Below are 115,343 nucleotides of genomic sequence, written 5' to 3' on the forward strand. Positions count from 1 at the left end.
CAGAGCCATGAGTGTTTCTTGCTTATGGGAAATTGGGTGGAACCACGGGTATAAACGCACTCGTCCCTTACTTAGGGATGAGTGCGTTTTTTTATTAGAATAATTATTGCCATGATAAGGACATGAATCATTTTTACGGTCTTCAGAGAGGGAAGGGCAGCTGCGAACTTCCTGGCTTAGGAAATTGATTTACCGCCTTTGAGCTATATCGGTGAACGAGAGTAACTGATATCGTCTAAGCTGCGTTACAAGCTCCAGAGCCATGAGTGTTTCTTGCTTATGGGAAATTGGGTGGAACCACGGGTATAAACGCACTCGTCCCTTACTTAGGGATGAGTGCGTTTTTTTATTTCTTAAAAAGGAGTGTTTATGTGATGGGTGGAAAAATGATTACAGTTCGATTCCCGGATGGGCAGCAAAAGGAATATCCGCTAGGAATGACAGTGGAAAGTGTGGCAGGGTCCATCAGTTCTAGTTTAAGGAAAAAGGCAGTAGCGGGAAAACTGGATAACCAATTGGTTGATTTAAGTCACAAGCTGAATGAGGATGCCGACCTGTCGATCTTGACTCTGGATTCGGATGAAGGGTTACAAGTATTACGACATACATCGGCGCATGTTTTGGCACAGGCTGTGAAAAGATTATACAAAAATGTGGAATTGGGGATGGGGCCAGTCGTGGAAGATGGGTTTTACTATGATTTTAAATTAGACCATCCTTTGAGCCCAGAGGATCTACAAGCTATTGAAAAAGAGATGGAACATATCATAAGTGAAAATCTGGAAATAAAAAGGATCGATGTGACTTATGGAGAAGCTGTGAGGTTATTCGAGGGCAGAGGGGAGTCTTTCAAGTTGGATATAGCGAAGAACATCCCTAATGGTGAAAAATTAACGATCTATCAACAGGGTGAATTCGTCGACCTTTGCAGAGGGCCGCACCTTCCATCCACATCATTTGTAAAATCGTTCAAATTGACTCGTGTTTCTGGTGCCTATTGGCGGGGAGACAATCAAAATGAAGTCCTTCAAAGAGTGTATGGCGTGGCATTCCGAAAGAAAAAGGATTTACAGGAACACTTTGAATTCCTGGAAGAAGCAGCCAAGCGCGATCACCGTAAAGTAGGGAAGCAGTTGGAGCTATTCATGTTTTCGGAGGAAGCACCTGGAATGCCGTTTTATTTACCGAAAGGGCAAATCATTAGAAATGAATTGGAGAAGTTTTCGCGCGAGCTTCAGACTGAAGCTGGTTACGACGAAGTTCGGACTCCTTTCATGATGAACCAGCAGTTATGGGAACAATCGGGTCACTGGGATCATTACCATGAGAATATGTACTTCACTGAGGTGGATCAAACAAAATTCGCGATGAAGCCAATGAACTGTCCGGGTCATATGCTCATTTTCAAAAACAGTCTTTATTCTTACAGGGATTTGCCGATCCGGATGGCCGAATTCGGTCAAGTCCACCGTCATGAATATAGCGGGGCATTGAACGGGATGCTGCGTGTCCGTACATTTTGTCAGGATGATGCCCACATTTTTGTTCGGCAGGATCAAATCGAATGCGAAATTAAACAAGTGTTTCATCTGATTGATAAGGTGTATCGCACTTTTGGCTTCGAATATTCCGTGGAGCTCTCGACGCGTCCAGAGGATTCAATGGGCGATGACTCCCTTTGGGAAGCTTCTGAAACAGCCTTGAAAAATGTTCTGGAAAGTATCGGGATACATTATCAAGTAAATGAAGGGGATGGAGCATTTTATGGACCGAAAATCGATTTTCATATTAAAGATGCATTAAAACGAAGCCATCAATGTGCAACAATCCAACTTGATTTTCAAATGCCCGACAAATTTGATCTGACTTACATCGATGAAAATAATGTAAAAGTTCGTCCAGTCGTCATTCATCGTGCCATTTTTGGATCGATCGATCGTTTTTTCGGAATCCTGATAGAACATTTTGCCGGTGCCTTCCCGGTATGGCTCGCACCGGTGCAAGTACAGATCATCCCTGTCTCACAAGTTCATTTGAATTATTGTTTAAAGGTTCAAAAAGAACTGAAGAATCAAGGCATAAGGGTGAAAATCGATGATCGGAATGAAAAGATGGGGTATAAAGTCAGGGAAGCACAGATGGGGAAAATCCCATATATGCTGGTTCTAGGAGATAAAGAAGAGAAAGAAAATGAAGTGAATGTCCGGAAATACGGGGAACAAGAAGTTGAACATGTCGCAATAGAAACGTTCATCAAGAAAATGGCCCAGCAAATAAAAGAACGCAGCATCTAACAAGAAAGCAGCTTAATCCGAAATTCATGAGTAAATGCGCGGAACTCAAAAGTGAATGCTCCTAGGTTTAGGTTTGGATACAAAAAGACAGCCGAAAAAATCGGCTGTCTTTTTTCTATCTACAAATCCATACCCCAGCCAACGGTAAGAGGAATAACCGTAATTATACATTCAAGAAATGGGAAAAGGTGTCGGGCATGGACAAAGAAGGATCAGTAGTTTTTTTTCTATTTAATACTAAATGCTTATGTAAATAAAACCTTGGCAGCTTGTATGGCAAAGTAAATGCCAATCCCTATAAGAGATAAACCCGAAACGATCGAGATGCCCATTAGGATGGGTTTGGATAAAAAGCGTCTGAAGGTGCTGGCGATGATGGCCATTGCGAAATCCCAGATTATGAGGCCGACAAGGATCCCTGAACTGTAAAAAAGTAAATGATCCATATCATATTTTGAAGCGGAGTTTGCGAGAATGGATCCATAAATCCCCAGCCAAAACAAAATGGATAAAGGATTCGAAAGGGACATGATGAATCCTGTCAGGAATGAAGATAAAAGGGAATCTTGCGCTTTTCGTGCATGCACTTCAATCTTGCCTGCACTTAGCAGACTTTCGATCCCGGTATAGGTCAGGACGAAAAATCCAAAAAGCCATAAAAATGTCTTCATGAAGGAGTTGTCCAAAAAGTGGACGACACCGAAAAAGACGAGGGCTATAAAAACAAAATCCGCTAAAATGGCACCCCAGCCAAAAATCCAGGCATGCCAAAAACCCTTCTTGATTCCTTTGTCCAATTGAGCAGCGTTTATGGGACCGATAGGAGCCGCCAGTGATAAACCTAATAATACATAGCTGAAAAAAACACCCAATTCATCACCTCATCATTTGATACATCTTCGCTTATTTGAATGTATTCAAACGATTGGACTTGTACCACCTTTTTAGTCCTTTTTTGAGTGGGCATGGTGAAGCATGGTCCGGTTTGCGCTTACCCAGTCGTGACCTTCTTTAACAAAGATGCATGCAGGAAACCCATTCTTAAACAGGATGGGTTTTTTGTTTTAAAGGTCATAAGGGGTAATTTTGGGAAAACCGATGCTGAATAAATCTTTCAGAGCAATAACATAATAATTTAAGACATCAAAAAAATGATGTAAAACATATTGATTTCACAAATGGTTGCCTTTTATGCAATAAGTTGCTTTTATAATGGATGAGGAGTGTAAGTATGGAAGGTCATGAGAAGCAAAATAAAGATGTAAGCGTGTGGTGCCTGATCAGTATGGCATCAATTCCATTGGTGATGACACTTGGAAATTCAATGCTTATCCCAGTTTTGCCCATTTTCGAGGAAAAGGTCGGGATCTCTTCATTTCAGTCAAGTATGGTAATAACAAGCTATTCGGTTGCATCCATTTTTTTAATTCCCATTGCAGGTTATTTATCAGATCGATTCGGACGGAAAATGGTGATTCTGCCAAGTCTGATCCTAGCCCTCATTGGTGGTTTGATCGCAGGTTATGCATCATGGAAAATGGAAAATCCCTATACATGGATCATCATTGGGAGGGTATTGCAGGGGATTGGGGCGTCTGGTGCCTCGCCCATCATATTGCCTCTGGTGGGGGATTTATATAAGGATGATGATGAAAAAACAAGTTCTTGTCTGGGTATTATAGAAACCTCGAATACATTTGGGAAAGTGCTTAGTCCAATATTGGGTTCCTTGTTTGCTGCATTTATCTGGTTTTTACCATTCTTCTCGATTTCATTCTTCAGTTTAATATCTATCGTCTTGGTCTTTTTCTTTATAAAGGTACCAAAGGAAAAGGATGATCCGAAGAAATTCAAAGAATTTTGGCATGATACGAAAAAAATATTCAAGCAGGAAGGAAAATGGTTATATACGGTTTTCCTGATTGGTGTATTTGTCATGTTGGTTTTATTCGGCGTTCTTTTCTTTTTGTCTGATAATCTGGAAAAAATCCATGATTTGCATGGAGTCAAAAAAGGTTTAGTTATAGCGATCCCGCTATTTTTCCTTTGTGTGTCTTCTTATGTTGCCGGGAAAAAAATCAAGGGTGAATTGCCAATCATGAAAAAGATCATCATGATCAGTATAGCTGTCCTTTCAATCAGCCTTGTATTTGTCGGTTTTACAAAAAATAAAGTTTTCCTTTTATTACTCGTCACAAGTTTGGTTGGCATAGCAATTGGTGCGTTATTGCCGACACTCGACGCAATCATCACTCAAAATATAAAAAAAGAACAGCGTGGGACGATAACCTCCTTCTACATGTCATCAAGGTTCATCGGAGTTGCGGCAGGCCCTCCGGTCATGTCCCTTGTCATGAAAAATCATCTTAATTTGAGCTATATCATTACAGGGATCATAGGCATGGGCATCGTCTTGATTGTTTTGAAATTCATTAGCTCAGACAAAAAGGAAGCTGCAGCTAATAGGCTTCAATAGAAATCCTCCGAAAAAGCCGGGCTTTCCTACGGCTTTTTTTGTTTGTAACACGCAAAGTTTTTTGCGGGGATGAGGTTATAGGCGGGTGGTTGTCACATAAAATGTACAAGTCATGAACTAGCTCGAAGGAGTGATGCTTTTTGAGTGTACATTTACTGCTGAGTTACTTTTTCTTAGGACTAACCCTTGCAGCACCGATCGGTCCGGTGAATTCCGCTCGTATCGATAAAGGGATCAAGAACGGGTTTTGGCATGCCTGGATCGTTGGGGCAGGCTCGATGATTGCGGATGCCTTGTTCATGATTTTAGTATATGTGGGTATGGTACGGTTTTTAGAATTTCCGATTGTCCAGATCTTTCTATGGCTTTTTGGCGGATTTGTGCTAATTTATTCCGGGGTCGAAAGTGTTTTACTAGTGAATACGATATTAATAAATCAATATAGGAATAGAGATTCTTTACTTTCCTGTTTTTTGACCGGATTCATCATGTCAGTGACCAGCCCATTATCCATTTTATTTTGGCTGGGGATTTATGGATCTGTTTTAGCTAAAACGGCTTCAAGCCATGGGACCTCCCAGCTTTTCATCTATAGCGGGATGATTTTCCTTGGTCTTACTTGCTGGGATTTTTTTGTTGCTGCATTGCCGAATGGATTTCGCAGGTTTTTAAATGAAAAAAGCTTAATGGCCATTTCGATCATCTCTGGATTATCTTTGATCGGCTTTGGAGTTTATTTTTCTTACCAAGGCATTTCTGCCATCGTATCATAATCCTTACGCACAATACATAGCATTTCAATTCTTATGGTGATCTTTGATTTATCATTTGGTAAACTTCTACCTTGCATAATTCATTGTGGCATTATCAACACTATGAATGATGGAAGGGGGGAATGTTATGACTGCAAATGCCAATTGCAGTTCAGCTAAAGGGAAGGCTGCTCAAAATTCCAAAGAATCTGGTGAACAACAAGGCGATATGAAATGGTGGCAGTTATCATTGGTCGGTGTCGGGTGTACGATCGGGACAGGGTATTTCCTCGGGTCGACCATAGGGATTAAAACGACGGGGCCATCCATTGTATTTTCATTTGTATTGGCTGCATTAGGCACCTACATTGTTTATAATCTTCTAGCTAAGATGACGGCTGCCGATCCTCAAGAGGGGTCTTTTTGTTATTATGCCAATAAAGCATTTGGGCGATGGGCTGGCTTTAGCTGTGGCTGGAATTATTGGTCCTCCAATATATTGATCATGGGAAGCCAGCTTACTGCGCTTTCGCTATTATCACAATTTTGGTTTCCGAAAGTACCGCTGTGGCTATTTGCATCGGGTTTTGCCATTGTTTCGATCGTGGTGGTGTTGCTGGGAACAAAAGGGTTCGACAGGGTGGAAAACATACTTGCGATAATTAAGACGGCAGCAATCGTAATGTTTATCATCATTGCCATATGTGCCGTTTTCGGCTGGTTTGGTCTTGATGGAGGGAAACCGCCCTCATTTCCGAATAAGTTCAATGAATTATTTCCAAAAGGGCTAAAAGGGTTTTGGACATCCCTTATCTATGCCTTTTATGCGTTTGGAGGCATTGAGGTCATTGGACTGATGGCGATGCAGCTAAAAAAGAAGGAAGATGCGCCAAAGGCAGGGACGATCATGCTCTTGGTTCTTACCATCATATATGTGGTTTCTTTGGGATTAGCCGTAATCATGATTTCATTAGGGGCATTCAGTGAAAAAGAAAGCCCATTCGTTTCGGCATTGGACAGTTATCACCTGGCATTTTTCCCGCATGTTTTTAATGGTGCGATCATCATTGCCGGTTTCTCGACGATGACCGCTTCACTATTCGGTGTAACCAATCTATTGGTAACGCTCTCCGATGATGGAAATGCACCCGCATTATTCATGCAAAAGATCAAAAAATTCAAGGACCTTCCACTGCCCTCACTCGGTCTTGGAGCCTTGGGACTTTTAGGATCAATCATCACGGCCTTGCTCCTGCCGGGCAAGATTTATGAATACATTACAACATCCGCTGGAATATTACTTTTGTATAACTGGGCATTCATCATTCTCTCTTCTTTCAAGATCATGGAAAATAAGATTTGGAGTAAGATTACGGCCGTTTTCGGGCTTCTTTTAATTTTGGCAGCCGTGAGTGGCACCTTGCTTGAAAAAGAGATACGTCCAGGGTTTTTCATCAGCCTTTTATTCATTGTGATCATCGGTCTTGCCGCCGTTTTCATGAAGTTCAAGGTTTGGAATAAGAACAAGGCGATGGCAGCAAAAGCAAGTAAATCAGGGCTTGATTGAAAAAAGGAACTCGATTTGTACGAAATCGGGTTCCTTTTTGTGTGCTTTCGATTTGGCGTTAAATCTCAATGATGATTGGAAGGATCATTGGCTTTTTCTTGGTTTGAGTAAAGAGATATTGCCCCAGTTCCTTCTTTATGGTCTGCTTAATGACGTTCCATCGATATATTTTTTCACTTTGTAAGTCGTTGACCGTTTTCGTGACAAGACGGTTCACCTGTCTAAGGAGGTCCTCGGAATTTTGAACATAAACAAATCCACGGGAAATGGTATCAGGTCCTGATACTATTTTTCTTTCCGTCTTGCTTAGTGTTATGACGATCACGAGCATCCCATCTTCGGAAAGTTGCTTGCGGTCACGCAGAACGACTTCTCCAACATCACCAACGCCAACACCATCAACAAAGGTATTGCCTGCAGCCACCTTTCTCGTTTGACGGGCAACGGAGTTTTCAATATCCACCACATCTCCGTTATTGATGATGAAAGTATGGTCCCTCTCCACCCCTACAGACTCAGCTAGCAATCGATGTTGGTGCAACATCCGGTACTCACCGTGAATCGGTATGAAATACTTAGGTTTCATCAGGGTAAGCATGAGCTTTAACTCTTCCTGATAGGCATGTCCGGAAACATGCATGCCTGTAACAGTCCCAGAACCGTAAATGACTTTGGCGCCAAGTTGAAACAGGTTGTCGATGATACGTGAAACATCCCGTTCATTTCCGGGTATTGGAGTGGAAGCAAGAATCACTGTATCATCAGGCAAAATGCTCATATCCCGATAATTCGAACTGGAAAGGCGGGAAAGGGCCGCAAATGGCTCTCCTTGACTTCCTGTACATAAAACCGCGACCCTTTCAGGAGCATATTTATCCACTTCTTGCGGTTGGATAAGCATCCCATCAGGAACCTCGAGGTAGCCGCGTTCAATGGCAACGGTCACGACGTTCACCATGCTTCGTCCAATCAGGGCGAGTTTCCGGTTTGTCTTCTGTGCAGCGTTCACAACTTGTTGGACTCGATTGACATTTGAAGCGAAGGTCGAAAGAATGACTTTCTGTTTTGCCTGCATGAAGGCTTCTTCAATATGGCTGCCAACCAGATGCTCCGAGGGGCTTGAGCCGGGACGTTCCGCGTTCGTGCTTTCAGATAATAAAACCAGTACACCTTCACTCCCGATTTTGGCCATTTTATGAATATCGGGGTACTGATCATTCATGGGAGTCAAGTCAAACTTAAAGTCCCCTGTATGAACGACAGTGCCTTCTGGCGTATGCATGGTGACTCCAAGGCAATCGGGTATACTATGATTCGTTTTGAAAAAGTCCAGAACCATCTCCCCGAATTCCAACCTTGAATCCGAATCGATCTGGATTAATTCCGTATCACCCAAAAGGTTATGTTCTTTTAACTTCAATTCAATCAAACCAAGTGTTAGACGTGTGGCATAAATGGGTACATTCAATTTTTTCAAGAAATAGGGGATCCCGCCAATATGATCTTCATGCCCATGAGTCACAATTAAGGCCCGGATCTTCTCCTTATTCTCCTGAAGAAAGGTAAGATCAGGAATGATCAAATCGACTCCTAATAGACTTTCATCAGGAAACTTTGCACCACAATCAATAATGACGATATCGTTGGAATATTGAACCACATACATGTTTTTACCGATTTCATTCACTCCGCCCAGGGCCAGTATGGACAAAGCATTCTCTTTCACACTCAAGTAGATAGACCTCCCTTTATGATGATAAGGATAGTGTTTCCTTAGGTCCCTTTTATAAAACCAACTCTTTTTTAAACAGGGCAAGTCAAAAAAGCCGTAAAAAAACACCCGCCGTTTTCGGCAGGTGCGTGTATCACCAATCTTCATGGGGTCAAGCAAGAATTGATGCTTTCTTCAAAAGTTTCCATATATGCTTGGACCTGTGATGCATATCCAGTCTTCAAAGTGTGCAGCAAACTTTCAATCAAGAATTTTCGCGGCTTGTCGGACTGCATCAGCTCATCTTGGATAAAGTCGATTAATTCAATGGCTCTTGTTCGATCTTCATCGCAATGCAAGGCTTTGTTTATCGCCTTTTTCAATTCCATGGTGGATTGAAGCAAATCATTATGGCAAGGATCAAGGTGGTTTGTAAAGTTTGGAAACCACGTATCCATGAGTTCAGGATCAATGATCTGTTCCCCGCTTTCAGCCACTTCATTGACCAGGCGGACAATGCGGTTCATGCAATAGCGGATAATTTGTATGTCCGGTGTACCGGCGGGATTGACCCGATAGCTAAAATGATTCATATGGGTCATCATCGAATGAAAGATGATGACGCTATCCAAAAGATAAGGTTTTTTGCTTTCCCCGAATATATCGATAAAACGGCTATACATCCAGCGTAAGTTCAACAATACCGTCTTATTGATGAATTGTTTTAATTCTTCATCATTGGAAACACGGACTTCTTCGATCAGGATTAGCAATTTGCTTTGCTTGTTCACCATCATCTGCAAATCGAGCTGCCGGATGAAAATTTCAATATCGGCTGAATCCTGACCGATCAACAGTTTTTCCCTGTCATGGCGAATCTTTGTATAGAAGGAACGGAAAATGGCTATAAATAATTCACCCTTCGAAGGGAAATAATTATAGAATGTACCTTTTGATATACCGCTGCCATCTAAAATGTCCTGGATGGACGTGGCTTGGTAGCCTTTGTCAATAAACAGCTTATGAGCCGTATCGATGACATTCTGCCTTCGATTATTCATCATATCACCTAATTTTCATTATACTGCTTGTATAAATGTAATCGTACTCTATTTTTCATCACTGCACAAACCCTTATTTAAACCAGTAAATTTTTATTGCAAAAAATGAACCAGGGGTATATTATTGATTTTGTGAGATTGGAATATACCGCTCGTCTAATAAAATGAACCAATAGTTTGAATGGAGGAATAGATAAAAAGTGAGTACTGCACAAACAAATGAGAAAAAGGGGTCGTATGGCATTTTGGCCATACTGATGGTCGGGGCGTTTATATCGATACTGAATTCAACCCTTTTAAATATTGCACTGCCATCGATCCAAACAGACCTGGGAATCGAGACTTCCACAGTCCAATGGCTGACAACGGGCTATATGCTCGTGAACGGAATCATGATTCCGACAACTGCCTTCTTAATAAAAAAATATTCGGTACGTAATCTGTTCCTGACAGCCATGCTCCTGTTCTCGATCGGGACGATCGTTGCAGGTGTAGCGCATGTATTCCCGCTTTTATTGAGCGCACGTATGGTTCAGGCTGCCGGTTCGGCAATCATGATGCCATTATTAATGAACGTACTTTTAACTTCTTTCCCTGTTGAAAAACGGGGCTCGGCAATGGGACTATTCGGTTTGGTCATGATGTTTGCCCCTGCAATCGGGCCGACGCTTTCAGGCTGGATCATCGAACATTATGATTGGAGAATGCTATTCCATTTCATTACTCCGCTAGCTTTATTAGTGCTTATTTTCGGCTTCTTTAAACTTAAAGACAAAAAGGAAAAAGTCGATATTAAAATCGATAAATTATCGGTCATCCAATCCAGCTTGGGCTTTGGAGGCCTGCTTTACGGTTTCAGTTCGGCAGGCAGCAAGGGCTGGGATAGCCCGTGGGTATATGGAACACTGATTGTTGGTGCAATTTCCCTGATCCTTTTCATTTCCCGCCAGCTTAAAATGGAAACACCAATGCTTGAGTTCAAGATCTTCAAGCACCCGATGTTCGCTTTATCTGCAACGATCTCAATCGTACTGAACATGGCGATGTTCTCGGGGATGATCTTAATTCCGATGTACACACAAACAGTACGTGGCATTTCACCATTCGATTCTGGATTACTGATGCTTCCAGGTGCGTTATTAATGGCCCTCATGTCACCGGTTACCGGTAAGCTTTTCGATAAGTTCGGTGCCCGCATCCTTGCTTCAATCGGTTTGCTTATTACCGTGGTAACTACGTATTTGCTAAGTAAATTATCAATGGAAACTACGTATACAGAAATTGTAATTCTGTTTTCCGTTCGTTCCTTCGGGATGTCAATGTCCATGATGCCGATCATGACAAATGGGTTGAACTCGCTGCCAGCCCGCATGAACCCGCACGGTACAGCGATGAATAACACACTGAACCAAATTTCCGGTGCAATCGGTACGGCATTGCTCGTTACGGTCATGTCTAACCGTGCAGCTTCTACTGCCGAAGATTTAATGACGAAAGCGATGAGCAAATTAACAAGCCAGCCCACTGCTGAGATGATGGGCCAAATGAAAGCCCAGATCGGGATGCAGGCAATGCTGGATGGAATTAACTTCTCCTTCTTTGTATCCACCTTCATTGCTGGTGTGGCGCTGATTCTGGCATTATTCATTAAGCGTGCTTGGCCGGCTGAAGAAAAACCAGCCATGAAAAAAGATCAAACCGCTTAAATGAAACAATAAAAGGCCCTATGCCACCTGAACCGTTCAGGCAGCATAGGGCTTTCTTTTAAGTTCAGCCGGCTTCATTCGACCATGATCAATCAGTTATAAAAAAGCGCAGTGCCATTGGCACTGCGCTTTTTCATCAAGATGTCACTTCCTCTGAAGTTACTTTTGCATGCTGGATATGGCTGGCTATCCAGCCAATGATCGCTGCCGATACGAGATAGGCAAGTAAGATCCAAATCTGCGTTTGCAAGTTTTCCCAGCCGCCTAATGAGATGACCTCTTGAAGTTCCTTCAATGAGTGGGCCATTGGTAAAAATTGACCGATTTCCGTCAATAATGACATGCCCAGTTCGCCTGGGAATGTTCCGCCGCAGGTCGCCAATTGGAAAACGAGAAGGGTCACGGCTGCGAATTTGCCGACCACTCCGAATACGGTCACCAACATAAGAATGAATGTCATGAAGGTAAATGAAACGATGATGCTTGATAGAATGAAAACAGGGACACTTGCCACGTGTAAATGGAATCCGAGAAGGACGACAGCATCCACTAGAAGTGCCTGAATCAAGCCGATTACATATACCAGCATTAATTTATTGGTGAAATGAACGGTTCCGGTAACCTTAAGATTTTGCCTGCGCCCAAGCGGCAGGATATTGGAAGCCATGATGCCGCCTACATAAAAGGCCAATGACAGAAAATAAGGAGCAATCCCGGTTCCGTAGTTAGGTACTTCCGATAAATTCGATTGGACCAATTGAACGGGTTCAGAGAACATCGAAGTTGTCGAATCGTCGTACTGAAGACTGGCCGTTTCATCGGCAGCTTCATTAAGCTTGGTGGATAATTTGCTTGAACCCGTTTCCAGTGAAGCCAGTCCGTCTTGAAGTTCCTTCGATCCACTGGCTAGCTGGTTGCTTCCGCCGGCCAGCGAATCGATTCCGGCATGTAAAGTGGAGAAACCATTTTTCCATTTAAACAATCCATCCGCCAATTCTTCAGACCCTATGTTTAATTGCTCGGCACCCAAGGTAGCCTGTGACATTTTATCACCAAAAGCCATCATCCCGGTTTGAACGGTTTTTTGTCCATCAGCCACTTTGGCAGCACCTTCGTCCAATTGCTTTTGACCGGTTTGTAAAGTGGAGGCTGTTTTGGATAAACCTTCTGATAGGGCAATGATTTGCTTGAAGTCTTGATCCTTTAATGCATCAGGATGACGTTCCACATAGGTTTTCAATTGTTTTTTTAGCGTATTCGCCGTATCGGCCGCCTGTTCTTGCCCTTGCATCAATTTTGCATTTCCGGCTGACCAATTCTCAACACCCTTACTCACTTGATTCATCCCATTTTCCAATGAGTCATGTGCATCAGATAGCTGCTTCATGCCAGTATGCAAGTTGTGGGAACCTGATGATAATCCTTTTGCACCATCCGCTAAGGCTTCTTGTCCATCCAGGAGTTTGTTGCTTCCTGTTTGCAGATTCTGGGCGCCATCATTCAAATCCTGGATGCCACCATTCAATTTCTCCATGCCGCTTTTCGCATCCGCCGTTCCTTGATGAAGTGTTTCCGCTCCATCGCCGGCATCCGCCAAGCCGTTAGAAACGTCCTGGAATTTCGAAAGGATGCCTTCAGAATAGACTTTCGTAATGCTAGCGTTGATTTTTGCCGTCATTTTTTCAACAGCAGTAGAGCTGATCTGTGAGGCAACGAAGTTCTTACCTGGATTGACAGTATACAAAAGTTTAGCCGTTTCCGGTTTGTTATCCAGTAAAGTCGTGACATTTTCCGAAAAATCTTCCGGAATCGTGACAACCATATAATAGGTACCTTCCTTAAGACCCTTATTTGCCTCCTTTGCCGTGACAAAGTGAAAATCCAGTTCTTTTTGCTTTTTCAATTGTTCAACGAAATCCTCTCCAGCCTCGATTGGCTTATCGTCCATTTTTGAACCATCATCGAGATTGACCACTGCCACAGGGAGCTGATCCAACTTTCCATAAGGGTTCCAATATCCTGCCAAGAAGAATCCTGAGTAAATCAATGGAACGACCAAAAGGAAAATCAAGGCGATTCTCCCGTGTTTATGTTTCCACATTGCATTTATATCTTGAAGTACAAGTTGTAAACCTTTCATTATTTGAGCCTTCCTTTTCTAACTATGAGATTATTTCATCATAATGGCTTTTTTAGATACTGTATAATACATAATTGATTATGTAATAATAGATTTAAATCTATGCGAAAAGAGTGGGAAAATGGAAATATTACAGCTTCAGTACTTTCAAACCGTAGCACGGCTGGAACATATGACGAAGGCTGCGGAACAACTTCAGATTGCTCAGCCATCACTCAGTAAAACCATATCCCGGCTTGAAGAGGATTTGGGAGTCGCACTGTTCGATAGGGAACACCGGAAAATCAAGCTCAATGCAGCCGGACGAATTTTCTTGAACCGTGTCGAACGCGCTTTTGCGGAGCTGAATGAAGGGAGGCGTGAAATAGTGGAATTAACAGATCGAGACCAAAAGAACATCACCTTGGCCGTTACCATTCCAAGGGTCCTGCCTGATTTATTGGGTGCATTTTTATCTCAATGCCCGGATGTCCGTTTTCAACAATTCCTGAAATCCATATCTTCCATGAAGCAGCTTCTAATAGAAGGAGAAATCGATTATTGCATATCATCCGTTCCGATTGAAGGCCCAGACTTAAAGTGGGAACCGCTGATCACCGAAGAAATATACTTGATCGTGCCTCCCGATCACCGGCTGGCAGGCAGGGAAAGCATTACACTCCAAGAAGTGAAAGATGAACCATTCATCAGTATGAACACGGGCTTCGGGTTCCGCAGCCTCACTGACCAATTTTGCCTCGAAGCGGGATTCGTCCAGCACATCGCATTTGAAGGAGATGAACCTGCTGTCATATCGGACCTTGTCAGGAAAGGGCTGGGAGTCGCCTTCGTATCCGAATTGACATGGCTCCATCAAACCGGGTCATTATCCCATAAAATCCGGATAACCGAACCTGCTTGTCAACGAACAATAGGGCTCGGCTGGTCCGAAAAACGCTATTTCACCCCGGTGGCCAAGCAATTTCGGTTATTTGTCATGGATTACTTCGCTGCCGCCAACTCCGCCAGAACAAAGGATGAATAAATGTAGTTAAGGGCCGGTATGATCGGAGGAAAACAGGAATGAATCCCGAATGAATGGGTGAAGGCATAAAACGTATAATTTAATGGTCGTGAACATAGTATTTTTAGGGGGTTTTCTTAAATAGATCGGGTTTGACCAATTCCGATCCTGGGAGATGAATGGAGATGGAAATACGGGTTAATCAAATTGAATGGAATGGACACACGTTTCAATACCGGGAGAGCGGGGATGTTTCTGCACCGCCGCTTGTTGTTCTTCACGCGATGGGTAAAAGTGCAGAGTCATGGGATCAAGTGGCTGCAGCATTAGGAGAAAATTATCGTGTATTGGCTTTAGATCAACGGGGACACGGTGGGAGTGAGAGAACCAATACATACACTTTCGAATTGATGTGCGATGATTTGCTTCATTTTGCGGATGCGCTGAACTTGGGAAGATTTACGCTAATAGGGCATTCCATGGGGGGAACAGTTTCCTATCTTTTCGCGCAAAATTTTCCTTCGAGGATAGATAGGTTGATAGTCGAAGATACGCCCCCACCTTTCTCGGATGAACCAATTGAGGTTCCTTCCCAACCTTCTGGCCCACTTCCATTTGATTGGCAGGTTGTGCCTTCGATAATAAAGCAGCTTAATGAACCCGATCCCGAATGGTGGGCACGTCTCAGCGATATCATGATGCCGACGCTTGTTATAGGGGGCGGGTCGAGCCATATACCCCAAAATAAATTGCAGGAAGTTTCCGGGCTTATTCCGAATTGCGAATTGGTGACGATAGAGGATGCAGGACACTTTGTTCATGAAGATAATTTATCAGCTTTCTTGGCTGCCGTGACAAGGTTTCTTTCCAAAGGGCAGGCACTTTAATGAGATAGGAGGGTTGCCGATGCAGCCCTCTTATTCCTGCTTAAATGTATGGTTTATTTTATAGACGGCATTTACCGATTGATTATTAATGATTTCCAGCAACTGTTCAGCCATATAGTCCGCGCTGTATTTAAAGCCGGTGTTGACCCATTCGATGATCATGCCTAATATCGCATACGCTTGGTAACTGGAGGCGAGTTCTGTATTGATTCTAGGGTTCGGCCGGTAATCTTCTAGGTCTTCCAATGGAAGTTTCTTTAATTCATTACAAATCCTATCCAGTAATGTAGGCCAAGCATTGGACTTTAGGATGAGGGTATAAATGTCTGCATAATTAGCTACATGTTCAAATATTTTGATCACTGAAGCCGTTAGTTCATTGATGGTGAAAGTTTCAACGTTTTTATAAGGTTCCCGGTAAGAGATGATCAAGTCGGCGATTACATCCTCCATCACCTCCTCAAGCAGTTCCTCTTTATACTGATAGTGTTTATAAAATGTACCCCGATTAAGGTCGGCGCGTTCTACAATGTCAGTAATCGATATTTCCCTGAAATCCTTATGTTGCATTAATGATATGAGAGAATCCTTCAATGCCAGTTTGGATTTCCTGATCCTCCTATCAATCCCAGTGTTATTATTGGACATTTTCTTCCCCCTTTGTTCGTTATTGTCCTTTAAATGAACATAATGAACACTTTCTGTTCATTGTTCAACATCGAGGTCATCATTTGCTGATTGTATAAGCCTATTGAAACTAATTATACTATAAAGGAAGTTAGTTAATGAACATCTGTACAATAAGTATCACTTCACTAGAGTGAATGGGGGAGTTCAAATGAAATTACAAGACAAAGTTGCAGTAGTGACAGGCGCAGCATCAGGCATGGGGAAACAAATTGCCATAGATTATGCTAGAGAAGGGGCCAAAGTCGTCGTATCGGATTTAAATCTTGATGGTGCGAACGAGACGGTAGAAGAAATAAAAGCGAATGGCGGAATGGCCTTTGCCATTAAAACGAACGTAGCGGTGGAGGAAGATATTCAACATTTGATCGATACCACGGTCAATACGTATGGTACGGTGGATATTTTGGTGAATAACGCGGGTATCATGGATGGCATGGAACCTGCTGGGGACATTGAAGATTCTAGATGGGATCGGATTTTTGCCATTAACACGACAAGCGTCATGCGTTCGACTAGAAAGGTATTGCCGATCTTTTTGGAAAAACAAAAAGGGGTCATCATCAATATTGCTTCTGCTGGAGGTTTGTACGGTGCTCGAGCAGGCGCAGCATACACGGCCTCTAAGCACGCAGTGGTTGGGTTCACAAAAAACACGGGCTTCATGTATGCCAATAAAGGGATTCGCTGCAATGCAATAGCACCAGGCGGAGTTGAAACCAATATCGGTTCCAGCATGACGAATATCAATGAGTTCGGCATTTCTCGCCAACAATTGGGTATGGCCATCAATCCTCGCAATGGCAAACCTGAGGAAATCGCTAAAGTAGCTTTATTCCTTGCTTCAGACGATTCCAGTTTTGTTAATGGCACAGTCATCACGGCAGATGCTGGTTGGAGTGCATATTAAGCCGTAAATTAAAAAGAGGATGGTCAAGAACTTGGGACAGATACATGCATTCCTGCCAGTAAGCAGGGATGCATTTTTTGAGTGGAGCCTTGGATGGGGATTGTGGTTAGCCAACGATTTGCATGAGGTTTCGACTGCATCGGGGAACATTTTCATTTCAATCGAAAGTGGATAAGCGGGAGCTGGATAGTTCAACCACTATCCGGTTTTTCTCAAAAAAAATGATTTAAAAGATAGGTTGAACTCTGAAATCTTGGAAGCTAAATAGGTTCCCTGAAAAAATCCACTTTCCCTATGAAATTTTGAGTGATCATCAGTTTGCTGCGATTACTTCCATCTTCCACACAGCGCTCTATTAATTTGCGTGAGAATATTGAAGGACTTTCTGACGGACGTAATCAAGGTGCTTGTACATTTGGCTGAATGCTTCGTGTGGATCATGTGCTGCAAGTGCCGCATATATGGCTTTATGATACTTTACAGTCAGTTCCCGTTCCCTGAATTGTATCAGGCTGTTTATTTTATTATGGGTAATCAATAAGGAATCGATCATGCCTTCAATAATGGGATTGTTCGCACTTAAAGCTATGATCTTGTGGAACTCTTTATCGGCCTCTCCATAATCGTTGTCTTCACTATTGGCAATCGTGTCAATCGTAACCTGCAGTTTCTCCAGCTGTTCGTCTGTGATCTTCTCGGCAGCCATTGTTACCAATCCCAACTCCAATGCCATTCGTGCTTCGATGATCGCCGGTAAATTATCCGTTGCCAGCGCCAGCATGACAGAGAAAGGATGTGTACCGATTTTATCGTTAAAAAAGGTTCCTTCACGCGTTTTCCGTGTAATGACACCTAGTGTATCAAGCGCACTGAGCGCCTCCCGTAAAACAGGACGGCTTACTTCAAGTTCTTTCATGAGTTCCATTTCAGGAGGCAGTTTGTCGCCCGCTTTCATTTGTCCGCTGACGAGCAGATGCACGATTTGATCCACGACTTGTTGTGAAAGAGTGTTGCGATGTACCGATTGTACGCCTAGTTTCTTTGACGATTCTTCCATTGTGTAACCCCTTTTCTGTTAAAACCTATATGTATTCATACTGTAAGACTAATTATATAATATAATACACTTATTTGCATGTGAGGAAGAGAAGATCTATGCCCCAAATAAAGCAAAATGCGCCTCTCCAAAGAGAGAGACGCACGCATTGTTGGAAAAAATCATCTGACAAGGCAAGGTGATTTTGGATTGAACTCCCATCCGGAAATCAGGTATTGCATCGCCATTGAATCATCACGGGCACCAAGTCCTTTTTGTTTATAAAGCTGATGTGCCTTCTCGATTTGTTCCATATCCACTTCAATTCCAAGGCCGGGTTTGGAAGGGACATCGACCATACCGCCGACAATTTTAAAAGGTTCTTTCGTCAAACGCTGCCCATCCTGCCAGATCCAGTGGGTATCGATCGCAGTGATTTTACCTGGTGCGGCTGCAGCAACGTGTGTAAACATGGCCAGTGAAATGTCAAAGTGATTATTCGAGTGTGATCCCCAAGTCAATCCCCAGTCGTTGCACATTTGAGCGACACGGACGGAGCCTTGCATCGTCCAAAAATGCGGATCGGCAAGAGGGATGTCCACGGATTGAAGTTGAATGGAATGCCCCATTTGCCTCCAGTCCGTTGCAATCATATTAGTAGCGGTAGGAAGGCCTGTTGCGCGCCTGAATTCCGTCATGATTTCCCGGGCGGAAAAACCATTTTCCGCTCCGCATGGGTCTTCCGCATAAGCTAAAACATGATGTTGATCCCGGCAAAGTTCAATCGCATCCTTTAACAGCCAGCCGCCATTTGGGTCAAGGGTGATCCTGGCTTCGGGGAAACGTTCCGCAAGTGCCGTCACCGCTTCGATTTCTTCTTCCCCGCGCAAAACCCCGCCTTTCAGTTTAAAATCATTGAATCCATAGCGAGAGTGGGCGGCTTCTGCCAAGCGGACAATCGATTCAGGTGTGAGCGCTTCCTCATGACGGAGGCGAATCCAGTCATCTTCCGCTTCAGGTTCGCTTAAATAACCAAGATCCGTTTTATTGCGGTCACCTACATAAAATAAGTAGCCCAGCATTTCCACCTTATCACGCTGCTGTCCTTCGCCGAGAAGGGCTGCAACTGGAACACCTAAATATTGGCCAACTAGATCCAGGAGTGCCGCTTCCAAAGCTGTTACGGCATGGATGGCTATACGGAGATCGAACGTCTGAAGGCCGCGGCCTCCCGCATCCCGGTCCGCGAACTGCTTACGGATGGTATTCAGGATGTTGTTGTATGTCCCAATGGACTGCCCGACAACCAATTGTTTCGCATCTTCGAGTGTCTGACGAATTTTTTCGCCTCCAGGAACTTCACCTACACCTGTATTACCCGCATTGTCTTTCAGAATGACGATGTTCCGGGTGAAATAAGGAGCATGGGCACCGCTCAGGTTCAGCAGCATGCCGTCATGGCCCGCAACTGGAATAACACTCATTTCTGAAATGACCGGTGTGCCGATTTTTACTTGATCCTTAAGCAATTGATTGTTCATGATTCTTCCCCCTACCAGAATATTTAGTTAACTATGATTTTAACTCTACACGTTTAATTTCACCAACAAGGAATAAATAACTGCAGACCGCGACAAGAGCATTGGCGCATACGAAGACTAGCGCCCCATTAAAAGATCCTGTCGTGGCAATGATGTATCCGATGATAATCGGTGTTGTAATGCCTGCAATGTTACCGAATGTATTGAAAAGCCCGCCGCTGACACCGGACATTTCCTTTGGTGAGGTATCGGCCACTACCGCCCAGCCGAGTGCCCCAAATCCTTTACCGAAAAACGCAAGGGCCATAACGAAAATGACCACCCATTCAGTATCTACATAGTTTGCAGCTACCAAGCTCATCGATAGAACCATCCCAACAACAATGGGCACTTTTCGGGCGACAGTCAATGAGAATCCCTTCCGTAACAAGAAATCCGAGAATGTCCCTCCGAGAATGCCGCCAAAAAATCCACAAATGGCTGGAAGGGAAGCGACGAGTCCAACTTCAAGAATGGTCATGCCTCTTTCTTGTACAAGGTACACAGGAAACCATGTCAGGAAAAAGTACGTTAACGTTGTAATGCAATATTGTCCGAGATAAACACCTAACAGCATGCGGTTTGATAAAAGCTGCTTAATATGATTCCAGTTGACGCCTTTCTTTTCCTCTTTATTTGTAGAGGTTTGATCCATATTGATCAAAGCGCCGCCCGCTTCGATATATTCAAGCTCAGCTTTGTTGATGCGAGGATGTTCCTTTGGGCCATGAATCGTTTTAAGCCAGATGAAAGCAACGATGATTCCTAAAGCACCCATAAAGAAGAAGACGTATTCCCAGCCAAATTTATACGTAATGTACCCCATGATCGGTGCAAAGAGAACGGTTGCAAAATACTGGGCTGAATTGAAAGTGGCAGCCGCGGTTCCGCGTTCATGGCTTGGGAACCAGGTAGCAACGATGCGGCTGTTGGCCGGAAAGGAAGGGGCCTCTGCCAATCCAACTAAAAAACGCAGTCCGAATAATACCATGACAGCTGTTCCGGCAGAACCGAAAAAACCGAGAAATCCTTGTAAAAGCGTAAAGGTAGACCATAACGTGATACTCCAAAAGTAAACTTTTTTCGAGCCAAAACGGTCTAAAAGCCATCCGCCTGGAATTTGTCCAGCAACGTAAGACCAAGCGAAAGCGGAGAAAACATAACCCATCATGACTGAATCGAGACCAAGCTGACCAGACATGTCCGTACCCGCAATTGATAGCGTCGCACGATCTGCATAATTCAGGGCTGTAACCAAAAAGAGCATAAAGACAATGAACCATCGTGTGCGTGTTTTTTTCTGGGCACTTGGCAGTTTAGGAGATGGTTGAAAAACTTTTTCTTCAGCGTTCATATACTCACTTCCTTAATCGTATTTAATTATATTTTTTATTTGATACCGCTTACAATGTTAACTGTTTCCTCCTTTGTGAAAATTCTTAATATTAAGTTTTGTCCAATGGTAAGACAAATAAAATTGTTTGTCAATGGCTTTTTTTCTTAAATCGTTTTTCATTTTAGCTCCTTCATTATCGTGTTTTTTTGTATATATTAGAAGCGAAATTATTGAGTGATGAAGTGTTGCTCCATTTTTCAGAAAATAAAAAAAATACGATTGACCGGACGGTGTATTTGTCTTACAATAAAACAATAATACACAAGGGGGAATAAAAAATGAATAAGATTCGCAAGGCACCTAAAGGGATTCTCGGATTTCCCGTGGCACCATTCACAAAGAGTAATAAGCTTGATGAACAAGCACTCGCCCAAAATATCCAATTTCTATTAGATGAGGGACTAGAGGCTATTTTCGTGGCATGTGCAGCAGCAGAATATCCTTCGTTAAGTAAAGAGGAATATGAAGCGATGGTTGAGGTGGCCGTATCCGTCACCGCTGGAAAAGTACCTGTATACACAGGGGTAGGCGGGAATATTCAAACTTCCCTGGAACTTGCCAGAATTTCTGCGGATAAAGGGGCAGATGGTTATTTAATATTACCTCCATATCTCGTTACTGGAGAACAGGCAGGGCTGGCGGCTTATTTCAAAGCTATCGCAGAGAGTACAGACTTGAATTCCATCGTATATCAGCGTGATAATGTTTCACTTTCCATTTCAACTTTGGAAGCACTTGCCGAGGTCCCGCAGGTGGTCGGCGTGAAAGACGGTCTGGGCAATATGGAGTTGAATGGACACCTTACACAAACGTTCGGAAAGCGTTTCGGCTGGCTGAACGGAATGCCGCTAGCGGAAGTTACCATGTCGGCCTACGTTCCACTTGGCTTTGACTCTTACTCATCCGCGATTTCCAATTACATCCCGCACATTTCACGGAAATTCTATAATGGCATTTTGAGCGGAGATCAAGAAACGGTCAAAGAAATTTACCAACAGGTCATCATGCCAATCAACAATATTCGCCGTCAGCGAAAAGGGTATGCGGTTTCCCTCATTAAAGCAGGTATGGAGATTATGGGAATGCCGGTCGGGCAAACGGTCAGATTGCCAATTCTTCCGGTGGAAAAAGAACATTATGCAGAAATGCAAACGATATTAGAGAATGCTTTAAATCGTTTTCCAAAAGAAACACCTATTCAATCAATCTAATAAGGGCGGGATTATATATGATAACTACAGTTCAAACAAAAACGTTTCTTAACTATATTAACGGTGAATGGGTTGCTTCCATTTCAAATGAAGTTGAAAAAAGTTTAAACCCGGCAGATAATCAGGCAGTTGTTGGATATGTACAGAAATCTGCGAAGGAAGATTTGAACCTGGCTGTGGAAGCGGCAAAAAAGGCGAAAGACAAATGGCGCAAACTAGCTGGTTCAGAGCGTGGGGAGTACCTATATAAAGCAGCGCAAATCCTTGAAAAGCGGATGGATGAAATCGCAGAATGTGCAACACGGGAAATGGGTAAGACCTTTGCAGAAACAAAAGGGGAAACGGCACGCGGTATTGCGATCCTGAAATACTATGCAGGAGAAGGAATGCGTAAAGTGGGGGATGTCATCCCATCCACCGACAGTTCAGCGCTTATGTTCACGACGCGCGTCCCGCTTGGAGTAGTGGGCGTCATTACACCTTGGAATTTCCCGATTGCCATCCCGATCTGGAAGATGGCTCCTGCCCTCGTTTATGGGAATACGATTGTGGTGAAGCCGGCCACAGAGACGGCCATCACCTGTGCGAAAATCATGGAGTGTTTTGAAGAAGCCGGTTTACCTGCGGGTGTTATCAATATGGTCACAGGACCGGGCAGTGTCATCGGGCAGGGAATCGCCGATCACGAAGATGTAAACGGCATTACCTTTACTGGCTCAAACGGCGTTGGAAAAAGGATTGGACAAGCGGCGTTAGCACGCGGAGCGAAATACCAGCTTGAAATGGGCGGGAAAAACCCGGTCATCGTTGCAGCGGATGCGGATCTAAATCTGGCTGTAGAAGCAGTCATCACAGGCGCGTTTCGCTCAACGGGACAAAAATGTACCGCGACAAGCCGTGTCATCGTTGCAGCTGAAGTATATGAAGAGTTCAAGCAGCTGCTGGTGAAAGCAACGAAAGGCATTTCCATCGGGGATGGATTGGACAGCGGGACATGGATGGGACCATGCGCTAGCGAAAATCAATTAAAAACGGTCCTTTCTTATATCGAAAAAGGAATCGAAGAAGGCGCTACACTTCTAATTGGCGGGAAGCGTGCTGAAGAAGGCCCTCAGGCAAATGGCTTTTATGTAGAGCCTACGATTTTTGATAACTGTACGTCAGATATGACCATTGTACAGGAAGAAATTTTTGGTCCGGTGATCGCTTTATTGAAAGCTGATTCAGTTGAAGAAGCCCTGCAACTTGCGAACAGCGTGGAATACGGGCTTAGTGCTTCGATTTTCACAGCCAATATCAAACATTTGCTTTCATTTGTTAACGATATGGAGGCCGGATTGATCAGGGTCAACGCTGAGAGCGCAGGCGTTGAATTACAGGCGCCATTTGGCGGCATGAAAAACTCCAGCTCCCATTCAAGGGAACAAGGAGAAGCAGCAAAAGAGTTTTTCACATCCATTAAAACGGTGTTTGTAAAATAAGGGGAAAAGAAGTGTCTGAAACAGATATTTTAGCTGAAGTAACCCTTTCGTGTATCTTTGGTGATGTCTGTTTGCTTTTTTAGAATGAAGGAGTGGTAAATTGGATACGAAAACGCAACTGACTGAGGTACCGCTTTATATTAAGGTGAATGGGATGGACAATGTCGCCATCGTGGTTAATACGGGGGGCTTGGATCAAGGAACCGTTTTCCCTTGTGGGCTTGAATTGAAAGAAAGAGTGCCACAAGGCCACAAAGTGGCTTTAATGAACATTGTCGAGAATGAAGCCATCATCCGCTATGGGGAAATTATCGGATATGCGGCTGAATCCATCAGTAAGGGCTGTTGGATTGACGAGTCATTGGTGATGCTTCCGGCTTCTCCGGATTTAAAGGAATTGCCGGTGGCAAATGATATACCCAAAACTTTACCCCCGCTTGAGGGATATACATTTCAAGGATTCCGCAATGAAGATGGCAGTGTTGGAACCAAGAATATATTAGGCATTACAACAAGTGTTCAATGTGTGGTAGGCGTGCTGGATTTCGTCGTGAGCCGGATAAAAAGGGAGCTTCTCCCGAAGTATCCGAATGTTGATGATGTTGTTGCCATAAATCACAACTATGGGTGCGGAGTTGCAATCAATGCACCGGAAGCGGTCATTCCCATTCGCACGATACAGAACCTTGCGAAACACCCGAATTTCGGCGGGGAAGCCTTGGTAGTTGGATTGGGGTGTGAAAAACTGTCTCCAATGAGAATAAATCCAAGCCGGGACGATTCAGATATCATTTCACTTCAGGATCAGCAGGGATTTGCGGGAATGGTCCGATCCATTATGGAAATGGCAGAGGAACGTTTAATCAAGTTAAACAGCCGTCAGCGGGAGACATTTCCGGTTTCCGAATTAGTCATCGGCACGCAGTGCGGAGGAAGTGATGCATTCTCTGGTGTCACAGCCAACCCTGCAGTAGGATATGCTACAGATCTATTAGTCAGGGCAGGGGCAACCGTTCTATTTTCTGAAGTCACAGAAGTACGGGATGCGATTCATCTATTGACGCCTCGTGCAGTGAATGAAGAAGTGGGGAGAGCCTTAATAAAGGAAATGGATTGGTATGATAACTACCTTGCTTCAGGTGATGCCGATCGAAGTGCCAATCCGTCGCCAGGAAACAAAAAAGGCGGGTTGGCCAATGTAGTGGAAAAATCTTTAGGCTCCATTGCCAAATCCGGAGGCAGCCCCATTTCAGGCGTACTGGCTCCAGGTGAAAAAGCAACGGAAAAAGGGCTGATTTTTGCAGCTACACCAGCTAGTGATTTTGTTTGCGGAACGCTGCAGCTAGCTTCCGGCATGCACCTTCAAGTTTTTACAACCGGAAGAGGCACACCTTATAATCTCGCAATGGCTTCCGTCATCAAAGTATCTACACGAAATACATTGACCGAGCAATGGAAAGATCTGATTGATATAAATGCAGGATCTATCGCTACAGGTGAAGCAACCATAGAGGATGTCGGGTGGGAAATATTTCACCTCATTTTGGAAGTGGCCAGCGGTAAAAAGAAAACCTGGGCAGAGCATTGGGGCCTTCATAATGATTTGGCGCTGTTCAATCCTGCGCCAGTTACCTAATAATGATTTCCTAAGAAGGCCTTCCTTTTTAAAAGGGGGCCTTTTTTTGTTGGTCCAATTTTAAAAAGCTGTCATTATTTTTCCTCCAGAAAAGAGGACCGCCTACCTTTTAGTTGAAGTTATTAATGAACGATTGGTTTGGATCACGGCGGAAAAAGGGCGATACTGAACAGGAGGGATATCATGGTCACATTCAGGAAAGCGACAGTAAAAGACTTAAGTGAAATAGTACGGATGCTGGCGGATGATGTATTGGGGAGGGAAAGGGAACGCTATGAAAATCCCCTTCCTGAAGGCTATTTAAAAGCATTTGCATCCATTGATGCAGATGAGAATAATGAATTGATCGTAGCATGTCTTGGTGAAGAGATCGTTGGGGTGCAGCAAATCACGTTCACTCCTTATATTACCCATCAAGGCGGTTGGAGAGCAACGATCGAAGGGGTCCGGACGGCCTCTTCAGAACGAGGGAAAGGCATTGGAAGCCAATTGATTCAATATGCGATTGACCGTGCCAGGAAGCGGGGCTGCCATATCATTCAGCTGACGACCGATAAAAAGCGGGAAGAAACGCTGCGCTTTTATGAACGTTTAGGATTCAAAGCCACTCATGAAGGCATGAAAATGAAGCTTTAATTCACCGTCTTTTGACCCCTTTTTCTGTGCACAGCAATTTGTATGGCATTATATGTTAAAATTATTTGTGAGGTATGAATAGATGTACAGATCTGATGAAAGGGTGTGCTTGATGGAAAACGAAGCATGTATTCAGAAGAGGTACGGTGTAATTAGTTTTACTTCATTCATCATTGGAATCATTTGCTTTTTTACTGTTTTTATTACACCTATTAGAATGGCGAACATCGGAAGCATGACGGGTGATTATATAACCTTTTTCCTTACGATTACAGGCATCGCCCTCTCTGTCATAGGAATTTTGAAGAAAACGGAGAAAAAAGTGATCCCGATCATTTCTTTGGTTTTTTCCTCGTCATTCTTAATATTTTGGGTGATCGTCATCACTCTGTTGGTAACTGGGGAAATAGAATTGCCCCGAAGATCAAATTAGCATTTGGAAGGTAAAGAGTATAGAGATAGTTTGGTGATGCCTCACGGGAATCTTAACAAAGAGTGGAGAATCATAGAATGAATGTCAAAGCGGAATTATATTGGAATGAATTTTGGCAGGGGAAAGGTGAAGAAAAACCCCAGGCAGTCAGTGCATGGCAATTTGGGGCAGATCCCGATCATTTGGCTCAATTAGTGTTGGATGGGATAAAAACGGCCACGTGCTCTGGGTATGTTTTTTATGAAGAGGAAAATGAACCATTACCATCCGTGGGCGATTACAGCATTATTTTAAGTAGTGAGGATCAGCCATTAGCCATCATCCAAACAGTGAAAGTCGAAGTTTTGCCCATGAATGAAGTGAGTGAAGAGTTTGCGATTGCAGAAGGGGAAGGCGATCGAACCTATACATACTGGTGGGATGCACATGAAAAATGGCTGAAAGAAGAATTGAACAAAATTGGCCACGTCTTTAAAGAAGATATGCTGCTTGTGTGTGAGCGTTTTGTATTGATACATGTAAAATGAATGCAAACGGTTCGTACGGAAGAGAGCCATAAGTATTTTCGTTCATTGATTTGCTATAATGGGTCATTGGATTAAAAAACTTATAGAAAGATAGGTATTTGCATGAAAAAGAAACTGCTATTCATTGGATTGGGCATCCTGGTTGTTTTCCTGCTATTGCTTGGTACGTATAAATTAATGAATTCGAGAACATATCAGGTATTCGGAGGGTTGACGGATCATGTCGAGACGAATGAAAAAGTGGTCGCATTGACTTTTGATGACGGCCCATCGAAGAATGTGAATGGAATCCTTCCATTATTGGATCAATACGATGTGAAAGCCACATTCTTCCTGATTGGTAATGAAATCGAAAAGTACCCAGAGGAAGCGGAAAAAATAGCGGAAGCAGGACATCAGATTGGGAATCACACGTATTCCCACAAGCGAATGGTTTTTAAATCGCCTTCTTTTATCAAAGCGGAAATCGAGAAAACGGATAAATTAATTCAGGACTCCGGATATAAGGGTGAAATTGACGTCCGGCCGCCAAACGGGAAAAAAATCATAGGTTTGCCTTATTATTTAAATGAAAATGATAGAGAGACCATTACCTGGAATCTGGAACCAGACAGCTTTTACACTTCCGCTTCGGACAAAGTGAAGTATGTGAAGGAAAATATTAAACCAGGTTCGATCATCCTGATGCATCCGATGTATGATGATACGGGTAAAGAACTTCAAGCGATTGAAGGGATAGTAAAAGAGTTAACGAACGAAGGGTATACGTTTGTAACGGTCAATGAACTTCAAGAAATGTAGTTTCACTCTGACCATCCGAACCATTATAGAAAAAAATCGGGTTGCTGCGGCAGCCCTTTTTTATTTATATACAGAATAGTACAAAACGTGGGCTGCATATTGTTTCTTAACGGAATTCGTCATTCGAATGAATTTTTCCTTAGTGTCAATAAAGCTAATTAAAATGGGGCTGGTTACTTGTATCGGAATAAAAATACCGCTCTGATCATCATTTTGTGTTTCCTGTTATTCCTATTTCTTGTGGTGCTCCTTTTTCGCCACATCACGGTATACTTCGTGTATAGCTCGGGCATCGGTCCGTTATTGTTTATCGGGGTAATAGTTTTGGCTATCGTTATGCTTTTTTTCAAAGGGTATAAATAATCGAGTATCTTCATTTTTGAACGTTAATGTCCACTCCAGGCACTCGCTTTTCCCGCAGGAGTGTCTCGTACCTTCCATCCAATCCACTTTGTTTTACCAGTAAGATAGAACATCTTTTATCTAAAAACTGGGTGCTGCTGCGGCAGCTTTTTTTGTGGGAAAAAGTCCTCCGTTTCGAGAGAGACATAAAAAAAAATAAAAATCAATAAAAAATTAACACTCCAACATTAGTAATATATGGTAAGATTTGAAATGGAATTATTTTCTTTTAAATTATATTCAGGGGTGATTAGTACGTGGAGTTTTTTACTAAGTGGTCATTTAAGAACAAGGCTGCCGTATCATTGGTAACCATTTTTATTTTGTTGATTGGAGTTGTCAGTTATTTTAAACTGCCGATGGAATTTTTACCATCTGCTGATAATCCACAAGTTACGATTATCACAATGGGGCAGGGTACAGATTCAAAAACGATGGAAGCACAAGTTACAGATCCGATTGAAAGGGCAGTCACTGGAGTGAAGGGAAAGAGTTCAATATCCTCCACAACTGGAGATGGATTTTCCAAAGTAGATTTATTCTTTGAAGCCGGATCGGATATGAAACAAGCGAAACTTGATGTCCAAGAGGCTTTAGGCAGTGTAGCATTGCCACAAAGCATGGCAAAGCCCACTGTTACACAGTTAAATACATCGATGATTCCCATTTCATTTGTTTCCGTTACTTTTAAGGATGGATTAACAGCTGAAAATATAGACTTTGCCAAGAAGGAATTAGAGCCACTATATAAAGAGATTAAAGGGGTTTCGGATGTACAGACGTTTGGAGTTTCGCAATCCGTTCTTTCAGTCAAAGTGGATAATGAAGAATTGGCTAAAAAGAAAGTCTCCATTCAAGATGTCATGAGCGTACTAAACGGTCAGAATGCGGCTCTGGCCGTAGGCGAAAAAGTGATTGATGGGAAGGCAAGTAACATCAAGGTTATCGGGGATTTAACAAGTATTGAAAAATTAAAAGCGTTAAAGGTCACTCCAAATGTCACACTTGGAGAGATAGCAAAAGTTGAAGAAACGAAGGATGGCAACCTCATCAGCCGTTTTAACGGGGAGGAAAGCATTGATTTAAGCATTATCAAGGACAGTCAATCAAATGCTGTCACAATCAGTAAAGAAGTCGAAAAAGTAGCTAAGGAAATTAATGAAAAGTATAGTGACCAGAAATCGACCATTTATTTATCTACAGCTGATATGGTGGAGACTTCCGTTCAGACGATGGTAAAAGAAGTTCTGCTAGGTGCGCTATTCGCCACGATTGTCATCATGGTCTTTTTACGGAATGTACGATCTACATTCATTACAATCGTATCTATACCGCTATCTCTTGGCTTTACGCTATTTTTGCTGTCATTGTCGGGAGTGACGCTGAATATTTTGACGCTGGGTGGTGTCGCTGTTGCGATCGGGCGCTTGGTTGACGATAGTATTGTTGTTATTGAAAATATTTTCCGGAAAATGCAGCAGGAGAAGATTTCAATTGAATTGGTGATGGATGCAACGAAAGAAGTGGGAGTGGCGATAACAGCTTCAACCCTTACGACTGTAGCCGTTTTCTTGCCGGTTGCTTTATTGAATGGAGGGCTGCAAGAGTTTCTTCTTCCTTTTGCTTTGACTGTCACTTATTCTTTGCTGGCCTCTTTAATCGTGGCATTAACAGTTGTTCCGCTGATGAGTGCAGGGTTGCTGAAAAGGACGGAGCTGCCAAAACATCGCCCGGCCAAGCGTTTTACCAAGCTGGTTACTTGGTCACTAAACCATAAATGGGTTGTCTTGATTGTTGCTATGCTGTTGTTTGTCGGTTCCATTGGTACATATTTTGCGATGCCAAAAGGGGCGATTGATAATTCTTCAGCAGACTATGTCTCCGTGACATTAACTTATCCAAATGATCAGCCCTATGAAAAAGTGAAGGAAAAGGCGATTGAACTCGAAGAAACGATGCAGGGTATGAGTGAAGTGGATAATATTTTCATGCAATTAGGAAACTCTGCCGAGATGGCGCAATATGGTGAAGTCGCATCACCTACAGAAGCCATTTTCGGCCTCCTGTTGAAGGATAAAGCAAATGTAGATGCCATCCTGAAAAAAATGGAAAAGGAACAAGAAAACTATCCTGATGCGAAGCTTACGGCCCAAGCCTCTTCATTTATGATGGGGGCATCAAAGACGAACATTACGATAGATGTGATCGGCAGTAATGTTGAAGATTTGGAACTGACGGCCAATAAGGTCAAAGAAAGCATTCAGGATATTAAAGGAATTGAAGAGGTTACAACGAACCAAGATGAAAAGAAAACCATTTATTCATTCACGGTAGATTCGGCTAAAGGCAATACAGAACAAATCGGTCAGCAATTGGGTATCATGCTCAATAAAACGCCCATCGGCAATATCACTTTGCAGGATAAGCAGACACCTGTCGTCCTTGAACCAATCTTAGATCCTAAAAAACCAGAGGATTTAAAAGGTATTCCGATCATGACTGACGGCGGTCTAGCTCCGGTGTCTAAGGTTGCTTCTTTAAAGAGCGAAGAGAGTGCAACAACGCAGTTCCATAAAGATGGAGAAACTTATCTTCAATTGACGGCAACGGTCGATCCGACTAAGCTTTCCGATATTGCAAACAAAATAAATCTTGAGATATTTGGAGATAAAGAGAACAAAGGTCTTGATATTCCGAATGACGTTGAGGTTTTAGTCGGGGGAGCCAGTGCCCAGCAGACAGATGATTTTTCCGATTTATTCCTTACGATGTTAATTTCGATCGGCATTGTCTTTTTGATCATGGTTATCACATTCAAATCGATCAAAGCACCGATCGCCATTCTATTTTCCTTGCCATTCGCTGCCATTGGAGCGGTATTAGGATTGGTTATCAGCCGAATTCCAGTCGATATTACAGCACTGTTGGGTGCTCTCATGTTAATTGGAATTGTTGTGACGAACGCGATTGTACTTCTGGATCGAGTCAAACAAAACGAAGAAAAAATGATCATCCGTGATGCGATCGTCGAAGCGACAGCCACTAGATTCCGTCCAATCATAATGACGGCTGTAGCAACGATTTGTGCCATGCTGCCGCTTTTATATAAAAAAGCGGAAACAGGAAGCTTGGTTTCACAAAGTTTAGCGATCGTTGTCATTGGCGGGCTAGCTGTGTCTACACTGCTCACACTTATCGTCATTCCTTGTATATACGAATTGCTGTACTATAAAAAATCGAAAAAACAAAGAAAGAAAAAGAGCGAACCCGTTAACGAACAAATTGAGATGTAATAAGATAAAAAGTTTGCAGAGAAAGCAACGCTTTCTTTGCAAACTTTTTTTTGTAAAATAGTGCATGCTTTATAGTTTTTTAAAAATAATGGTTGACTTTCTCTTAACCTGTAACTAGAATGATTACATCTAGTGGCGGTGTTCTTATATAAAATTTTTTTGGGTTTTGATGTAACTGATTTGGTTACAAGTTTAGCTGATAATGAAAAGTGAGGGAATATATTATGACAGTGAAAATTAAAGCGTATTCTGATTTTATTTGTCCATTTTGCTTTTTAGGTAAAGGGCCTTTGGACGAAATCGTGAAAGAAAAGGATGTAGAAGTGGAATGGATGCCTTTTGAATTGCGTCCGAGTCCATATTCCAAAATCGATCCATGGAAGGAACCCGATAAATTGAATTCATGGGATTCTTATATTCTTCCTGCTGCGAAAAAGCTAGGGGTGGATATGCGTTTACCCCGTGTCTCCCCGCATCCATATACACATTTGGCATTCGAAGGTTGCCATTTTGCAAAGGAGCACGGAAAAGGGAACGAATTCCATAACAGAGTATTTACAGCGTTCTTTCAAGAGGAACAAAATATTGAAGATATGGAAGTACTGACAAAATTAGCGGGTGAAGTTGAACTTCCTGTAGATGATTTTAGAGAAGCATTAGTGTCACGAAAGTATCGGGAAGTGCACCAAGAAGCACTTAAACATGCTTATGAAGAAGCAGACATCAGGGCTGTCCCGACGTTTATTATTGGTGAGGAAGTGATTCAAGGACTAGCCAGCAAAGAAAGGTTAGCGCAAGTCATTGAGAAGGAAGAAGCAAAAAATAAACGGAATGAATTTGAGGGCTTGCAATGTGATGATAAGGGGAATTGCTAAAGGCCTTTTGAACTCACACGGTAAGGTCATTCAGGATACTCCTTGAATAGGGCTTAATTTTAGAGTACTTCAATATTAGACCCCCCCTTTTATTAATCAATAAATCCTTTCCATTTACTGTTTAATATAAAAGGGGGTTTTTTTAATGTAATTCTAGTTGAATTGTCGTAACAATATTAGAATCATCAATCCATAAATAAACATTCTTACATTTATACGTGAAATATCTAATGGCAAAAGTATCTTTTAAATAATCTTCTAAGATCCAACTGTATAAGGAGAGAGAGAGTAAAGGCCCCTTTGATGTGTGTTTTAAACAATCTATCACCTTATCGAACTCCATATCTTCGTATTTCTCTATACATTCAGATATGATCTTGTATGATTTTTGAGGTTTCCATTCATATTGCGTCTTGCTAATTGTTCCATATAGACCTTTGATTATTGGATTTAAATTATTTGACCTGATCAAGGAGAGAGATTCTTGATTCGGCTTACTTAACATGATTTCGGATGGTAATTCGTTTTCTAATACAATCTTCGTGTTGTCAAAATGCATCATAATTTCTTCGATTACTTGATTATCCATTCTTTTATCGACAAATAATGAAGTAACACTATTTTCATCTTGGCAACCCAACAGTAAGAAGAATTGAGTTAATAATGAATACTTTTTTTGGACGTTTGAATGGGGATAAATTCCCTGATCTTGAAATCTGAAAAACTGCCTGTATTAACTTCGAACTGATTAGTCGCTTCATTAGGTTTCAACCATTCCATTAGTAGCCCACCTAGTAAGTTTTTTATTTCACCATATCCATTTGCTTTGGCTGAATTTCAATTATTACATATTTTATCATAGTTATATTTTTGGGTGGAAGATGGTCACTTTTTATATTATAGACATTTCATTATATAAGATCACCAAGAGCGCGTTTACTCTTAATGGGTAAGACGTGCTCTTTTTATGGGGAGGTGAAGCGAAAATATACGTTCCTGTATTCATCCTGCATATAATTAGCGGAGGTAAATAATTGACAATGAGAATCATTTTCATTTATAGTGATATGTGTAATGAAAGTAATTCTCAATTAGGAAGGTGATATAGATGAAGGTATTCATTGGTTATGTCAGTTTATCCGGTAATACCGAAAAAATGGCTATACACATAAAGAATAGAATGAAGGCTGTCGGCTGTGAAGTATATATGGAAAGATTGGATACTGTTGAAGTTGATGCTTTAAAGGATTTTGATTTGGCCTTTATTGGTTTATATACATGGAATCTTGAAGATTTACCGTATGAAGCATACGAGTTTTATGAAGAAATTGACCAGGTGGACTTTACTGGAGTGAAAGTCGCATTCTTTGGTGCCGGCGACTTGACCCATTCGAGATCGTGCGCCGCGATAGATATCCTTTCCGATAAAATGAAGCAATGTGGATTTGATGTATATGATCGAGTATTGAAAATACACCAGGATAGCAGTACATACGAACAATTAAAGAAAAGTGAAGACTTTGCAGAGCATGCCCTTATATGGGGAAGCACTAGGAAGAAGTGGAGATTCTCCATGTGGGATCGGATGCTAGGCAGCCCAAAATACCAAAAGTCAGTATTTTTGTTAAGGAGGGTCCTTGATGATTACCCAATTAAGTGCAAAGGGAGAAGCAAAAAAAGAGGAACTTATACAAGAACTTCTGAAATTAGGGATTTTTAAAAAATATAATAAACAATTATACGAGCTTCCGATCGTTGTTTTACAAAAGGAATTCAATCATTTAAGAGGTGAATGAAAAAATGTCTAGGAGAAGGAAATCTTATACTGAACTGCTAAAAGAAAACCGCGAAATTCTGTTGCGTGACAAAATTGAAGTGGAACGTATCTATACAAAAATCGATCAAAAAGCCATCAAGGAAAAAAAAGGGAGTAAGCAAGTGCAATCATGACTGGTTAAAAATCAAAACCGAAATCCATTTTTCGATTTCGGTTCAGTTTGTCGACTGATTTCTGAAAACAACTGAAACCTTTTTTGAGGGTTTATAAAATTTGAACGTTGATTTCCACTCCAGGCACTCGCTTTCCGCGGGCGGTCCGGGAGCCTCCGCGGCGCTCTTTGCGCCTGTGGGGTCTCCCTTGGACACGCTTTTCCCGCAGGAGTCTCGTACCTTCCGTTCCAATCAAATGGAATGTTTATTTAAGAAAAAACTGTAGGCTGGTCTCATCCCGAACCTTGATAAGACTAGTCTATCCTTTATGGTTTTTTCATGTTTATTAAACTCTCACTAAATTGAAGATATTTGCGACACTCCTGCCGAGAAACTGGCTAGACGAGATCCCCGGAGACGCTTGCGTCGAGGAGGCTTGGCAGACAGTCAGCGGAAGGGAGCGGATTTCTGAAGTCTGAACCGAAATCCATTTTTGATTTCGGTTTTTTCTTTTGGGTCTGTTATTGAATGCTGTTTATTCCATATTCAACAAACCGTGCAGTTAGTTGAAGAAGAAGGTATTTTCCGGTTGGTTGCCGAATAAAAATCCTTTAGGTAAAACTTAGGGGGAGTGCAAATTGAAAACTGTAATAGATGGAATCAATCATTGGATAGGTTTTATACCTAACGAGTTCAACCGGATGACAGAAAAAGAATTAAATCATCGACCAACGCCACACAAATGGTCAAAAAAAGAGATTTTAGGACATCTATGCGATTCTGCATTGAACAATATAAATAGGTTTATCAAGATTCAGTACGTAGAACAGCCATATGTTATACAAACATATAATCAAGAACAATGGGTATTGGTTCAGAATTATCAAGAGCGGCCATTGGATGAGATCGTTAATCTTTTTTGTTCTTTAAATAAGCAAATCATACATATAATAACGAATACACCAAATGATAGATTATCTAATCTTTGTGATATAGGAAATAATCAACTACAATCATTGGAATGGCTAATAAAAGATTATCTAGAACATATGGAACATCATATTAACAATCAAATCCTAAATGAAAAATAGTGATCAATATCGATCACTATTTTTTATTTAATTTTTCACTTTCCGTAACAGCTTGTCATGAAGTTTGGACAAGGTGAACAATACAAGGATAGAGCCGATTAATGTTAATGACATATCCCATTGTGCGTCCCAAATATCACCTTGTGTTCCTAAAAACTCTTTTGAAGCTTTTCCGCCTTTCGAAATGACAGCAGATATCCATTCGATGATTTCGTATAAGGCTCCAATGGCAAGCGCAAAACTTAATGTAACAGCAAATAACCACGGTCCTTTTGTTAGGGGGGTTTTACGTATCACTATTTCTCTAATCACAATCGCAAATAAACCTTTTAGGAAATGCCCGAACCGATCATAATGGTTCCGGGTCAGATCGTAATGATCTTTTAGCCAATTAAAAAGAGGGACTTTTGAGTACGTATAATGGGCCCCGATGAACATGGTGATTGAAAGAACGGCAATGATGAAATAGGATAATGTAGTCAGGCGGAATTCATGATAGGTAGCAAGTACATAAATCAAAAACACAACGGCAGGAAGTACTTCCATTGTCCATATCAAGTATCCTTCAGGCTTAATGACTGACCAAATAAAAAAGGCAGTGACTAGCAATAGTAATAATAAATGAATCAGTTTACTTTTATCTCTTCCCACTTTTTTCACTCCATTAAATTTATCAGTTGATAGAATCAAACAGTTTGTGTATGGATAAAACACTTAATGCTTTCATTTAAATCATTAGCCGCTTTTGTAGGGATCTGATGCTTTGCATGATCGATGAATTTTAATTCCGTAAACGGCAATCTATCATGCAATAAATTAGCGTAAGGATGCAATGGTTTATCTTTTTTACCATAGACAAGCAAAATGGGCAGGTTGATTTTCTCTAGCTGGTGGGTACAGTTATAATGCAAACCATAATGGTAATACTGCTCGATATTTCTGGCATTTCCCTTTAGGGCTTCATTGAACATTTCGGTGAACAGCTTTTCGGTATTTGAATTGCTCCATGAAATGGAAAGCGCAAGAATTGGAACTGCGTCTTTATTGGCAAGTGATATTCCTAAAGAAATCTTTTGCTTTAAATATTTATCCCTCACTTCTGGCATTCCACCTATTACAATGCCTCCTAGAGCCCTATCGGCACAAGTCAGCAAATATTCCAATACGATGGAGCCGCCAGTCGAGTATCCACATATGATTGCTTTTTTAATTTTCAAATGATCCAACAGATGTTTGATATCTTCTATAATCAGGGGATAAGTTACTGGCAGCCTTGAATACTGACTTCTTCCGTGACCCCTGATATCAAAAGTGATAACTTTGAATTCTTTTGATAATTCCTCCATTTGGTATTGGAAATTCACACTAGTCAATACAGGAGGGTGAATAAAAACAATAGGAACCCCGTTTCCCTTAACAGAATAATACAGGCTACTACCGTCCACATCTAACATTGGCATGAATATTCACCTCAATAACTTAAATCGTTTTCAATCATGGAATGGCTAGACTATTTAATGAACAACTGGATGATAAAGTGATTTGGATTTTAGCGATATGAAATTGAAATTCCCATTTGAAGAGTGCTAATATCTCTCCTGAAAGAATTTACCCTTAAAAACGTATTTTTATAACGAATTGTTTTGGTAATAACCATCTTGGATTTTTTGACTTTATTTGAACAAGATATAAGAGTTCAGGAAATGAACAAAAATATATAAAATAGGTGATTATGATGAAGGCTAACATGAATAAAATTTTGCCAGTTGTCGCTTCGGTCGGAGTAGGTATTGCTACGTATCAAATGTTGAGTGGAAATGGCGGGAAAATGAAAAATATGGTTCCGCTTGCCACTAACTTGATGGGCATGGGAACTGGGATGCAAGGGCAGAATCAACAACAGCCATGAACACTAAAACAAATGATCCCCTTTTGGGATCATTTTGTTTTAGCCAAGAAAAGGGACCTCCATCATATAAGCTTCATGCACACCATGGATACTATTTACCATTTTTTATAATTTAAGTAATTAAACACCAATTAGATAACTCCATACGATATAATAAATGGGCTCCAAGGAAAGTGTCAGAAACCTGCAGGAGTGACCAAATGAATGGAGGTAATATGTGTTGAAGAAAAAATTATTGGTCGTTATTCCAACAGTTGCCCTGATGTTGGCCCCTCTAGGAGCGGGAACTTCAATTACCCACGCAGCAACAAAGGAGAAAATCGAAACGAAGGCGGAAACGCGCCCGACCCTAAGGAAAGGCTCCCGTTCGAGTTATGTAAGAGACTTACAGCAAAGCCTGAAAGATGTTAAATATAATGTAGGCGTTGATGGGATTTTCGGTACCCAAACACAAAATGTGGTAAGGGAGTTTCAAGTGGAACATAACTTGAGTTCAGATGGTATCGTCGGTCCGTTGACATGGGCTGCTTTAGATGAAAATAAGGTGGAAAGAAAACAATTCACGGAGAAAGACGCGATTGCACTAGGGAAGAAGAAGCTGGGTAACAAGATCGTATTCAGCGGTGATGGCAGATTGCTGAAAGATGGCAAAGGAAAATCCTATTATAAATATAAAGCAGCTAATAAAGATTGGATCGATCAAGGCGGCACAGGAACGATTGGGTGGTTCCACATTTATAAAGATGGCCGTGTAGTGGAACAATAAAAGGATATACAGGCAAAGAATGTTCTCACTTCATGTGGGATTTTTTTTATGTTTGGCATTGATATGAGAAGACTAAATACATCCATTTTTAGCTATAAATAACAAGTAAATATAGATATACTAGTAAATGGACAGCAATTTGGTATAGTGGGCAGCGGTCACTCCTTTGTAAGAAAGGGGGTGACGCTGGTGATTTCGATTATGGACGGACTGATGCTAATGATTTCATTCGCCTCTTTAATCGTCGCAATAATTGCGGTTACATTAAAAAAGTAACCCCCTCATACCATCCGGCCAGATGTATGTAGGAAAAGGGTTACTTTCATGATTGAGTAGCTACTGACTTACCACAGAAAGCCGCTGCTCTTTATGCAGTTTGCTGTTCATTGAGACGCTGGTTTAACCAGTGTCTTTTTTTATTTATGCTAGTTATCATTATTATATCCTCTTATTACCTATACATTCAACAAAAAACATGAAAGACCACCGATTGGTTTCTTTGGTGATTTCCAGAGTTTCATGAAACGAAGCTTTTGGTAAATAATCAGATTTTCGTTAATTTCCCGCCAGCTTCCAATTTGAATAATTTTATTCCTTTATAAGATAGAATCGACGGAATCATACAAAGCAAGGCCATCGGTAAACAATAAAGAAGATAGAAATGCCCTCCGTTTTCCAGCGAAGGAATAAAGGCTAAAGCAACTAAAAGTAAAGTGAAAAAAATGATCGTGAAAATCCCGAAAGATTGATGATAGAATCCGTGAATTTCCCTTCTTCGTTCCTCTTGGTTGGATAGGGTCTTTACTGCTTTGTGCGTTCGAAGGAATAGGTACAAGGAGAATATTAGAAATAAAGCGGAAAATGGTAAAGCGATCGCAAATAATGAAACGTCAAGAATGGAAAGATAAAAGCTGGATAAAAAGAAAACTTCTGATACCCCTAATGCAAAACAATAATTGAAAATACTTATTCTATCAGGTTGTTTAAGCATGAAATCCCTCCTTCTATATCATATTATGCAACTGCTTTCATGTTCACCACTTTGTCACATTTAAAAAGAAAAAAAAGTGCACCAAGAATCAAGTAAAGTGGGTTAGTGGCACATGCTCGATAACTAATCCGCATCATGAAGCATGCAGAAGTTGAATAGAGTCTTCGCATATTACGAATAGTAATAAAATATCGCTTGAAGGGGGGAGTGCTCAATGACTGTAAAAAAAGCAATTAAAGGATGTCTTTTTGTTCTTTTATTATATTTCCTTTATGTAGTGGTGACGGCAGTGGTTCTTTTCCCCAAAGCAGAAAAAGAAGAAAACAGGCCGATTAAACAGGTAAGTGCATATATGGGGGAGAAGGAATCCACAGTGGATCGTGTCCTGCTCCTCGAAGACGGTTATGAGTCGGGACTCGCCCGAATGCGAATGATCCAGGAAGCCCAGCATTCAATCGATATTGCCTACTATGCTTTTGGAAAAGGCAAATCAACCGAACTTTTTCTTGGAGCATTGATCGAAGCGGCTGACAGAGGTGTCAAAGTCCGAATCCTTCTGGATGGAATATCTCATGGACTCAGAGGTCAATTAAGCAGTGCCCGTTATGCATTGGCCTCGCATGACAACATTGAATTAAGATATTACGAAACAGTTAAGCCATTTAAGCCGTGGACCTGGCATAATCGCCTTCATGACAAGATCATCACAGTAGATGGAAAGTTGGGCATCATCGGAGGGAGAAATATTGCCGATAAGTATTTAGCCAGCAAGCCGCCGAAGGATTTTGTCTATGACAGGGATGTACTCATTTTCAATGCCAAAGAGGAAAAAGATAGTGTAATCGTTGATATGAAGGACTATTTGAATGAATTATGGACCCATCCATATACGAGCGATGTCTTTTCGTACCTTTCAAAAAGGCAAACGGAGAAAGGGAAACGTGAAAGTGCTGCATTGGCGAAACAATACAGCAAAGCTTTGCAAACTGAAGCCGATTTCGTTAATCCATCCGTCGATTGGAGCAAGGCTACAACACCAACTAAAAAAGTGTCCTTCGTTCATAATCCAATCGAACGTTTCAATAAATATCCTTTTGTGTGGAGATCTCTATTGGATATTGCAGCAAATGCCCATCAATCGGTATTCATCCAAAGTCCCTATATTGTTCCTGCGGATGCCTTGAAGGAATATGTACCGAAGAATATGGATTCAAAGGCTGATTGGACGATACTTACCAACTCGACGGCATCAACCCCGAATGTGATCGCTTTTTCCGGATACTTGGCGCTGAGGGATAGTATCGTTGAAACGGGGGCGAGGCTTTATGAATATGCAAAGCCTTATTCGTTGCATGGTAAATCGATTGTCTATGATCAACGATTAAGTGCAGTGGGTTCCTACAATTTGGATTCTCGATCTGCCTTTTTAAATACAGAATCGATGGTGGTCATCGATAGTGAGGCATTTGCAGCACAGTTGACAGGAGCCATCGAGTCGAAAATCTCCAATAGTACACTTGTTGCAGACAATAATAAATATATAGAACCGCCTGAAGATCAGAAAAAGGAAGTGTCTTTTTTTAAATCCACCTTTTTAAATGTCCTCTCGAAAATTACGGTTTATTTTAATAGGTTCATTTGAATGATGCGAAAAGACAGCAATCTGAATGATTGTTGTCTTTTTAGCCTTTCGCCGGGATTATCTTATGAATGCCTGTGTAATTTGCTATACTTGAGCAAACTAATCACAACTATCGTAAGGAGAACAGAAACATGCAAACATTACAGCACTTATCGAAACATATTGCCTACCTTCCGCCAGTACAGGAAACGGATCGCCCGGTACTTGCCGCCGTGACGGGAAACAAGAAAACGCTCATCATCGATGCCGGTAACTCTGTCCGGCATGCACAGCTCTTTAAGGACGAATTGCTTCGGAATGATTTAAGCGGGAATTTCCTCGTTCTTACCCATTCACACTGGGACCATGTATTCGGGCTGGAGAATATCGGGATTCCGGTGATTTGTCAGGAAAAAACATACACCAACATGAAAGAGATGCAGCCGCTTTCATGGGAAGATCAAGCCCTTGATCAACGGGTCGAAGAAGGGACGGAGATTCCCTTTTGCGCCGATGCAATCAAATTGGAACATGGGACGAATAGAAAAATTACCTTTCCTCTGCCTGATATCATCTTTGAAAAAACGATCACGATCGATCTCGGTGATATAACCTGTATCATTGAACATGTTGGCGGCGACCATGCCAAAGATTCCTGCATCATTTATGTACAAGAAGAAAAAACACTATTTCTGGGAGACAGCCTTTATGCCAATCTTTATGCTGAAAAATGGAATTATACGGCTGAACAGGCGTCGCTGCTCATTAAGAAAATTGAAGCCTATGATGCCGAAACCTATATCCTCTCCCATCATGCTCGGCCATGCACGAGACAGGAGATGGAGGCAGAGCTTAAGCTAATGAAAGAGTGTGCCAGAACCGTGGTCAAACATCGGGGAAACCGAGACTTAATGGAGCAGGAACTGGCTAAAGAATTAAAGCGGGATTTAACGGAGGACGAGCTCGAAACGGTTGGCTTTTTCGTGAATGGGTATGTTGAGTGATTTAAGCTCTGAAGGACCCAGTAAACAATATTCTGATTAAACATGGCGCAAATAAAAACTGCACCTCCAATTGTTAGACGTTCTAACGATTAGGGTGCAGTTCAAATTAATTATGAGCTTTTTCCAGAGCTAGCTTTATCCCGAAACCAATCAAGACCGTACCGGTTATACCCTCGAAAATCGCTTGGGTTCTAGGCTTTTTCATAAAAGCACTGATCTGGTTCAACAGATAGATATAAAATACAAACCACAACGCAGTTAACACGGTATATGTCATGCCCATGATCAGGAACGGTAAAAACGTATCATTTCCCGGATTCACGAACTGAGGCAGAAACGTTAAAAAGAAGACGGCCACTTTTGGGTTCAGCAGGTTGGTAAGGAACCCTTGTTTAAAGCAAGACTGGTTTTCGTACTTACTTTTGACGGATGTTTCAGCCGCTGCGGCCACTTGTTTGTTTTTTAATCCCCATAAGGTCTTGAAGCCTAGATATACCAAGTAAACGGCACCGACATACTTGAAGATGGAAAATAGGAAAGCGGATTTCACAATGATCGCTGAAAGTCCGAACACGGCAGCTGATGTATGAATGAGCAGGGCACAGCATGTGCCGAACATCGTTTTAAAACCTCCCGATGTTCCCACGGTAACGGTGTTCCTAGTGGCTATTGCTGTATCTGGACCAGGTAAGATGATGAGAAGGATGCACATGATGATGAATAAATAAAAGTTTTCCATTTTCGGACCTCCACTCTGATGATGAATTCTGAAAATTATAACATAGATGTACTTGGTTTAGGGAAAAAATTTGATGGTCATGCTTATCTCAGGAAAATGTAGGAGCGAGAAAAGCGGTCTGACTAATTTAATGAAGAAAAAACGAGCCAAATCATTTTTTGATCTGGCTCGTTTTTCGGAAAATTTTGTTAGGGTAACTTTTTCAACACAGCTCGTACCGGACTTCCATCTGCTTCGACTAATGGAAGAGGGAGGGCAGCCAACTCATAATTACCCGGACCTATACTATCTAGTACAAGACCCTCCAAAATGTGGACTCCATGACCGGCAAGTTCATGATGTGCCGACAGTTCTTTACTATCCAAGGGATCTACTGATGGTAAATCAAGACCAATAAGACGAACACCGCGTTCTGAAAGATATGCCGCTAATTCCGGTTGGATATGAGGAATCGTTTGCGGAAACACACTCCGGTCATTCCATGCATCCGTCCGAATTAACAGACGGGTGACGCCTTCCAGGTCCATACCGGATAATTCATTGATACCGATGCTAGTCTTGTTAGGTAAATGGATGACTCGGGCACTTCCCATATATAAATCGAGATCCAAATCAATCACTCTTTTTCCATCGTCATCAAAATGAAAAGGAGCATCAATATGGGTACCGGTATGGATACTCATATTGATTTGACCTACATTGACAGATCCACTTTCTTCTTTACTCCAATTGACTTTGTATGAGAAAGGTGTATCTCCAGGCCAAACTGCAACGTTTTCATCCAGACGTTGTGAAATATCAATCCATGTCCCCATGCACCTTACCTCCATCTCTTCTTGCTGTTTCTTGAATATCTTATAGCTTCGTTCTTAGACTCCATAATTCTGGGAAGAAGTGTTGATCAAGTGCCCTTTTTAAATACGTTACACCTGATGAACCGCCAGTTCCTTGTTTATTACCAATAATTCTTTCCACTGTCGTCATATGATTAAAACGCCATAATTGCTGTTGATGGCCAATGTCCACTAACTTCTCGCCAAGCTCATACAAGTCCCAATATTGCTCAACATCGCGGTAAACTGTCAGCCATGCCTCTTCTACACTGGCATTCGGTTCATATCTTTGTGACCAATCCCTGCTGATGGCTTCTTGATCAATAGGTAATCCGCGCGCCACAAGCGCTTTGATCGCCGCGTCATAAATACTTGGCTCATGAAGGGCCTGCTGCATTTGCTCGTATAAATCTGTTTGGTGCTGATAGACTGAGAGCGTATGGACATTTTTGTTTCCTAATGCAAATTCAATCAAACGATTCTGATAAGATTGGAATCCGGAAGATTGTCCCAGTTTATCCCTGAACTCCATGTATTCAGCAGGCGTCAAAGTTGAAAGGACATTCCATGACTGGATCAATTGCTGCTGGATCCTCGAAACCCGCGACAGCATTTTAAATGAAGGTTCCAACTTGTTTTGGCGGATGGACTCAGTTGCTGCTGTCAACTCATGTAAAATGAGCTTCATCCAAAGCTCACTCGCTTGATGGATAATGATGAATAGCATTTCATCATGATGATCGGAACATCTATGTTGACTAGTTAAAATCTTATCAAGGTGGAGATAATCTCCGTAAGACATCGATTTTTGAAAATCGGTTTGAATTTCTTTCTCTAGACCAGTTATTGTTTGTTCATTTTTATCCATATTCTTCATTCCGCAATCTCCTCACTTTTCCATATGCAAAACTATTTATTCCGTCATTCTATTCTATCTTCTTTTCCAGGGATTCTTCCATTACATTATGGTTAATATTCCTTCTTTTTGAAACATAATAAGCAACAGCTAAAAATAGTAACCAAGGTATCCCGAATTGAAGCATGATCTTGAAATCTGTAAACCATGTTGTAATCATTAAGCTGAATAGAAGAACGGCTCCCAGTATCGTTAAATATGGAAAACCGATCATCCTTACCGGCAATTTGCGTCCGCCGGTTCTCTCCCATTTAACCCTGAAAAACAAATGGGAAATGAAAATCATGAGCCATGTGAACATGGCACCGAACATGGAAATCCCCATCATGAATGCATAGGATGAACCAGGGAGTAACGCATGAACGCCTGCAGCAATGAAAATGCCGGTTGTAGAGACAGCAAGTGCTTTTCCCGGAACGCCCCTTTTGTTTAACTTTCCTAAAAAGCTAGGTGCATGTTTTCCTCGAGCTAATGAAAACATCATACGTGTTGATGCATAGAGCTGAGCATTCATGGCAGATACTGCAGCCGTTAAAATAATAAAGTTCATGATCCCGGATGCACCAGGGATGTTCAAGATTTCCATTACTTTTACGAATGGACTTTCATCGATCCCAGCCGTTTTCCACGGAACGATCATCAACATGATGCCGATTGTCAGCACATAGAAGGTGGATAAACGGAACACGGTCGCTTTTAAGGCTTTAGGAACAGCTGCATCCGGATCTTTTGCTTCTCCTGATGTAACCGCTATCATTTCGGTTCCAAGAAAGCTGAATAAAGAAATAAATACGGCTACCCACATTCCCCAGCCGCCAAATGGGAAAAAACCGCCTTCATTTACAAAGTTCTCAGGTCCTATATGCGGCTGATCGGATGAACCGAATAGTACATAGGATCCAAGAAGGATAAAACCGACAATGGCACTTATTTTAATAAAGGAGAACCAATACTCAAATGTAGCGAATGTATTCACGCTAGTGGCATTTACATAAATCAGGGCACCTGCAAACACCAAAATCCATACGATTCCCGGCACGGTCGGAAACCAATACTTCATATACACACTGACCGCACTTACCTCAACTCCAACAGCCAAAACATTGGCAATCCAATAAGAATAGCGAACAAGATAGCCTGCCATCGGAGTCATGTACTTTTCAGCAATGGCCCCAAAAGATCCTGAAGTGGGATGGGCAACCGTCATTTCGGCTAAACAGCCCATCAACAGTAAAACAATGAACGCCCCGAGTGCATAGCTGAGCAATACACTTGGCCCTGCCGCTTGAATGGCAAGCCCGCTGCCAAGAAATAGCCCTGTCCCGATGGCACAGCCCATTGCGATCATGGAAAGCTGTTTTGTTTCCAGCTCACGTTTTAATCCTTTTTCTGGCTCATCAATAAATTGAGTATTTTTGTTCTCCATAGTTCATCCCCTTTTTATCAAAAAAGATTTTATCCTGCCCTAATTAACTACCCATTTGAGGGATGGGCCCCATCTGGCGGAATCCCATGTTATGCAACCACTTCACGCTCATTCTTGAATTTTTCATATTGTTTCTCTGACATGATTTTCTTGAGTATTTGTACAACTTCCCAAACTTCTGCGTAGGAAGTATATAGTGCAACCGGAGCGAGACGAATGATGTTAGGTGCTCGGAAATCGGGAATGACACCGTTCTCTTTCAATGCCTTGCATATCCGTGCCGCTTCTTTATGCTCAAGGCTTACATGACCTCCGCGGCGTACGTCTTCTCTAGGAGTTCCAATGTGAAATCCCATGTCTGCCAATTCGGATTCGATTAAATCCATTAAATATTGATTGATTTTCAGGGATTTTTCGCGAATGTTCTCGATTCCCGCTTCAATAAAAATGTCCAAAGACCCAATCAAAGGAGCACAACTTAACACATGCGGCGTGCCGATTTGATACGCGCCCGCCGATTCAGCTGGTGTTAACGTATGTTCCATATCGAATTGTTTATCTTTTTTGGAGCCGAACCATCCAGCCAATCCAGGCATCGTCCCGAAATGTTTTCGATTTACATATAAACCGCCTACACCGCCAGGGCCGCCATTTAAATGTTTATAATTGCACCAATACGCAAAATCCACGTCCCATTCGCTGAATGAATGCGGAATGGCACCGATAGAATGACATCCGTCAAATCCGATTACTATTCCTCTTTTATGAGCTTCATCAGTTAATCGTTTCATATCCAATATTTGACCGCTGCGATACAGGACCGTTGGCAAGATGATCAAAGCGATGTCATCGGTCATTGCTTCGATGATGTCATCCTCTTCAAGAAATCTGCCATCCGAGCTTTTGACGCGGATGAGATCGGTTTCCGGATCGTATCCATGTGTGCGCAGCTGACTTTGAAGAGCATAAATATCAGTCGGAAAGGTTAATTCATCCGCTAAAATTTTGATGCGCGTTCCTTCAGGCTTATAAAAGGTGGAAACAAGCTGATGCAGATTTACAGTTGTGGAGCCGGTTACGATAACTTCCTCGGGAGAAGCCCCGACCAATGGGGCCATCTTCGCGCCCAATTTCTCAGCCATGAAAAACCATGGGTGATTCCCTTGCGTCCAGCCATCAATCCCATGTTCCTTCCAATCTTCCAAAGATTCCAAAAGGGTGCGTTCGGCCCTTTTCGAAAGAAGACCCAATGAATTTCCATCCATATAGATGGATCCCGGCTTTAAATAAAACTCTTCTCGAAAACCTTTAAGAGTATCTTTCTCATCCATTTGTTTAGCGTGATCCAATGTGTATTCAGAAACCATAATCATCCTCCTATATTAGTATTCTAAATAATTCTAGGAGAATCGTACCAAAGAATATGACATCATGTCAATAAGTTAATTCAGAAAATTATAAACATTGAATCGATCTTTCCAACAAATGTTTTTTATTTGATGGAAATCCTTTATGCTAGAAGATAAGGGGAGGAATAAGCATGGAGAATGGCAAAGTAGGGGATAAACGGCATTTACGCTCGATCATGACACGGCAAAAGTTATTAGAAGCTGCAAAGGAAACATTTCTTGAAGAAGGTTATCAAGCTGCGCTTATTTCCCAAATGATCAAAAGGGCAAACATCGGATACGGAACGGCCTATGTTCATTTTAAAGGGAAAGAGGATTTGTTAATTGTATTAATGGAAAATGTAATGGAGCAATTTTATGAAATTGCCGAGACCTCTTTCTTTCCAAAATCAAAAGACGAAGCAAAACATATCATAAACAGACAAGCTAATGCTTTTTTGAAAATGGCAGAAGCCGAACGCAATATGATGCAAGTTTTCGAACAGGCCATCGGGATCTCAACCATTATTTCAGATAAATGGAAAGCGATCCGCATGAAGTTCATCCAGCGCATTTCAAAGGACGTCGCCTACGCACAGCAAAATGGGCTGGCAAGAGCTGAATTAAACCATGAGCTAGTGGCAAGAGGGTGGTTCTTCACGAATGAAATGTATCTATGGGAAATTGTCCGAAATGAACACCAAAGTTCTGTTGAAGAAATTGCTCAAACCATCACCTCAGTTTACGTCGAAGGCTTGTATTTGTAATGATAGTGGCACTCCACCAATCTTCCGGTTATATCGGAAGATTTTTTTTATTCAAGGTCAGCATTTATAACACTAAACGCACGAGTAAAGTGCCCAAACACACGATCAAAACGTGCTCACTAGCATCGGACTTACAGCGCCTACGCCTTAAGTCTTACTAGAAAATATAGCTAAGGCTCATTATACGAACTTGTAAAAGTAGATAAGATATAAACATAGAAAGGAGGACGAAAACAATGAAGAAATTTGGTTTATTTATTGTAGGGCTGATCGCACTTTTCCTGTTACTGGCGAACGTTGGTCCACTGATCAGCCTGGCGATTTGCTTGGTGATCCTATACTTTGGATTCAAGCAGTTCATGAAGTCCGAATCGACAGGGGCGAAGATTGCATGGGGGTCCGTCTCCATTATCGTGCTGATCGTTTCTATTTCCCATATCCCGGCAATATTGGGATTGGTGGCAGCATATGTTCTTTACCTAGTCTATAAAAAATGGAATGAAAATGATGAAAGTGCATCATCGAAAGAAAATGACCCATTCTCAAATTTTGAAAGAGAGTGGAAAGAGTTGAATAAGAACTAATAGAAGGGATGGAATTGGAATGGGTAATTTATTTTCAAGAATGAAACAAACGATTTCAGCGGATTTTCACGACTTGCTGGATAAAAAGGAGCAAAAAAATCCGATCGGTATGTTAAATCAATATTTGCGTCAATGTGAGCAGGAGACAGAAAAGGTCGGTAAGCTGCTTGAACGTCAATATCTTTTGAAAGAAGAGTTTACGCGTGAATATGATCAGGCGCAAAATCTGGCTGAAAAACGTAAGCATCAGGCTGAAATTGCCAAGCAGTCGGGAGAAACGGATTTAATGGAGTTTGCTGTAAAGGAAAGCCTGCACTATGAAGAGCGAGCGCTAAGTTTGAAGGAGGCGCATAAAAGCGCAGAGGTTCAGTTGGATGAACTGGAGCGAAAATATGAAGAAATGAAGCATAAGCTGAAGGATATGCATCTAAAGCGTCTGGAGCTGATGGGCAGGGAAAATATTGCCCGGGCAAACAACCGGATCAATCGGGTTTTGGATGGGGGACGATCCGAAGCCAAACCTGTAGCGATGTTTGAAGAAATGGAGCATTATATCGATCGCATCGAGCATCAGGTCCATACTGATTATAATCGGCATACGATCGATGCCAGGATTGCCCAGCTTGAAAAAGAATTGGAACAGAAAGAAGCGTAAAGGTTTATTAAGGCTGCTGTCATCCCCTGACCTTTTGGAATGGAGGGCGGGGGAAAACAGGCTGTCAGAACATGATAATTTCATGGTATTCTTAAAAGGCACGGGTTCCTGTGCCTTTTAAGAATATCATGATCATATACAGGGGAGGCGAACCGATGTTGAACAAGATGAAGACGGACTATATGGGATGGATACTTCTCATCGGAGTCGTCCTGATTTTTTTAGAAATTTCATTTACGGGCGGAGGTCTCCTTTTTTCCCTCGCTTTTTCAATAGGATGCATCTATTTAGGCAGGAAATTCACAAAACGGACAATCGGGAAAATCCTTTTTTTTATAGGGTTGATTTCCCTTATCATCAATGTCTTGAATATGTTCGTCTTTAAATTTTTCCTAATGGCGATCCTCCTTTATCTTTTGTTTTTATATTATCAGTCCAAAAAGAATCCAGATTGGGTCAGTCCCATTTTAACCAATGATGATTCCGACGAAGAAAAGATCAATAAGGAACAATTGCTAAAAACCGATTTCCTTTTTAAAAATAAGTTTTTCGGCCATCAACAGACGGCCGAGCATGTATATGAATGGAATTCCGTGAATGTTCAGGGCGGGGTCGGTGATACGGTTATCGATTTAAGCAAAACGATTTTACCGAAAGGCGACGCTGTCATCTCCATCAGGAATATCATTGGCAATATCACTGTTCTCGTACCGTATGGCATCGAAATCAGGGTCCATCATTCCATCATTGCAGGCAGAGCGAGGATTTTCGAAAATAAGCCTGAATCCAAGGTCTTTAATCAAATTTACTCCTACCAAACGGAAGGATTCAATGAAACGGATCAAAAGGTCCATATCATCACTTCAATCTTAGTTGGGGATTTAGAGGTGAAGCGGATATGAGTATACTGACGCGCCAGATATTGACCGCGCTTGGTGTTGCTTTCGTGCTTTCCCTTGCCTTGCCGGCGGCGGTTTTCTTCATCTTTCCTTTATCCGACTGGAGCCTATTGTGGGGGAAAGTGGTCATGGGTTTACCCTTCGTCATATTCCTGCCAAGCCTGGTCATGACGGCAGGGCTGATTTATGGAGTCGTTTCGGGAATGTTTTGGAAGAGGCAGCTGGAAAGGGTGGATGAAGGATTGCATTTGCTTGAACAGGGCCGCTTTCCTTCGCAACAGGAGACGTATCCTGTCCAGGAGATGGCTAAAATGGTGGAACGGATGCATCTAATCCATAAGCAAATCAATGAACAGACAAAATTATCACAAAAAATGGCGAATGAAAAGGCCATTGATCAGGAGAAACAAATCCAGGAAATCGTTTCCCAGGAACGAAACCGTTTAGCGCGGGAACTGCATGATTCGGTGAGCCAGCAATTGTTTGCCGCTTCGATGTTCATGTCGGCCATCACCGAGTCACAATCCGATATGGAAAAAACGGAAATGAAACAATTCAAGGTAGTGGAAGAAATGATCCATCAATCCCAGCTTGAGATGAGGGCGTTATTGCTTCACTTGAGGCCTGTTGCATTAAAGGGAAAATCTTTACATGAAGGAATGAAGGAGCTTCTTTTGGAATTGGCCCAAAAAGTGACGATGGATATTAATTGGAAGATGGAGGCTGTCACTCTGGATAAGGGGATTGAGGACCATCTGTTTCGGATTTTACAAGAATCGATTTCCAATACACTGAGACATGCCAAAGCGAACTCGCTTGAAGTGCTATTGATCGTTCGTGATGGGATGATCATTTTACGGATAACGGATGACGGCATCGGTTTTAACGTCGAAGAGTCGAAAACGGGATCATATGGTCTGCAAAACATGCATGAACGGGCTGTTGAATTAGGCGGAACGATGCAACTTGTAAGCGTTCCGAATAAAGGAACGAAACTTGAAGTGAAAATCCCATTATTAAATGCTGGAGGTGATCATGATGATTAAAGTATTATTTGTCGATGACCATGAAATGGTAAGGATAGGTGTATCGGCTTATTTATCCGCGCAGTCGGATATCGAAGTGATCGGGGAAGCGGACAATGGCTTGAAAGCTGTCGAACTGGCAATGGAATTGCGTCCGGATATCATTTTGATGGATTTGGTGATGCCGGAAATGGACGGCATAGAAGCGACGAAACGAATTATCGAAAAATGGCCTGAAGCAAAGATCATCATTGTGACTAGCTTCCTGGATGATGAAAAAGTGTACCCGGCATTGGAAGCCGGGGCGACGAGCTATATGTTGAAAACGTCAAAGGCCAGCGAGATTGCGAGAGCCGTCCGATCCACTTTCCAGGGACAAAGCGTACTTGAACCTGAAGTGACGGGAAAAATGATGGAGAAGCTGCGTCGCCCAAAGGTCACCCAGCTACATGATCAATTGACAAACCGTGAAATGGAAATTTTGCTGCTGATGACACAAGGGAAAACGAATCAGGAAATTGCGGATGAACTATACATAGCCCTGAAAACAGCCAAAGTGCATGTCAGCAATATATTAAGTAAGCTTGCCGTACAGGACCGCACGCAAGCAGTGATTTATGCATTTAAACATTCGCTCGTCCAGGAAGAAGAGTAAGTTGTGTTTAGGTAAATATTCCATACTGTAAAGTTCTTTCAAGGCTGCTGATTGCAGCCTTTTTTTTAAGGATAACGGGAAAGCAGACAGAAAGCGGTGAAATGATGGTAAGAGTGATCCTGGAATTATTTCGTATAACAAAATTTTATTGATTGATAATGGGGCTCATCATTCATTCCATCTCTGCGATTTTTGGAATAACCGCAGAGAATACCACAGGGGGATGGACTGTTGGTATGGCAATTTTTCCATTACTTTATGTACTTTATAAAAACCGGCTTCAATTTTCAGGGTTCTATAAAAATGGCGGACACGTAAAACTCTCAAACAGGACAACGGCTATACTGCTTTGCTTCTCTGTGCTAATGTTAATGGTTGCCCCTTTATTTCGCTAACGGAAAGCAAAAAGAGCATGTTTTGATCAAAACATGCTCTTTTTTATACGATTTTTTTGATTATACAGCTTCCTCTGCGGTATCGAGCCTCTTGCCGTATATCCGGTATAGAACCAGGGCAAATACCATTCCAATAAAGGAGATGGAGGAGATGAACAGGTAAAGGATCTTGCCGCCGTAAGCCCCATATATGGCTCCGCCTATATAAGAAGCAATGATTCCCGAAACCCCGAAGAATAGCAGTGCCAGTACGGTCTGGCCTGTGGCACGCCATTCCACCGGAACGATCCGATACAGATATTGGATGGCCGCCGAGTAGAAAATAGGGAAGGTCAATAGCTGCATGACTTGCAAATAAGCTAATAGCTGTGGATCGGTAATCCACGCAGAGACGAAATAACGGATAAAGAAAAACGCTGCAGCAAACGAAATGATGATGATTTCCTTACCCTTGCGAAGCCACCAAAAGCTTAGGGCGAACACAACGATTTCACTTCCCGCCGCTAAGAACCAGGTCAAGCCTACAAGCTTGGCACTTCCTCCAAGTTCCCGGATATACACTCCGAGGAAAGTATCGTTCATCCTTGCTGGAACAGCACAGATAAAGACCAATAACAGAAAGAGTAGCGTCTCTTTATTGCTGAAAAAATGCTTAAGGCTGCTTAATGTGACGGGTTTTCCCGAAACGGGTGCATCAGGCATCATCCAGCTGATAATGAAGCTGATCAATCCTATGCCCGCAAAAAGGAAGGCCAGGCTGTTCGCTCCGAAATATGACATAACATAGCCGGTGATCAGCGATATGACCGCATAACCCAATGCACCATATGTCCGGATGGAACCGTAACTGATCCCGGATTTCTCTGCCATCGTAAAGTTAAGGCTTTCCGTCAGGGGATCGATCGGCATCAAAAAGAAATATAGCAGCATGGCAAACAGGATGAGCTGGAGATAACTGCTTGAATCATAGAGGAAATAACCGATTACGCTCGAGAAAAAGATGAGTAACAACAGGACTTTTCGTATCGTCCTCGTTTTGTCGCTGATCATTCCCCATAAAGGCTGGGTGATGAGGGTGACAAAACCTCCCGTACCGATGATGAATCCGATTTGGGCTGGACGCAAACCTTGATCAGCCAGATAGACTGGGAGAAACGGAATGAAAATGGCAAGCAGTCCAAAATATAAAAAGTTAAACCCCTTTAATAATCGTATTGCTTTCATAAAAAATAAGATACCTCACGTGTTCTATAGATTGATTTCAACCTTGTTATTGTAACATTGATGACAGAATTTGAAAAAACAGTTTTAATTTCGTGGAAAAAAATAGAATGATAGAGTTGATTTCATGTTTAATTAAATGGATGTTAATGATAGAATTAACATTTATTGTTAAATTAAAAAGGGTGAATATTGAATGGATCAAGACACAAAAGTGATTCAGGAGTTGCAGGAATTGAAGCAAAAAGTCGGTCATCTTGAAGACTTATTAACGCAGCAACAGAATAAAAAGGAAAAAGCAGGACCATTTCGGATCTTCCTGGAAGCAGTAGTTTCATTGCTAGTTGGATTAATGGTTGTAGGACCGGTTATTGTGATTGTCGTTGGGCTCCTGATGGTGGCTGCATCATGGTTGGGGATGGAGTTTTAAACGTTCAGGAGAGCCTGGTTATTCCAGCTCGGACTTTTGATGATGGATAGGAAAAAGTAACGGTTTTGCCTTGATGGGGAAGGAGCCAGTATGAAGCATTTTTATTGAACGTAAGTACAGATATCGGTAAAGGCTTGCATCCGCTTTATTTTAAATAGTATTTTACATATTTCATATGGCTGGCTTAACAGATTTCCGATGATTTGTTTCTTTTAAAATATTATCCTAAGAAAGTTATTGACAAAGTTACTTCAAGTCCGTATAGTATGGGATATTATTAAAAATATTCAGATATAATTTCACTTTTGAAACGCAATGATCAGGAGTAGTAAAAGCACATTATTCGGTAAAGAGAGCTGCGGGTTGGTGCAACGCAGTCCAATGATACTTTGAACTTGCCTGGGAGTGGTAAAGCGAAAGATAGGGTTTATTCCATCTTTTGTTTTAACGATTGACCTTCGTTACAAGGTTTTTAAAGCAGGGTTCTAGAAAAGAGCCAATAAGAGTGGTACCGCGGTAAGCTTAAGGCATATCGTCTCTTTCTTCATTTGATTATGAAGGAAGAGACGATATGCTTTTTTTGATTTTGGGGAGGTAAGGATATGGAAACGGACAAACGGAATTTACAGAGAACTATGACTTCAAGGCATATTACGATGATGGCATTGGGCGGTGCCATCGGGGCAGGTTTATTTAAAGGAAGCAGTTCAGCCATTGATATGGCAGGCCCTTCCGTAATCATTGCATACTTGATAGGGGGCATCATCCTATTATTCATCATGCAAGGTTTAGCTGAAATGGCGGTCCGCAATAGCGGCGCACGAACATTCAGGGATTTGGTCCAATCGATTTTAGGAAAGTATCCTGCCTATTTCCTGGATTGGATCTATTGGAAAATGTGGGTATTGAATATTGCGGCCGAATCGGTGGTTGCGGCGATTTTCCTTCAATATTGGCTGCCTGGATATCCAATCTGGATTCTGGCATTGGCTGTTTCGGTTTTAGTTACTGCGGTTAACTTGCTGTCGGTTAAGGTTTTTGCTGAAACGGAATACTGGCTTGCTTTAATTAAAATTTCCGTCATCATTGTGTTCATCTTGGCTGGATTATTGTTGCTGCTCGTTACTTTTGGTGATCATACAGCCGTCGGTTTTTCTAACTTGACTGAGCATGGCGGTTTCTTTCCGAATGGATCGACAGGTTTGATCACCGCGATGCTGGTGGTAATCTATTCATATGGCGGTACGGAAATCATCGGGGTCACATTAGCTGAAACGAAAAATCCTGAAAAAGTGGTTCCAAAAGCCGTTCGCAGTACATTGGTCAGGATCATTTCTTTCTATATCATTCCTTTTTTCATCATCGTTAGCTTAATTCCTTGGAACGAAGTAAACGGGGTGCAGGTAAGTCCGTTTGTAATGGTCTTTCAAATGATTGGGATTCCTGGTGCCGACCATATTATGAACGCCGTTGTTCTATTGGCGATCATTTCATCGATGAACTCCGGGTTGTATGGTTCATCCCGCGTACTATATACACAAGCCGTGGATGGTCGCATTCCGAAAATCTTTTCCCGTTTATCCAAGAAGAAAGTACCTGTTCCCGCAATAATAATGTGTACTTCCGCTTTATATGGCGGTGTACTGATTTCCTTATTTGCTGGAAGCAAGACCTTCGATTTCCTAATGGGGTCGCTGGGATATACCGTATTATTCATCTGGTTGATCATTGCGTTCGCCCATTTGAAATCACGTAAACAACAGTCGGGAAAAACAAGTGCCTATTCGGTAAAATGGTTCCCGTATACGACTTGGGCTGCGATCATCGCTTTAATAACGATCCTGATCGGAATCATTTTCACGACATCCATAATCGTTACGATCATTACACTTTGCATCTATATCTTCATTTCCTTGACGTTTGTATGGAAAAAACGCCATAACAAAATCTAGGGAAAGCGGAAATATCGTTTTTACCTTCCCGTATATAAGCTTTAGCTTCAAGCCATGGTAGCATGCCATGGCTTTCGTTATGTATTCTTGGTGTCATCAAAAGTAAGAGATATCCAATTTACTAGTTCATGGGAATCATTAACTTATGCAATTACAGAGTTAATCTAGTGAAAAATGTTGTATAATAATCTGTGGAAAAAAACCAATATATTGAAAGCCGGAGCGAGCTATGAAAAACAATTCCATACTATCCTTTCACCCGTTATATTATTTATTACTTTTGGTGATTACTAGTTCCATCTATTCAATCATCAATCAATCCTCAGGTCATGCTGTCGATGTTACGACTATAATAGATGGGGAGATTCCCTTTATTAAAGAATTCGTCGTTCCTTATTTACTTTGGTATCCGTATATTTATGGATTGCTGATTTACTACTGCTTGGTTGACCGAAAGCACTATTTCGTAGGATTAGGCAGTTTGATATCGGGGAAACTACTCTGTTTTCTTGTATATTGCCTTTGGCAAACGACAGTCCCGCGTCCAGAAGTGGCGGGCAACGATATCTTCGCCCATTTAATGCGATACGTCTATAGTCATGATCAACCTGTCAACTGTCTTCCCAGCATTCATGTACTGACTACATTCATCATGATGATCATCGCCCATAGGCGGAAAGAACAGCACAAATGGGAATATGCCAGTGTCACTGCATTCGGAACACTGATTATCCTCTCCACGCTATTTACGAAACAGCATGCTGTATTGGATGTACTTGCAGGGATCCTTCTTGCATGCGGGGTATATGCAGCTGTCCAGTATATGTTCCAAGCCGTATCTGCTTATCAGGCCAATCATTACGCAGCAAGGCAAGTTAAAAAATGATCACAGTTAAGCCACTGTAAGAATATTCGCTCCCATGAGCTGATATGTTACAGTGGTTTTTTTGTTTGAAGCAGCCCATGAAAAAAAGCATCGAACCTCCCATACAGGAAGTCCGATGCTTTTTTCTTTTACATTTCAGCTTCAACTTTCAAAGATGATTCTTCGCTGAACTGTTCCTTATCCAGGTCACCCGTCACTTTACTAGTCAAAATACCGGAAGTCATGCTTCCGCTGACATTCACAGCCGTTCTTCCCATATCGATCAATGGCTCGACGGAAATCAACAATCCGGCCAAGGCGATTGGTAAGTTCATGGCGGATAATACCAGGATGGCAGCGAATGTTGCTCCTCCGCCTACACCTGCAACCCCGAAAGAGCTAATGGCCACGATGGCAATCAACATGGCGATAAACGAAGGCTCCAGTGGGTTGATTCCAACCGTTGGGGCAATCATGACCGCTAACATGGCCGGATAGATTCCGGCACAGCCGTTTTGACCGATCGACAAACCGAAGGATCCGGCAAAGTTGGCAATACCTTCCGACACCCCTAATTGTTTCTGTGTTTGGATGTTCAAAGGAAGAGCTCCTGCACTTGTTCTTGAAGTGAAGGCAAATGATAATACCGGGAAAGCTTTTCTTAAATATACGATTGGGTTCAATCCTGCAAGCATCAGCAATAGCAAATGGATGAGGAACATGACGATCAGTGCGACATAAGAGGCACCCACGAATTTCCCCAGTTTCAGGATGGCATCCAAATCACTCGTAGCTACCGTCTTCGTCATGATCGCCAAGATCCCGTATGGCGTCAAACGAAGGATCAATGTTACGACACGCATGACGATGCTGTGCAATGTATCTACTATTTTAGCAAAAAATTCAGCATGTTCAGGCTGCTTCCGTTTGACTCCTAAATAGGCGATTCCAAGAAATGCAGCAAAAATTACAACGGAAATGGTTGATGTTGGACGTGCTCCCGTTAAATCAAGGAACGGATTGGACGGAATCAATTCAAGGATTTGCTGTGGCATCGTTTTATCCTGAATCGTACCGTATGTTTCCGATATTTGATCTCCGCGGGTTAACTCCGCTTCCCCTTGCTCGATTTGAACGGCTTCCAAATTGAATACAGTTGCCGAGGTGATCCCAACAGCTGCTGCAATCGCAGTCGTTCCAAGCAGGATTCCGATGATCAGGACACTGATCTTTCCAATATTGCTAGTCAGTTTCAATCTTGTGAATGCGGATAAGATCGAAATGAAGACAAGCGGCATGACAATCATTTGCAGGAACTTTACATAGCCGGAACCTACAATGTTAAACCAATCGACCGATTTAACGATCGCTTCTGACTGGGGTTCGTAGAAATACTGCAAAAGAAGTCCGAATACAATCCCTAAACCAAGTCCCGTAAAGACCCTTTTGGTAAAGGAAACATGCTTCTTATTCATGTAAAATAAAACGCCTAAAAGAACGAGCATTATGGCGAGATTTAAAAACACATAACCAATCATATCTATTCCTCCTAATTCCGATTAACCAAATAAGAATAATAAATGTCTGAAGACTATGATACATCATCCGTTGATTTTTTACCAGAAGAAAATAATTTATTTTTGACTTTTCAAGTAATTCATGTTTATATCTCTATTCACGGATTGAATAAGAAGTCACAAAAAAGAGGTATACATGAACCTTTCCCAATCTGGGACTCAAGGGTTCATGTATACCTCTTGTGGGTAAACGTGTTATTTCTTCAAATCAATCACGATATCTTCCAATACGAACTCTTTGGGGGCGATTCCTGGTTTTGTTGGGAAGGATGAAACCTTTTCTTCACCGTCTTCCGTTATGGTTACTTCTCCGTTGTTCTCTGAAGTGAAATTACGTAATGTTACATGTGGTGTCGCAATCAGTTGTGTAGCATCCGGATCGATTTTTTGGAATGTTTTGCTGAAGTTCAAATTATAAGAATCGACACCGATTCCTCCGTTTTCTTGACCATCGTATACATTCCCTAAGTCATCTTTAATGGTCAACTCCACATAGGCAACATCCCACTTGTTTTTGATGGTGTCGGACACTTCTTGATGATAATCCACCACAAAGGACATTGGCGAGATCGATAGTTTTTCGACGGATACTTTTACTCCATGTTGATCCACACTTTTATTGATGACCTTCTCGTTGCTTTCAGTTGCCTTTAGTGAGAAAGCAAAGTTCCAATTTCCTTTTATCTCTTTACCCATGTCGTTAATACTAATGCTATTTATATCCCAGTCTATATTTACTGTATCTTCTTTAAAATCTTCTAAGTTACTAACCGTTAATAAGCCTACATATTTTTTATCAGCTACTTTTGAAATTTCATCCGATCCTCCTTGGGCTTTCATTTCCTTTATATTCGGGCTCGGAATAAAGAAAGATCCGTCACCCAAATCATCTTCGCTTTCAATAGTATAAGTGATGGTTACCGTTTTTCCGTCATAAATGGCGTCATTTATCGTGAAAGTAAGGCCATTGCTTGCTTCGGTAAAGTCAATTTTGTTAGAGTAGGCCTTATAATCACTATAAAGACCCTTTCCATTATTTTTGATAACTTCGGAGAGACCTGAGTTTTCATTACTAAAATAGCTGAAAATATCTCCTATCAAAGGAATGCTTTTAGCAGAAGCGGTAAACGAGAATCCAATCGTTGCGGTGGATAACCCGAATATAATGGAAGCAGCCAGAACATTCTTTTGCCAACGTTTCATTTTTTTCTTCTTTCTTATTGATTTTTTTAGGGTTCTTTTGACTTTAGCTTTTTCTAGTTCGGTGACTTCCATTTCCTTACATTCAGTTTCGTCTATGTCTATATCATTTAATAATTCATAAATATCCTTCATACGACACTGCCTCCTAATTTAAGATTCGTGGCTTTTTGATTTAGCTTCTTTTTTCCCCTATGAATTCGATTATCTATTGATGCTTTGGTCAACCCGAGTTTTATCGATATATCCTCATTTTTTAAACCAAGAAAGTACTTCATGATAAAAATATCCCGATCTACAGGTTCTAAAAGGTCAATTAACTGAAGTAGTTCTTTTCTGTCTTCCAGTATAATCAGTTCCTCTTCTGCAGATTTTTCTGGATCTACTTCTGTGTAACCTGATGTAAGCTCCATTTTCTTCACGGCTTTTCGGTAGTAATCAATCGCTTTAAACTTGGCGATTGCACAGATCCATTTTCTGAAGTCTGTTGTGTCCCCATGGAACTTTTTTGAATTGTTCCAGATTGAAAGAAAAATATCATTGATGCATTCTTCCAGGACACCGTCGTTCCTAAGGGGAGAGAGAACCTTATATGTGACCCCCTTGATTAGTGGCAAATAGGTATCCACTATAAATTCCAATGCGTCTTCTTCTTGGCGTTGCAACCGCTCGATAAAATTTATATTAGTAGACTTCATGACATGATTCCCCTTGTTTTTTTGTAAAAGCTTTTACACTTAATACAACGTGTGTAAAAAAAATTATTCTCAACAATTTTTGGGTTTTTATAGAAATTAGTGGGTGTGATGGTTCGATTCGTATTTGGATTGATATGGTATTGAGGGTATCAAATTTTGTCAGTATGCGACAGTGTTGTCCATATAAACGGCTTGTTGGCAAAATAGAATGAATAAAAATAGATTCTTTAACAAAAACACTTAATTGCTGCTAAAGACTTGAATGAAAAAATATTCTATATACATTTTGCAGGAAGGATAATCACTTGGTTTTCTTGAATAATAATATGCTTGGCGTTTTTTGAAAGGATGAAGGAATGATGGATATATACATTCACAGGCTAAATGAACAGGATGCACAAGCGTTATTTGAATTTGAATGCAATAATAGAAGGTTTTTCGAGCAAACTGTGCCAGGCCGGGGAGATGATTATTATAGTTTTGGATCGTTTGAGATCAGGCATAAGGAATTATTAAAAGAACAAGAAGATGCCATCTCCTCTTTTTGTTTAATTAAGGATGGTTCAGGCATAATCGTCGGCAGGATGAACCTTGTGGATATCGATCCCATTAATGGTACGGCTCATGTCGGTTACAGAATTGGCGAAGCGTTTACGCAAAAGGGGATAGCGAATGAAGCTTTAAAGCTTTTGGTTAATCTGGCGCCGGAATGGAATGTGACGCAAATGCATGCCAAAACGACAAGCGACAATATTGCATCCCAAAAGGTTTTAGAGAAAAACGGTTTTGAATGGATTTCGATTAATGAGGAAATTAGTGCAGATTCCGGTCAAAAGCTAATATTCTATCATTATAGGAGGAACCTTTAAATCCGTTTTCTTCTATTAATAGATCGCACTCCACCATATTCGAGATATTTTCCCGGCAAAAGATTTCATCACTTAAAAGGAGAGAGGATTATATAATATGATAGAAGGTTTATATGAAGCCCATCTACCCGTAAAGAATCTGGCCATCTCTATGGATTTTTATAAGAAAATAGGCTTGAAGCTAGCTTGGAGGGATGAAGGTACTGCCTTCTTTTGGATAGAGGAAAACAAAAGCTGGGTCGGATTATGGGAAGGGGAAGAATATCAAACTCCATACCACCCTTCACTAAGGCATATCGCATTTCGGGTATCTTATGAAAATATGAAAATTGCACTAACTTGGCTCCAATCCCTAAAAATTGAAGCCGTCCCTTTTGGAAAAAGGACATCGATCGAACCTTTTGTTCGTCCGAACCAAGGGAATGCTTCCGTCTACTTCAATGACCCGGATGGGAATAGTCTCGAACTCATGTGTTCGGTAGAAGTCCCCGATGCATATAAGCATATGACTGAAAAACTTTCACTTGAAGAATGGGAAGAACTAAATTCTTTAGAAAAAAAGTTATGAAACGATTGGTTTTATTTAATAGAAGGAAGTGTAAGTATTGTTTAATCAATTAACGAATAACGATAGTATTCTTAATCATTTACGTGCAGACTGTGAGAATTGTTTTGGTTTGTGCTGTGTAGCTTTGCCTTATGCGAAATCTGCTGATTTTGCCTTTGATAAAGATGGAGGTACACCATGTTCAAACCTGCAATCGGATTATCGTTGCGGCATCCATGAAAATCTCAGAGAAAAAGGATTTAGGGGCTGCACGGTATATGAATGCTTCGGTGCCGGTCAAAAGGTATCTCAACTCACATATGGTGGAAACGATTGGAGAGACAACCCAGCGTCAGCAAAGGAAATGTTCGATGTATTTCCTATTATGCAACAACTGCATGAAATGCTTTGTTACTTAAATGAGGCACTGAATTTAGAAGATGCGCAACCTCTTTACCAGGATTTGCAGGCTGCTTTTGAAGAAACGGAACATCTCACTAAGCAAAATCCAACGTCTATCATGAACCTGAATGTACCAGCGCATAGAGCGATCGTTAATGATTTACTTCTGCGCACAAGCGAACTCGTACGTGCAAAGGTTTCATTTAAGAAAAATAAAAATCAGAAAAAACAGAACAAAATAGGTAGAGGAAGTGACCTAATCGGTGCAAAGTTGAGAGGTGCTGACCTTAGGGGAGCGAACTTAAGAGGAGCTTTACTTATTGCATCCGACCTCAGGGAAGCTGACATGAGAGTGACGGATCTTATCGGTGCAGACTTTAGGGACGCTGATTTAAGCGGTGCCGATCTCACCGGGAGTTTCTTCATCACACAAGCACAGATTAACTCGGCTAAAGGCGATACGAAGACAAAATTACCGCTCACATTAAGCATTCCCGATCATTGGAGGTGAAGGAAAGCTAATATCAGAGCGAACTTTCATGCAGAGTATACGCCTCATGAATGAAAATTGTTTAATTCACGAGTAAAAGCGCCAAACTTACGAGTAAATGTCTCCAATTCAAGAGTAAAAGGCAAAAACTCACGAGTAATGGGAAAATCAATACATAGAAACTCTACTACCATGCGATTCTTCATTAGGAGGGATCGTCTTTTGTAATTGGGCGGAAAATTTTCATTTTTCCATTTGACTCTGACGTTGCGTAATACCTTAAAGTAATTGATATCGAAAGGGGGGGAAGGAGCAGTGGCAATGAAAGTGAAGGAGCTGGCTGATTTAGTTGGCATTAGTGTGCGGACACTGCATTATTATGATGAAATCGGGTTATTATCACCAGAGGAAATAACCGATTCAGGTTATCGGCTTTATTCGAATGATAATCTTGAGATGTTGCAGCAAATCCTGTTTTTCAGGGAACTGGGCATGCCATTAAAGGAAATAAAGCAAATGATAAGCAGCTCTTCGTTTGATAAACAAGATGCGTTAAAGCAACATCAAAAAATGCTACTGGAGAAACGCAGCCAGCTCGATAAATTAATTGAAACGGTCGAAAAATCGATTAAGCATATGAAAGGGGAAATTCAAATGACGAATAAGGAAAAATTTGAAGGATTTGACTTCAGTCAGAATCCATATGAAGACGAAGCCCGCAAGCTTTGGGGTGATAAAGCTGTCAATGAGTCGAAGGCTAAAGTCGCGGGCATGTCCAAAGATGCACAGAAAATTGTATCCGAGATTTATTTAAAACTTGCTTCAATCCGAAATGGCTCGCCCAAGTCGGAGGAGGCACAAGAGGCAATTAAAGAATGGTATGATTGTTTGAACAATAACTTCGGCACATACTCACTGGACGCTTTCAAAGGATTAGGTCAAATGTACGTGGATGATCAACGCTTCACCAAAAATATCGACAAATACGGTGATGGTTTAGCGAAATTCATGTGTGATGCGATGGGGCATTTTGCTGACGCTAACAAAATTTGAATCCCAAGATTGAAAAGTTTCATGTCGGAAGGTTGCTTCGGCAACCTTCTTAATTTATAGCTAAAGGGACAGTAAGTTGAAGGAGCTGAATACTATGGTTTTGGCAACATTTATAATATTCTGATTAATAGAGAGTAGGGGGGAAACGTATGGAATTTAGGAATGCGGCCTTTAATGATGTTAATGGAAGTAAAGTGGCTTTTTTTAATGGAGATGCCATTTATACAAGCATCCTCACTAAACTACGGGCCGCAGGTTGTGTTTTTGCTGAGGAAGAGACCCGGTTGCTCATCAACGCGGCAGGGACAACAGCCGAATTGGCCGGGATGGTGGATAGACGGATAGCGGGTTTACCCCTTGAACACGTCATCGGCTGGGCGGAATTCTGCGGTATCCGGATAGAAGTTGACCCAGGAGTCTTCGTACCCCGCAGACGGACCGAGTTTTTAGTCCGCCAAGCGGCAGCACTTGCCATGCCTGGAGCAGTCGTGGTGGACTTGTGCTGCGGCACGGGCGCGGTTGGTTCCGCTGTGGGCGATGTTCTCGAAGATATCGAGTTGCACGCCGTCGACATTGACCCGGCCGCGGTACGGTGTGCGCGTCGTAACGTCATTTCAGTCAATGGTCAGGTATACGAAGGGGACCTCTATGAACCGCTTCCATCCAATTTACGGGGACGTGTTGACATACTGGTCGCAAACGCACCATACGTCCCTACTGAGGGAATCGGACTACTACCCCATGAAGCGCGCATGCATGAGGCGAGGGTGGCATTAGACGGCGGGTCCGACGGGCTTGATGTCCAGCGAAGGGTGGCAGCTTCGGCAACACTTTGGCTGGCACCGGGCTCCCATTTGTTAGTCGAGACCAGTGAGCGGCAAGCGATACGGACCGTAGAAATCTTTGCTAGATACGGGGTGATGCCACAGGTGGTGAAGTGTGAAGACCTGGACGCCACTGTCGTCATTGGAACCAGGCCCGCACTGTAAAGGAATGTTTCAGTGGCGCTTTTTCTTATTTTTTCACTTTCTGTCTGTATTCATTTATAGTTCGATCCTTCATTACAAATAAGTCTTTTGGCGGCACTATCTTAGGGGATTTGGTCAAAAAAGAAATCGGCATCATAAAAGGGACCAAAGAAGCGGTCCCTTTCCGACATTATTTCTTGAGCATGTATACGATTTCCTTAGCTTTTTCTAAAGTAACTCCTTCGATGATACTGTTGTTTTTTCGAACGGCCGTGCCAAAATGATAGTGCCCGGTATGCAGTTCGGAATGGATAGCAAGGATATTATCCTTATTTAAACCGCTTCCAACCAGTATCGCTATGTCGCCGCAGACCCTTTTCATTTGTTGAATCGTTTTCATGCGGCTGGGGAAATCCCCATGCCCGCCTGACGTCAATATCGTTGTGATTTCTGGATATTGTGCCAGCGTTTCAGCTGAAATGACCAGGTCGTTTGTTTCATCGATGGCCCTGTGGAATGTAATCTCCAAACCTCCGCATACCGTCAATAGTTCTTCGAGATAGGGTCGATGGATTTCATTTTTTTCATCTAATGCACCTAATACAACCCCGTTCGCTCCGAGTGAACGAATGATTTGGATATCTTTTTTCATGATTTCCAAATCGTTTTGAGAATAACAAAACGACTGGCTATGGGGCCTTACCATCACGTTGACTGGAATCTTTACTGAATGGACGACAGCTTCTATCAGGGCGTGGCTTGGAGTCAATCCCCCCTCGGCTAAAGAACTGACAAGCTCGATTCGATCTGCGCCCGATTCTTCGATTATAATGGCATCTTCTATCGTTGTGGCAATGAATTCAATGTACATTGGATTTTCCTTTCCTGCATGCAAGTATTATAAGAATAGCTTGTTTAAGATTATTAAATCCATTAAGAATAGTAAAGTCCATTCATTAATAGATACCATGGCCCCCTCATCAAGTACCTGCTTTAGTTTTCCTCAACTGGAATTTATTTATTTCTCATATTTATGAAACGAAATGAACATTCGAACGTATAAAAAAAGGATATATTCAAAGGTATATTTGAAAGTGGAATTGGCGGGGGAGTTAAATGAAAATCATCATGACGGAGGTTATTTAATTGGATAAAGAAAGTAAAGAAGTAAAGAAATCGAGGTTTTACAAGGTAGGGATGGGGTTCCTGATCATTTCCCTTCTCACTTGGATCATTCCTGTCGTAGCTCCTTTTACGCCATTTTCGACTGCGGCTAAAGCTGGGGTCATAACAGGCGCAATCGTCTTTGCGGAAGTCATGTTTTGGGCAGGCGCGCTTTTGGTCGGAAAAGAAGTGGCTGCCAAATATAAAGGTTATTTAAACCCGAAAAATTGGAGAAAAGAAAAAGGGTGAAGCAATGGGAGTGATGCTCCACGGAAATAGAGTTGCTGAAAGTTTTTGGATTCATCGTGGCTTCGCGTGAGGAAGTACATAGATTGGGGCATTGACGTTTCCTTTGACGAGTTGGTTCCATTATGGTGATTTGCAATCAATCACGAAAGCCGTAAGATGTGATCGATCGGATTGTTGGACGGGTTGAGTTCGTTCCGCATGATCTTTTCTATTAGAATTCATAAAGCTCCGACAAAACGATTCGAGTTTTGTCGGGGCTTTTCTTTTTTCTTGAAAAAAGCTTAAGTACATCGACCTGTATCTTTCCCGGTCAACGGCAGCCTATTGGCTCGTTTTGCCTCAGTTTGATGCGCATATCTCCTTAGTTGTGACCTTATTTGTCTCGTATTGATCATAGGGAAAATGACTTTGTCCTGTGGTGATGGGGTTGATAAAGCGAGACATACCAAACAGTAATAGTGATGGGAGGCTGCAAGTTAAAGGCGGGGAAGCAGTTTTTCATGAACTAGGGAATTTATCACTTGTAAGAATATTACAAAATTGTAAGATGAACAGTGTACAAATTTTGTTAAGGGGATGAGTGAAATAATGAAGAAAAAAGTTTTATGTATTTCATTTTTTGTAGCTTCTTTAGTCCTTTTTGGCTCCCTTGATCTTTTTGCAAGTAAAGCATCAGCAGAAACACACACCTATGATGGAAAAAGTCCTTACTATAATAATTGTGCGAATAGCGCAGTAACGAAGAAGGCCGTAAAAATTTATGCCAACGGTGCTTCCGCCAATTTGGAGTTGAAATTCAGCACAACTTGTAAAACGGCTTGGGCAAAGCTCACTCTAAGCAGACCGGCTAAAGCAGATGGGGAGGCAACGGCTTTGGTTGTCCGTAATACGGATAATAAACAATTCAGCTGTGCATCTCCAGGAGGAAATGGTGAAATTAATGAAGGCCAAACGTCATGCTATACACCTATGGTATATGATTTAGATCCGCGAAAAGCAAAAGCGGTCGCTTTTTGGCCATATACAGCAGGTGAAACCGACTGGTATTAATGAAAAAGGAAAAGCTTTCATCTATTTTTATGGAAAGAAAGGATGAATGAATTGAATAAAAAGCTTAAAATGATAGGTTTATCCATGGTGATGACACTGTCGTTGTTTCTTGTCGACTTTGGATTTGGAAAAAATCAGGCTCTAGCCGAAACACATACTTATGATGGAAAAAGTCCATATTATAATAGTTGTGCAAATTCGGCGGTAACGAAGGATAAAAAATGGATCGATTCAAATTCGTACGTAGAATTGAAATTCAGCACGGTCTGTAAAACCGCCTGGGCAAAAGTGACTGTGACACGCGCCGCCGTATACAACCATGAAGCGGACGCCAGGATCGTCCGAAGTACTGATGGTAAGGCCTATACATGTGCCAGTTCCGGGGGCAATGGTGTCGTGAACATAGGGCAGACATCGTGCTATACACCAATGGTATATGATTATGACCCGCGCAAGGCACAGGCCCAAGGGATACATGCAATCCCTAATAGTGATGCATATAATAAAGCGGTGACCATTTGGTACTAAAAAACAAAGGCAAAAGAGCATCCGTATGGTCGGATGCTTTTTTTTGCGGGCAGATTGCATTCACACTTTCATTTTCGCTTCCAAATGAAGTAGATATAGTTTCATCTCCGTACCTCCACGATAACCGGTAATGTTCCCGTTTTTTCCGATAACCCTGTGACATGGCACAGTGATCAGAACAGGATTGGCACCAATGGCCGTACCGACCGCCCGAACAGCTGCGGGCCTTTGGATGATCTGGGCAATATCGGAATAGGAACAGGTTTTTCCGTAAGGTATTTGATTCAGCGCTGCCCAAATTTCTTGTTGAAAGGGAGTGCCCTTTATATCTGTCGGAAGAGAGAAAGTCTGCCTGGTCCCTTCGAAATATTCTTGGAGTTCTTTTAGATAGGGGGTTAATGCTTTTTCATTTTCAATAAGTCTCGCATCCGGAAACCGTTTTTGCAGCCAAGACTCCAGTTCTTCATATGTTTGACCGGGAGAGCCTACATAGCAAAGCCCTTTTTCCGTTTTGGCTACATATAGCTGCCACCTATCATCATGCAATATGGCCCAATCAATGGTTTCTTTATCATTCTTCATTTTCTTCACGCTCCAAAGCTTGAGTTTTGTGATAAGCCTTCCGATATCCTGAAGGGGTATTCCCCATTTTCCTTTTGAATAGTGTCATGAAATAGGGTGTACTAGAGAACCCGACAGCCAAGCCTATTTCAGTAATCGACTGTTCGGACTTTTCCAGCAGCCACGTTGCTTTTTCAAGGCGTAGCCGTTGAATGTATTCAGTGGGCGAGACCCCCTTAACACGCTTGAATGATCGTTGTAAATGAAAGGGGCTGCCGTGGGAAATATCCGCCAATTTATTCAATGTGAGGGGTTCGCTGTAATGGGTGTCGATCCATTCAGCTATTTGTTCAACCCACTCTTCTGTCGGCAAATTCAATCCTTCCGGTTTACATCGTTTACAAGGCCGGAAATCTTCTTCCAAAGCCATCATGGCATTTTTGAAAATCTTCACGTTTTCCTTATTCGGCACCCTGGATTTACAGGAGGGCCTGCAAAAGATGCCCGTCGTCATTACTCCGTATAAAAAATGATCATCATATGCTGCATCACAATCTATAATAGCTTTCCAATATTCATTCGGGAAATCTGCTTTTTCCGGATTCAACACATTCACCTCTGCTTTTAGTATACAAGAAAGGATGGATATACAAACAATTTGATAATATAAAAGCAAGATAACGTAATGATTGAAAAGGTTTGGGAGATGACTGCGGATAGGGGTATTCTGTTAAAATAAGGGAGTGAAATGAAAGAGCAAGATAACGTATCCATTTTTCATTAGAATAAAGAGAATGGGACAAAGGAGGGCATGATCAATGGAAGAAGGCATGATTGAATTGAGGATTCATGCACCAAAGGAGTTTAGTTTTTCGGAAAACCTTACATACTTATCAAGATCCTCCAATGAATGTCTGTTCGATATTGCTGATCAAAAAATTTACCGAGCACTTGTTGTCGAGAAAGAGAAACTCTTAGTGGAAATCAGTGCGATGGATGAAACGGAGCTGACCGTCCGGTTTCCAGGCCGAACTGCACCGATGGATAATCAGGCAATGGATGCTGTTTCCCAATACGTTCGTCACTGGTTCGATCTTGAGACAAACCTGCTTCCTTTTTATGAACTGGCCCAAAATGACCCTTTATTGCAAAAGCCGGTAAGCCAATTCTTCGGTTTGAGAAATATGGGCATCCCCGATTTATTTGAAGCGATTGCCTGGGGAATACTTGGACAGCAGATTAACTTGACTTATGCCTACACCTTGAAACGGAGACTTGTGGAGAGGTTTGGTGATTTTGTTGAATTCGAAGGGAAGCAATATTGGCTGTTTCCCAAGCCTGATGTGATCGCGAAATTGCCGGTCGAAGATCTTGCCGATTTGAGGATGACGGTAAAGAAGTGTGAATATTTAATAGGCGCTGCCCAACTGATTGCAGAAGGGGAACTTACTATAGAAAAGCTGTTGAATGCAAAGGATGTAAAAGAGGCCGAAAAAATGCTGACCAAAATACGGGGAATCGGTCCGTGGACAGCGAACTATGTCCTGATGCGCTGTTTGCGTTTTCCCGCGGCCTTTCCCATCGATGACGTTGGGCTGCATAACTCCTTGAAACTGGTCATGGAAGCGGAAGCAAAACCAACGAAAGCGGAAATCCTGAAACTATCGGAACCGTGGGCCGATTGGGAATCCTATGCGACCTTCTATTTATGGAGATTGCTATATTGACTTCGTGTATATTTCTATATCCAACAATAGAATGCGTCGATGTATCTCTAAATTCGTTTGAAAAAATGCTCAAAGGAGTTGTTTCCTTTGAGCATTTTATGTTTCCGATTGTTTTGCCTTCTTCCAATACAAAAGAGTACTGCAGTGCACGATCCAAAGACAAATCATTAATGGTGTAAAACAAATGCGCCTAAACGATATGAGATAGAAAACTGACTGGGAAAAAATCATTAATAAGCAAAAGGGTGATGATGATCCTATATATCATTTTATTCAGTCTTTTAAATCCTTTCATGTTTGAATTGGCGAAATAAACCGCCAGCAATGTTCAATATTTAATAGAAATGGTAAAATCATTATGCTCCTATAAAATTAGTGAAAGAAAATGAAAATAGAGGATGCTGTTGAATATGAGGAAAGTATCGCTGGAAACCAAGATTCTCGGGTTAGTCTTATCGTTGAGCCTGTTTTTGATTATTTTATTGACGACTACTTTTTCCTATATGGAAGGAAGGCAAATAGCGAAGGATAAAGGTCAATTGGCGTTGGAACTTTCAAGGACGATTAGCTTCATGCCTACCGTTACAGAGGCCTTTGAAACGGATGATCCCGCTGGCACAATTCAGCCGATTGCCGAAAAGCTCCGCAAGGAAACAGGGGCTGAGTTCATCGTTGTCGGGAATAAAGAGGGAATTCGCTATTCCCATCCGCTCGCTTCCGAAATTGGGAAGCGGATGGAAGGCGGGGATAATGCCAGGGCCCTTCAGGAAGGCGAATATTATGTTTCCGAGGCGGCAGGATCACTCGGTCTTTCCATTCGGGGGAAGTCACCGGTATTCAGTGCGGATGGAAAAATAATCGGAATTGTCTCCGTCGGTTTTTTAGTGGACGATGTCCGCGCCCAAATTTTCAAGGACTTGTCCAAAGAGATGATTGTATCTTTAGTGGCCATCATGATTTCGGTCATTGGCAGTTATATGCTGGCAAGGAGCATACGTAAAGATACATTGGGGCTGGAACCATTTGAAATCGCCAATTTATATAAAGAAAAAAATGCAGTGCTTCAATCGGTGAAAGAAGGGATTTTGGCCATTGACCAAAATGGGTTGATTACCTCGATGAATCAGCCGGCAAAAAAATTGCTGGATATTAAAGAGTCCGTTCGCCATTTGAATGTGGATGGCCTATTTCCTTCGAAATATTTATTCGAAGTGCTGAAGTCTGGTGAACCGCAGGTGGATAAGGAGATTTCATGGAAAGACAAATCCGTTATCGTCAATTGTACGCCAATCTTCGATAGTGAAGGAGTAAGCGGTGTTGTCGCTTCGTTCCGTGATCGAACGGAAATTGAAGAAATGGTCAACACATTATCGGAAGTGAAGATGCATTCTGAGGATTTAAGGGCACAGACCCATGAGTTCACCAATAAACTTTACGTCCTTTCAGGTTTGATACAATTAGGCGAATATGATGAAGCAATAGATATGATTCAAAGCGAAACATCCGAATTGCATTCCCTGAACCGTGTCGTGTTCGAACAGATAAAGGATACAAAGGTACAAGCCCTTTTACTTGGGAAGATAGGGAAAGCATCGGAAAAGAAGATCATCTTTGAAATAGACGCCCAAAGTTACCTTGAGAAACTGCCGGATCATATAAAATTGTCACAGCTGACATTGATTCTAGGCAACATTATTGATAATGCACTTGAAGCGGTTTCAAGCATGGAAGAGCCGCGCGTGAAATTTTTTGCCACAGATATCGGAAATGATATGGTATTTGAAGTGAGTGATAACGGAAAAGGAATACCTGAGGATGCCATCGCCCATATTTTCGATCGGGGTTTCACTTCGAAAAACAGCGGAAATCCGAGTGGTTATGGACTTTCGAATGCTGATCATGTCGTCAAAGAGCTGGGCGGCATCATCGAAGTTCACAGCGAGGAGGGAAACACCATATTCACCGTGTATCTTCCTAAAGAACAGTGAGGAGGGAAAGTATGCTGAAGATAAGAGCAGTCATCGCAGAAGATGATTTTCGTGTAGCGGATATCCATGAAAAATTTTTAAAAAACTTTGATGAAATAGAAGTGGTCGGAAAAGCTGTGAATGCCAAAAAAACGCTTCGGATTTTGGAGCAAAAAAACCCGGATTTGCTTTTGCTTGATGTTTATATGCCGGATCAACTTGGTACAGACCTCCTTCCGGACATACGGAAAAAGTTCCCGAATGTGGATATCATCATGATTACCGCGGCAACGGATAAAGACCAACTTGAAAAGGCGCTACACTATGGTGTAGAGAATTATTTAATTAAACCAGTGGAAATGAAGCGTTTCAACCAAGTTATCGAAGAATATCTGAAGAAAGTCAATCTGATGAAATCCAAACAAGAGATCGATCAGGATTTTGTTGATCTCATTTTGAAAAAGGGATCTGCGGTTCCGGAAACGAACGATGGGCCGGACTTACCGAAAGGGGTCGACGAAATCACTTTGGCTAAAGTGATCGAGGTACTTAAAGCAAGCGAGATCGGTTTATCGGCAGAGCAAGTTAGCGGACAGATCGGCGCTTCCAGGACAACCGCGAGACGCTATCTGGAATATTTGATATCCGTTAAGAAGTGTAAAGCGGAAGTCGTTTACGGGGTAGTGGGAAGACCTGAGCGAAGATATTATAAAACTCAATAGCATTAAGTATGAAACACCTTCAAGATTGGGGGTGTTTTTTTATGCATCAAGGATTGAACGTTTCAAAAAAAGCAATATATGTCAAAAAACGTTATTTTATTCTGTTATCTTATTCTTAAGGAGGTTCGGAAATGAGATACAGTCCCATCATCCAAAAAACGATTGAATATATAGAGAATAGCTTACAAGAGGAATTGTCCTTGGAGAACATCGCACAATTCGCAGGTTTTTCGAAATTTCATTATCATCGTATTTTTCAAAAGGAGGTTGGCGTGACCGTATCAGAATATATTCGATATCGAAGGATCGCCAATGCAGCTAACATGCTGCTTTATACAGATGAAAAAATAATCGACATTGCTTTTTATTACCGCTTTGAAACACAAGAATCCTTTACTCGTTCATTTAAGAAATATTATGAACTGCCGCCAGGGCAATATCGGAAACTCGTAAGTAAATTAACCTTGCAAAGGGAGGAAATGACGATGAAAAACGAACAATTATTAAAAGGATGGAATGTAAGCGGGAGTCATCCATTCAATTATAAAATGGGAATTGACCGGGAAACATTCCATAAAGGCCAGGCATCAGGTTTCCTGAAATCCGTCACTGCGGAATCCAAAGAGGAATTTGCAACGATGATGCAACAGTTCAAGGCGGAAAATTATCTTGGTAAAAGAATGAAGCTTTCGGGTTTTATAAAATAAAAAGATGTTGATGGATTTTGTGGTTTATGGATGAGGGTGGATAATGCCCTTCATGATGTTTTGCAATTCGACAATATGGGGAATCGGCCTATCGTTAACGATACGGAATGGAACCATTATTTTTGTCTTGGATGTACCAGAAAACAGTGCCATCATTTCATTCGGGGTCCTTCTATCAGGGCGTGGCCAAGTATGGATCGATCAACTGGAATTCGAGGAAGTCAGGAAAGCCATACCAACGACCAATATAGATTTTGGCTGTGACCTTTTGGATGGGCCGGCAAATCTATCTTTTGAAGAATAAATGCGAAGTAGCATGCCTTTGCCAGCAATGAAGATATAGTCGAAGTTTTCTTAATAATTGCAATCATGTCCTTAATGAACCCGCCATTCAACCCGCGGAGTGGCGCGGTTCAGCCTCGAAAAATCGCTTCCGTGAACACAATGAACAAAATTAACAAAATAGTTTTAAAACACAATAAATTGAGAACGCTTACAAATGAAGCGGTTTCATATACAATTTACCTTATTAGAAGATAAGGAGTGATTGATATGCTCGCTTTATTAGGATACTTGATGATAGTAACGTTTATGATATTAATTATGACAGGGCGACTTTCAGCCATGATAGCTTTGATTGCAGTGCCAAGTGCCTTTGCACTTATTGGCGGGTTTGGCGGTAAAATGGGTGAGATGGCGCTGGAAGGGATCAAAGATGTTGCGCCGACGGGAATCATGATTTTATTTGCGATCCTTTTCTTTGGCATTTTGATCGATGCTGGCGTTTTTGATCCGATCATCAATACGATACTTAAGGTTGTAAAAGGAGATCCAGTGAAAATTGCCATCGGCACGGCAGTCCTGGCTTTGCTGATTTCCTTGGATGGAGATGGTACAACCACATATATGATAACGATTTCAGCCATGCTTCCGCTATATAAACGGATTGGTATGAGGCCGCTCGTATTGGCGGGTATTGCCGTTTCTTCATCTGGAGTCATGAACCTTCTTCCTTGGGGAGGTCCTACAGCACGGGTGATGACCGCTTTAAAACTTGAAATGTCCGATGTTTTCACCCCTGTCATCCCAGCGATGATCGGCGGAGTCCTATTCGTCCTTTTCATGGCATATTGCCTGGGTAAAAAAGAAAGAAAAAGAATCGGGATCATAGAAGTCGATTATCGTGCTATGGCACAGCAAGCGGCTGCAACGGAAGATGCTTATCTTAAGCGTCCAAAATTGATAATATTCAATTACGCATTGACTCTTACATTGCTTGTGGCGCTGATCATGGAACTTATGCCTTCAGCGGTTCTGTTCATGATAGGTTTTGCCATTGCCATTACGGTTAATTATCCGAAACTCAGTGATCAAAAAGAGCGTGTGGCAAACTATGCGGACAATGCTTTATCTGTAATTTCGATGATTTTTGCAGCAGGTGTCTTCACTGGAATCCTTGCAGGTACGGAAATGGTAGATGCCATGGCAAACTCTTTGATTCAGCATATTCCTGATCAAATGGGCGCGCATTTTGCTGTCATCACAGCCATCATCTCAGCACCTTTTACGTTCTTCATGTCTAATGATGCATTTTATTATGGTGTGCTCCCATTGCTTGCTAAAGCGGGAGCTGCATATGGAATTGATCCTGCCATGATCGGCAGAGCTTCGCTATTAGGGTTGCCTGTCCATCTATTAAGCCCGCTTGTTCCATCTACCTATCTATTGGTTGGAATGGTAGGGGAAGATTTCGGTGCATTGCAGCGCACCTTCCTGAAATGGGCATGCGGATCGACGCTTGTCATGATAGTCGTATGTATCCTATTGGGAATCATCCCACTATAAAGCCCTAAAGAGTCCCGTTCGCCAAGATGCGAACGGGACTCTTTTCTGTCTGCATCAAGCGCTGAATAAATCTGGAAAAGTGAGAAACATTATGTTTGTCTTCGCTTTCGCGACAAAGTTAGCTTTTGCTTTTATTGAATGCGGAAGGTACGTACCTTAAGATTAAAGGAAACTATATCAATATGAAGGGAAGAGAGCAAAATGGCTCACTTTAATATAAAAGTTGCAGTTCAAAAGTTCGGAAACTTTCTAAGTTCAATGGTCATGCCGAATATATCAGCTTTCATAGCATGGGGGCTAATCACTGCCCTATTCATCCCATCTGGTTTCCTGCCAAATGAAAGCCTTGCCAAAATGGTTACACCGATGGTTACGTTTTTACTGCCGCTTTTAATTGGGTATACGGGTGGTAAGCTAATCCATGACCACCGTGGCGGCGTAGTCGGTGCCATTGCAACAATGGGTGTCATCGTCGGATCAGATATCCCGATGTTCCTTGGCGCCATGATAATGGGACCGTTCGGCGGATATGTCATCAAGAAATTCGATCAATTGATTGAAGGGAAAATAAAAGCCGGTTTTGAAATGCTAGTTAATAATTTCTCAGCGGGGATAATTGGAGGCTTATTGTCCATTCTATCCTTCATGGCCATAGGGCCTGCTGTAGACGTATTTACAGGCTGGCTAGTAGCTGGAGTCGATTGGCTTGTCGGTACAGGTTTACTGCCGTTGACAAGTATCCTGATCGAGCCTGCCAAGGTATTGTTCTTGAACAATGCCATCAATCATGGTGTACTATCACCAATCGGTGTAGAGCAAGTTAAACAAACAGGGGCTTCAATCCTGTTCCTTCTGGAATCGAATCCTGGACCGGGTATCGGCGTATTGCTTGCCTATTGCATTTTTGGAAAGGGAACGGCGAAGAAATCGGCTCCAGGAGCTGCCATCATTCATTTCTTCGGCGGGATCCATGAAATTTATTTCCCTTATATCTTAATGAAGCCGATGTTATTCTTAGCCGTCATTCTTGGAGGCATGAGTGGAGTTTTCACATTGGTCCTGCTTGGCGGGGGATTGTTCGCTCCTGCTTCTCCAGGCAGCATACTTGCCATTACGGCAGTAACTCCGCATAATGCGGGCGCATATATTGCTAACTTTGCAGGCGTGATCGTAGCCGCCCTTGTTTCATTCATCGTCGGTGCATTCATCCTGAAAACAGGAAAGCAATCTGAAGAGAATATTGAAGATGCCGCGAAAAAAATGCAAGAAATGAAAGGCAAGAAAAGCTCTGTTGCCGATGTATTCGCTTCAGATCCTGGAACGATGCCAACAAACGTCAGCAAAATAATATTTGCCTGCGATGCTGGAATGGGTTCAAGTGCTATGGGAGCTTCGCTGCTTCGCAAGAAGGTGAAGGAAGCCGGATTGAATATCACCGTGACCAATACGGCGATCTCGAACATCCCTGCTGATGCACAAATCGTCATAACACAGGAAGAGTTAACTCCAAGGGCACAGAATAAAGTGCCGAATGCTTATCATGTATCCGTCGATAATTTCCTATCGAGCCCTGAATACGATTCATTGCTTGCACGGCTTCAGGATGATGGCACAGATGAGCTTCATGAAATCGTCGAAGATGCGGAAGAGAAGGTTCCCGGCGTTCGTGAACATTCAATCGAGCCTGGCATCAACGAGGAAGAGCAGGATGATAATGAATTGCTCCGCGAAGAAAACGTCTTCCTTAATCAACAATTCGCAAATAAGGAAGAAGCGATCCGCTTTGCGGGAAGAGCTTTGGTCAATGCAGGTTACGTTAAGGAAAGCTATATTGAAGCAATGATTGCCCGTGATGAATTGACTTCAACCTATATGGGGAATGATGTAGCCATTCCGCACGGAACCGAGGAAGCTAAGAAAGATGTCCTTAAATCCGGATTTACCGTCTTACAAATCCCTGATGGTGTCGACTTTGACGGCCAAAAGGCAAGATTGATATTCGGCATTGCCGGCAAGGACGGGACACATCTTGAAATACTATCTGGCATTGCAGTTACCTGCTCCGAGATGGAGAATATCGAAAAGATGGTTAAAGCCACAACTGCCAGGGAATTGATGGATATAATAAATGTCGGAAATAATTAAATACACTTAACCATGAATAGAAAAGCGTTTTACGCTTTTCTATTCAGTATTTTCTCGTGTTACTCCACCAGAAATGAGTTGGTAGCATGTATATAACTTCAAGGGAAAAATCAATCATAGAATTGATCATAAAAACTTCTGGAAAACATACAGCCTTATCCATTGCGACACAATTGAATGTTAGTGTCCGGACTGTTCAACGTGATCTGAAGTCCATAGAAAAAATCCTGCAATCATTCGGGTTGCATTTAACACGCAATACACATGAGGGGCTGACCATCGACGGGAAGAATGAACAAGTCTTTCGGCTTGTGCAGCACCTGATGGGCAATCATCCAATCGATCAAACGCCACAAGAAAGAAAGTTGCATCTCCTTTTAGCATTACTGCAGGAAGAATCATATAAAACTCAAGTTCTTGCGGGGGATCTCGGTATAAGCATTACGACTCTTACAACCTATTTGGACGAACTGACTGAATGGTTAAAGAATTTTAATATCGTGATTACGAGAAAAAGGGGGGTCGGAATAGAGCTTGCTGGCACTGAAGAAAATAAACGGAAAGCCCAGGCTGCCTATTTCCTGCACTTTTTTAATGAAGAGCTGATTGAAAGTTTATTTTTGTTGCAAGAAGGAAAATTCCCGGAAGCGAAAATCCTCGACTATTTCGATCCCGAATATCTTCTGGCTATCGATGGGGTGCTGTTTTCCACTTTTAACAGTGTCCATTCTCGATTGGCGGATAGCGGGTATATAGGGTTAATTGTACATATTTATATAACCCTGCAAAGGAATGAAAGCCAATTTTTTTTGGAGAAGGACTTCAAGAAAATAAGCGAACTTTCCGATGAGAATAATCTCATGAATAAAATAGGCAAGGAACTCGGCACCATGCTGGAAGTTTCTTTTACCATCGATGATATAAGCTATCTGGCAGCCATTCTTAAAGGTTCCAAGCTTCATGCGGCTGATGCCGTTCCATATGACAGTGTATTGCTTGGCCAACTGATAAGAAACCTGATAAAAGATGTTTCGGCACAGCTGCAAATCGATTTGACCAAGGATTTCCCATTGTATCAAGGGCTCCTTGCCCATATGGAACCATCGCTTTTCCGGATCAAACAGGAAATGGGATTGTACAACCCCTTAACCGAAGATATTAAACGAAAGTATCCGGTTCTCTTTTTGGCAGTAAAGGCCAGTCTGGAAAAGGGATTCAAAGAAATAAAAGAATTTCCTGAAGATGAAATAGCCTTCATCGTCCTGCATTTCGGATCTGCATTAGTCCTGCGGGAGGAAGAAATATCAATAAGGGCACTCATCGTTTGCCCGACAGGTATCGGCACGTCGAAGATGCTTGCAAGCCGGATCAAAAAAGAAATCATCGAAATCGAGACTGTAGAAATCAAGACGATCAAAGACATCCAGCAGCAGGGCAGCCTGAAAAACTATGATGTGACCATTTCTACCGTCCGGCTTCCATATATCGATAGCGATTATATTCTTGTATCCCCTCTTTTGAGTGAAGAGAATATATTGAACATCAGGAATTATTTAAGGAAAAATATCGAAAACTTCACGAAGAATAAACGTTATGGCAGTCATTCAGCCAATAAGATTACCCCGGCCAAAAAAGAAGATGGCGAATTGAAAGAAGTGCTGCAGGAATTGAAAGATGCCCAGCAGAGCATCGAGTCGATCATGGATAATTTCCGGTTTTATCGGCTGCCGCATCTGAAAGGACATCCAGAAATCATCGAAGAAATGGTCAGGGTGGCTGAAAATGAATCACTGATAATGGGTGCGGATGATGTAATCGAATCCTTGAACGAACGGGAAAAAAAAGGTGGTTTAGGCATTCCGGGCACTGGAATGGGCCTTTTCCATACGAGACACAAGAATGTGAAGGAACTGATATTCCAGGTGGCCCACCTGGAGGAATATCGTTTGGTCAAAGGTATGGATGGAAAAGACGTCCATATGAAAAATTTACTGCTGATGCTGGCACCTGAAGAACTGAGTGTGAAGCAGCAGGAAATCGTCAGCTTAATAAGCTCAAGCTTAATTGAAAGCAATGAATCCATCATGATTTTTTCATCTTCGGACGAGGAAATGATTAACAGAAGGCTGGAAGCCATATTTTTGGACTATTTATATACTAACTTGATAAAGGGATGATTGTAATGAAACAAGCAGTACATTTCGGTGCAGGAAACATTGGAAGAGGATTTATCGGAGCACTCTTTTCACAATCTGGATATCATGTGACTTTTGTGGACATAGCCGATCAAATCATCGATCAATTAAATGATAAAAAGCAATATCAAGTCAAACTGGCTACTGATCAACAAGAATCCGTAACAATAGAAAATGTTTCGGGTTTAAACAGCTTAAAGCAGGAAGAGGAAATCATTAAAGCAATTTCCGAAGCAACCTACCTCACCACTGCTATCGGTCCCAATATTTTGCCCCATATCGCTCCTTTAATTGCAAAAGGATTGGCCTCAAGGGTGAAAGAAAACGAAGAAAAACTATATGTGATCGCTTGTGAAAACCAAATATCGGCAACAGACCTTTTAGAAGGCTACATTCTAGAAAACTTGGATCAAGACACAAAAGAAAAACTAGTTGATAAAGTATACTTCTTTAACTCAGCAGTCGATCGCATCGTTCCTATCCAAAATAACGAAGGATCACTCGATGTTTTGGTGGAACCTTATTATGAATGGGTCGTGGAAACGAATGAAAGCATTCCTGCCGTTGAAGGGATGACCATTGTAAAGGAACTCGCTCCATTCATTGAGAGAAAACTGTTCACCGTTAATACAGGACATGCCGTCATTGCTTACCTCGGTTATCTCAAAAATAAAAAATCGACGATTGACCAATCATTGGAGGACGCAGGCATTGTAGAGCAAGTCAAGAATACCCTAGGGGAAACGGGCGCCTACTTAATAAAGCAATACGGTTTGGATGCAGAAGAGCATCAGCAGTATATCGAAAAAATCATTAACCGATTTAAAAACTCCTACCTGAATGACTCGGTGAATAGAGTCGGCCGTTCACCGCTGCGCAAGCTTGGGCCAAACGACCGTCTCGTGCGCCCTGCCGTAGAAGCTAAAAAAGCAGGACTTTCCTATACTAATCTGGCGAAAGCGATAGCCGCCGCTTTACTCTTTGATTTTAACGAAGATGAAGAAGCCCTTAAACTGCAAACGATGATCAAAGAACACGGACTAGCTACCGCACTTAAGGAAGTTAGCGGATTGGACGAAAATAACGAAATAACCAAAGAGGTTATCAACCACTACAACAACTTGAAATAAAAGCCGAAGAACTCCTGAAATCTTTTTTCAGGAGTTTTTTCTTAATCATTATATATCAGATAAAACTAAAAAAACCTTGTAAACAGTAATCATTACGTTTTATAATGGAAGCCAGTCAAGACAAGAGGGCTTTTATTAAAGTATAAATCGTAATCATTTTGATTTGTTTGGAAGGAGCTTTTTTATGAGATAAAGTTTTATAAAATGCGTGCAGTAAATCAAGAGTTAGGTGCAATTTCTTAAACTGGGTGCCTTTGCACGGGATATAGAGCCGTTACTCAATGGTTTAGTGGTTCTGCTCGTGAGTTTAGAGCGTTTACTCGTAAATGAATATGTACTCCCGAGGAGCATTACATAGTTTGATTTCGGATAAGCACTAAGAAATGCGTGCGTTGCCTGGTTTGTCATGATAGTAAATCAAAGCTGTAATCTAAATCGTAATCAATACGATTTTTAGCGGCCGATAAAAATAGTTGTAATGGGGGAAATCTATCGTGTTCAGAAAATGTAAATCGATTTTTATTGTATGTTTATCTTTCTTTCTTTTGGCTGCTTGTTCCACCGAGTCTGCGAAAGATCAAGTGGGAGGGGAGAAGGACGTGAACTTGCTTTTTAATTTTGCGACTAGCTCGCTTGATCCGAATGTTGATACTAGTTATGTGTCACTAAGGGCTGGAATCACTGAGACGTTGGTGCATCTCAATGATGAGGATTTGAACATCGAACCTTGGCTGGCGAAAAGCTGGGATAGCAAAGATGGTCAACTATGGAATTTCAAGTTAAGGGAGGGTGTGACTTTTCAGAATGGAAAGCCGATGGATGGCATAGCTGTGAAGGCTTCCTTGGAGAGGGCGATGAAAGATAGTCCAGCAATCAAGAATGCTTTGCGCATTGAATCGATTGAAGCGGACGGGAATGCGCTGACCATTAAGACGGAGGTTCCCTTTCCTGAGTTTCCTTCTGAATTGGTTCATCCTAATACATCGATTATTGACGTGGAGGAAAGTGATTATATAAACAAGCCGATAGGAACAGGGCCATTTGCCGTTTCAAAATTCACACCTGGGACGGCTGTTGATTTAATACGGTATGAGTCTTACTGGGATGGAGCCGCAAAGCTTGAGAGAGCCAGGTTTTCGTTTAATGAAGATGCCAATGCACGGTCCCTTGCCCTTGAATCGGGAGACGCCGATATTGTTTTCCGCCCGGAAGTGGAAAGCCTGGAAAATTTAGAGGCGATAGATGGTGTGAAGGTTGAATCGACATCCACTTTCCGCGTACATCAAATGACGATGAATTTGGAACGTAAAGCACTGCAGGACATACACGTCCGAAAGGCGATAGATGCCTTGATCGACCGTTCTTCCATTGCTGATACGATTTTACATGGTCATGCAGAAGTGGCAACAGGGCCATTTCCGTCCACTTTCTCTTTTGCTCCCGACTATCCGAAAAAAAAGAATGGAATGGAAGCGGCCAAAGGGTTCCTTGATCAGGCGGGATATAAAAAAGTTAATGGTGTCATGCAAAAAGACGGCAAACCTTTAACGTTTACACTTCTTACATACAGTTCACGTGCCGATCTGCCGTTAATTGCCCAAGTTTTCCAATCGGATGCGGACCAGTTGGGGATTGATGTGAAAATCAAGCAAATAGAAATCCCTGAAGAGTATATGGCTGCCAATCGCGATTGGGATGTAACGACCTACAGCAATTTAACGGCTCCGCGCGGGGATGCCGGCTATTATTTAAATGCTACCTATCATCCAAAGGGAGCCTTGAACTTCAGTGGGGCCGATGATGATCACCTGACGTCCCTGATTGATAGGCTGAACGTAACGGTCGAGCAGGAGAAGCGCTCGGATTTAGCAGAGGATATTGCGATGTATGTGGATGAACAAGTATATAATTCTTTCATTTTACATCCGAATACACTTGTTGCTTATGATGCCGATAGAGTTAAACACTGGATCACTTCGAGAAGCGAGTACTACATGCTGACGAATGAATTGGATGTGAAGTGAATGTTCCGCATTATGATCCGGCGATTCATTGAGGTCGTGATTTTTGTCCTTGTGATTACATTCATCTCTTTCCTTTTTGTTCGGCTTGCTCCAGGGGACCCGGTCCTCTCGATACTTCAAGTGGATGATGTGTCGATCACAAACGAGCAAGTCAATGAACTTCGTGAAGAATTGGGGTTCAATGATCCGCTGTTAGTGCAATATGCCGATTGGTTTGCGGACTTTATCCAATTGGATTTCGGTAATTCCTATCTGACGAATCAGCCTGTGATGGAGATGATCATGAGCGGACTGCCTGCAACACTTGAGCTTGCGGTTGGCGCATTGCTTGTGATGCTTGGTATAGCCATTCCATTAGGTTCGCTTGCTGCCTTGTACAGGGGAAGCTGGATTGATCAGATTAGCCGCGCCGTTTCTTTGTTGGGCGCAGCCATTCCTAGCTTTTGGCTGGGGCTGCTCTTGATGGATTTATTTGCGGTACGGTGGGGGGCCCTTCCAACAATGGGCAGGGACGGATTTCGTTCTTTGATTCTGCCGTCAGTCACGTTGGGGCTGGCCATCACAAGTGTGTACGTCCGTTTGCTGCGTTCGAGTTTGATAGACTCCCTCAGTCATGATTTCATCAGGGCTGCCCGATCAAGGGGGATTTCAGAAATGCGGATATTCTTTGCCCATGCTTTTCGTTATAGCCTGCCCCCGGTCATTACCGTATTCGGTGTCAGCCTTGGCAGCCTGATCGGCGGTGTAGTGGTGATCGAAGTGATTTTTGCCTATCCAGGCATAGGGAAGATGGTCGTGGACTCGATTCGGTCACGGGATTATCCCGTCATCCAAGGGTACCTGCTGGTCATGTCCATCATTGTATTCATGGTTAATAGTGCTGTGGATTTATCTTATCGCTATTTAAATCCGGAGCTAAGATTGAAGGAAAGGAAGCATGGAAAATGGAGTTAGTTATCAAAAGAAAATCCAAAAGGCGCTGGGGAATGACCATCCTTTTTACGGTGATGGCTACAGTCCTTGCCGCTGCGGCTTACACCTTTCTTATCCTGAAACACGATCCATCACTGGTCAATCTGGAAGAAAGGCTATTGCCGGCGAGCTTGGAACATCCGTTAGGGACGGATCATCTAGGGCGTGATGTATCGACACGCCTTCTGCTTGGCGCAAAGCTGACGGTTGGCTACGGTCTCTTATCGCTATTTGCCGCTGTTATCATCGGAGTCCCGTTCGGGGTGATTGCCGGTTTTAAAGGAGGTCTGATCGATCGGATCTTCATGCGCATTGCAGACGCATTTCTCGCATTCCCTGATACGATCGTTGCCATTGTGCTTAGCGGCTTATTGGGACCGGGAATCGAAAATCTCCTGTTGGCGATCGTTCTAGTGAAATGGGTGAATTATGCCCGGCTTGTGCGAAGTACGGTGATCACCGAACACCGGAAGGATTATGTCACAGCTGCTAAAATCAATGGATTACGTCCACTTGGAATTATGCGGAAGCATTTGTTTCCGCACATTATCGGGAACGTGCTTGTATTGGCTAGCCTTGATTTAGGAAAAATCATTTTGCTCATATCTTCCTTATCCTATATCGGGCTCGGGGCACAGCCGCCGGCACCAGAGTGGGGAGCCATGCTGAATGATGCCCGTCCATACTTTCAATCCAATATGTTGCTGATGATTTACCCAGGGCTCGCCATCGCATTTGTCGTCCTTCTATCCAACATACTCGGTGATTATTTGCGCGATGCATTCGATGTGAAAAAGGAGGTGGAATCATGAGCATCTTATCCGTGAGGCAGCTAAATATCATGGGAAAGCAAAATCATATCGTCAAGGATCTTTCAGTAGATGTGCAGGAAGGTGAGTGGTTCGCAATTGTCGGACAAAGCGGGAGCGGCAAAAGCATGACGGCCATGGCCATATGTCAGCTGCTTGCGCCCAATCTCCAAGCGAAGGGGGAAATATGGTACGGGGAAAAGAATCTTTTAACGCTATCTTCCTCTGAAATCAGGAAGATTCGCGGAAAGTGCCTGGCTTATATTTTTCAAGATTACCAGGGATCATTCACACCGTTCCTAACTATCGGGCAACATTTCGACGAATATCAACGAACACATTTGAACCTTTCCAAAAAGGCAAGGAGGCAGCAAGCGGTCAAGGCGCTCATATCGGTGGGGCTAAATGAAGACATCTACGGCAGATATCCTTTTCAATTAAGCGGTGGACAGCTTCAGCGAGTATCCATTTCGATAGCCCTGCTGCTTGAACCGGATATATTGATAGCGGATGAACCGACCACAGCCTTGGACAGTGTATCTTCCTTTAAGGTCTTGCAGCTGTTATCAAAACTCCAAAAAGAAACCGGGTGTGCGGTCTTGTTCATTACTCATGATTTACGTCATGTCAGGAAGTATGCGGATCGCATTGCGGTCATGAGAGACGGGGCCATCATTGAGACCGGTGATAAAAATCAGGTATTGAATCATCCGCAGCATGCTTATACGAAAAAACTGATTCAATCATCGCCATCATTGAGCAGAATTCCATTTAAGCTTGAAGGGGTGTCAGGATGACTTTATTAGAAGTGCGAAATGTCCATAAAAGCTATGGTAACGGAGTGGAAATACTAAGGAACGTGAATTTCAGCATCGAAAGGAAGGAATGTCTCGGGTTAGTGGGAGAGAGCGGCTGCGGAAAAAGCACACTGGCAAGACTCATCCTCCAGATTGAATCTTTTGATAAGGGCAGCATCCTATTTGAAGGAACCGCGCTGCAAAACAAAAGCGAATGCAGTTTGAAACGGTATCGCAAGAACATCCAGGCCGTTTTGCAAAATCCTGCATCGGCTTTGAATCCAAAACTAAGGATAAAAGATTCACTGATGGATCCCTATCTTCAATTTGGCAGCCAGGTCAATCTGAAACATTTCACATATACAAGTGAAGCCAACTTTATTGGACAACTGCTGGAAACCGTGGAGCTTCCAAAGAGTTTTGCTGAACGTTACCCGCATGAGCTAAGCGGAGGACAAAAGCAGCGGGTTACGATTGCGCGCGCGATCAGCATTGAACCGGCACTCATCATATTAGATGAACCGGCTTCAAGCCTGGACGTTCTGTCACAAGCGGCGGTGCTGAAATTGTTAGGCGGGCTGCGGGAGACTTTGGACATTTCCTACCTTTTCATTTCTCATGATCTGTCGGCTGTACAGGAGTTGAGCCAAAGGATCATGGTGATGAAAGGGGGTGTTATTGTGGATTCTTTCGATAACGAACAGCTTTTTTGCAGCGATCGCCATTCATACACAAAAGAACTGATTTCGATGTTTGAATAATGAGGTTGTTATTATTTGATTTTTAAATCGTAATGGTTTCGATTAAAGCGAAGTTTGACTCGTAAGGAGGAAGTAAAGTGAACCATCGATCATATTTGGCCTTGGCCATTCCTCTGACCATATCGACGATAACGACGCCATTGATAGGTGCGGTGGACACCGCTGTTGTGGGTCAGTTACCAAACCCCTCTTATTTGGGCGGCGTAGCTATAGGTACGGTTATTTTCAATACCTTGTATTGGCTGTTTAGTTTTTTGCGGGTGAGCACTTCGGGATTTGCTGCACAGGCACTTGGGGAAAACGATGGGGAGCAAGGCATTTTAGCCTTTTTAAGGCCGTTTATACTGGCGATTGTTGCAGGGGTTGGTTTCATCTTGCTTCAGGGGCCAATTGAACATGTTTCCTTAACACTGATGAATCCCGATGCTGAAGTCCGAAGATATGCGGCTGAATACTTCAACACTCGAATATGGGGGATTCCATTCACTTTGATGAATTACGTCATATTGGGATGGCTGATGGGAATGTCCAAGATCAAGGTTTCGCTAGTTTTACAGGTGCTCATGAACTTGATGAACATTGCCCTGGATTTGCTATTTGTTCATGGATTCGCATGGGGTGTGCAAGGGGTGGCGATAGCGACCCTCCTTTCGGAAGTGACGGCCTTTTTCATTGGACTGAACATTATTGTGAAAGCGTCGCCGCATCGAATGGAAATGCCGCATTTGAAAGAGATGTTCGATCCGTCATCCATTAAGAAAATGATGTCGGTGAATCGGGACTTATTCATCAGGACGCTTTGCCTGTTGGCCGTTTTTAATATCTTCACGGCAAAGGGTGCCTCATACGGAACGGAGATATTGGCGGCGAATGCCGTACTCATCCAAATTCACTATATGATGGCTTTCTTCTTTGACGGGCTCGCAAATGCTTCAAGCATTCTTGTGGGAAAAGCGATTGGTGCGGGTGATAAGCCTTTATATAAGAAGACCCTGATCCTGTCGTTGCAGTGGGGTGTTCTGTCCTCCCTGATGATTGCCGTCAGTTACTATTTATGCGGTGATACCATCCTATCACTTTTCACACGGATACCAAGTGTTATTGAGCTGGCAAACATTTATGGGATCTGGCTTATTTTCTTCCCTCTATTTGCTAGTGTAGGCATCGTTTTCTACGGTGTTTTTACTGGGGCAACAGAAGCTGCCCCGATTCGTAACTCGATGATCTATTCCTTGATTGCCTTTGTGATAACACTTTATATTTTTATGCCGGCATTTCAGAACCATGCATTATGGCTGGCCTTTACTGTATTCAGTCTAGGACGTTCGGTATTTTTGGCATTGTATATACCACGGTTAAACAAAAAATTATTTCCTAATAGGAGTGTGCGCCTTGAAAACGATCAAATGGTCTAGAAATCAGGAAAAAATCATTCATACATATATGGATACTTATAAAATTTTATTAGAAGAAAATGATTTATCACCAAATAACGAAATCATCAATCGCGTTTTAACCGAACTGGTTTCGGTGATTTCGAAACCGTTGGATCAGCATGTGGCTGAAGAAATTCTCAACCATGATGAAATCCGATCGATTCGGGGTACCATGCTTGAAAAGCTTACGATTGCTGAAACATTGATGGAGGATCATTATGCTAATTTATTTGTTGGCAGTGTGAACACCTTGGACGACTTCCGTTCTTTCATTTATTGGGATAACTATAAAGAACTGATTCAAACGGAAATCAGTGAATTGAAAAAGGTGAAAAATGATATTCAATCCTTCGCATTTGTAGGGACGGGTCCTCTGCCATTAAGTCCATTGCTGCTTCAACGGGAGTTGGGTGCAAAAATGACATGTCTCGATATAGATGAACAAGCCCATTCACTTGGAAGGCGCATCGTCCAAGAACTGAATGACGAAGGGGATTCAGACTATATTCTGAATGATGGCGCCCTTCATGACTACACGGAGTTCGATCTTGTATGGATTGCCAGCCTGGTTCCTAATAAAGAAGAAATACTTGAACAGATATTTCAGACGAACCCTGGCGCAACCGTCGCAATACGTTCGGTTGACGGCATTCACCAATTATTATATGAGCCAGTTGATGCGACAAAGTTCAGTAAAGTGGCATGCGAGGAAGTCGGAAGAACGATTGCGGATTCTTTCATCATCAATTCGACCATTTATTATACTTTTAAATAGTGACACCATGGAACGAGTTGCTTAGGCAATTCGTTTTTATTTAGGCAAAAAAAGAAATCCCTACAAACTTACTTGACATTATAAACTTATTAAAATATAATAACTTACATAAAGTAACTAACAAAAGGAGAATTCATATATGAATAAAAATGAAGCGGGTCAAGTTTTTTTAAGGTTGGTTTTAGGTCTTACTTTTTTCATTCACGGTGTTTCAAAGTTTCAAGGAGGAATAGGGAATACGGCTGGATTTTTCGATAGCCTTGGCATTCCAGGCTTCATGGCGTACATCGTTGCAGGAATCGAATTGATCGGTGGACTTGCGGTTATACTGGGTTTGGGAACACGAATCGTTTCCGTCCTATTTGCGGTCATTATGGCGGGAGCGATTTTTACGGCTAAATTACCAGCCGGTTTTCTTGGAAACGGGCAAGCGGCGGGCTATGAACTGGACTTGGCACTGCTGGCCATGTCTGTCTATCTAGCGTGTGCAAACCGCACGGTTCTTTCTTTGGATCATGTGATTTTCAATAAAAAAGGGAAGTGATAATATGGATAAAAATTTTCATCAAAAACCCATTACCTTTGTTGGCGAAGTCAGTATAAATGTTTTGGATTTGAATAATGCCATTTTGTTTTATCAAGAAATCATCGGTCTTCAAGTATTGAAGAAAACAGACCGGCAAGCCGTTTTAACGACAGACGGAAAGACCCCGTTGCTGATACTTGAGCAGCCTGCGGATGTGATTCCGAAACAAGGGCGGACGACGGGCTTATATCACTTTGCCCTTTTGCTGCCAAGCCGACCCGACTTATCGATTTTTTTACGCCATCTACTTCAAACGAAATATCCATTTGGAGCGGCGGATCATGAAGTGAGTGAAGCGCTGTACCTTACCGATCCGGATGGCAATGGCATTGAAGTATACTCTGACCGGCCATCCGCTGATTGGAGATGGGCCGGTGGGGAAGTTGCCATGGGCACGGATCCGTTGGATGGGAATGACCTTCTGGAAGAAAGCGATGGGGAGTGGAGCAAACTCCCTGCAGGCACTTTAATGGGGCATATTCATCTGCATGTAGCGGATTTACGTAAAACGGAAGAGTTTTACATGCAAGGTCTTGGGTTTACCGTTGTGAATCGATATGGAGGAGCGTTATTCACTTCAACCGGTGGATATCATCATCACATTGGGTTGAACACATGGAATGGGGTCGGTGCCCCTGCTCCAAAGGAAAATAGTGTAGGGCTGAACTGGTATACGCTCGTTTTTGCAGATGAAGAAGCGCGAAACAAAGTAACGGAGCAACTGAAAGGAATCGGAGCTGCCGTCACGGAAAAAGAAGGGTATTTCGCTGTAACAGATCCATCTGGCAATGAGATTCATTTAGTCGTCTGAATTTAAGGCAGAAAGCAAGGGTGAGGATAATGGGATTCTTAAGTAGATTATTTGGAAATAAAGAAACCGCGGCAGGGGAGAATGGAAAAATGACAAAAGTATTGTTCGTTAAGGTGAATGATCGTCCAGCAGATCAGGCAATCAGCTCGAAAATGTATGACACATTTTTAAAAGCATATAAAGAGACACACCGGACAGATGAAGTGACCGAGCTGGATTTATTTAAGGAAGAACTTCCTTACTATGGAAATACGGCGATAACCGGGTTGTATAAACGCAACCAGGGTCTTGAACTGACAGCCGAAGAGGAAAAGGCGGCCGAACTGGTTGACCAATATTTAAATCAATTCCTGGCCATGGATAAAGTGGTATTCGCTTTCCCTCTATGGAACTCAACGGTTCCTGCACCGCTAATCACATATCTTTCCTATTTGGCACAAGCCGGTAAAATGTTTAATTATACGGCGGAAGGTCCTGTAGGGTATGCTGGAGATAAAAAAGTCATGCTATTGAATGCCCGCGGTTCCGATTATGCATTAGAAGGAATGGCTTCTGCTGAAATGGCCGTGAATTTAGTGAAAAATATCATTGGCCTATGGGGAATCAATAATCCTGAGGTCGTTGTCATTGAAGGCCATAATCAGTATCCGGACCGGACACAAGAAATCATCGCGGATGGTTTGGAAAAAGTTGTAAAAGCGGCTGAAACATTCTGATTGCGAGTGGAATGAATCAGGCAAAGAAGGCCCTCCATATTAATGGGGGGCCTTCTTCGTGCGGAAATGATGTCATTTGACCTGATACTTTTTCAAGCGGTATTGAAGGCTTTGGCGGCTTATATTCAAGGCCTTGGCAGCTTGGGAGATATTCATGCCATGTTCTTTTAAGATTTTCTCCAAATATTGCTTTTCAGTATTGGCAATATAATCATCAAGGGATAAGGTGGACTCCTGTAAATCCCCATTTGCATGATTCTCTTTTCTTTCGGGATGAATGTCTTCCAAATGGGCTTTCTTCCTAAAAAGAGTCGGAAGGTGGGTGATGTCAATCTTTGTATCGCCAGGTTCCATTAAATTCATGGACCCCTCGATGATATGTTCAAGTTCCCTTACGTTCCCGGGCCAGTCGTAATCATAAAAAAGCGAGTAGACCTCATCGCTGATCCCTTCAATATTCAATTCGAACAGCGCATTGAATTTCTCGATGAAGGATTGCGCCAGCAAGGGAATATCCTCTTTCCGTTCACGAAGAGGCGGGATGAATAACGAAACGACGCTTAATCGATAATATAAATCCTTTCGTAAATGATCATTTGAAATGGCATCTATTGGATCTTCATTTATCGTTGCTATGACCCTTACGTCAATTTGTTTATCTTTTGTATCCCCAACACGGCGTATCGTCCTTTCTTGAAGGGCCCTTAATAATTTCGCCTGCATATTCGGATTTAAGGAATTGATTTCATCAAGAAGGATGGTCCCGCCTTGGGCCTGTTCGAATAAACCTGGCCTTTCAATCGATCCGGTGAAGGCCCCTTTCTTCGTACCAAAAAGAATTCCTTCAATAAGACTATCTGGCAGGGCAGCACAGTTTTGGCTGATGAAAGGCTGTGTCGAACGGCTGCTGCCATTATGGATGCTTTGGGCAAAAAGTTCTTTTCCGGTTCCCGTCTCCCCGACGATGAGGATGGAGGATGCCGTCCTGGTCGAACGCTTGCTTTTTTCAATGACTTCCAAGAAATTCTCACTCGTTCCGATGATGCTGTCGAACGTATATTTCGTATCGCCTTTATTCAAGATATTATCTTTAATGATTCTTTCAAGATTCGTTATATCCTTCGCCACTTCAATGGCTCCGATGATATTTTGGTTCTGATCCAAAATCGGGAACGTATTATTGATTGTTGTGATTTCCTGTCCAAGATTATTAAAGTAGGTCTGCTTCGAGTTTTCGGTTTTCTTTCCAGAATGAAGCGCCCGTATTAATGTGCTCTCCGATTCTTCCTTGAATATAAAGATCTCGTGAATCTTTTTCCCTAATACCTCTTCTGAATCCATGCCTTCTATTTCAGCCATTTTCTTGTTATATATGATGGTCCGCCCTTTTATATCGATTATATGTAACCCGATATCGATTACGTCCACTAGTGAATGGAGGATGGTTTGGAAACCTTCTATTTTAATGATTTGATCTAAATGCATGAATGCCTCCCGTTTTTCTTCTTTTCTTAGAGCTATTGTAGAGGAATTGAAGCAAAGGCGCAAATAAAATTTGCATAGCAAGAATATTTTGCATTGAAGTGCAAAAATATTTTGCGGAAAAAGTGCAAAAACGCTGTTTTTTATGGTTTTTTATGTTGGCATGAATTTTGCATTATTAAAAAGTGTCAGGTTTAAGCGACAAAAATAGGGATTAGAGCAAAAAATAATGGCATACTATGTCAATTTTGCCCCGAAAGTGCTTATTTTCATTGCATTTTTAAAGAAAAAACAATAATTTTTCAAAAAAATGAAAAGTTGGCACGGAACTTGCTTGATTAATAAGGGAGAAGAAAAAACATAAACTTTAGGGAGATGAGCCATAATGGTCCAACCATATAAACACGAACCATTTACTAATTTTAAAATCGAAGAAAACAAAAAAGCTTTTCAAGCGGCATTGAATGATGTAGCTAATGATCTAGGGAAGAAATATCCGCTGATCATTAATGGTGAAAAAGTGTTTACTGATGAAGTCATTACCTCTGTAAACCCAGCAAATAAAGAAGAAGTCATTGGAACCGTATCCAAAGCGAACAAGGATCTTGCTGAGCAAGCGATGCAAGCGGCAGATAAGACATTCCAAACTTGGAGAAAAACGAACGCGGAAGTGCGTGCAAATATTTTATTCAGGGCTGCAGCCACTGTTCGGAGAAGAAAACACTATTTCTCGGCACTATTGGTTAAAGAAGCAGGGAAGCCTTGGAATGAGGCGGATGCAGATACAGCGGAAGCGATCGACTTCATGGAATACTATGCACGTCAAATGCTGAAGCTTAAAGACGGCATGCCAGTGGAAAGCCGTCCGATCGAGCACAATGCTTTCAATTATATTCCACTTGGTGTCGGTGTCATCATCTCACCTTGGAACTTCCCGTTTGCGATCATGGCAGGCATGACGACGGCTGCTCTTGTTTCAGGAAATACAGTTTTATTGAAACCGGCCAGTACAACACCGGTCATTGCAGCTAAATTCATCGAAGTGTTGGAAGAAGCGGGCTTGCCTGCAGGAGTCGTGAACTTCATTCCAGGAAGCGGTGCCGAAGTGGGCGATTATTTGGTAGATCATCCTCGTACACGTTTCATCAGCTTCACTGGATCTCGTGATGTTGGAATCCGCATATATGAGCGTGCTGCAAAAGTTCAGGAAGGCCAAATCTGGTTAAAGCGTGTCATCGCTGAAATGGGCGGTAAAGATACGATCGTTGTTGATAAAGAGGCTGATCTGGAATTGGCGGCACAATCAATCGTCGCTTCTGCATTCGGATTCTCCGGTCAAAAATGTTCTGCTTGTTCACGTGCCGTCATAGTGGAAGATGTATATGACCAAGTCTTGAATCGTGCCATTGAGTTAACGAAAGAAAAAACACTCGGGGAACCAACGGATGTAAATAACTTCATGGGTCCGGTTATTGATCAAGCAGCTTACGACAAAGTCATGAGCTACGTTGAAATCGGTAAAGAAGAAGGGAAACTTGTTGCAGGTGGAGAAGGAGACAATTCAAAAGGTTTCTTCATCCAGCCAACTATCATTGCCGATGTGGATGAAAACGCACGTGTCATGAAAGAAGAGATTTTCGGACCAGTGGTTGCATTCTGTAAGGCAAAAGATTTCAATCATGCAATCGAGATCGCCAATAACACGGATTATGGATTAACGGGTGCAGTCATCTCGAACAATATTGAACATATTGAACAAGCGCGTGAGGATTTCCACGTAGGTAACTTGTACTTCAATCGCGGCTGTACCGGTGCCATTGTAGGATACCAGCCATTTGGCGGATTCAATATGTCAGGTACGGATTCAAAAGCGGGCGGCCCTGATTATTTAGTTCTTCATCTTCAAGGAAAAACAACATCTGAAACGCTATAAATTTTAGGGGGAATCAACATGACAACATTAACGGAAAAATTAATCGAGCAAACAGAACAATATGGTGCAAACAATTATAATCCACTTCCAATCGTCATCGCGAAGGCAGAAGGAGTTTGGGTGGAAGATCCTGAAGGCAACAAATATATGGATATGCTTAGTGCCTATTCAGCAGTGAACCAAGGCCACAGGCATCCGAAAATCATCGACGAATTAAAGAAGCAAGCTGATCGCGTGACATTAACGTCCCGTGCCTTCCATAGTGATAAATTGGGCCCATGGTATGAAATGGTTTCCCGCATTACGCAAAAAGACATGGCCCTGCCTATGAATACGGGTGCTGAAGCCGTTGAAACAGCAATCAAGGCTGTTAGACGCTGGGGTTATGATGTTAAGGGAATCGCAGAAAACCAAGCTGAAATCATCGCTTGCGTCGGGAACTTCCATGGCCGTACGATGGCAGCGGTATCCTTGTCATCCGATGAGGAATATAGAAGGGGCTTTGGACCGATGCTGCCAGGGATCAAGCTTATCCCTTATGGCGATCTTGATGCATTGAAAGAAGCGATTACACCGCAAACGGCTGGATTTTTAATCGAACCGATTCAAGGTGAAGCGGGAATCATCATACCGCCGCAAGGATTCTTAAAAGAAGCTTACGACTTATGTAAAGAAAATAATGTCCTATTCGTTTCTGATGAAATTCAATCAGGACTTGGACGTTCAGGAAAAATGTTCGCCTCTGACTGGGATGGGGTAGTTCCGGATATGTACATTTTAGGTAAGGCGCTGGGCGGCGGGGTTTTCCCAATCTCTTGCGTAGCTGCAAACCGTGAAATCCTTGGCGTATTCAATCCTGGTTCCCATGGTTCTACATTCGGCGGCAATCCATTGGCATGTGCGGTTTCCATCGCTTCATTGGAAGTCCTTGAAGAAGAGAAGCTTGCGGAACGTTCATTGGAGCTTGGACAATACTTTATGGATAGTTTAAAAGAAATCAAGAACCCTATGATTAAAGATATTCGCGGCAGGGGCTTATTCATCGGAGTCGAATTAACAGAAGCAGCAAGACCTTATTGTGAGCAGCTTAAAGAAGAAAAACTGCTATGTAAAGAAACACATGATACAGTTATCCGTTTTGCTCCGCCATTAGTCATTACAAAAGAAGACTTGGATTGGGCAATCGAACGCATTAAAAGAGTTTTATCCTAATATACCTATGAGGTGAATTCCATTGAGTACAACAATCAAAGAAGAAAAAGAAACTGCCAGCTTGCTTGATTCAACACAGGTCGTAATCAAGGAGGCGCTTGATAAGCTTGGCTATTCTGAAGAAGTGTTCGAGCTTTTGAAGGAACCTCTTCGGATGCTGACCGTCCGGATTCCAATTAAGATGGATGACAATTCGACGAAGATTTTCACTGGATACCGTGCCCAGCACAACGATGCGGTCGGTCCGACGAAAGGCGGAATCCGTTTTCATCCCGAAGTCGATGAGGAAGAAGTCAAGGCACTTTCAATGTGGATGAGTTTGAAATGCGGAATCGTGAATCTGCCATATGGCGGAGGAAAAGGCGGCATCATCTGTGATCCGCGCCAAATGTCCATCGGTGAATTGGAAAGGCTTAGCCGTGGATACGTTCGGGCAATCAGTCAAATAGTGGGGCCGACAAAAGATATTCCGGCCCCGGATGTTTATACGAATTCACAAATCATGGCATGGATGATGGACGAGTACAGTAGAATAAGAGAACACGATTCTCCAGGTTTCATTACAGGTAAGCCACTGGTACTGGGCGGTTCACACGGTAGGGAAAAGGCGACTGCACAAGGTGTAACGATCTGTATCGAGGAAGCGGCAAAGCGGAAGGGCATAGAATTGAAAGGTGCACGCATCATCGTCCAAGGATTTGGGAACGCAGGAAGCTTTTTGGCCAAATTCATGCATGATGCAGGTGCGAAAGTGATTGGTATATCGGACGCATATGGAGCCATTTATAACCAGGATGGTCTGGATATCGATTACTTACTTGATAAAAGGGATAGCTTTGGAACGGTAACGACACTATTCGAAAATACAATCACCAATCAGGAACTTCTGGAACAAGATTGTGATATTTTAGTGCCTGCTGCCATTTCCAATCAAATCACCAAAGAAAATGCACATCTTATCAAAGCCCAAATCGTCGTGGAGGCAGCGAATGGACCTACCACATTGGAAGCAACCAAGATCTTGACGGAACGCAATGTTCTTCTCGTACCAGATGTATTGGCAAGTTCAGGCGGTGTGACAGTTTCTTACTTTGAATGGGTTCAAAATAACCAAGGTTATTATTGGGAAGATGCTGAAGTCCAAATCAAATTAAAAGAGTTATTGGTCAATTCATTTAATCAAGTATATGAAATGTCCGAGACAAGAAAAGTGGATATGAGGCTGGCAGCGTATATGGTGGGTGTCAGAAAAATGGCAGAAGCCTCAATATTCCGTGGCTGGGTATAAGCTTTAGTCAAATAATGGAGAGTGGAGGAGTGATTCCGTGTTAAAACCGATTCATACCATCGAGTGTGCTCAGGATGGGACCGTCGAACAAGTTTACGTTCAAAAGAATTCCTATGTTTATGAATGGGAGAGGCTCTTTTTAGTGAAAACGGAAGATGGGAAATTGATTGATGTTTCAATAGGTGCCAGCGGTCACATTACTGAAATTAATGTTTCGGCAGGGGATCCTATTAATAGAAAGCTTCCTTTAGCTTTGCTCCAAGACGATTTTGTTATAACTGGCTCTGATTGATTATAGGAAAGAGGGTGTTCCAAAGGCGGAAGCGATTTCCGCTTTGGGATGCTCTTTTTTTGTTGTGATCATTTACATGATGAAAAAGCCAGGAAAAAGTTTGGAAAGAAAAAACGCCCAGTTTCATGGTAAAATATCAGAATGATTGGACAATGCACGAAGCAGTGCCAAACCAAGAGGCTACAAAGTGAATGGACCGGTTTGCGGGAATTGCCAGGGGTTGAATATGTAAGTTGAGAGGAGGCTGGAAGGGTGAATATGGATGTGGAGATATTCAGGCGATTATCCGAATTTGATAATGTTTTGGTCGTAGATGATAAAGGGATGATCATTTTTTATGATATGGCAGATTTAAATGTCCTTAAAGAGCTTGGGATAAGGCCGGAAGAATTCATGGGGAAGAGTGTCACCTCCTTTTATAAAAACATCACGAACGAAAATAGTACACTCATGAATGTGTTAAGGACGGGAAAGCCGTTATGTAATATAAAACAAGAGATGATCACTAAAACGGGAGAGGTCATCGAAACGATCAATTCCACTTTTCCGATAGCCGAAAACGGTAAAATCATTGGGGCCGTGGAATTCTCGAAGCGTTTCTTTTCCAAGGATGCCATTCAACATTTGGACAAATATTCGAGCCATAAAATCTTCAGGAGAAATAATACCGTTTATACGGTCGATGATATTATCACGGTTAACCCTAAAATGGAAAGCATTAAAGATAAACTCGGAAGAATTGCATTAACGACCTCAAATGTGTTGATCGTTGGGGAAACGGGCACAGGGAAAGAACTTATCGCCCAGGCTATCCATAATTTAAGCGATCGATTTGGAAAGCCCTTCATTTCCCTTAACTGCAGTGCTGTTCCTGCTAGTTTATGGGAGAGTACTTTGTTTGGCACGAATAAAGGGAGCTTCACCGGGTCGGAGGATATGCCGGGTCTATTCGAACAGGCCGAAGGCGGAACTTTATTTCTGGATGAAATCAATTCATTGGATATGGATCTTCAAGTGAAGCTGCTGAAGGCGATTGAAGAGAAAACGATCAGGAGACTGGGCGGAAAGAAAAATATCCGCTTGGACATTCGGGTGATTTCAGCAACGAATGAGGTACCCGATATTTTACTGGCGGAGAAACGGCTGCGGGAAGATTTATTCTATAGAATCGGTGTCGTGCAGATTGACTTGCCAAGCTTGATGGAAAGAAGAGAGGATATAGAAGTCCTTGTTGATCATTATCTGAATTTTTACAACAATACGATGAATATCTATATTGACGGTGTTCAGGATGAAGTGCTTCAATGCTTCAAAAGATATCCATGGCCAGGCAATATCAGGGAATTGAAAAATGCTGTCGAGACGGCATATAATCATGTCCAGTCCAGTAGGATCACCCTTGATGATATTCCTGGAAGAATCAGAGATTATACGGAAGCTCCAATGGCTGAAGAACACAATCTTAATGTGGATTCCTTAAAAGATGCGGTTCAGCAATATGAAAAAGAAATCATTGTGCGTCAATTGAAAAATACGAATGGAAAAATTGCGGAATCTGCCAGACAACTTGGCATCTCCAAACAATTATTGAAATATAAAATGGAAAAACATAAATTGCGGTAAAAATTTTTTTACGCCAGGGGGAAAAATTTCACCCCCTTCATAATGGATTATGATAATCAAAGGGTCACCATTCTAATGCTAAATAGAATCGTGGCCCTTTTTGCCTTGTATGTAGCGTCATAGGTTAGTATGGACAGAAACTATTAAAATATTATAAAGAATTGGCACGGTATTTGCTTATTAGTAGGATAGGCGTATTAAAAGAGGTTTCATTGATTGATAAAAAAATAGAGGTGAATGGATGAATACAAACAAGATAGTACGTGACAGCCTTATTTTTGGTTTTGCTTTATTTGCCGTATTTTTTGGGGCTGGCAACCTGATTTTCCCTCCGTCGATCGGACTTGCATCAGGGTCGGATTGGCTTGTGGCGTTAGTTGGCTTCATTCTTACGGGAATCGTACTCCCTATACTGGGAGTTGTCGCGGTCCTGAATTCAAAAGGGAATTTTGAAGAATTGACAAGGCCGATAAGCCCCTGGTTTTATAAGGTATTCAATCTGGTCGTCATGATAGGGATCGCGATGCTCGTCACTGTACCCCGGACGGCCGCCACCACCCATGAAATGGGGGTTCATACATTATTCCCGAATGTACCATCTTTCGTGACGATGATCATTTTCTTTGGATTGAATTTTTACTTTGCCAGCGATCGATCCAATCTCATTGATAAAGTCGGACAAGTGCTAACGCCTGCTCTGTTCGCGATTCTTCTTTTTATCGTCATCAAAGGCACATTCGACCCATTGGGGGCTCCTGTAAATACGGAAATTCAAAATCCGTTTGGAAACTCCTTTTTTAGCGCTTATCAGACGGGTGACGTCTTCACGGGCCTTCTTTGTGCCTCGGTTTTCATTGGCTCGATTGCAGCAAAAGGATATGCCGAACCTTCCAAAATGAAGCAAGTGGTCATGAATGGAACCATAGTGGCTGGTTTGGGATTGCTCATCATATACGGAGGGCTTCTGTATATCGGTGCTACAGGAAGCGGGTTATTCCCTAAGAACATGGAGAGTGCACAGCTGGTGACGGGCCTGGTTTATAACCTGTTTGGTGATTACGGCACGATTGCATTGGCCATAGCGGTTTCCTTAGCGTGCCTTACCACCTCGATTGGAATAACCGCTTCGATAGCAGACTTCCTTAGCGGGTTGACGAAGCAAAAAGTGAGTTACCGCAATTGGGTGCTCGTCGTCTGTGCCACTGGAGTGTTGATGGGGCTGATGGGTGTCGAAAAGATCATCGACTACTCCGTACCGTTATTCATGGGAATATACCCTGTTTCGATTGTACTTGTCTTGTTTGGCGTTTTCCGCAGATACATACCGAACGCGGGAGCCTATAAGGGGGCGGTCCTGGCCACTTTCATCATCAGTTTATGCGAAACCTTGGAAAGCATCGGCATCCATATGGGATTCATGAATGCTTTCATTTCCATCATTCCATTCAGTTCTTATGGGTTTGCATGGCTCATTCCGGCAGTACTGGGATTCGCGGCGGGAACGTTCATCCACGGAAAACAGGCTCAGGAAATTCCTTCAAGCCCCGTGAATGGCGAAAAGCATACAACTTAAATATTGTGAAAAGACATAAGTTTAAATGTGGAAAAAGGGGTTCATCATTTGATTTTACTTATTAAGGAGAGGGAAAGTATGAATGAGAATGAACGAAATATGAATGTTATTTATATAAATGGAAAAATATTTACGGCAAATCCGAAACAACCTTATGCGAGTGCCATGGTTGTTCGTAATGGGCGCATCGAGTGGGTTGGAGAACAGTCTGAGACAGATGGAATGAATGGGGAACGGATCAATCTTCTAGGGCGGCGGGTGCTTCCCGGACTCATCGATGCCCATCTGCATCCGTTATTTTTAGCTAAGGCAGCCAAGCAAATTCCATGTATGCCCCCTGTCGTTGAATCGATTGAGGATTTGATCAATGCCGTTCGTGAACAGTGTGAATCACATAGTTCAGGGGATTGGATTGAAAGCTGGGGATATGATGAAGGGAAATTGACGGAAGGACGGTCCCCTTCACGCTACGATTTGGATAGGGCGACAACGGACGTCCCTGTTGTCATAACGCGGACCTGCGGCCATATTATCGTCGTCAACAGCAAGGCATTGGAATTGGCCGGGATCACGAAGGACACGCCGAATCCAGCAGGGGGGGAGATTGACAAGGATTCAGGAGGGGAGCCGACAGGGGTATTACGGGAAAATGCAAAAGAATTGGTCAATAAAGTGATGCCGGTTCAAACATTTGCGGAAGAAACAGACACACTTGCCGAACTGAGTCCTAAATTATTATCACATGGCATCACTGCAATCACCGAACTCCTGGCAAGGACCCAGCCGATCGATTACTTGGATATGTATAGGGCAGCAAGCGAAAAGGGCCTAAAGCAACGTACAGTTTTATACTATATTTGGGAAGATATGAAGAACGATATGATCCTGGATAAAGGTAAAACAAACAGGGAATGCCAGAATCATATAGGTGGGGTCAAGTTATTCTCGGATGGCAGCGTGTCAGGTCAAACGGCGTGGGTCGATCCGCCATTTTTAGGGGAAGGAAAGAACCATGGCATACAGATGACATCAGAGGCAGAGTTGTTAGGTGCAGCTGAGGCTGCCAGGAAAAACAATATCCAATTGGTCATACATGCAATGGGGGAGCAAGCTATCGATTTGATCGTGAATACCTTTTACGGAAAAACGGGATGGATTGCGGATGGTCCATCGATAAGGATCGAACATGCAGCCATGCCTACAAAGCAAGCACTTCAGCGGGCAGCTGAAACGGGTATCGCTTTTGTTCCCCAGCCGATCTTCTTATATGCCGAAATCGAAAGCTATCTTAATAATCTGGGTGCAGATCGCACAAGACGAACCTACCCCATCCAATCCATGTTAGAAGCAGGCATTAAACTCGCATTCTCCTCCGATGCACCTGCAACGGCATGGGTCGATCCGGTCAATCCGTTCGTTGGAATCAAGGCAGCCGTAACTCGCGTTGCCTATGACGGTACGGACACAGGCCAGGATCAGCGTGTAGATGTTCCTACCGCAATAACACTATACACCCGGGCCGCTCAGGAGGTAACGAGAATCCCGGATGTCGGGCAGCTCACTCCGGGTTATCATGCAGATTTCATTGTGCTCGACCAAGATATTTTGACAATCAGACCGGAGGAAATCGATACGATTACAGTGGAAGAAACTTATATGGGCGGTTCTTTGGTTTATCAAAAAGAAACGACGATAACTAAATAATAGAACTAGGGACGAAAAGGGAGGCATGTTACCTTTTCGTCCCTTTCACTTTCTTGGGACGGATGTTCAATAGTAGTAAAAAAAATTTTACGCTAGAGGGCAAAAATTTTTACACTTCCATGCGGAATCAATGCTGCGTTTGAGTGTATATGGCGCAAAGGGCTTGCTAAAATCCTATTTTGCAAGAAGCCGAAAGGTTAAATGCAGAAGATCAATAATTGGCACACAACTTGCTGATTTACTGTATGGATAGATTTTATAGTTCATATTTGAGGAGGAAATGGTCATGCAAAGTTTGAAGTTATATCCGGAAATAAAAAGTGTAAGAGAAGATGTGATTGCTTGGCGCCGTCATCTTCACCAGCATCCGGAATTATCCTATCAAGAAGAGAAGACATCGCAATTCGTATACGAAACCCTCTTGTCATTTGGAAACCTGGAAGTTACTCGTCCGACCAAATACAGTGTAATGGCCCGTTTGATTGGTACACATCCTGGAAAAACAGTAGGCATCCGTGCAGATATGGATGCGCTGCCGATCGAGGAAGAGAACTCTTTCGAATTTAAATCCAAAACACCAGGTGTCATGCATGCTTGCGGTCATGATGGTCATACGGCGATGCTTCTTGGGGCGGCGAAAATCCTTTCCGGAATGAAAGATGGCCTGAAAGGTGAAGTCCGCTTCTTCTTTCAGCATGCCGAAGAGTATTTCCCTGGGGGAGCGCAGGAAATGGTAGATGCAGGTGTTATGGAAGGAGTGGATATCGTGATAGGTGCCCACCTCATGTCCACCTTTGAAGTCGGGAAAGTTGGCATCGTGTATGGACCGATGATGGCTGCGCCGGATGGTTTCTTTCTGACCATCAAAGGGAAGGGAGGCCATGGTTCTGCGCCCCATGAAACGATTGACAGCATCGCGATCGGTGCCCAGGTCGTTACGAACCTTCAATATATCGTGTCCCGCAATACAGATCCGCTGGACAACTTGGTTCTCTCCATCGGAAAGTTCGTTGGCGGGGAAGCGGCCAATGTCATTGCAAACTCCGTAGAGATCAGCGGGACGGTTCGAAGTTTCGATTTGAAATTCCGGGAATCCATGCCAATCCTTATGGAAAGGGTAATCAAAGGTATTACGGAAGCACATGGTGCCACTTATGAATTTAACTATCTCACTGGATATCGGCCGGTCATAAATGACAAGGAAATCACCAAGCTCATTGAAGAAACGGTCCGTGAAGTTTATGGAGAACATTCTGTCGACCATCAAAAACCGACGATGGGGGCTGAGGATTTTTCGGCATTCCAACAGAAAGCACCTAGCAATTATTTCTTGATAGGAGCTGGGAATAAGGAAAAAGGAATCACCTATCCCCACCATCATCCGCGTTTTACTTTTGACGAAGATGCCATGGAGTACGGTGTTAACATTTTTATCCATGCTGTTCGAAAGATTTTAGGATAGAATCAAATGAGGTCCCGGTCTATCCGGGAGAAGGAAAAAAGAACTAGATTAAAAAAAAGGGACTTTTTGCCAATATAAATCCAAGCGCCTTCGCTGACCGTACACCCTATGGTTTCGCGAAGGTATTTTAATTTGGATGGGCATATTGCCATATTCCCCTTCATAAACTGTTATGGAACAAACAAGCCAATAGACCAAGGGCAAGAAAGGAGTTGATCATGGCTGCTCGAAACCGCTTGACTCTATCCGTGTGCACTTTCTAGGAATTTAAGCCCACGACTAGAGATATTATGTTAAAATACAACGTGAGATTTAGACATCAAATAAATAGTGGTTTTTCTGAATCTATCCATATTTGCAATAAAAAAGGAACATTCAGAATTCCGCCATTTAAAAAAGGGGAGTTAAAACAGAGTATGAGAATCTCAGAACTAAAAAGGAAAGCCTTACAGTCGTTGGGAGGTAAATGGGGAGTAACTGTTTCGCTTATGTTGCTCTTGTTCTTGATCAACCTCATTTTACCTTTAATTGTCGAAGTGATCGGAAGCGGTGGGTTTTCACAATGGATTATGCAGGAAGAAACACCAGTATGGACCGATATCTTCAGCATGGTCTTTTCCATTGCCCTAATCCCGCTTACCATTTCAACCACTTGGTTCTACCTGAATTTGGCCAGGGGCGAAAACCCTGATATTCCAGAAGTATTCGCTATCTATAAAGATGGAAAAACCTCTTTCAAGCTTATTGGTGCATCCATCTTACAAGCAATTTTCATTTTTTTATGGTCATTATTATTAATCATTCCGGGTATCATCAAGGCTATCGCCTATTCGCAGCAGTTTTTCTTATTGAAGGATCATCCTGAATACACGGTGCTTGAAGCCATTACAGAGAGCAGAAAAAGAATGAAGGGCTTGAAATGGAAGTATTTCCTTATGCACCTAAGCTTCATCGGGTGGGGCATCCTTTGCATGTTCACGCTGGGAATTGGTTTACTATGGTTGATTCCTTATGCAGGAACAACATTGGCAGCATTCTATAATGAATTAATCGTGCCCCAAGATGACGATCAACAAATAGAGGGATAAAAGATAAACCGATAGCAAATGGCTATCGGTTTAAATTTGTGGACGAAAAGTTTGATCGAAAACGGAAGGTACGGGACTCCTGCGGGAAAAGCGTGTCGAGGAGGCTCCCGGACCGCCCGCGGAAAGCGAGTGCCTGGAGTGGAGACCGACGTTCGAGGTTTTTTATTCCCGATTCCCCTTAAAAAGGTTAAATTGTTCATTTTTCCTGGTGTATAATAGAATATTGAGAATGCCATTTAGGGGGATTACATAGTGAGTAGTGGTTTTAATATTGCGGATATGATATACCAATTGTTATGCCTTGTATTTTTAATCATGATCATCGTCGGGACCGTATCTCTTTTTCGTTCCATGAAGCAACGTAAAGCCAGACTGGATATCATGGAAAAGAAAATGGATGATTTACATGAACTGATTAGAAGGGGCAAAAATTGACGGCAGCATCGTTCAAACTGCAGGCAAACTCGAAGAATAGCGAGTATGCCTGCAGTTTTTTATTTGTTGTTTGGAGCGGGTGTACGGGACTCCTGCGGGAAAAGCGTGTCGAGGAGGCTGCCGGGCCGCCTGCGGAAAGCGCCTGAGGGGGTCTCCGCTGGAGTGCCGCAAATTTTTTCAATCCAATAAGGGTTTAACAAACTGGAAGGCTGTAATTATAAAAATTAATCTATATTGAAATAACTTATTGAAAAGCACTGCCTCCGGATTTGAAAGAGAGAATTGGATTTTGAGCATCAAGTGAGAGACATAAAAAAATAGAAAAAGAAAGTGAATTGTAAAAAATAAGCAGTTTTACATAGGGGTTTTGGGATTGTGGTGCAAATTTCATGTTTGGCTGCTGGTATGGAAGATGCATGGTTTGTTTCGGTGTTTTACCCTATAATGGAATAGATGTGAATTTAAGGATTCGGTGAAAAAGTCTATCAGGAATGCTCGACCCTATAACAAAACGACGGAGTTGGAGAATGCTGAACATCCGATCCTTTTGTTAGGTGACTTTTGAGAAGTGGGAGGAGTCGGTTTCATGAAAGAAGTTATTGCAGTAAAAGAAATTACTAGGTTTAAAACACGGTCGGAGGAATTTAATCCGTACGCTTGGTGCAAATGGATGCTGGAAAATGACCCCGTGAGTTATCACGAAGGAACGGATACGTGGAATGTTTTTAAATATGAAGATGTGAAGAGGGTTCTCAGTGATTATAAACATTTTTCAAGTGTTCGGAAACGGACTACCATATCGGTTGGAACGGATAGTGATGAAGGTTCTGTGCCTGAAAAGATCCAAATCACTGAGGCGGATCCACCTGAGCATAGAAAACGCCGTTCACTGCTGGCCGCAGCATTCACACCTAGAAGTCTTCAAAACTGGGAACCTCGGATTCAGGAAATTGCAGATGAATTGATTGGGGAAATGGATGAGGACACGGAAATCGATATTGTGCAATCATTGGCGAGTCCGCTTCCGATCATTGTCATGTCGGATTTGATGGGCGTTCCCTCGAAAGATCGTTTATTATTTAAGAAATGGGTGGATATCTTATTCCTTCCGTTTGATAAAGAAAAACAAGAAGAAGTAAATGAATTGAAGCAAGCGGCAGCAAAAGAATACTATCAGTATTTGTATCCGATTGTAGTGCAAAAGCGATTGAACCCGGCGGATGATATCATCTCCGATCTATTGAAATCAGAAGTGGATGGGGAAATGTTTACGGATGATGAGGTTGTCCGGACGACCATGCTGATTTTAGGAGCGGGGGTCGAGACAACAAGTCATTTACTGGCCAATAGTTTTTATTCCTTGCTATATGATGACAAAGAAGTTTATCGAGAGTTACATGAAAACCTGGATCTGGTTCCGCATGCGGTCGAAGAAATGCTCCGTTTCCGATTCAATCTTATTAAATTGGATCGCACCGTAAAGGAAGATAACGATCTATTGGGTGTGGAATTGAAAGAAGGGGATAACGTGGTTGTTTGGATGAGCGCAGCTAATTTGGACGAAGAGATGTTTGAAGATCCTTTCACCCTTAATATCCACCGCCCTAATAATAAGAAACACCTTACCTTCGGAAATGGCCCTCACTTCTGCCTGGGGGCGCCACTCGCCAGACTGGAAGCAAAGATTGCGCTTACTGCGTTCTTGAAGAAATTCAAGCATATTGAACCGGTGCCACCATTCCAGCTAGAAGAGAATCTTACCGATTCAGCGACCGGGCAAACTTTGACATCCCTGCCGCTTAGGGCGTTCCCTACAGTTTAAAAAAACGAAAAACCTTGTGCCTAACCTGCATAAGGTTTTTTTCTTTTTTATAGTATGGCATACATGTTCCTGCCACTTGAAACGTTCGACTGGAAATCTAATAGTAACCTGAAGTTGAGGTGATCATGTCGAATAGAGTAGTATGATAAAGGGGCAAAATTTGTGCCCAGGCATGTTCCCCGAATTAGGTTGGCGGGCGATCAAGCATTTACATGAAATGAAGAAGATATGATAAAATGGAAATTTCCAAATGGAGCGGTTTTAAAAAGTGAAAGGATGTTATTATGAAATTAAAGCAGCAATTAACCATTGCCTTTATAATAAGTGTACTTTCTTTAATCGGGTTCAGTTTCATAGCATTTACCATAAGTGCAAAGGAATACCTGAAATTCGATGAAGATGTGATTTCATTGGTGCAGGGAATTGAATCTCCGCTTCTGACGGACATCATGAAATTCTTTACCTACATAGGTTCAACCGGTTCCATCATCATCCTTTCCTTGGTCATTTTATTTTTCTTATATAGGGTTTTGAAGCATCGTCTTGAACTAATCCTATTCACTGCGGTCATGGTTGGTTCACCTCTTCTCAATTTGATGGTTAAGCTATTCTTTCAACGCGCGCGGCCCGATTTACACCGGCTCATCGAAATAGGGGGGTACAGTTTTCCCAGTGGACATGCCATGAATGCATTCTCTTTATACGGGATTCTCACGTTTCTGCTATGGCGTCACATTAGGGCTGGTTGGGCCAGGAGTCTATTGATCCTGTTCAGCATGATGATGATCCTCTCGATCGGTATAAGCCGAATATATCTGGGGGTCCATTATCCTAGTGATATCATTGCCGGATATTTGGCGGGTGGTTGTTGGATCGCGATTTCCATTTGGTTTTTCCAAAGGTATCAAGATCGGCGGAAGAATCGTTAATAAAGGGAGCGACGTTATTGTAAGATAAGCAGCCGGCAGGCAACAAGTCAGCTGTTGATCCAAGAAAGTTAGGAGCGTATTAAATGGAAAACTGGATTACGGAATTCATGAATGATTTTGGGTATATGGGAATCTTTCTATTGATAGCATTGGAAAATATTTTCCCGCCGATCCCGTCTGAAGTCATACTCACCTTTGGCGGTTTCATGACGACAACAGCGAACATGACGATCATGGGCGTCGTGATCGCATCGACTATAGGGTCAGTGGCAGGGGCAGTCGTCCTTTATGGGATTGGTTTACTTCTTGATGTGAAGGTCATTGAAAAGTTCGTGGAAAGATGGGGCCATATTCTTAGGTTAACGGTATCGGACGTCCACAAGGCGAACTCATGGTTTGACAAGTACGGGTCATGGACCGTGTTTTTCTGCAGACTGGTTCCGCTGATCAGAAGCCTGATCTCGATTCCGGCAGGCATGTCCCATATGAGCTTTTGGCTCTTTCTGCTTTACACAACATCCGGAACATTGATTTGGAACATCATCTTAGTGAATATCGGGGCAGCAGTTGGATCTTCGTGGGAAGATATCGTAGCGTATATGGACATTTATTCAAACATCGTTTATGCGATATTGGCCTTGCTATTCATTATTTTCGTTGTTTTGATTTTTAGAAGGAATAAAGGCAAAGTATAATTTCAGTTTAGTTGATTGGGCCGTTACATATCTGAGAGTGAACACCAAAGGCTGTCATTGCGACAGCCTTTTTCTTATGGAAGGAAGCAGAATAAAGGGGGAGTGCTTTGGACAAAATGAGTGAAACGAAAAAGGAATGAGGTTCGGTGATATGGCTTCTTTTTTCAAACAAAAGAGACAAGTGAAGCAACGTGAAAAGAAAAAGGAAGATGAAAATCAATCCAAAAGCACGACGCCTGATTATATTGAAAGTTCCATTTCCGCCAATCTGGAAATTGTGAAGAAAAGGACGGGAAACAGTCCGGACATCATCATCCGAACGTTGAAAATCGGTCAAAATCCGGAGATGAAAACAACTATCTTGTATGTGCAAGGCCTGGTTGATAATCCAAGCGTTACGGACTTTTTAATTGAGTCAATCATGAAAAATCCTCATCTATCAGGAAAAATGCTTCCACAAGAAGCATTGGATATAATCTCAGAAGACGTGGTTTCCCTCGGTGGTGTAGAAACTGTCAAGGATTGGGAAAAATTATTTTTGTCATTATTATCAGGGGACAGCATCATTTTTGTTGATGGAATAAACATCGCCCTGGTTGCCAGTACAAGAGGAGGAGAACAGCGCTCGATTCAGGAGCCAAGCACGCATTTGACTGTCCGGGGATCAAGGGAAGGGTTTACGGAATCGAATGGAACGAACATCGCCATGTTACGCCGGATCATCAATACCCCGGATTTATGGATAGAGTCGATGAAAATTGGCACGGTGACAAAAACGGACGTTTCCATCATGTATATAAATGGAATTGTCAAAGAAGAGGTCGTCGAGGAGGTCAAGAAGCGCTTAAATCGAATTAATATCGATAGCATTCTTGAATCAGGATATATTGAACAATTGATAGAAGACCAGGTCATGACCCCATTCCCAACCCTTAACCATACAGAAAGACCGGATATGGTCGCAGGAAACCTTCTGGAAGGAAGAGTGGCGATATTCGTTAATGGATCGCCTTTCGTTTTGATAGCCCCGGCATTATTCGTACAGTTTTTCCAATCTGTCGAAGACTACTATAACCGCTTCGACATTGCTTCAGCCACACGTTTTTTACGGATCATCGTTTTCATTATTTCTATTGTCGGACCCGCTGTCTATGTTGCAGCCACGACTTTTCACCAGGAGATGATCCCTACGAAGTTGCTGGTCATTGTAGCGGCCCAAAGGGAAACGGTTCCTTTGCCTGCCGTCGTTGAAGCGCTTCTCATGGAAATGACCTTTGAAATATTAAGGGAAGCAAGTCTTCGGATGCCAAAGGCTGTTGGTTCGACCATGTCCATTGTCGGAGCATTGGTCATCGGGCAGGCGGCTGTCCAGGCTGGTATCGTATCGCCGGCAATGGTCATCATCGTCTCGATCACGGCGATTGCCAGTTTTGCAACCCCTTCTTATTCCATAGCGATTTCTGCCCGCATTGTGCGGTTCGGATTCATCATTTGTGCCGGCACTTTAGGTTTTTATGGGATGATTTTAGCCTTCTTCATCCTTATTGTCCATTTATGCAGCCTGCGTTCACTTGGAATTCCTTATATGACACCGCTCGCCCCTCTGAATCCGGAAGGGTTGGGCGACACATTCTTCAGAAGACCGATGTGGGCTTTCAAGGAAAGACCAAAATTATTATCCAACGAAAATAATCTGATAAGGGAAGGCGGAAATCAAAGGCCATTGCCTCCTGAATCACGTGGAATGAAAACGTCTGACGAGAAAAAAGGTGAAGGCAATGAATCGTAAAAAGCTAATTCTGTTCCTGATGGTGATCTGTACTACATTCACCTCAGGCTGTTGGGATAAAACAGAGTTAAACGAAATGGCCATCGTCTCGGCGGTTGGACTCGACAGAAATAAAGAAGGAAAGTTAGTGGGATCGTTCCAAACCATTAATCCAGGCAATGTAGCAGGAGCTCTTCAGGGGGGCGGCGGAACGAATCCACCGATATCCATTTATAGGGCCACCGGAAATAATGTATATGAACTGGATAGTATCGCTTCAACTAAAATCTCGCGTGATATGTATTTTGCCCATGCCAACTTGATTGTCATCGGTGAGGAACTAGCAAAAGAAGAGGGCCTCAACGATATTTTCGACGCATTTGAGCGCTCACCGGAATTCAGGGCAACTACGAGGATCGTGATTGCCCGGGGTGTGAAAGCAAGGGATATTGTCGAAACGTTAACGGCAATCGATAAGGTATCTGCCGAGAAAGTCATTAAGACGGTTGAAACCACTGAAAAAACCCAGGGGAAAAATATTAGCGTCAATCTCCAAGAAACGATCAAGAATCTGCTTAGTACCGGAAAAGAACCGATAATAAGTGGTTTTACCGTGAGAGGAAACACAGGTAAAGAGGATAAAATGGAGAATACCATGTCCTCGGATATTGAGGCAAATCCTAGTGCAGCAGGAATAGGTGTTTTTAAAGACGGGAAATTGATTGACTGGCTGGATGGTGAAATGGCAATAGGATCTATGTGGGTATTGGATAGGATCGAAAATACCAATTCAAACCTTGATTGGGGGGGGAAAAAAGACTCCATCACCTATCAGGTGATTCGTCAAAAAACCAACATTTCGGTAAAAATGAAAAATGGAAAACCTAAAGTATTTATAACGGCCCGTGCAGAAGGAGATATCCGCGAAGTGAATGTTCCTTTGAATCTAACCGATACGCATGTTCTGATAGATATTGAAAACAAGTTAGCGAAAGACTTGAAGAAGAAGATGGAAGATGCGATCGTTCGGGCACAGAAAAATAAAGCGGATATTTTTGGCTTTGGTGAAATCATGCACGAATCCCACCCTAAAGAATGGAAGAAAATCGAAAAAAACTGGGACGATGTTTCTTTTCCTGAAATGGAAGTAGATGTGCAGGCAGAAACTTTCATTCGACGTACCGGATTACGCAATAAGCCGTATCTTTCGAATTTAAAAAAGAATGATCAATGATGGAAAGGAAGTGGCATCCTGATGGAAAAGGCAAAAATCAGCGGTTACCAGCTGTTCGTCCTTATTTTCCTGTTTGAAATGGGCAGTGCACTTTTGGTTCCGCTTGCAGGTGAAGCCAAGCAGGCTGCTTGGCTAGTCATCCTTATTGCGATGATAGGCGGATTTTTATTATTTTTCATTTATTATGGCCTTTATCAATACTACCCTGATCAGCTGTTAACAGAGTTTGTAAAACAGATATTGGGGAGGTTTCTAGGCAGGATCGTAGCATTTCTATACATCCTTTATTTTACCTATCTTTCTGCTAGGGTGCTGAGGGATTTCGGAGATACACTGCTTACTTTTGCCTATCCTCATATTCCATTATTTTTTGCGAATGCTGTATTCATTTTAGTCGTGGTGTATACGGTCCGTAAAGGGATTGAAGTATTGGCGAGGACCGGGGAACTATTTTTTGTCCTGGAGAATTTACTTTTAATGACCTTCATGCTTCTAATCATTGCTTCAGGCATGATCCATTTAAACAACTTAAAACCGATTTTTGAAATCAGCGCGACAGAGATGATGAAAATGGGCTTGACTAAAACCGTATACTTTCCATTTGGCGAGGTCATAGTGTTTTTAATGATTTTTCCTTATTTGAATGAACCTCAGCGATTGAAAAAAATTGGAATAGGAGGTTTGGCGACAAGCGGTATTTTCCTCTCGGTCATAATGGCCGTGAATATTGCTGTACTTGGTGTGGACCTTACAACACGTTCGCAATACCCTCTTCTTACCCTCATTCAATCCATAGAAGTCGCTGGCTTTCTTGAACGTCTCGATGTGTACTTCTTGTTTTTGTTGATGATTGGCGGGTTCATCAAGATAAGTGTATTTACTTATGTAGCGGTAACGGGTACGGCGAATGTTTTCAATGTTAAACAGCCCTCCAGACTTGCTTACCCTGTTGGTATCATCATTTTATTGATCTCGATCATTATCGCAAGCAGCTATACGGAACATATCTATGAAGGGCTAGGTGCCGTACCCTATTACATCCATCTGCCATTTCAGGTGATCATCCCGTTGCTTCTCTTGATCATTGCCTTTTTTAAGAATCGAAAAAAAGGAAGACAAAGCACCAAAATAAGTTCCTAAAAGGTGGAATTGATGAGAAATGAAAATCTTTGCTATTACAGTTTTGATCTTAGCCCCTTTAGTAGTCATAATTTTAGGTATGGATATATTATTGGGGTTTGATTTGGATGATTCTATCAAGCATGCCTTTAACCCATTTTTGGTGAAGGACCCTGCTGAATTTATTTTCTTTCTCATTCTTCTTGTATTCCTTGTGTTCAGCTTCTTTTATCGAAAAAAAAAGAAAGGCAGCACGAAAGGACAACAATGATGCTGTAAATTACCGGTGCTGAAATAGAGATGAACTCCGAATATGGGAGTTTGTCTTTTTGCTTTTTTACAACTCCGTAAACCCATTTCATAGTATGATGATAAAATGAGCTTGTTTTTCAGCGGAATGTAATATCACTCTACAAAAAACCTCGGAAGGAGGACGGCAATTTGGATATCAAATTGAATCAAAAAATCATAAAAGACTTGTGCGGGGCCGTCTCCTTCAAAAGAGGGGAAGCTTTTCATCGGGCCAATAAAGTGACATTTGAAAGTTACTTTCCTGATGGATGTGAAGCAACGGTTAAAGGAAAGGAAGACTTCCATGTCACGATAGAAGTGGATGCTGTCGGCGGATTTCAGACGAAATGCAGCTGTCCTACGCTAGCTTCCTTCCAAAGGGATTGCCAGCATATTGCAGCCGTCCTGCTGTCGGTTTACGACCATCAGCGAGATGGGACGATTCCTGTGGGCCTAAATGCAGACAGCTCTGATGCTTCAGCCAATAAGAATTTGTCAGAAGAGTTGCTGACCCTTTTCAATAATCAGCCTGTACGCAAAAGCGGTCATCAGCGCCACTTTGAAAAAAGAAAGATGCTTGAAGCGGAATTTACGTGTAAACCGGTATGGATGGGAACGGATCAATATATGTTAGGACTGGAAATGAAAATCGGTCCTTTCAATGTGGCGAATGTCCGGGATTTCCTGAAGAGAGTTAAAGAAGGAAAGCCTGCCCAAGTGTCCCTTTCATTTATATATGACCCGGTGCTGCATTGTTTTCAGATTGAAAATGATACCGTGATTCAGGAGCTCATTACAGTGATATCGGATGAAAAAGTCTATGTTGACGCCCTGATGGATAAATCTGATTATGCATTGGACCATCACTTATTACTTTTGCCTCCATCTTCTTTCCGAAGGCTTGCCCCCATACTTGAAATAGCGCCATTGGTCAAGCTTGCCTATGGTGGCCTTATATACAATGGCTTTCGTTTATCAAACGGACCGCTTCCTTTCCAGTTTGACTTTACCGAAAGCGATGCCAAAGGTTATCAACTGAATATTAAAAGGCTTCACGAGATGATTGTCATGGATGCATACACATTGGTTCTATTCGAAGGGAAATTGGTTCAGCTCGAAAATGAGGATTTCCAACGCCTTTCAGAGTTAAAGCAAATGATGGATGGTTCGGGGAAGGATCAAATTCCAATCCATCATGACCAGCTGGAATTATTCATGGACAAAGTGGTACCGGGTTTAAAAAGACTCGGTGAAGTCCATATTGCAAGGTCCATCACTGAATTGTTCATGAAGACACCGCTGGTTGCGAAGCTATACTTGGATCGTGTGAAAAACAGGCTGCTTGCGGGGCTGGAATTCCATTATGAAAATATTGTGATCAACCCTTTGGAAGAACAGGAATCCAAGGTGATAAGGGATGTCGAGAAGGAGGCGGAAATACTAAAGCTGATGGAGGATAGCCAGTTTGCCAAGACGGACGGCGGCTATTTCTTGCATAACGAAGAGTTGGAGTATGAGTTTTTGTACCACATCGTTCCGAAACTCCAGAAGCTGGTACAAATCTACGCCACGACCGCTGTAAGAAACCGGATTACCCGCGGGAATGCTGCTCCTCGCATTAGGGTGAAAATGAAAAAGGAGCGTACTAATTGGCTCGAATTCAAATTTGAAATGGATGATATCCCAGATAAACAAATACGTGAGGTCCTAGCGGCGCTTGAAGAAAAAAGGAAGTACTATCGTTTAAGGAATGGATCGTTGCTTTCACTTGAAACAAGGGAGTATGAAGAAATCAATCGTTTTCTTAATGCGCTGCCCGTACAGGATGAAGACTGGGAAAGCAGGCTGAACATGCCAATCGTAAAAGGGCTGCAGCTCCTTGATTCCGTTAATGACATCCAGACATTCACAATGGAAGACTCCTTCCGGCAGTTTTTGGATAACATCAGGAATCCAGACGCCTTGGAGTTCGTGGTGCCAAAGGATCTGGACCCGATTTTGCGCGAATATCAAAAAAACGGCTACAAATGGATGAAAATACTAGCGCAATACGGTTTTGGCGGGATTCTTGCTGATGATATGGGTCTTGGAAAAACATTGCAAAGCATCACGTTCATTCTATCCGAGCTACCCGACATCCGTAAGAAAAGGGTTCCGGCGCTTATTGTCTGCCCATCATCATTGACCTACAATTGGCTGGGTGAATTCACTAAATTCGCTCCTGCTATCCAAGCTGTCGTCTTGGATGGCGACAAGACGGAAAGGACGAAGCTGCTTAAGGAAGTGAGTGAAGTGGATGTAGTGATCACCTCTTATCCATTGCTCCGGAAAGATATCGCGTCGTTTGAAAAGGAGGACTTCCATACGGTGTTCTTCGATGAAGCACAGGCCTTCAAGAACCCAGTGACACAAACGGCAAGAGCGGCCAAGAAGATAAAAGCGGTCCATCGCTTTGCATTGACTGGTACGCCCATCGAAAATTCATTGGAAGAGCTTTGGTCCCTTTTCCACGTCGTGTTCCCTGAACTATTCATGGGGTTAAAAGAGTACAGCAACCTCTCAAGGGAGCAGATTTCCCGCAGGATCCGTCCGTTTTTGCTGCGGAGAATGAAAGAGGACGTACTGGCGGAATTACCGGGAAAAATCGAGTCGCTGGAATCGATGGAACTGCTCCCTGATCAGAAGAAACTGTATGGCGCCTATCTGGCGAAGCTGCGGCATGATACCCTGAAACACCTGGACAAGGACACCCTCCGGAAGAATCGGATCAGGATCCTCGCGGGCTTGACCCGGCTTCGGCAAATATGCTGTCACCCTGCCTTGTTTGTGGACGGATATAAAGGCAGTTCAGCAAAATATGAGCAACTGATGCAAATTGTCGAGGAATCGAAGCATTCTGGAAGACGGGTGCTGATTTTCTCGCAATTTACAAAAATGCTTCAAATGATCGGCAGGGATTTGGCCATGAAAGGACAACCCTTTTTCTATCTTGATGGACAAACCCCATCAAAGGAACGTGTGGAAATCTGCAATCGGTTTAATGCAGGAGAACGGGATATATTCCTCATTTCATTGAAAGCGGGCGGTACGGGTCTCAATCTGACGGGTGCCGATACAGTCATTCTATATGACCTTTGGTGGAATCCGGCAGTTGAAGAACAAGCAGCGGACCGTGCCCATCGAATGGGGCAGAAGAATGAGGTTCAAGTCATCAAACTTATTGCCCGCGGCACAATCGAAGAAAAAATGAATGAACTTCAAGAGAAAAAGAGACATCTAATTGAAGAAATCATCGACCCTGGGGACAAGTCGCATTCTGCCCTAACAGAAGAGGATATCAGGGAAATCCT

The 115,343-nt window shown here is 42.4% G+C and carries 103 protein-coding genes, 1 pseudogene and 2 other annotated features (1 of these 106 cut by a window edge); of the genes and pseudogenes, 79 read left to right on the forward strand and 25 right to left on the reverse strand.

The genetic code is table 11. The features are described from left to right. The first annotated feature begins 102 nt into the window (after positions 1–102). Positions 103–326 (forward strand) — a binding site (T-box leader). Between the two features lie 60 nt (positions 327–386). Then, the gene (gene thrS / locus ACQKNS_RS10805) at positions 387–2,294 is read left to right on the forward strand and encodes a threonine--tRNA ligase (RefSeq protein WP_427644168.1); all 1,908 of its coding nucleotides are present in this window, start codon (positions 387–389) and stop codon (positions 2,292–2,294) included. 245 nt (positions 2,295–2,539) lie between these two features. Here the strand turns inward: thrS and ACQKNS_RS10810 are convergent, their stop codons facing one another. After that, complete coding sequence (locus tag ACQKNS_RS10810) at positions 2,540–3,166, reverse strand: LysE family transporter (protein WP_427642771.1); 627 nt, start codon at positions 3,164–3,166, stop codon at positions 2,540–2,542. A 359-nt stretch (positions 3,167–3,525) separates the two neighbouring features. Here ACQKNS_RS10810 and ACQKNS_RS10815 point away from each other — a divergent pair, with 359 nt between their 5' ends. From ACQKNS_RS10815 to ACQKNS_RS10825, 3 genes are all read left to right on the forward strand, one after another. After that, positions 3,526–4,770 carry an MFS transporter gene (locus ACQKNS_RS10815; RefSeq protein ID WP_427642773.1) on the forward strand — a complete coding sequence of 415 codons (1,245 nt, stop codon included), beginning with the start codon at positions 3,526–3,528 and terminating at the stop codon, positions 4,768–4,770. Between the two features lie 140 nt (positions 4,771–4,910). Next, positions 4,911–5,543, forward strand: coding sequence for a LysE family transporter (locus ACQKNS_RS10820; RefSeq protein WP_427642775.1), 633 nt, complete (start codon positions 4,911–4,913; stop codon positions 5,541–5,543). 127 nt (positions 5,544–5,670) lie between these two features. Beyond that, the gene (locus tag ACQKNS_RS10825) at positions 5,671–7,089 is read left to right on the forward strand and encodes an amino acid permease (protein ID WP_427642776.1); all 1,419 of its coding nucleotides are present in this window, start codon (positions 5,671–5,673) and stop codon (positions 7,087–7,089) included. A gap of 58 nt (positions 7,090–7,147) precedes the next feature. Here ACQKNS_RS10825 and ACQKNS_RS10830 read toward each other — a convergent pair whose 3' ends face one another. Continuing rightward, positions 7,148–8,821: a ribonuclease J gene (locus tag ACQKNS_RS10830; protein ID WP_427642777.1), complete on the reverse strand. Its 1,674-nt coding sequence runs from the start codon at positions 8,819–8,821 to the stop codon at positions 7,148–7,150. 143 nt (positions 8,822–8,964) lie between these two features. Next, positions 8,965–9,861 (reverse strand): TetR/AcrR family transcriptional regulator, encoded by an 897-nt coding sequence (locus ACQKNS_RS10835; protein WP_427642779.1) that lies wholly within the window; start codon positions 9,859–9,861, stop codon positions 8,965–8,967. A 200-nt stretch (positions 9,862–10,061) separates the two neighbouring features. On the opposite strand from ACQKNS_RS10835, the gene ACQKNS_RS10840 reads away from it, so the two are divergent. After that, on the forward strand, positions 10,062–11,567 hold the full coding sequence (locus ACQKNS_RS10840; protein WP_427642781.1) for a DHA2 family efflux MFS transporter permease subunit: 1,506 nt from the start codon (positions 10,062–10,064) through the stop codon (positions 11,565–11,567). A 136-nt stretch (positions 11,568–11,703) separates the two neighbouring features. Here the strand turns inward: ACQKNS_RS10840 and ACQKNS_RS10845 are convergent, their stop codons facing one another. Then, positions 11,704–13,707 (reverse strand): YhgE/Pip family protein, encoded by a 2,004-nt coding sequence (locus ACQKNS_RS10845; protein ID WP_427642782.1) that lies wholly within the window; start codon positions 13,705–13,707, stop codon positions 11,704–11,706. 121 nt (positions 13,708–13,828) lie between these two features. On the opposite strand from ACQKNS_RS10845, the gene ACQKNS_RS10850 reads away from it, so the two are divergent. Continuing rightward, positions 13,829–14,731, forward strand: coding sequence for a LysR family transcriptional regulator (locus tag ACQKNS_RS10850; protein ID WP_427642784.1), 903 nt, complete (start codon positions 13,829–13,831; stop codon positions 14,729–14,731). A 164-nt stretch (positions 14,732–14,895) separates the two neighbouring features. Then, on the forward strand, positions 14,896–15,597 hold the full coding sequence (locus tag ACQKNS_RS10855; RefSeq protein ID WP_427642786.1) for an alpha/beta fold hydrolase: 702 nt from the start codon (positions 14,896–14,898) through the stop codon (positions 15,595–15,597). Between the two features lie 30 nt (positions 15,598–15,627). Here ACQKNS_RS10855 and ACQKNS_RS10860 read toward each other — a convergent pair whose 3' ends face one another. Further along, the gene (locus ACQKNS_RS10860) at positions 15,628–16,245 is read right to left on the reverse strand and encodes a TetR/AcrR family transcriptional regulator (protein WP_427642788.1); all 618 of its coding nucleotides are present in this window, start codon (positions 16,243–16,245) and stop codon (positions 15,628–15,630) included. Between the two features lie 190 nt (positions 16,246–16,435). On the opposite strand from ACQKNS_RS10860, the gene ACQKNS_RS10865 reads away from it, so the two are divergent. Then, entirely contained in the window at positions 16,436–17,194 is a 759-nt protein-coding gene (locus ACQKNS_RS10865; RefSeq protein WP_427642790.1) for an SDR family oxidoreductase, read from the forward strand. A gap of 31 nt (positions 17,195–17,225) precedes the next feature. Further along, complete coding sequence (locus ACQKNS_RS10870; RefSeq protein WP_427642792.1) at positions 17,226–17,369, forward strand: hypothetical protein; 144 nt, start codon at positions 17,226–17,228, stop codon at positions 17,367–17,369. 180 nt (positions 17,370–17,549) lie between these two features. Here ACQKNS_RS10870 and ACQKNS_RS10875 read toward each other — a convergent pair whose 3' ends face one another. From ACQKNS_RS10875 to ACQKNS_RS10885, 3 genes are all read right to left on the reverse strand, one after another. Continuing rightward, positions 17,550–18,251, reverse strand: a complete 702-nt coding sequence (locus ACQKNS_RS10875) for a FadR/GntR family transcriptional regulator (protein WP_063232459.1) — start codon at positions 18,249–18,251, stop codon at positions 17,550–17,552. A gap of 161 nt (positions 18,252–18,412) precedes the next feature. Beyond that, positions 18,413–19,771, reverse strand: coding sequence for a glucarate dehydratase (gene gudD / locus ACQKNS_RS10880; protein WP_427642794.1), 1,359 nt, complete (start codon positions 19,769–19,771; stop codon positions 18,413–18,415). 31 nt (positions 19,772–19,802) lie between these two features. Next, the gene (locus ACQKNS_RS10885) at positions 19,803–21,164 is read right to left on the reverse strand and encodes an MFS transporter (protein ID WP_427642796.1); all 1,362 of its coding nucleotides are present in this window, start codon (positions 21,162–21,164) and stop codon (positions 19,803–19,805) included. A 320-nt stretch (positions 21,165–21,484) separates the two neighbouring features. On the opposite strand from ACQKNS_RS10885, the gene kdgD reads away from it, so the two are divergent. The 9 genes from kdgD (at position 21,485) to ACQKNS_RS10930 (ending at position 32,501) form a co-directional block, all read left to right on the forward strand. Continuing rightward, positions 21,485–22,417 carry a 5-dehydro-4-deoxyglucarate dehydratase gene (kdgD, locus tag ACQKNS_RS10890; RefSeq protein ID WP_427642798.1) on the forward strand — a complete coding sequence of 311 codons (933 nt, stop codon included), beginning with the start codon at positions 21,485–21,487 and terminating at the stop codon, positions 22,415–22,417. 17 nt (positions 22,418–22,434) lie between these two features. Continuing rightward, positions 22,435–23,898: an alpha-ketoglutaric semialdehyde dehydrogenase GucD gene (gene gucD, locus ACQKNS_RS10895; RefSeq protein WP_427642800.1), complete on the forward strand. Its 1,464-nt coding sequence runs from the start codon at positions 22,435–22,437 to the stop codon at positions 23,896–23,898. Positions 23,899–23,998: 100 nt separating this feature from the next. Next, complete coding sequence (gene garD, locus ACQKNS_RS10900) at positions 23,999–25,534, forward strand: galactarate dehydratase (protein WP_427642802.1); 1,536 nt, start codon at positions 23,999–24,001, stop codon at positions 25,532–25,534. A 183-nt stretch (positions 25,535–25,717) separates the two neighbouring features. Next, positions 25,718–26,170, forward strand: coding sequence for an N-acetyltransferase family protein (locus tag ACQKNS_RS10905; RefSeq protein ID WP_427642804.1), 453 nt, complete (start codon positions 25,718–25,720; stop codon positions 26,168–26,170). A 112-nt stretch (positions 26,171–26,282) separates the two neighbouring features. Next, positions 26,283–26,603 (forward strand): hypothetical protein, encoded by a 321-nt coding sequence (locus ACQKNS_RS10910; protein ID WP_427642806.1) that lies wholly within the window; start codon positions 26,283–26,285, stop codon positions 26,601–26,603. Between the two features lie 77 nt (positions 26,604–26,680). Further along, the gene (locus ACQKNS_RS10915; protein WP_427642808.1) at positions 26,681–27,130 is read left to right on the forward strand and encodes an ASCH domain-containing protein; all 450 of its coding nucleotides are present in this window, start codon (positions 26,681–26,683) and stop codon (positions 27,128–27,130) included. 102 nt (positions 27,131–27,232) lie between these two features. Then, positions 27,233–27,931, forward strand: a complete 699-nt coding sequence (locus ACQKNS_RS10920) for a polysaccharide deacetylase family protein (protein WP_427642810.1) — start codon at positions 27,233–27,235, stop codon at positions 27,929–27,931. 659 nt (positions 27,932–28,590) lie between these two features. Continuing rightward, a complete protein-coding gene (locus ACQKNS_RS10925) occupies positions 28,591–31,626 on the forward strand; it encodes an efflux RND transporter permease subunit (RefSeq protein ID WP_427642811.1) in 3,036 nt (1,011 codons plus the stop codon). Between the two features lie 224 nt (positions 31,627–31,850). After that, on the forward strand, positions 31,851–32,501 hold the full coding sequence (locus ACQKNS_RS10930; RefSeq protein WP_427642813.1) for a DsbA family oxidoreductase: 651 nt from the start codon (positions 31,851–31,853) through the stop codon (positions 32,499–32,501). A gap of 657 nt (positions 32,502–33,158) precedes the next feature. On the opposite strand, the gene ACQKNS_RS10935 is transcribed toward ACQKNS_RS10930, so the two are convergent. Beyond that, the gene (locus ACQKNS_RS10935) at positions 33,159–33,281 is read right to left on the reverse strand and encodes a hypothetical protein (protein ID WP_427642814.1); all 123 of its coding nucleotides are present in this window, start codon (positions 33,279–33,281) and stop codon (positions 33,159–33,161) included. 328 nt (positions 33,282–33,609) lie between these two features. Here ACQKNS_RS10935 and ACQKNS_RS10940 point away from each other — a divergent pair, with 328 nt between their 5' ends. The 4 genes from ACQKNS_RS10940 (at position 33,610) to ACQKNS_RS10955 (ending at position 35,521) form a co-directional block, all read left to right on the forward strand. Beyond that, positions 33,610–34,221 (forward strand): flavodoxin domain-containing protein, encoded by a 612-nt coding sequence (locus ACQKNS_RS10940; protein ID WP_427642816.1) that lies wholly within the window; start codon positions 33,610–33,612, stop codon positions 34,219–34,221. Continuing rightward, a complete protein-coding gene (locus tag ACQKNS_RS10945) occupies positions 34,214–34,297 on the forward strand; it encodes a hypothetical protein (protein WP_230135499.1) in 84 nt (27 codons plus the stop codon). Before ACQKNS_RS10940 ends, ACQKNS_RS10945 begins: the two co-directional genes overlap by 8 nt. A gap of 4 nt (positions 34,298–34,301) precedes the next feature. Beyond that, entirely contained in the window at positions 34,302–34,451 is a 150-nt protein-coding gene (locus ACQKNS_RS10950) for an FbpB family small basic protein (RefSeq protein WP_427642817.1), read from the forward strand. A gap of 617 nt (positions 34,452–35,068) precedes the next feature. After that, entirely contained in the window at positions 35,069–35,521 is a 453-nt protein-coding gene (locus ACQKNS_RS10955) for a DinB family protein (RefSeq protein WP_427642819.1), read from the forward strand. A gap of 27 nt (positions 35,522–35,548) precedes the next feature. Here the strand turns inward: ACQKNS_RS10955 and ACQKNS_RS10960 are convergent, their stop codons facing one another. After that, the gene (locus ACQKNS_RS10960; RefSeq protein ID WP_427644170.1) at positions 35,549–36,181 is read right to left on the reverse strand and encodes a DUF2238 domain-containing protein; all 633 of its coding nucleotides are present in this window, start codon (positions 36,179–36,181) and stop codon (positions 35,549–35,551) included. 26 nt (positions 36,182–36,207) lie between these two features. After that, entirely contained in the window at positions 36,208–36,981 is a 774-nt protein-coding gene (locus tag ACQKNS_RS10965; protein WP_427642820.1) for an alpha/beta fold hydrolase, read from the reverse strand. A gap of 287 nt (positions 36,982–37,268) precedes the next feature. Between ACQKNS_RS10965 and ACQKNS_RS10970 the strand changes: the two genes are divergently transcribed. Both ACQKNS_RS10970 and ACQKNS_RS10975 read left to right on the forward strand, forming a co-directional pair. Continuing rightward, the gene (locus tag ACQKNS_RS10970) at positions 37,269–37,430 is read left to right on the forward strand and encodes a hypothetical protein (protein ID WP_427642822.1); all 162 of its coding nucleotides are present in this window, start codon (positions 37,269–37,271) and stop codon (positions 37,428–37,430) included. A 217-nt stretch (positions 37,431–37,647) separates the two neighbouring features. Further along, positions 37,648–38,196, forward strand: coding sequence for a peptidoglycan-binding domain-containing protein (locus tag ACQKNS_RS10975; RefSeq protein WP_427642823.1), 549 nt, complete (start codon positions 37,648–37,650; stop codon positions 38,194–38,196). Positions 38,197–38,740: 544 nt separating this feature from the next. Here ACQKNS_RS10975 and ACQKNS_RS10980 read toward each other — a convergent pair. Beyond that, the gene (locus ACQKNS_RS10980; protein WP_427642825.1) at positions 38,741–39,187 is read right to left on the reverse strand and encodes a hypothetical protein; all 447 of its coding nucleotides are present in this window, start codon (positions 39,185–39,187) and stop codon (positions 38,741–38,743) included. A 214-nt stretch (positions 39,188–39,401) separates the two neighbouring features. On the opposite strand from ACQKNS_RS10980, the gene ACQKNS_RS10985 reads away from it, so the two are divergent. Together ACQKNS_RS10985 and ACQKNS_RS10990 are read left to right on the forward strand one after the other, a co-directional pair. Further along, complete coding sequence (locus ACQKNS_RS10985; RefSeq protein ID WP_427642827.1) at positions 39,402–40,829, forward strand: phospholipase D-like domain-containing protein; 1,428 nt, start codon at positions 39,402–39,404, stop codon at positions 40,827–40,829. Between the two features lie 131 nt (positions 40,830–40,960). Then, entirely contained in the window at positions 40,961–41,812 is an 852-nt protein-coding gene (locus ACQKNS_RS10990) for an MBL fold metallo-hydrolase (RefSeq protein ID WP_427642829.1), read from the forward strand. Positions 41,813–41,918: 106 nt separating this feature from the next. Here the strand turns inward: ACQKNS_RS10990 and ACQKNS_RS10995 are convergent, their stop codons facing one another. From ACQKNS_RS10995 to kynU, 5 genes are all read right to left on the reverse strand, one after another. Further along, on the reverse strand, positions 41,919–42,551 hold the full coding sequence (locus tag ACQKNS_RS10995) for a LysE family translocator (protein WP_427642831.1): 633 nt from the start codon (positions 42,549–42,551) through the stop codon (positions 41,919–41,921). Between the two features lie 188 nt (positions 42,552–42,739). Next, positions 42,740–43,366, reverse strand: coding sequence for an arylformamidase (gene kynB / locus ACQKNS_RS11000; protein ID WP_427642833.1), 627 nt, complete (start codon positions 43,364–43,366; stop codon positions 42,740–42,742). Positions 43,367–43,406: 40 nt separating this feature from the next. After that, complete coding sequence (gene kynA, locus ACQKNS_RS11005) at positions 43,407–44,252, reverse strand: tryptophan 2,3-dioxygenase (RefSeq protein ID WP_427644172.1); 846 nt, start codon at positions 44,250–44,252, stop codon at positions 43,407–43,409. 58 nt (positions 44,253–44,310) lie between these two features. Beyond that, complete coding sequence (locus ACQKNS_RS11010; RefSeq protein WP_427642834.1) at positions 44,311–45,726, reverse strand: amino acid permease; 1,416 nt, start codon at positions 45,724–45,726, stop codon at positions 44,311–44,313. An 89-nt stretch (positions 45,727–45,815) separates the two neighbouring features. Beyond that, positions 45,816–47,093: a kynureninase gene (kynU, locus tag ACQKNS_RS11015; protein ID WP_427642836.1), complete on the reverse strand. Its 1,278-nt coding sequence runs from the start codon at positions 47,091–47,093 to the stop codon at positions 45,816–45,818. 173 nt (positions 47,094–47,266) lie between these two features. Between kynU and ACQKNS_RS11020 the strand changes: the two genes are divergently transcribed. The 6 genes from ACQKNS_RS11020 (at position 47,267) to ACQKNS_RS11045 (ending at position 51,699) form a co-directional block, all read left to right on the forward strand. After that, positions 47,267–47,881 (forward strand): TetR/AcrR family transcriptional regulator, encoded by a 615-nt coding sequence (locus ACQKNS_RS11020; RefSeq protein ID WP_230302015.1) that lies wholly within the window; start codon positions 47,267–47,269, stop codon positions 47,879–47,881. Positions 47,882–48,117: 236 nt separating this feature from the next. Further along, on the forward strand, positions 48,118–48,465 hold the full coding sequence (locus ACQKNS_RS11025; RefSeq protein WP_427642838.1) for a flagellar basal body rod protein: 348 nt from the start codon (positions 48,118–48,120) through the stop codon (positions 48,463–48,465). A 19-nt stretch (positions 48,466–48,484) separates the two neighbouring features. After that, complete coding sequence (locus tag ACQKNS_RS11030; protein ID WP_427642840.1) at positions 48,485–49,120, forward strand: PspA/IM30 family protein; 636 nt, start codon at positions 48,485–48,487, stop codon at positions 49,118–49,120. A 155-nt stretch (positions 49,121–49,275) separates the two neighbouring features. Beyond that, a complete protein-coding gene (gene liaF / locus ACQKNS_RS11035) occupies positions 49,276–50,022 on the forward strand; it encodes a cell wall-active antibiotics response protein LiaF (RefSeq protein WP_427642842.1) in 747 nt (248 codons plus the stop codon). Beyond that, the gene (locus ACQKNS_RS11040) at positions 50,019–51,065 is read left to right on the forward strand and encodes a sensor histidine kinase (RefSeq protein WP_427642844.1); all 1,047 of its coding nucleotides are present in this window, start codon (positions 50,019–50,021) and stop codon (positions 51,063–51,065) included. Before liaF ends, ACQKNS_RS11040 begins: the two co-directional genes overlap by 4 nt. Further along, complete coding sequence (locus tag ACQKNS_RS11045; protein WP_272492786.1) at positions 51,058–51,699, forward strand: response regulator transcription factor; 642 nt, start codon at positions 51,058–51,060, stop codon at positions 51,697–51,699. Before ACQKNS_RS11040 ends, ACQKNS_RS11045 begins: the two co-directional genes overlap by 8 nt. A 455-nt stretch (positions 51,700–52,154) precedes the next feature. Here ACQKNS_RS11045 and ACQKNS_RS11050 read toward each other — a convergent pair whose 3' ends face one another. Continuing rightward, positions 52,155–53,318, reverse strand: coding sequence for an MFS transporter (locus tag ACQKNS_RS11050; protein WP_427642846.1), 1,164 nt, complete (start codon positions 53,316–53,318; stop codon positions 52,155–52,157). 193 nt (positions 53,319–53,511) lie between these two features. Here ACQKNS_RS11050 and ACQKNS_RS11055 point away from each other — a divergent pair, with 193 nt between their 5' ends. The 3 genes from ACQKNS_RS11055 to ACQKNS_RS11065 all read left to right on the forward strand — a co-directional run bounded on the left by ACQKNS_RS11055 (position 53,512) and on the right by ACQKNS_RS11065 (position 56,583). Beyond that, entirely contained in the window at positions 53,512–53,745 is a 234-nt protein-coding gene (locus ACQKNS_RS11055) for a hypothetical protein (protein WP_427642848.1), read from the forward strand. A gap of 306 nt (positions 53,746–54,051) precedes the next feature. Beyond that, positions 54,052–54,288, forward strand: a binding site (T-box leader). A 59-nt stretch (positions 54,289–54,347) separates the two neighbouring features. Beyond that, positions 54,348–55,697: an amino acid permease gene (locus ACQKNS_RS11060; protein ID WP_427642850.1), complete on the forward strand. Its 1,350-nt coding sequence runs from the start codon at positions 54,348–54,350 to the stop codon at positions 55,695–55,697. Positions 55,698–55,926: 229 nt separating this feature from the next. Next, positions 55,927–56,583, forward strand: a complete 657-nt coding sequence (locus tag ACQKNS_RS11065; protein WP_427642852.1) for a phosphatase PAP2 family protein — start codon at positions 55,927–55,929, stop codon at positions 56,581–56,583. A gap of 128 nt (positions 56,584–56,711) precedes the next feature. On the opposite strand, the gene ACQKNS_RS11070 is transcribed toward ACQKNS_RS11065, so the two are convergent. The 3 genes from ACQKNS_RS11070 to ACQKNS_RS11080 all read right to left on the reverse strand — a co-directional run bounded on the left by ACQKNS_RS11070 (position 56,712) and on the right by ACQKNS_RS11080 (position 60,037). After that, the gene (locus ACQKNS_RS11070; protein WP_427642854.1) at positions 56,712–58,100 is read right to left on the reverse strand and encodes an L-cystine transporter; all 1,389 of its coding nucleotides are present in this window, start codon (positions 58,098–58,100) and stop codon (positions 56,712–56,714) included. A gap of 234 nt (positions 58,101–58,334) precedes the next feature. Then, on the reverse strand, positions 58,335–59,474 hold the full coding sequence (locus ACQKNS_RS11075) for a DUF4179 domain-containing protein (protein ID WP_427642855.1): 1,140 nt from the start codon (positions 59,472–59,474) through the stop codon (positions 58,335–58,337). Continuing rightward, positions 59,471–60,037 carry a sigma-70 family RNA polymerase sigma factor gene (locus ACQKNS_RS11080; RefSeq protein WP_427642857.1) on the reverse strand — a complete coding sequence of 189 codons (567 nt, stop codon included), beginning with the start codon at positions 60,035–60,037 and terminating at the stop codon, positions 59,471–59,473. Before ACQKNS_RS11080 ends, ACQKNS_RS11075 begins: the two co-directional genes overlap by 4 nt. A 359-nt stretch (positions 60,038–60,396) precedes the next feature. Here ACQKNS_RS11080 and ACQKNS_RS11085 point away from each other — a divergent pair, with 359 nt between their 5' ends. The 5 genes from ACQKNS_RS11085 to ACQKNS_RS11105 all read left to right on the forward strand — a co-directional run bounded on the left by ACQKNS_RS11085 (position 60,397) and on the right by ACQKNS_RS11105 (position 64,387). Next, positions 60,397–60,906 carry a GNAT family N-acetyltransferase gene (locus ACQKNS_RS11085; RefSeq protein ID WP_427642859.1) on the forward strand — a complete coding sequence of 170 codons (510 nt, stop codon included), beginning with the start codon at positions 60,397–60,399 and terminating at the stop codon, positions 60,904–60,906. Between the two features lie 97 nt (positions 60,907–61,003). Continuing rightward, the gene (locus ACQKNS_RS11090; protein WP_427642861.1) at positions 61,004–61,474 is read left to right on the forward strand and encodes a VOC family protein; all 471 of its coding nucleotides are present in this window, start codon (positions 61,004–61,006) and stop codon (positions 61,472–61,474) included. Between the two features lie 37 nt (positions 61,475–61,511). Then, entirely contained in the window at positions 61,512–62,366 is an 855-nt protein-coding gene (locus ACQKNS_RS11095) for a pentapeptide repeat-containing protein (RefSeq protein WP_427642862.1), read from the forward strand. Positions 62,367–62,660: 294 nt separating this feature from the next. After that, complete coding sequence (locus ACQKNS_RS11100; protein WP_427642863.1) at positions 62,661–63,398, forward strand: MerR family transcriptional regulator; 738 nt, start codon at positions 62,661–62,663, stop codon at positions 63,396–63,398. A gap of 149 nt (positions 63,399–63,547) precedes the next feature. Beyond that, positions 63,548–64,387, forward strand: coding sequence for a putative protein N(5)-glutamine methyltransferase (locus tag ACQKNS_RS11105; RefSeq protein WP_427642864.1), 840 nt, complete (start codon positions 63,548–63,550; stop codon positions 64,385–64,387). Between the two features lie 169 nt (positions 64,388–64,556). Here the strand turns inward: ACQKNS_RS11105 and ACQKNS_RS11110 are convergent, their stop codons facing one another. Continuing rightward, positions 64,557–65,237 (reverse strand): copper homeostasis protein CutC, encoded by a 681-nt coding sequence (locus ACQKNS_RS11110; RefSeq protein ID WP_427642865.1) that lies wholly within the window; start codon positions 65,235–65,237, stop codon positions 64,557–64,559. Between the two features lie 275 nt (positions 65,238–65,512). On the opposite strand from ACQKNS_RS11110, the gene ACQKNS_RS11115 reads away from it, so the two are divergent. From ACQKNS_RS11115 to ACQKNS_RS11125, 3 genes are all read left to right on the forward strand, one after another. Continuing rightward, entirely contained in the window at positions 65,513–65,779 is a 267-nt protein-coding gene (locus tag ACQKNS_RS11115) for a transporter suffix domain-containing protein (protein ID WP_309487140.1), read from the forward strand. 576 nt (positions 65,780–66,355) lie between these two features. Next, on the forward strand, positions 66,356–66,829 hold the full coding sequence (locus ACQKNS_RS11120; RefSeq protein WP_427642867.1) for a DUF2690 domain-containing protein: 474 nt from the start codon (positions 66,356–66,358) through the stop codon (positions 66,827–66,829). Positions 66,830–66,913: 84 nt separating this feature from the next. After that, on the forward strand, positions 66,914–67,357 hold the full coding sequence (locus ACQKNS_RS11125) for a DUF2690 domain-containing protein (RefSeq protein ID WP_427644174.1): 444 nt from the start codon (positions 66,914–66,916) through the stop codon (positions 67,355–67,357). Between the two features lie 60 nt (positions 67,358–67,417). Here ACQKNS_RS11125 and ACQKNS_RS11130 read toward each other — a convergent pair whose 3' ends face one another. Together ACQKNS_RS11130 and ACQKNS_RS11135 are read right to left on the reverse strand one after the other, a co-directional pair. After that, entirely contained in the window at positions 67,418–67,939 is a 522-nt protein-coding gene (locus ACQKNS_RS11130) for a methylated-DNA--[protein]-cysteine S-methyltransferase (RefSeq protein ID WP_427642869.1), read from the reverse strand. Further along, positions 67,929–68,525, reverse strand: a complete 597-nt coding sequence (locus tag ACQKNS_RS11135) for a bifunctional transcriptional activator/DNA repair enzyme AdaA (protein WP_427642871.1) — start codon at positions 68,523–68,525, stop codon at positions 67,929–67,931. The genes ACQKNS_RS11130 and ACQKNS_RS11135 overlap by 11 nt, the downstream gene beginning before the upstream one ends. 211 nt (positions 68,526–68,736) lie before the next feature. Between ACQKNS_RS11135 and ACQKNS_RS11140 the strand changes: the two genes are divergently transcribed. From ACQKNS_RS11140 to ACQKNS_RS11225, 18 genes and pseudogenes are all read left to right on the forward strand, one after another. Then, on the forward strand, positions 68,737–69,645 hold the full coding sequence (locus ACQKNS_RS11140) for a DNA-3-methyladenine glycosylase family protein (RefSeq protein WP_427642873.1): 909 nt from the start codon (positions 68,737–68,739) through the stop codon (positions 69,643–69,645). 410 nt (positions 69,646–70,055) lie between these two features. Further along, on the forward strand, positions 70,056–71,633 hold the full coding sequence (locus tag ACQKNS_RS11145; protein WP_427642875.1) for an ATP-binding protein: 1,578 nt from the start codon (positions 70,056–70,058) through the stop codon (positions 71,631–71,633). A gap of 11 nt (positions 71,634–71,644) precedes the next feature. After that, positions 71,645–72,334 (forward strand): response regulator, encoded by a 690-nt coding sequence (locus ACQKNS_RS11150; RefSeq protein WP_427642877.1) that lies wholly within the window; start codon positions 71,645–71,647, stop codon positions 72,332–72,334. Positions 72,335–72,465: 131 nt separating this feature from the next. Further along, a pseudogene (locus ACQKNS_RS11155) lies at positions 72,466–73,345 on the forward strand (helix-turn-helix transcriptional regulator). Between the two features lie 248 nt (positions 73,346–73,593). Next, positions 73,594–74,886 carry a CitMHS family transporter gene (locus ACQKNS_RS11160; RefSeq protein WP_427642879.1) on the forward strand — a complete coding sequence of 431 codons (1,293 nt, stop codon included), beginning with the start codon at positions 73,594–73,596 and terminating at the stop codon, positions 74,884–74,886. Positions 74,887–75,087: 201 nt separating this feature from the next. Then, complete coding sequence (locus tag ACQKNS_RS11165; RefSeq protein ID WP_427642880.1) at positions 75,088–77,031, forward strand: PTS mannitol transporter subunit IICBA; 1,944 nt, start codon at positions 75,088–75,090, stop codon at positions 77,029–77,031. A gap of 86 nt (positions 77,032–77,117) precedes the next feature. After that, on the forward strand, positions 77,118–79,208 hold the full coding sequence (locus ACQKNS_RS11170) for a BglG family transcription antiterminator (protein WP_427642882.1): 2,091 nt from the start codon (positions 77,118–77,120) through the stop codon (positions 79,206–79,208). A 5-nt stretch (positions 79,209–79,213) separates the two neighbouring features. Next, positions 79,214–80,356 carry a mannitol-1-phosphate 5-dehydrogenase gene (locus ACQKNS_RS11175; RefSeq protein WP_427642884.1) on the forward strand — a complete coding sequence of 381 codons (1,143 nt, stop codon included), beginning with the start codon at positions 79,214–79,216 and terminating at the stop codon, positions 80,354–80,356. Between the two features lie 494 nt (positions 80,357–80,850). Further along, entirely contained in the window at positions 80,851–82,380 is a 1,530-nt protein-coding gene (nikA, locus tag ACQKNS_RS11180; protein WP_427642886.1) for a nickel ABC transporter substrate-binding protein, read from the forward strand. Then, on the forward strand, positions 82,381–83,334 hold the full coding sequence (gene nikB, locus ACQKNS_RS11185; protein ID WP_427642888.1) for a nickel ABC transporter permease: 954 nt from the start codon (positions 82,381–82,383) through the stop codon (positions 83,332–83,334). Next, the gene (nikC, locus tag ACQKNS_RS11190; protein ID WP_427642889.1) at positions 83,325–84,164 is read left to right on the forward strand and encodes a nickel transporter permease; all 840 of its coding nucleotides are present in this window, start codon (positions 83,325–83,327) and stop codon (positions 84,162–84,164) included. The genes nikB and nikC overlap by 10 nt, the downstream gene beginning before the upstream one ends. Continuing rightward, positions 84,161–84,958, forward strand: coding sequence for an ABC transporter ATP-binding protein (locus ACQKNS_RS11195; RefSeq protein ID WP_427642891.1), 798 nt, complete (start codon positions 84,161–84,163; stop codon positions 84,956–84,958). Before nikC ends, ACQKNS_RS11195 begins: the two co-directional genes overlap by 4 nt. Beyond that, a complete protein-coding gene (locus tag ACQKNS_RS11200; protein WP_427642893.1) occupies positions 84,955–85,719 on the forward strand; it encodes an ABC transporter ATP-binding protein in 765 nt (254 codons plus the stop codon). The genes ACQKNS_RS11195 and ACQKNS_RS11200 overlap by 4 nt, the downstream gene beginning before the upstream one ends. Before the next feature lie 77 nt (positions 85,720–85,796). Next, complete coding sequence (locus tag ACQKNS_RS11205; protein ID WP_427642895.1) at positions 85,797–87,134, forward strand: MATE family efflux transporter; 1,338 nt, start codon at positions 85,797–85,799, stop codon at positions 87,132–87,134. After that, positions 87,112–87,930: a nicotianamine synthase family protein gene (locus tag ACQKNS_RS11210; protein ID WP_427642897.1), complete on the forward strand. Its 819-nt coding sequence runs from the start codon at positions 87,112–87,114 to the stop codon at positions 87,928–87,930. The genes ACQKNS_RS11205 and ACQKNS_RS11210 overlap by 23 nt, the downstream gene beginning before the upstream one ends. Before the next feature lie 139 nt (positions 87,931–88,069). Further along, positions 88,070–88,474: a DoxX family protein gene (locus ACQKNS_RS11215; RefSeq protein ID WP_427642898.1), complete on the forward strand. Its 405-nt coding sequence runs from the start codon at positions 88,070–88,072 to the stop codon at positions 88,472–88,474. Positions 88,475–88,478: 4 nt separating this feature from the next. Further along, entirely contained in the window at positions 88,479–89,327 is an 849-nt protein-coding gene (locus ACQKNS_RS11220; protein ID WP_427642900.1) for a VOC family protein, read from the forward strand. A 29-nt stretch (positions 89,328–89,356) separates the two neighbouring features. Then, entirely contained in the window at positions 89,357–90,043 is a 687-nt protein-coding gene (locus tag ACQKNS_RS11225) for an FMN-dependent NADH-azoreductase (RefSeq protein ID WP_283898108.1), read from the forward strand. A 72-nt stretch (positions 90,044–90,115) separates the two neighbouring features. On the opposite strand, the gene ACQKNS_RS11230 is transcribed toward ACQKNS_RS11225, so the two are convergent. Continuing rightward, the gene (locus ACQKNS_RS11230) at positions 90,116–91,528 is read right to left on the reverse strand and encodes a sigma-54 interaction domain-containing protein (RefSeq protein ID WP_427642903.1); all 1,413 of its coding nucleotides are present in this window, start codon (positions 91,526–91,528) and stop codon (positions 90,116–90,118) included. 382 nt (positions 91,529–91,910) lie between these two features. On the opposite strand from ACQKNS_RS11230, the gene pruA reads away from it, so the two are divergent. From pruA to ACQKNS_RS11320, 18 genes are all read left to right on the forward strand, one after another. Continuing rightward, positions 91,911–93,458 (forward strand): L-glutamate gamma-semialdehyde dehydrogenase, encoded by a 1,548-nt coding sequence (gene pruA, locus ACQKNS_RS11235; RefSeq protein ID WP_427642905.1) that lies wholly within the window; start codon positions 91,911–91,913, stop codon positions 93,456–93,458. Between the two features lie 18 nt (positions 93,459–93,476). Beyond that, positions 93,477–94,670: an ornithine--oxo-acid transaminase gene (locus ACQKNS_RS11240; RefSeq protein WP_283915505.1), complete on the forward strand. Its 1,194-nt coding sequence runs from the start codon at positions 93,477–93,479 to the stop codon at positions 94,668–94,670. 22 nt (positions 94,671–94,692) lie between these two features. Then, positions 94,693–95,958, forward strand: a complete 1,266-nt coding sequence (locus ACQKNS_RS11245; protein WP_427642907.1) for a Glu/Leu/Phe/Val family dehydrogenase — start codon at positions 94,693–94,695, stop codon at positions 95,956–95,958. 37 nt (positions 95,959–95,995) lie between these two features. Continuing rightward, complete coding sequence (locus ACQKNS_RS11250) at positions 95,996–96,250, forward strand: hypothetical protein (protein WP_076364404.1); 255 nt, start codon at positions 95,996–95,998, stop codon at positions 96,248–96,250. A 258-nt stretch (positions 96,251–96,508) separates the two neighbouring features. Then, entirely contained in the window at positions 96,509–97,873 is a 1,365-nt protein-coding gene (locus tag ACQKNS_RS11255; RefSeq protein WP_427644176.1) for a sigma-54 interaction domain-containing protein, read from the forward strand. A gap of 241 nt (positions 97,874–98,114) precedes the next feature. After that, complete coding sequence (gene brnQ, locus ACQKNS_RS11260; protein ID WP_427642909.1) at positions 98,115–99,446, forward strand: branched-chain amino acid transport system II carrier protein; 1,332 nt, start codon at positions 98,115–98,117, stop codon at positions 99,444–99,446. A 78-nt stretch (positions 99,447–99,524) separates the two neighbouring features. Next, on the forward strand, positions 99,525–101,150 hold the full coding sequence (locus tag ACQKNS_RS11265; RefSeq protein ID WP_427642911.1) for an amidohydrolase: 1,626 nt from the start codon (positions 99,525–99,527) through the stop codon (positions 101,148–101,150). 286 nt (positions 101,151–101,436) lie between these two features. Further along, entirely contained in the window at positions 101,437–102,612 is a 1,176-nt protein-coding gene (locus ACQKNS_RS11270; protein WP_427642912.1) for a M20 family metallopeptidase, read from the forward strand. A gap of 416 nt (positions 102,613–103,028) precedes the next feature. Further along, positions 103,029–103,700, forward strand: a complete 672-nt coding sequence (locus ACQKNS_RS11275; protein WP_427642913.1) for a DUF975 family protein — start codon at positions 103,029–103,031, stop codon at positions 103,698–103,700. Positions 103,701–103,952: 252 nt separating this feature from the next. Then, positions 103,953–104,135 (forward strand): hypothetical protein, encoded by a 183-nt coding sequence (locus tag ACQKNS_RS11280; protein WP_427642915.1) that lies wholly within the window; start codon positions 103,953–103,955, stop codon positions 104,133–104,135. 586 nt (positions 104,136–104,721) lie between these two features. Continuing rightward, positions 104,722–105,957, forward strand: coding sequence for a cytochrome P450 (locus tag ACQKNS_RS11285; RefSeq protein WP_427642917.1), 1,236 nt, complete (start codon positions 104,722–104,724; stop codon positions 105,955–105,957). A 284-nt stretch (positions 105,958–106,241) separates the two neighbouring features. Further along, positions 106,242–106,886, forward strand: coding sequence for a phosphatase PAP2 family protein (locus ACQKNS_RS11290; protein ID WP_427642918.1), 645 nt, complete (start codon positions 106,242–106,244; stop codon positions 106,884–106,886). Positions 106,887–106,969: 83 nt separating this feature from the next. Continuing rightward, positions 106,970–107,581, forward strand: coding sequence for a DedA family protein (locus tag ACQKNS_RS11295; RefSeq protein ID WP_427642920.1), 612 nt, complete (start codon positions 106,970–106,972; stop codon positions 107,579–107,581). A gap of 151 nt (positions 107,582–107,732) precedes the next feature. Further along, positions 107,733–109,370: a spore germination protein gene (locus tag ACQKNS_RS11300; protein WP_427642921.1), complete on the forward strand. Its 1,638-nt coding sequence runs from the start codon at positions 107,733–107,735 to the stop codon at positions 109,368–109,370. Continuing rightward, complete coding sequence (locus ACQKNS_RS11305) at positions 109,360–110,583, forward strand: Ger(x)C family spore germination protein (RefSeq protein ID WP_427642923.1); 1,224 nt, start codon at positions 109,360–109,362, stop codon at positions 110,581–110,583. Before ACQKNS_RS11300 ends, ACQKNS_RS11305 begins: the two co-directional genes overlap by 11 nt. Positions 110,584–110,604: 21 nt before the next feature. Beyond that, complete coding sequence (locus tag ACQKNS_RS11310) at positions 110,605–111,723, forward strand: GerAB/ArcD/ProY family transporter (protein WP_427642925.1); 1,119 nt, start codon at positions 110,605–110,607, stop codon at positions 111,721–111,723. Positions 111,724–111,742: 19 nt separating this feature from the next. Continuing rightward, the gene (locus tag ACQKNS_RS11315; protein ID WP_427642927.1) at positions 111,743–111,973 is read left to right on the forward strand and encodes a hypothetical protein; all 231 of its coding nucleotides are present in this window, start codon (positions 111,743–111,745) and stop codon (positions 111,971–111,973) included. Positions 111,974–112,143: 170 nt separating this feature from the next. Further along, positions 112,144–115,343: the 5' portion of an SNF2 helicase associated domain-containing protein gene (locus ACQKNS_RS11320; RefSeq protein WP_427642928.1), read on the forward strand. The gene runs 10 nt beyond the window's last position; the window shows 3,200 of its 3,210 coding nt (coding positions 1–3,200); it begins with the start codon at positions 112,144–112,146; its stop codon lies off the right edge, out of view.

The organism is Peribacillus sp. NPDC094092 (assembly GCF_050279365.1).
Taxonomy (GTDB): Bacteria; Bacillota; Bacilli; order Bacillales; family DSM-1321; genus Peribacillus.

What these genes read in the sequence shown, in the direction of transcription:
- thrS (WP_427644168.1), top strand. Translation starts at nt 387, where the DNA reads ATGATTACAGTTCGATTCCCGGATGGGCAGCAAAAGGAATATCCGCTA.
- ACQKNS_RS10815 (WP_427642773.1), top strand. Translation starts at nt 3,526, where the DNA reads ATGGAAGGTCATGAGAAGCAAAATAAAGATGTAAGCGTGTGGTGCCTG.
- ACQKNS_RS10825 (WP_427642776.1), top strand. Translation starts at nt 5,671, where the DNA reads ATGACTGCAAATGCCAATTGCAGTTCAGCTAAAGGGAAGGCTGCTCAA.
- ACQKNS_RS10835 (WP_427642779.1), bottom strand. Translation starts at nt 9,861, where the DNA reads ATGAATAATCGAAGGCAGAATGTCATCGATACGGCTCATAAGCTGTTT.
- ACQKNS_RS10845 (WP_427642782.1), bottom strand. Translation starts at nt 13,707, where the DNA reads ATGAAAGGTTTACAACTTGTACTTCAAGATATAAATGCAATGTGGAAA.
- ACQKNS_RS10850 (WP_427642784.1), top strand. Translation starts at nt 13,829, where the DNA reads ATGGAAATATTACAGCTTCAGTACTTTCAAACCGTAGCACGGCTGGAA.
- ACQKNS_RS10855 (WP_427642786.1), top strand. Translation starts at nt 14,896, where the DNA reads ATGGAAATACGGGTTAATCAAATTGAATGGAATGGACACACGTTTCAA.
- ACQKNS_RS10860 (WP_427642788.1), bottom strand. Translation starts at nt 16,245, where the DNA reads ATGTCCAATAATAACACTGGGATTGATAGGAGGATCAGGAAATCCAAA.
- ACQKNS_RS10865 (WP_427642790.1), top strand. Translation starts at nt 16,436, where the DNA reads ATGAAATTACAAGACAAAGTTGCAGTAGTGACAGGCGCAGCATCAGGC.
- ACQKNS_RS10875 (WP_063232459.1), bottom strand. Translation starts at nt 18,251, where the DNA reads ATGGAAGAATCGTCAAAGAAACTAGGCGTACAATCGGTACATCGCAAC.
- gudD (WP_427642794.1), bottom strand. Translation starts at nt 19,771, where the DNA reads ATGAACAATCAATTGCTTAAGGATCAAGTAAAAATCGGCACACCGGTC.
- ACQKNS_RS10885 (WP_427642796.1), bottom strand. Translation starts at nt 21,164, where the DNA reads ATGAACGCTGAAGAAAAAGTTTTTCAACCATCTCCTAAACTGCCAAGT.
- kdgD (WP_427642798.1), top strand. Translation starts at nt 21,485, where the DNA reads ATGAATAAGATTCGCAAGGCACCTAAAGGGATTCTCGGATTTCCCGTG.
- gucD (WP_427642800.1), top strand. Translation starts at nt 22,435, where the DNA reads ATGATAACTACAGTTCAAACAAAAACGTTTCTTAACTATATTAACGGT.
- ACQKNS_RS10905 (WP_427642804.1), top strand. Translation starts at nt 25,718, where the DNA reads ATGGTCACATTCAGGAAAGCGACAGTAAAAGACTTAAGTGAAATAGTA.
- ACQKNS_RS10910 (WP_427642806.1), top strand. Translation starts at nt 26,283, where the DNA reads ATGGAAAACGAAGCATGTATTCAGAAGAGGTACGGTGTAATTAGTTTT.
- ACQKNS_RS10915 (WP_427642808.1), top strand. Translation starts at nt 26,681, where the DNA reads ATGAATGTCAAAGCGGAATTATATTGGAATGAATTTTGGCAGGGGAAA.
- ACQKNS_RS10920 (WP_427642810.1), top strand. Translation starts at nt 27,233, where the DNA reads ATGAAAAAGAAACTGCTATTCATTGGATTGGGCATCCTGGTTGTTTTC.
- ACQKNS_RS10930 (WP_427642813.1), top strand. Translation starts at nt 31,851, where the DNA reads ATGACAGTGAAAATTAAAGCGTATTCTGATTTTATTTGTCCATTTTGC.
- ACQKNS_RS10935 (WP_427642814.1), bottom strand. Translation starts at nt 33,281, where the DNA reads ATGGAATGGTTGAAACCTAATGAAGCGACTAATCAGTTCGAAGTTAAT.
- ACQKNS_RS10940 (WP_427642816.1), top strand. Translation starts at nt 33,610, where the DNA reads ATGAAGGTATTCATTGGTTATGTCAGTTTATCCGGTAATACCGAAAAA.
- ACQKNS_RS10950 (WP_427642817.1), top strand. Translation starts at nt 34,302, where the DNA reads ATGTCTAGGAGAAGGAAATCTTATACTGAACTGCTAAAAGAAAACCGC.
- ACQKNS_RS10965 (WP_427642820.1), bottom strand. Translation starts at nt 36,981, where the DNA reads ATGCCAATGTTAGATGTGGACGGTAGTAGCCTGTATTATTCTGTTAAG.
- ACQKNS_RS10970 (WP_427642822.1), top strand. Translation starts at nt 37,269, where the DNA reads ATGAATAAAATTTTGCCAGTTGTCGCTTCGGTCGGAGTAGGTATTGCT.
- ACQKNS_RS10980 (WP_427642825.1), bottom strand. Translation starts at nt 39,187, where the DNA reads ATGCTTAAACAACCTGATAGAATAAGTATTTTCAATTATTGTTTTGCA.
- ACQKNS_RS10985 (WP_427642827.1), top strand. Translation starts at nt 39,402, where the DNA reads ATGACTGTAAAAAAAGCAATTAAAGGATGTCTTTTTGTTCTTTTATTA.
- ACQKNS_RS10990 (WP_427642829.1), top strand. Translation starts at nt 40,961, where the DNA reads ATGCAAACATTACAGCACTTATCGAAACATATTGCCTACCTTCCGCCA.
- ACQKNS_RS10995 (WP_427642831.1), bottom strand. Translation starts at nt 42,551, where the DNA reads ATGGAAAACTTTTATTTATTCATCATCATGTGCATCCTTCTCATCATC.
- kynB (WP_427642833.1), bottom strand. Translation starts at nt 43,366, where the DNA reads ATGGGGACATGGATTGATATTTCACAACGTCTGGATGAAAACGTTGCA.
- kynA (WP_427644172.1), bottom strand. Translation starts at nt 44,252, where the DNA reads ATGGATAAAAATGAACAAACAATAACTGGTCTAGAGAAAGAAATTCAA.
- ACQKNS_RS11010 (WP_427642834.1), bottom strand. Translation starts at nt 45,726, where the DNA reads ATGGAGAACAAAAATACTCAATTTATTGATGAGCCAGAAAAAGGATTA.
- kynU (WP_427642836.1), bottom strand. Translation starts at nt 47,093, where the DNA reads ATGGTTTCTGAATACACATTGGATCACGCTAAACAAATGGATGAGAAA.
- ACQKNS_RS11020 (WP_230302015.1), top strand. Translation starts at nt 47,267, where the DNA reads ATGGAGAATGGCAAAGTAGGGGATAAACGGCATTTACGCTCGATCATG.
- ACQKNS_RS11025 (WP_427642838.1), top strand. Translation starts at nt 48,118, where the DNA reads ATGAAGAAATTTGGTTTATTTATTGTAGGGCTGATCGCACTTTTCCTG.
- ACQKNS_RS11030 (WP_427642840.1), top strand. Translation starts at nt 48,485, where the DNA reads ATGGGTAATTTATTTTCAAGAATGAAACAAACGATTTCAGCGGATTTT.
- liaF (WP_427642842.1), top strand. Translation starts at nt 49,276, where the DNA reads ATGTTGAACAAGATGAAGACGGACTATATGGGATGGATACTTCTCATC.
- ACQKNS_RS11040 (WP_427642844.1), top strand. Translation starts at nt 50,019, where the DNA reads ATGAGTATACTGACGCGCCAGATATTGACCGCGCTTGGTGTTGCTTTC.
- ACQKNS_RS11045 (WP_272492786.1), top strand. Translation starts at nt 51,058, where the DNA reads ATGATTAAAGTATTATTTGTCGATGACCATGAAATGGTAAGGATAGGT.
- ACQKNS_RS11050 (WP_427642846.1), bottom strand. Translation starts at nt 53,318, where the DNA reads ATGAAAGCAATACGATTATTAAAGGGGTTTAACTTTTTATATTTTGGA.
- ACQKNS_RS11055 (WP_427642848.1), top strand. Translation starts at nt 53,512, where the DNA reads ATGGATCAAGACACAAAAGTGATTCAGGAGTTGCAGGAATTGAAGCAA.
- ACQKNS_RS11060 (WP_427642850.1), top strand. Translation starts at nt 54,348, where the DNA reads ATGGAAACGGACAAACGGAATTTACAGAGAACTATGACTTCAAGGCAT.
- ACQKNS_RS11065 (WP_427642852.1), top strand. Translation starts at nt 55,927, where the DNA reads ATGAAAAACAATTCCATACTATCCTTTCACCCGTTATATTATTTATTA.
- ACQKNS_RS11070 (WP_427642854.1), bottom strand. Translation starts at nt 58,100, where the DNA reads ATGATTGGTTATGTGTTTTTAAATCTCGCCATAATGCTCGTTCTTTTA.
- ACQKNS_RS11075 (WP_427642855.1), bottom strand. Translation starts at nt 59,474, where the DNA reads ATGAAGGATATTTATGAATTATTAAATGATATAGACATAGACGAAACT.
- ACQKNS_RS11080 (WP_427642857.1), bottom strand. Translation starts at nt 60,037, where the DNA reads ATGAAGTCTACTAATATAAATTTTATCGAGCGGTTGCAACGCCAAGAA.
- ACQKNS_RS11085 (WP_427642859.1), top strand. Translation starts at nt 60,397, where the DNA reads ATGGATATATACATTCACAGGCTAAATGAACAGGATGCACAAGCGTTA.
- ACQKNS_RS11090 (WP_427642861.1), top strand. Translation starts at nt 61,004, where the DNA reads ATGATAGAAGGTTTATATGAAGCCCATCTACCCGTAAAGAATCTGGCC.
- ACQKNS_RS11105 (WP_427642864.1), top strand. Translation starts at nt 63,548, where the DNA reads ATGGAATTTAGGAATGCGGCCTTTAATGATGTTAATGGAAGTAAAGTG.
- ACQKNS_RS11110 (WP_427642865.1), bottom strand. Translation starts at nt 65,237, where the DNA reads ATGTACATTGAATTCATTGCCACAACGATAGAAGATGCCATTATAATC.
- ACQKNS_RS11120 (WP_427642867.1), top strand. Translation starts at nt 66,356, where the DNA reads ATGAGTGAAATAATGAAGAAAAAAGTTTTATGTATTTCATTTTTTGTA.
- ACQKNS_RS11125 (WP_427644174.1), top strand. Translation starts at nt 66,914, where the DNA reads ATGGTGATGACACTGTCGTTGTTTCTTGTCGACTTTGGATTTGGAAAA.
- ACQKNS_RS11130 (WP_427642869.1), bottom strand. Translation starts at nt 67,939, where the DNA reads ATGAAGAATGATAAAGAAACCATTGATTGGGCCATATTGCATGATGAT.
- ACQKNS_RS11140 (WP_427642873.1), top strand. Translation starts at nt 68,737, where the DNA reads ATGGAAGAAGGCATGATTGAATTGAGGATTCATGCACCAAAGGAGTTT.
- ACQKNS_RS11145 (WP_427642875.1), top strand. Translation starts at nt 70,056, where the DNA reads ATGAGGAAAGTATCGCTGGAAACCAAGATTCTCGGGTTAGTCTTATCG.
- ACQKNS_RS11150 (WP_427642877.1), top strand. Translation starts at nt 71,645, where the DNA reads ATGCTGAAGATAAGAGCAGTCATCGCAGAAGATGATTTTCGTGTAGCG.
- ACQKNS_RS11160 (WP_427642879.1), top strand. Translation starts at nt 73,594, where the DNA reads ATGCTCGCTTTATTAGGATACTTGATGATAGTAACGTTTATGATATTA.
- ACQKNS_RS11165 (WP_427642880.1), top strand. Translation starts at nt 75,088, where the DNA reads ATGGCTCACTTTAATATAAAAGTTGCAGTTCAAAAGTTCGGAAACTTT.
- ACQKNS_RS11170 (WP_427642882.1), top strand. Translation starts at nt 77,118, where the DNA reads ATGTATATAACTTCAAGGGAAAAATCAATCATAGAATTGATCATAAAA.
- ACQKNS_RS11175 (WP_427642884.1), top strand. Translation starts at nt 79,214, where the DNA reads ATGAAACAAGCAGTACATTTCGGTGCAGGAAACATTGGAAGAGGATTT.
- nikB (WP_427642888.1), top strand. Translation starts at nt 82,381, where the DNA reads ATGTTCCGCATTATGATCCGGCGATTCATTGAGGTCGTGATTTTTGTC.
- nikC (WP_427642889.1), top strand. Translation starts at nt 83,325, where the DNA reads ATGGAGTTAGTTATCAAAAGAAAATCCAAAAGGCGCTGGGGAATGACC.
- ACQKNS_RS11195 (WP_427642891.1), top strand. Translation starts at nt 84,161, where the DNA reads ATGAGCATCTTATCCGTGAGGCAGCTAAATATCATGGGAAAGCAAAAT.
- ACQKNS_RS11200 (WP_427642893.1), top strand. Translation starts at nt 84,955, where the DNA reads ATGACTTTATTAGAAGTGCGAAATGTCCATAAAAGCTATGGTAACGGA.
- ACQKNS_RS11215 (WP_427642898.1), top strand. Translation starts at nt 88,070, where the DNA reads ATGAATAAAAATGAAGCGGGTCAAGTTTTTTTAAGGTTGGTTTTAGGT.
- ACQKNS_RS11220 (WP_427642900.1), top strand. Translation starts at nt 88,479, where the DNA reads ATGGATAAAAATTTTCATCAAAAACCCATTACCTTTGTTGGCGAAGTC.
- ACQKNS_RS11225 (WP_283898108.1), top strand. Translation starts at nt 89,357, where the DNA reads ATGGGATTCTTAAGTAGATTATTTGGAAATAAAGAAACCGCGGCAGGG.
- ACQKNS_RS11230 (WP_427642903.1), bottom strand. Translation starts at nt 91,528, where the DNA reads ATGCATTTAGATCAAATCATTAAAATAGAAGGTTTCCAAACCATCCTC.
- pruA (WP_427642905.1), top strand. Translation starts at nt 91,911, where the DNA reads ATGGTCCAACCATATAAACACGAACCATTTACTAATTTTAAAATCGAA.
- ACQKNS_RS11240 (WP_283915505.1), top strand. Translation starts at nt 93,477, where the DNA reads ATGACAACATTAACGGAAAAATTAATCGAGCAAACAGAACAATATGGT.
- ACQKNS_RS11255 (WP_427644176.1), top strand. Translation starts at nt 96,509, where the DNA reads ATGGATGTGGAGATATTCAGGCGATTATCCGAATTTGATAATGTTTTG.
- brnQ (WP_427642909.1), top strand. Translation starts at nt 98,115, where the DNA reads ATGAATACAAACAAGATAGTACGTGACAGCCTTATTTTTGGTTTTGCT.
- ACQKNS_RS11265 (WP_427642911.1), top strand. Translation starts at nt 99,525, where the DNA reads ATGAATGAGAATGAACGAAATATGAATGTTATTTATATAAATGGAAAA.
- ACQKNS_RS11270 (WP_427642912.1), top strand. Translation starts at nt 101,437, where the DNA reads ATGCAAAGTTTGAAGTTATATCCGGAAATAAAAAGTGTAAGAGAAGAT.
- ACQKNS_RS11275 (WP_427642913.1), top strand. Translation starts at nt 103,029, where the DNA reads ATGAGAATCTCAGAACTAAAAAGGAAAGCCTTACAGTCGTTGGGAGGT.
- ACQKNS_RS11285 (WP_427642917.1), top strand. Translation starts at nt 104,722, where the DNA reads ATGAAAGAAGTTATTGCAGTAAAAGAAATTACTAGGTTTAAAACACGG.
- ACQKNS_RS11290 (WP_427642918.1), top strand. Translation starts at nt 106,242, where the DNA reads ATGAAATTAAAGCAGCAATTAACCATTGCCTTTATAATAAGTGTACTT.
- ACQKNS_RS11295 (WP_427642920.1), top strand. Translation starts at nt 106,970, where the DNA reads ATGGAAAACTGGATTACGGAATTCATGAATGATTTTGGGTATATGGGA.
- ACQKNS_RS11300 (WP_427642921.1), top strand. Translation starts at nt 107,733, where the DNA reads ATGGCTTCTTTTTTCAAACAAAAGAGACAAGTGAAGCAACGTGAAAAG.
- ACQKNS_RS11305 (WP_427642923.1), top strand. Translation starts at nt 109,360, where the DNA reads ATGAATCGTAAAAAGCTAATTCTGTTCCTGATGGTGATCTGTACTACA.
- ACQKNS_RS11310 (WP_427642925.1), top strand. Translation starts at nt 110,605, where the DNA reads ATGGAAAAGGCAAAAATCAGCGGTTACCAGCTGTTCGTCCTTATTTTC.
- ACQKNS_RS11315 (WP_427642927.1), top strand. Translation starts at nt 111,743, where the DNA reads ATGAAAATCTTTGCTATTACAGTTTTGATCTTAGCCCCTTTAGTAGTC.